This window comes from Mycobacterium hubeiense (assembly GCF_002838065.1).
In the GTDB taxonomy this organism is placed as follows: Bacteria; Actinomycetota; Actinomycetes; order Mycobacteriales; family Mycobacteriaceae; genus Mycobacterium; species Mycobacterium hubeiense.
This window is the reverse complement of record NZ_PIZU01000001.1, coordinates 114573-229915: the sequence shown is the minus strand read 5'-3', so window position 1 is coordinate 229915 and position 115343 is coordinate 114573. Positions and strand designations below refer to the sequence as shown.

Annotated in this window: 110 protein-coding genes and 3 pseudogenes (2 of these 113 cut by a window edge); 78 read left to right on the top strand and 35 right to left on the bottom strand. The window is 67.0% G+C overall.

From position 1 onward, the window contains the following. The 5 genes in view from CWS39_RS01050 to ribD are tightly spaced (at most 41 nt apart) and all read left to right on the top strand, a layout consistent with a single transcriptional unit that may run on beyond the window. Positions 1-1387 carry the 3' portion of a primosomal protein N' gene (locus CWS39_RS01050; protein ID WP_102141041.1) on the top strand. It extends 614 nt beyond the left edge of the window, so 1387 of the gene's 2001 nt are visible here — the last part of the coding sequence; its start codon lies beyond the left edge, outside the window; the stop codon is at positions 1385-1387. A gap of 41 nt (positions 1388-1428) precedes the next feature. Beyond that, positions 1429-2355 carry a methionyl-tRNA formyltransferase gene (gene fmt, locus CWS39_RS01045; protein ID WP_102141040.1) on the top strand — a complete coding sequence of 309 codons (927 nt, stop codon included), beginning with the start codon at positions 1429-1431 and terminating at the stop codon, positions 2353-2355. After that, positions 2352-3722 (top strand): RsmB/NOP family class I SAM-dependent RNA methyltransferase, encoded by a 1371-nt coding sequence (locus CWS39_RS01040; RefSeq protein WP_102141039.1) that lies wholly within the window; start codon positions 2352-2354, stop codon positions 3720-3722. The genes fmt and CWS39_RS01040 overlap by 4 nt, the downstream gene beginning before the upstream one ends. Before the next feature lie 4 nt (positions 3723-3726). Then, on the top strand, positions 3727-4404 hold the full coding sequence (gene rpe / locus CWS39_RS01035) for a ribulose-phosphate 3-epimerase (protein WP_102141038.1): 678 nt from the start codon (positions 3727-3729) through the stop codon (positions 4402-4404). After that, positions 4401-5402 carry a bifunctional diaminohydroxyphosphoribosylaminopyrimidine deaminase/5-amino-6-(5-phosphoribosylamino)uracil reductase RibD gene (ribD, locus tag CWS39_RS01030; RefSeq protein ID WP_102141037.1) on the top strand — a complete coding sequence of 334 codons (1002 nt, stop codon included), beginning with the start codon at positions 4401-4403 and terminating at the stop codon, positions 5400-5402. Before rpe ends, ribD begins: the two co-directional genes overlap by 4 nt. On the opposite strand, the pseudogene CWS39_RS01025 reads toward ribD, so the two are convergent. After that, positions 5399-5590 (bottom strand): annotated as a pseudogene (locus CWS39_RS01025) (DJ-1/PfpI family protein); the annotation flags it as partial. The gene ribD and the pseudogene CWS39_RS01025 sit on opposite strands and share 4 nt — an antisense overlap. A 168-nt stretch (positions 5591-5758) precedes the next feature. Between CWS39_RS01025 and CWS39_RS29100 the strand changes: the two are divergent. Beyond that, a complete protein-coding gene (locus tag CWS39_RS29100; protein ID WP_199177898.1) occupies positions 5759-5908 on the top strand; it encodes a hypothetical protein in 150 nt (49 codons plus the stop codon). Between the two features lie 82 nt (positions 5909-5990). Here the strand turns inward: CWS39_RS29100 and CWS39_RS01020 are convergent, their stop codons facing one another. Both CWS39_RS01020 and CWS39_RS01015 read right to left on the bottom strand, forming a co-directional pair. Continuing rightward, on the bottom strand, positions 5991-7655 hold the full coding sequence (locus CWS39_RS01020; protein WP_102141036.1) for an MFS transporter: 1665 nt from the start codon (positions 7653-7655) through the stop codon (positions 5991-5993). After that, complete coding sequence (locus tag CWS39_RS01015) at positions 7655-8356, bottom strand: LppX_LprAFG lipoprotein (protein ID WP_102141035.1); 702 nt, start codon at positions 8354-8356, stop codon at positions 7655-7657. Before CWS39_RS01015 ends, CWS39_RS01020 begins: the two co-directional genes overlap by 1 nt. A gap of 46 nt (positions 8357-8402) precedes the next feature. On the opposite strand from CWS39_RS01015, the gene CWS39_RS01010 reads away from it, so the two are divergent. From CWS39_RS01010 to CWS39_RS00995, 4 genes are read left to right on the top strand one after another with little or no spacing between them, the layout of a single operon-like run. After that, positions 8403-9002: a riboflavin synthase gene (locus tag CWS39_RS01010; protein WP_102141034.1), complete on the top strand. Its 600-nt coding sequence runs from the start codon at positions 8403-8405 to the stop codon at positions 9000-9002. 43 nt (positions 9003-9045) lie between these two features. Continuing rightward, positions 9046-10371, top strand: a complete 1326-nt coding sequence (locus CWS39_RS01005; RefSeq protein WP_102141033.1) for a bifunctional 3,4-dihydroxy-2-butanone-4-phosphate synthase/GTP cyclohydrolase II — start codon at positions 9046-9048, stop codon at positions 10369-10371. Continuing rightward, on the top strand, positions 10368-10844 hold the full coding sequence (gene ribH, locus CWS39_RS01000) for a 6,7-dimethyl-8-ribityllumazine synthase (protein WP_102141032.1): 477 nt from the start codon (positions 10368-10370) through the stop codon (positions 10842-10844). Before CWS39_RS01005 ends, ribH begins: the two co-directional genes overlap by 4 nt. Beyond that, the gene (locus tag CWS39_RS00995) at positions 10841-11287 is read left to right on the top strand and encodes a PH domain-containing protein (protein WP_102141031.1); all 447 of its coding nucleotides are present in this window, start codon (positions 10841-10843) and stop codon (positions 11285-11287) included. The genes ribH and CWS39_RS00995 overlap by 4 nt, the downstream gene beginning before the upstream one ends. Here the strand turns inward: CWS39_RS00995 and CWS39_RS00990 are convergent, their stop codons facing one another. Then, a complete protein-coding gene (locus tag CWS39_RS00990) occupies positions 11288-13258 on the bottom strand; it encodes a gamma-glutamyltransferase family protein (RefSeq protein WP_102141030.1) in 1971 nt (656 codons plus the stop codon). A 53-nt stretch (positions 13259-13311) separates the two neighbouring features. On the opposite strand from CWS39_RS00990, the gene uvrC reads away from it, so the two are divergent. Genes uvrC through whiA form a run of 4 tightly spaced genes read left to right on the top strand, consistent with a single transcriptional unit; the run spans position 13312 to position 18222 of the window. Next, complete coding sequence (uvrC, locus tag CWS39_RS00985) at positions 13312-15303, top strand: excinuclease ABC subunit UvrC (protein ID WP_102141029.1); 1992 nt, start codon at positions 13312-13314, stop codon at positions 15301-15303. Beyond that, entirely contained in the window at positions 15300-16226 is a 927-nt protein-coding gene (gene rapZ, locus CWS39_RS00980) for an RNase adapter RapZ (protein WP_233213312.1), read from the top strand. The genes uvrC and rapZ overlap by 4 nt, the downstream gene beginning before the upstream one ends. Continuing rightward, positions 16223-17248, top strand: a complete 1026-nt coding sequence (gene yvcK / locus CWS39_RS00975) for a uridine diphosphate-N-acetylglucosamine-binding protein YvcK (RefSeq protein ID WP_102141028.1) — start codon at positions 16223-16225, stop codon at positions 17246-17248. Before rapZ ends, yvcK begins: the two co-directional genes overlap by 4 nt. Then, the gene (gene whiA / locus CWS39_RS00970) at positions 17245-18222 is read left to right on the top strand and encodes a DNA-binding protein WhiA (RefSeq protein ID WP_102141167.1); all 978 of its coding nucleotides are present in this window, start codon (positions 17245-17247) and stop codon (positions 18220-18222) included. The genes yvcK and whiA overlap by 4 nt, the downstream gene beginning before the upstream one ends. A gap of 84 nt (positions 18223-18306) precedes the next feature. Here whiA and CWS39_RS00965 read toward each other — a convergent pair whose 3' ends face one another. After that, the gene (locus tag CWS39_RS00965; protein WP_102141027.1) at positions 18307-18693 is read right to left on the bottom strand and encodes a hypothetical protein; all 387 of its coding nucleotides are present in this window, start codon (positions 18691-18693) and stop codon (positions 18307-18309) included. A gap of 66 nt (positions 18694-18759) precedes the next feature. Here CWS39_RS00965 and CWS39_RS00960 point away from each other — a divergent pair, with 66 nt between their 5' ends. From CWS39_RS00960 to secG, 6 genes are all read left to right on the top strand, one after another. After that, positions 18760-19473, top strand: a complete 714-nt coding sequence (locus tag CWS39_RS00960) for an ABC transporter substrate-binding protein (RefSeq protein ID WP_102141026.1) — start codon at positions 18760-18762, stop codon at positions 19471-19473. 44 nt (positions 19474-19517) lie between these two features. Further along, entirely contained in the window at positions 19518-19979 is a 462-nt protein-coding gene (locus CWS39_RS00955; RefSeq protein ID WP_102141025.1) for a hypothetical protein, read from the top strand. A 77-nt stretch (positions 19980-20056) separates the two neighbouring features. After that, positions 20057-21079, top strand: a complete 1023-nt coding sequence (gene gap, locus CWS39_RS00950; protein ID WP_102141024.1) for a type I glyceraldehyde-3-phosphate dehydrogenase — start codon at positions 20057-20059, stop codon at positions 21077-21079. After that, positions 21080-22294, top strand: coding sequence for a phosphoglycerate kinase (locus tag CWS39_RS00945; RefSeq protein WP_102141023.1), 1215 nt, complete (start codon positions 21080-21082; stop codon positions 22292-22294). It abuts the gene before it with no gap. Continuing rightward, a complete protein-coding gene (tpiA, locus tag CWS39_RS00940) occupies positions 22291-23076 on the top strand; it encodes a triose-phosphate isomerase (RefSeq protein ID WP_102141022.1) in 786 nt (261 codons plus the stop codon). The genes CWS39_RS00945 and tpiA overlap by 4 nt, the downstream gene beginning before the upstream one ends. Positions 23077-23106: 30 nt before the next feature. After that, positions 23107-23340 (top strand): preprotein translocase subunit SecG, encoded by a 234-nt coding sequence (gene secG, locus CWS39_RS00935; RefSeq protein WP_102141021.1) that lies wholly within the window; start codon positions 23107-23109, stop codon positions 23338-23340. Here secG and CWS39_RS00930 read toward each other — a convergent pair whose 3' ends face one another. Further along, positions 23341-23724, bottom strand: a complete 384-nt coding sequence (locus tag CWS39_RS00930; RefSeq protein WP_142386787.1) for a hypothetical protein — start codon at positions 23722-23724, stop codon at positions 23341-23343. A gap of 129 nt (positions 23725-23853) precedes the next feature. Here CWS39_RS00930 and ppc point away from each other — a divergent pair, with 129 nt between their 5' ends. Beyond that, complete coding sequence (ppc, locus tag CWS39_RS00925) at positions 23854-26649, top strand: phosphoenolpyruvate carboxylase (protein ID WP_102141019.1); 2796 nt, start codon at positions 23854-23856, stop codon at positions 26647-26649. Here ppc and CWS39_RS00920 read toward each other — a convergent pair. The 8 genes from CWS39_RS00920 to tkt form a co-directional block, all read right to left on the bottom strand. After that, on the bottom strand, positions 26646-27020 hold the full coding sequence (locus CWS39_RS00920; RefSeq protein WP_102141166.1) for a methyl-accepting chemotaxis domain-containing protein: 375 nt from the start codon (positions 27018-27020) through the stop codon (positions 26646-26648). The two genes, ppc and CWS39_RS00920, sit on opposite strands and share 4 nt — an antisense overlap. A 208-nt stretch (positions 27021-27228) precedes the next feature. Further along, on the bottom strand, positions 27229-27501 hold the full coding sequence (locus CWS39_RS00915; protein ID WP_306768665.1) for a hypothetical protein: 273 nt from the start codon (positions 27499-27501) through the stop codon (positions 27229-27231). A gap of 41 nt (positions 27502-27542) precedes the next feature. Beyond that, positions 27543-27770, bottom strand: a complete 228-nt coding sequence (locus CWS39_RS30125; protein ID WP_306768664.1) for a hypothetical protein — start codon at positions 27768-27770, stop codon at positions 27543-27545. 262 nt (positions 27771-28032) lie between these two features. Further along, on the bottom strand, positions 28033-28743 hold the full coding sequence (pgl, locus tag CWS39_RS00910) for a 6-phosphogluconolactonase (RefSeq protein ID WP_102141018.1): 711 nt from the start codon (positions 28741-28743) through the stop codon (positions 28033-28035). Beyond that, the gene (gene opcA, locus CWS39_RS00905; RefSeq protein ID WP_102141165.1) at positions 28743-29687 is read right to left on the bottom strand and encodes a glucose-6-phosphate dehydrogenase assembly protein OpcA; all 945 of its coding nucleotides are present in this window, start codon (positions 29685-29687) and stop codon (positions 28743-28745) included. The genes pgl and opcA overlap by 1 nt, the downstream gene beginning before the upstream one ends. Beyond that, the gene (gene zwf, locus CWS39_RS00900) at positions 29684-31240 is read right to left on the bottom strand and encodes a glucose-6-phosphate dehydrogenase (RefSeq protein WP_102141017.1); all 1557 of its coding nucleotides are present in this window, start codon (positions 31238-31240) and stop codon (positions 29684-29686) included. The genes opcA and zwf overlap by 4 nt, the downstream gene beginning before the upstream one ends. Then, positions 31237-32355 carry a transaldolase gene (gene tal / locus CWS39_RS00895; RefSeq protein ID WP_102141016.1) on the bottom strand — a complete coding sequence of 373 codons (1119 nt, stop codon included), beginning with the start codon at positions 32353-32355 and terminating at the stop codon, positions 31237-31239. The genes zwf and tal overlap by 4 nt, the downstream gene beginning before the upstream one ends. A gap of 15 nt (positions 32356-32370) precedes the next feature. Further along, the gene (tkt, locus tag CWS39_RS00890) at positions 32371-34461 is read right to left on the bottom strand and encodes a transketolase (protein ID WP_102141015.1); all 2091 of its coding nucleotides are present in this window, start codon (positions 34459-34461) and stop codon (positions 32371-32373) included. A gap of 154 nt (positions 34462-34615) precedes the next feature. Between tkt and CWS39_RS00885 the strand changes: the two genes are divergently transcribed. After that, the gene (locus CWS39_RS00885; protein ID WP_102141014.1) at positions 34616-35536 is read left to right on the top strand and encodes a heme o synthase; all 921 of its coding nucleotides are present in this window, start codon (positions 34616-34618) and stop codon (positions 35534-35536) included. 176 nt (positions 35537-35712) lie between these two features. Then, complete coding sequence (locus CWS39_RS00880) at positions 35713-36660, top strand: DUF1254 domain-containing protein (protein ID WP_102141013.1); 948 nt, start codon at positions 35713-35715, stop codon at positions 36658-36660. On the opposite strand, the gene CWS39_RS00875 is transcribed toward CWS39_RS00880, so the two are convergent. Next, positions 36657-37631, bottom strand: coding sequence for a quinone oxidoreductase family protein (locus tag CWS39_RS00875; RefSeq protein WP_102141012.1), 975 nt, complete (start codon positions 37629-37631; stop codon positions 36657-36659). The two genes, CWS39_RS00880 and CWS39_RS00875, sit on opposite strands and share 4 nt — an antisense overlap. Here CWS39_RS00875 and CWS39_RS30435 point away from each other — a divergent pair. Continuing rightward, positions 37621-37893: pseudogene (locus tag CWS39_RS30435) on the top strand (hypothetical protein); the annotation flags it as partial. The gene CWS39_RS00875 and the pseudogene CWS39_RS30435 overlap by 11 nt on opposite strands. Before the next feature lie 570 nt (positions 37894-38463). Here CWS39_RS30435 and CWS39_RS00865 read toward each other — a convergent pair. The 4 genes from CWS39_RS00865 to mptB all read right to left on the bottom strand — a co-directional run bounded on the left by CWS39_RS00865 (position 38464) and on the right by mptB (position 43127). Continuing rightward, positions 38464-39432, bottom strand: a complete 969-nt coding sequence (locus tag CWS39_RS00865; RefSeq protein WP_102141164.1) for a COX15/CtaA family protein — start codon at positions 39430-39432, stop codon at positions 38464-38466. A gap of 191 nt (positions 39433-39623) precedes the next feature. Then, positions 39624-40400 (bottom strand): ABC transporter permease, encoded by a 777-nt coding sequence (locus tag CWS39_RS00860; RefSeq protein ID WP_233213311.1) that lies wholly within the window; start codon positions 40398-40400, stop codon positions 39624-39626. Positions 40401-40476: 76 nt separating this feature from the next. Further along, entirely contained in the window at positions 40477-41409 is a 933-nt protein-coding gene (locus tag CWS39_RS00855) for an ABC transporter ATP-binding protein (protein ID WP_102141011.1), read from the bottom strand. After that, on the bottom strand, positions 41406-43127 hold the full coding sequence (gene mptB / locus CWS39_RS00850; RefSeq protein WP_102141010.1) for a polyprenol phosphomannose-dependent alpha 1,6 mannosyltransferase MptB: 1722 nt from the start codon (positions 43125-43127) through the stop codon (positions 41406-41408). Before mptB ends, CWS39_RS00855 begins: the two co-directional genes overlap by 4 nt. 90 nt (positions 43128-43217) lie before the next feature. Between mptB and CWS39_RS00845 the strand changes: the two genes are divergently transcribed. Genes CWS39_RS00845 through CWS39_RS00815 form a run of 7 tightly spaced genes read left to right on the top strand, consistent with a single transcriptional unit; the run spans position 43218 to position 49424 of the window. Further along, the gene (locus CWS39_RS00845; RefSeq protein ID WP_431306065.1) at positions 43218-43958 is read left to right on the top strand and encodes a helix-turn-helix transcriptional regulator; all 741 of its coding nucleotides are present in this window, start codon (positions 43218-43220) and stop codon (positions 43956-43958) included. Further along, the gene (sufB, locus tag CWS39_RS00840; protein ID WP_102141008.1) at positions 43955-45385 is read left to right on the top strand and encodes a Fe-S cluster assembly protein SufB; all 1431 of its coding nucleotides are present in this window, start codon (positions 43955-43957) and stop codon (positions 45383-45385) included. The genes CWS39_RS00845 and sufB overlap by 4 nt, the downstream gene beginning before the upstream one ends. Then, on the top strand, positions 45385-46584 hold the full coding sequence (sufD, locus tag CWS39_RS00835; RefSeq protein WP_102141007.1) for a Fe-S cluster assembly protein SufD: 1200 nt from the start codon (positions 45385-45387) through the stop codon (positions 46582-46584). Before sufB ends, sufD begins: the two co-directional genes overlap by 1 nt. Next, positions 46584-47360 (top strand): Fe-S cluster assembly ATPase SufC, encoded by a 777-nt coding sequence (gene sufC, locus CWS39_RS00830; RefSeq protein ID WP_102141006.1) that lies wholly within the window; start codon positions 46584-46586, stop codon positions 47358-47360. Before sufD ends, sufC begins: the two co-directional genes overlap by 1 nt. Before the next feature lie 4 nt (positions 47361-47364). Beyond that, positions 47365-48621, top strand: a complete 1257-nt coding sequence (locus CWS39_RS00825; protein ID WP_199177896.1) for a cysteine desulfurase — start codon at positions 47365-47367, stop codon at positions 48619-48621. A gap of 1 nt (position 48622) precedes the next feature. After that, positions 48623-49102, top strand: coding sequence for a Fe-S cluster assembly sulfur transfer protein SufU (sufU, locus tag CWS39_RS00820; protein WP_102141005.1), 480 nt, complete (start codon positions 48623-48625; stop codon positions 49100-49102). Continuing rightward, on the top strand, positions 49077-49424 hold the full coding sequence (locus CWS39_RS00815; protein WP_102141004.1) for a metal-sulfur cluster assembly factor: 348 nt from the start codon (positions 49077-49079) through the stop codon (positions 49422-49424). Before sufU ends, CWS39_RS00815 begins: the two co-directional genes overlap by 26 nt. Positions 49425-49437: 13 nt before the next feature. Here CWS39_RS00815 and CWS39_RS00810 read toward each other — a convergent pair whose 3' ends face one another. Then, a complete protein-coding gene (locus tag CWS39_RS00810) occupies positions 49438-49707 on the bottom strand; it encodes a hypothetical protein (protein ID WP_102141003.1) in 270 nt (89 codons plus the stop codon). A 142-nt stretch (positions 49708-49849) separates the two neighbouring features. Here CWS39_RS00810 and trxA point away from each other — a divergent pair, with 142 nt between their 5' ends. From trxA to CWS39_RS00790, 4 genes are all read left to right on the top strand, one after another. Then, positions 49850-50215, top strand: a complete 366-nt coding sequence (gene trxA / locus CWS39_RS00805) for a thioredoxin (RefSeq protein WP_102141002.1) — start codon at positions 49850-49852, stop codon at positions 50213-50215. A gap of 26 nt (positions 50216-50241) precedes the next feature. Beyond that, a complete protein-coding gene (locus tag CWS39_RS00800) occupies positions 50242-51051 on the top strand; it encodes an enoyl-CoA hydratase (protein ID WP_102141001.1) in 810 nt (269 codons plus the stop codon). 13 nt (positions 51052-51064) lie between these two features. After that, positions 51065-52693, top strand: a complete 1629-nt coding sequence (locus CWS39_RS00795) for an ABC-F family ATP-binding cassette domain-containing protein (protein WP_102141000.1) — start codon at positions 51065-51067, stop codon at positions 52691-52693. Positions 52694-52788: 95 nt separating this feature from the next. Then, a complete protein-coding gene (locus CWS39_RS00790) occupies positions 52789-52989 on the top strand; it encodes a helix-turn-helix domain-containing protein (RefSeq protein WP_102141161.1) in 201 nt (66 codons plus the stop codon). A gap of 4 nt (positions 52990-52993) precedes the next feature. Here CWS39_RS00790 and CWS39_RS00785 read toward each other — a convergent pair whose 3' ends face one another. Both CWS39_RS00785 and CWS39_RS00780 read right to left on the bottom strand, forming a co-directional pair. Further along, a complete protein-coding gene (locus tag CWS39_RS00785; RefSeq protein WP_102140999.1) occupies positions 52994-53557 on the bottom strand; it encodes a TetR/AcrR family transcriptional regulator in 564 nt (187 codons plus the stop codon). 20 nt (positions 53558-53577) lie between these two features. After that, positions 53578-56400, bottom strand: coding sequence for an aconitate hydratase (locus CWS39_RS00780; RefSeq protein ID WP_102140998.1), 2823 nt, complete (start codon positions 56398-56400; stop codon positions 53578-53580). 149 nt (positions 56401-56549) lie between these two features. Between CWS39_RS00780 and CWS39_RS00775 the strand changes: the two genes are divergently transcribed. The 9 genes and pseudogenes from CWS39_RS00775 (at position 56550) to CWS39_RS00735 (ending at position 65498) form a co-directional block, all read left to right on the top strand. Beyond that, the gene (locus tag CWS39_RS00775) at positions 56550-57077 is read left to right on the top strand and encodes an Rv1476 family membrane protein (protein ID WP_102140997.1); all 528 of its coding nucleotides are present in this window, start codon (positions 56550-56552) and stop codon (positions 57075-57077) included. Positions 57078-57295: 218 nt separating this feature from the next. Beyond that, a complete protein-coding gene (gene ripA, locus CWS39_RS00770) occupies positions 57296-58726 on the top strand; it encodes an NlpC/P60 family peptidoglycan endopeptidase RipA (protein WP_102140996.1) in 1431 nt (476 codons plus the stop codon). 71 nt (positions 58727-58797) lie between these two features. Continuing rightward, positions 58798-59451, top strand: coding sequence for an NlpC/P60 family peptidoglycan endopeptidase RipB (ripB, locus tag CWS39_RS00765; protein ID WP_431306069.1), 654 nt, complete (start codon positions 58798-58800; stop codon positions 59449-59451). Between the two features lie 145 nt (positions 59452-59596). Next, entirely contained in the window at positions 59597-60736 is a 1140-nt protein-coding gene (moxR1, locus tag CWS39_RS00760) for a chaperone MoxR1 (RefSeq protein WP_102140994.1), read from the top strand. Further along, positions 60733-61689, top strand: a complete 957-nt coding sequence (locus tag CWS39_RS00755) for a DUF58 domain-containing protein (RefSeq protein ID WP_102140993.1) — start codon at positions 60733-60735, stop codon at positions 61687-61689. The genes moxR1 and CWS39_RS00755 overlap by 4 nt, the downstream gene beginning before the upstream one ends. A 22-nt stretch (positions 61690-61711) precedes the next feature. Further along, positions 61712-62719 carry a VWA domain-containing protein gene (locus CWS39_RS00750; RefSeq protein WP_102140992.1) on the top strand — a complete coding sequence of 336 codons (1008 nt, stop codon included), beginning with the start codon at positions 61712-61714 and terminating at the stop codon, positions 62717-62719. Positions 62720-62761: 42 nt separating this feature from the next. Continuing rightward, the gene (gene fabG1 / locus CWS39_RS00745; protein ID WP_102140991.1) at positions 62762-63535 is read left to right on the top strand and encodes a 3-oxoacyl-ACP reductase FabG1; all 774 of its coding nucleotides are present in this window, start codon (positions 62762-62764) and stop codon (positions 63533-63535) included. Positions 63536-63558: 23 nt separating this feature from the next. After that, positions 63559-64365 carry an NADH-dependent enoyl-ACP reductase InhA gene (gene inhA / locus CWS39_RS00740; protein WP_102140990.1) on the top strand — a complete coding sequence of 269 codons (807 nt, stop codon included), beginning with the start codon at positions 63559-63561 and terminating at the stop codon, positions 64363-64365. Between the two features lie 91 nt (positions 64366-64456). Continuing rightward, a pseudogene (locus CWS39_RS00735) lies at positions 64457-65498 on the top strand (ferrochelatase). Here CWS39_RS00735 and CWS39_RS00730 read toward each other — a convergent pair. After that, positions 65464-66312: a hypothetical protein gene (locus tag CWS39_RS00730; RefSeq protein ID WP_102140988.1), complete on the bottom strand. Its 849-nt coding sequence runs from the start codon at positions 66310-66312 to the stop codon at positions 65464-65466. The pseudogene CWS39_RS00735 and the gene CWS39_RS00730 sit on opposite strands and share 35 nt — an antisense overlap. Positions 66313-66371: 59 nt before the next feature. Here CWS39_RS00730 and CWS39_RS00725 point away from each other — a divergent pair, with 59 nt between their 5' ends. The 4 genes from CWS39_RS00725 to CWS39_RS00710 all read left to right on the top strand — a co-directional run bounded on the left by CWS39_RS00725 (position 66372) and on the right by CWS39_RS00710 (position 68988). Continuing rightward, on the top strand, positions 66372-66806 hold the full coding sequence (locus CWS39_RS00725; protein WP_102140987.1) for an NfeD family protein: 435 nt from the start codon (positions 66372-66374) through the stop codon (positions 66804-66806). A 16-nt stretch (positions 66807-66822) separates the two neighbouring features. Further along, positions 66823-67986 (top strand): SPFH domain-containing protein, encoded by a 1164-nt coding sequence (locus tag CWS39_RS00720; protein ID WP_102140986.1) that lies wholly within the window; start codon positions 66823-66825, stop codon positions 67984-67986. Further along, complete coding sequence (locus CWS39_RS00715) at positions 67983-68342, top strand: DoxX family protein (RefSeq protein WP_102140985.1); 360 nt, start codon at positions 67983-67985, stop codon at positions 68340-68342. The genes CWS39_RS00720 and CWS39_RS00715 overlap by 4 nt, the downstream gene beginning before the upstream one ends. Positions 68343-68451: 109 nt before the next feature. Further along, positions 68452-68988: a hypothetical protein gene (locus tag CWS39_RS00710; RefSeq protein ID WP_233213310.1), complete on the top strand. Its 537-nt coding sequence runs from the start codon at positions 68452-68454 to the stop codon at positions 68986-68988. Here CWS39_RS00710 and CWS39_RS00705 read toward each other — a convergent pair. After that, positions 68958-69737: a TVP38/TMEM64 family protein gene (locus CWS39_RS00705; RefSeq protein ID WP_102140983.1), complete on the bottom strand. Its 780-nt coding sequence runs from the start codon at positions 69735-69737 to the stop codon at positions 68958-68960. The genes CWS39_RS00710 and CWS39_RS00705 overlap by 31 nt on opposite strands. A 137-nt stretch (positions 69738-69874) precedes the next feature. Here CWS39_RS00705 and mutA point away from each other — a divergent pair, with 137 nt between their 5' ends. From mutA to lipL, 9 genes are all read left to right on the top strand, one after another. Continuing rightward, a complete protein-coding gene (mutA, locus tag CWS39_RS00700; protein ID WP_199177894.1) occupies positions 69875-71731 on the top strand; it encodes a methylmalonyl-CoA mutase small subunit in 1857 nt (618 codons plus the stop codon). 2 nt (positions 71732-71733) lie between these two features. After that, a complete protein-coding gene (scpA, locus tag CWS39_RS00695; protein ID WP_199177892.1) occupies positions 71734-73962 on the top strand; it encodes a methylmalonyl-CoA mutase in 2229 nt (742 codons plus the stop codon). Positions 73963-74067: 105 nt separating this feature from the next. Further along, a complete protein-coding gene (gene meaB, locus CWS39_RS00690) occupies positions 74068-75042 on the top strand; it encodes a methylmalonyl Co-A mutase-associated GTPase MeaB (RefSeq protein WP_102140981.1) in 975 nt (324 codons plus the stop codon). An 82-nt stretch (positions 75043-75124) separates the two neighbouring features. Further along, positions 75125-75436, top strand: coding sequence for a WXG100 family type VII secretion target (locus tag CWS39_RS00685; RefSeq protein ID WP_102140980.1), 312 nt, complete (start codon positions 75125-75127; stop codon positions 75434-75436). A gap of 48 nt (positions 75437-75484) precedes the next feature. Continuing rightward, entirely contained in the window at positions 75485-76567 is a 1083-nt protein-coding gene (locus CWS39_RS00680) for a hypothetical protein (protein ID WP_142386785.1), read from the top strand. Between the two features lie 9 nt (positions 76568-76576). Further along, entirely contained in the window at positions 76577-77077 is a 501-nt protein-coding gene (locus CWS39_RS00675; protein ID WP_142386784.1) for a hypothetical protein, read from the top strand. Beyond that, positions 77074-77328: a DUF4333 domain-containing protein gene (locus CWS39_RS00670; protein WP_102140977.1), complete on the top strand. Its 255-nt coding sequence runs from the start codon at positions 77074-77076 to the stop codon at positions 77326-77328. The genes CWS39_RS00675 and CWS39_RS00670 overlap by 4 nt, the downstream gene beginning before the upstream one ends. 56 nt (positions 77329-77384) lie before the next feature. Further along, positions 77385-77711 (top strand): DUF4333 domain-containing protein, encoded by a 327-nt coding sequence (locus CWS39_RS00665; protein ID WP_233213309.1) that lies wholly within the window; start codon positions 77385-77387, stop codon positions 77709-77711. 72 nt (positions 77712-77783) lie between these two features. Beyond that, positions 77784-79058, top strand: coding sequence for an esterase/beta-lactamase LipL (gene lipL / locus CWS39_RS00660; protein WP_233213308.1), 1275 nt, complete (start codon positions 77784-77786; stop codon positions 79056-79058). A 7-nt stretch (positions 79059-79065) separates the two neighbouring features. Here lipL and CWS39_RS00655 read toward each other — a convergent pair whose 3' ends face one another. The 3 genes from CWS39_RS00655 to CWS39_RS00645 all read right to left on the bottom strand — a co-directional run bounded on the left by CWS39_RS00655 (position 79066) and on the right by CWS39_RS00645 (position 81110). Then, on the bottom strand, positions 79066-79281 hold the full coding sequence (locus CWS39_RS00655; RefSeq protein WP_102140974.1) for a dodecin: 216 nt from the start codon (positions 79279-79281) through the stop codon (positions 79066-79068). Further along, the gene (locus tag CWS39_RS00650; protein ID WP_102140973.1) at positions 79278-80678 is read right to left on the bottom strand and encodes an NAD(P)/FAD-dependent oxidoreductase; all 1401 of its coding nucleotides are present in this window, start codon (positions 80676-80678) and stop codon (positions 79278-79280) included. Before CWS39_RS00650 ends, CWS39_RS00655 begins: the two co-directional genes overlap by 4 nt. Positions 80679-80741: 63 nt before the next feature. After that, positions 80742-81110 (bottom strand): helix-turn-helix domain-containing protein, encoded by a 369-nt coding sequence (locus CWS39_RS00645; protein ID WP_102140972.1) that lies wholly within the window; start codon positions 81108-81110, stop codon positions 80742-80744. Positions 81111-81242: 132 nt separating this feature from the next. On the opposite strand from CWS39_RS00645, the gene CWS39_RS00640 reads away from it, so the two are divergent. Together CWS39_RS00640 and ileS are read left to right on the top strand one after the other, a co-directional pair. After that, the gene (locus CWS39_RS00640) at positions 81243-81893 is read left to right on the top strand and encodes a hypothetical protein (protein ID WP_142386783.1); all 651 of its coding nucleotides are present in this window, start codon (positions 81243-81245) and stop codon (positions 81891-81893) included. A gap of 150 nt (positions 81894-82043) precedes the next feature. Continuing rightward, positions 82044-85163, top strand: a complete 3120-nt coding sequence (gene ileS, locus CWS39_RS00635) for an isoleucine--tRNA ligase (RefSeq protein WP_102140970.1) — start codon at positions 82044-82046, stop codon at positions 85161-85163. Between the two features lie 3 nt (positions 85164-85166). Here ileS and CWS39_RS00630 read toward each other — a convergent pair whose 3' ends face one another. After that, on the bottom strand, positions 85167-85736 hold the full coding sequence (locus tag CWS39_RS00630) for a class I SAM-dependent methyltransferase (RefSeq protein ID WP_102140969.1): 570 nt from the start codon (positions 85734-85736) through the stop codon (positions 85167-85169). A gap of 33 nt (positions 85737-85769) precedes the next feature. Between CWS39_RS00630 and CWS39_RS00625 the strand changes: the two genes are divergently transcribed. From CWS39_RS00625 to CWS39_RS00580, 10 genes are all read left to right on the top strand, one after another. Next, complete coding sequence (locus tag CWS39_RS00625; protein WP_102140968.1) at positions 85770-87128, top strand: DNA polymerase IV; 1359 nt, start codon at positions 85770-85772, stop codon at positions 87126-87128. A gap of 66 nt (positions 87129-87194) precedes the next feature. Next, positions 87195-87764, top strand: a complete 570-nt coding sequence (lspA, locus tag CWS39_RS00620; RefSeq protein WP_102140967.1) for a signal peptidase II — start codon at positions 87195-87197, stop codon at positions 87762-87764. A gap of 11 nt (positions 87765-87775) precedes the next feature. Beyond that, positions 87776-88690, top strand: coding sequence for an RluA family pseudouridine synthase (locus tag CWS39_RS00615; protein WP_431306067.1), 915 nt, complete (start codon positions 87776-87778; stop codon positions 88688-88690). Further along, positions 88687-89604: an EamA family transporter RarD gene (rarD, locus tag CWS39_RS00610; RefSeq protein WP_102140965.1), complete on the top strand. Its 918-nt coding sequence runs from the start codon at positions 88687-88689 to the stop codon at positions 89602-89604. Before CWS39_RS00615 ends, rarD begins: the two co-directional genes overlap by 4 nt. A 183-nt stretch (positions 89605-89787) precedes the next feature. Further along, positions 89788-90999 carry an RNA-guided endonuclease InsQ/TnpB family protein gene (locus tag CWS39_RS00605; protein WP_102140964.1) on the top strand — a complete coding sequence of 404 codons (1212 nt, stop codon included), beginning with the start codon at positions 89788-89790 and terminating at the stop codon, positions 90997-90999. Between the two features lie 73 nt (positions 91000-91072). After that, on the top strand, positions 91073-91450 hold the full coding sequence (locus CWS39_RS00600; protein ID WP_102140963.1) for a YciI family protein: 378 nt from the start codon (positions 91073-91075) through the stop codon (positions 91448-91450). A gap of 47 nt (positions 91451-91497) precedes the next feature. Beyond that, positions 91498-92643 (top strand): RNA polymerase sigma factor, encoded by a 1146-nt coding sequence (locus CWS39_RS00595; RefSeq protein ID WP_102141159.1) that lies wholly within the window; start codon positions 91498-91500, stop codon positions 92641-92643. Positions 92644-92700: 57 nt separating this feature from the next. Next, positions 92701-96243, top strand: a complete 3543-nt coding sequence (gene dnaE, locus CWS39_RS00590) for a DNA polymerase III subunit alpha (protein ID WP_102140962.1) — start codon at positions 92701-92703, stop codon at positions 96241-96243. Positions 96244-96303: 60 nt separating this feature from the next. Next, positions 96304-98130, top strand: coding sequence for a fatty acid--CoA ligase FadD11 (gene fadD11 / locus CWS39_RS00585; RefSeq protein WP_102140961.1), 1827 nt, complete (start codon positions 96304-96306; stop codon positions 98128-98130). Next, positions 98127-98531, top strand: coding sequence for an SRPBCC family protein (locus tag CWS39_RS00580; RefSeq protein ID WP_102140960.1), 405 nt, complete (start codon positions 98127-98129; stop codon positions 98529-98531). Before fadD11 ends, CWS39_RS00580 begins: the two co-directional genes overlap by 4 nt. Here CWS39_RS00580 and CWS39_RS00575 read toward each other — a convergent pair. After that, on the bottom strand, positions 98528-98758 hold the full coding sequence (locus tag CWS39_RS00575; RefSeq protein ID WP_102140959.1) for a hypothetical protein: 231 nt from the start codon (positions 98756-98758) through the stop codon (positions 98528-98530). The genes CWS39_RS00580 and CWS39_RS00575 overlap by 4 nt on opposite strands. Before the next feature lie 90 nt (positions 98759-98848). Between CWS39_RS00575 and CWS39_RS00570 the strand changes: the two genes are divergently transcribed. Continuing rightward, positions 98849-99286, top strand: a complete 438-nt coding sequence (locus tag CWS39_RS00570; RefSeq protein ID WP_102140958.1) for a nitroreductase family deazaflavin-dependent oxidoreductase — start codon at positions 98849-98851, stop codon at positions 99284-99286. A 12-nt stretch (positions 99287-99298) separates the two neighbouring features. Beyond that, positions 99299-100582, top strand: a complete 1284-nt coding sequence (ilvA, locus tag CWS39_RS00565; protein ID WP_102140957.1) for a threonine ammonia-lyase IlvA — start codon at positions 99299-99301, stop codon at positions 100580-100582. Here the strand turns inward: ilvA and CWS39_RS00560 are convergent. From CWS39_RS00560 to CWS39_RS00540, 5 genes are read right to left on the bottom strand one after another with little or no spacing between them, the layout of a single operon-like run. Next, complete coding sequence (locus tag CWS39_RS00560) at positions 100556-101014, bottom strand: hypothetical protein (protein WP_102140956.1); 459 nt, start codon at positions 101012-101014, stop codon at positions 100556-100558. The two genes, ilvA and CWS39_RS00560, sit on opposite strands and share 27 nt — an antisense overlap. Positions 101015-101051: 37 nt before the next feature. Then, the gene (treZ, locus tag CWS39_RS00555) at positions 101052-102812 is read right to left on the bottom strand and encodes a malto-oligosyltrehalose trehalohydrolase (protein WP_102140955.1); all 1761 of its coding nucleotides are present in this window, start codon (positions 102810-102812) and stop codon (positions 101052-101054) included. Further along, on the bottom strand, positions 102805-105075 hold the full coding sequence (treY, locus tag CWS39_RS00550) for a malto-oligosyltrehalose synthase (protein ID WP_102140954.1): 2271 nt from the start codon (positions 105073-105075) through the stop codon (positions 102805-102807). Before treY ends, treZ begins: the two co-directional genes overlap by 8 nt. Positions 105076-105077: 2 nt before the next feature. Continuing rightward, the gene (gene glgX, locus CWS39_RS00545; protein ID WP_102141158.1) at positions 105078-107228 is read right to left on the bottom strand and encodes a glycogen debranching protein GlgX; all 2151 of its coding nucleotides are present in this window, start codon (positions 107226-107228) and stop codon (positions 105078-105080) included. Further along, positions 107228-109396, bottom strand: coding sequence for an acetyltransferase SucT (locus CWS39_RS00540; RefSeq protein ID WP_199177888.1), 2169 nt, complete (start codon positions 109394-109396; stop codon positions 107228-107230). The genes glgX and CWS39_RS00540 overlap by 1 nt, the downstream gene beginning before the upstream one ends. A gap of 91 nt (positions 109397-109487) precedes the next feature. On the opposite strand from CWS39_RS00540, the gene CWS39_RS00535 reads away from it, so the two are divergent. From CWS39_RS00535 to CWS39_RS00520, 4 genes are read left to right on the top strand one after another with little or no spacing between them, the layout of a single operon-like run. Beyond that, the gene (locus tag CWS39_RS00535; RefSeq protein WP_102140953.1) at positions 109488-110780 is read left to right on the top strand and encodes an adenosylmethionine--8-amino-7-oxononanoate transaminase; all 1293 of its coding nucleotides are present in this window, start codon (positions 109488-109490) and stop codon (positions 110778-110780) included. 52 nt (positions 110781-110832) lie between these two features. Next, complete coding sequence (locus CWS39_RS00530; protein WP_102140952.1) at positions 110833-111978, top strand: 8-amino-7-oxononanoate synthase; 1146 nt, start codon at positions 110833-110835, stop codon at positions 111976-111978. Next, positions 111975-112649 carry a dethiobiotin synthase gene (gene bioD, locus CWS39_RS00525; RefSeq protein WP_102140951.1) on the top strand — a complete coding sequence of 225 codons (675 nt, stop codon included), beginning with the start codon at positions 111975-111977 and terminating at the stop codon, positions 112647-112649. The genes CWS39_RS00530 and bioD overlap by 4 nt, the downstream gene beginning before the upstream one ends. Then, on the top strand, positions 112649-113155 hold the full coding sequence (locus CWS39_RS00520) for a 2'-5' RNA ligase family protein (RefSeq protein WP_102140950.1): 507 nt from the start codon (positions 112649-112651) through the stop codon (positions 113153-113155). Before bioD ends, CWS39_RS00520 begins: the two co-directional genes overlap by 1 nt. 177 nt (positions 113156-113332) lie before the next feature. On the opposite strand, the gene CWS39_RS00515 is transcribed toward CWS39_RS00520, so the two are convergent. Next, positions 113333-113899, bottom strand: a complete 567-nt coding sequence (locus CWS39_RS00515) for a TetR family transcriptional regulator (RefSeq protein ID WP_102140949.1) — start codon at positions 113897-113899, stop codon at positions 113333-113335. A gap of 46 nt (positions 113900-113945) precedes the next feature. Between CWS39_RS00515 and bioB the strand changes: the two genes are divergently transcribed. The 3 genes in view from bioB to CWS39_RS00500 are tightly spaced (at most 10 nt apart) and all read left to right on the top strand, a layout consistent with a single transcriptional unit that may run on beyond the window. Next, on the top strand, positions 113946-114941 hold the full coding sequence (gene bioB, locus CWS39_RS00510) for a biotin synthase BioB (protein WP_102140948.1): 996 nt from the start codon (positions 113946-113948) through the stop codon (positions 114939-114941). A gap of 10 nt (positions 114942-114951) precedes the next feature. Then, positions 114952-115143 carry a biotin synthase auxiliary protein BsaP gene (gene bsaP, locus CWS39_RS00505; protein WP_102140947.1) on the top strand — a complete coding sequence of 64 codons (192 nt, stop codon included), beginning with the start codon at positions 114952-114954 and terminating at the stop codon, positions 115141-115143. Beyond that, positions 115140-115343: the 5' end (the start) of a DUF2567 domain-containing protein gene (locus tag CWS39_RS00500; protein WP_102140946.1), read on the top strand. The gene runs 429 nt beyond the window's last position; 204 of the gene's 633 nt are visible here — the first part of the coding sequence; it begins with the start codon at positions 115140-115142; its stop codon lies off the right edge, out of view. The genes bsaP and CWS39_RS00500 overlap by 4 nt, the downstream gene beginning before the upstream one ends.

The window sequence follows — 115343 nt, the reverse complement described above, 5'->3', positions numbered from 1 at the left end:
GGCCGGAATTCGCCACGTCGACGAGGCACAGGTGGTGGCATTGTCGGCCGGCCTGGGGCCGGCGCAGCGCTACCGGCGGTGGCTGGCGGTGCTGCGCGGCCACGCACGCTTCGTCATCGGTACCCGCAGCGCGGTGTTCGCGCCGGTCGCCGATCTCGGGCTCGTGCTGGTGTGGGACGACGGCGACGACACCCTCTCCGAACCCCGGGCGCCGTACCCGCATGCCCGCGAGGTGGCGATGCTGCGGGCGCACCAATTGCGTTGCGCCGCAATGATCGGCGGCTATGCCCGCACCGCGGAAGCCCAGGCGCTGGTGCGCAGCCGGTGGGCTCATGACCTGGTCGCGGCCCGGCCGGTGGTGCGGGCCGCGGCGCCGCGGGTGATCGCGCTCGACGACAGCAGCTACGCCCAGGAACGCGATCCCGCGGCACGGACCGCGCGGTTGCCGTCGGTCGCGCTGCGGGCCGCGCGGACATCACTGGAGGCTGCGCGGCCGGTGCTCGTCCAGGTGCCTCGTCGTGGATACGTGCCGGCGTTGGCGTGCGCGCGCTGTCGTGCCATCGCGCGGTGCCGGCAGTGCACCGGACCGCTGTCGCTGCCCGAGCGCGACGCCGCCGGAGCGATGTGTCGTTGGTGTGGCCGCGAAGACCCCGTATTGCGTTGTGCGCGTTGTGGTTCCGACGCGGTACGGGCAGTCGTGGTGGGCGCACGTCGCACCGCGGAGGAACTCGGCCGCGCGTTCCCCGGCACGACGGTGATCACCTCGGGCGGGGACGCCATCGTCGAAGCGGTCCCCGACGCGCCGGCCCTGGTCGTCGCCACCCCGGGCGCCGAGCCGGCTGTGGCCGCTGGTTACGGCGCCGCTCTGCTGTTGGACGGCTGGGCGCTGCTGGGCCGGCAGGATCTGCGGGCCGCCGAGGATGCGTTGCGCCGATGGATGGCGGCCGCCGCGATGGTCCGCCCCCGCGGCGACGGCGGTGTGGTCGCGGTGGTCGCCGAGTCGACCATTCCGACGGTGCAGGCGCTGGTGCGGTGGGACCCGGTCGGGCACGCAGAAGCCGAGCTCGAGTCACGCACCGAGGTCGGACTGCCGCCCGCGGTACACATGGCCGCGATCGACGGCGAACTGACGGCGGTCAGCGCATTGCTCGACACGGCGGAGCTCCCCGCAAATGCGGAGCCGCTGGGACCCGTCGACTTGCCCTCGGGTGCCCGACGGCCGCCCGGCACCCCGGCCGACGAGCCGGTGAGCCGAATGTTGGTACGTGTGCCGCGCACCGGCGGCTTGGAGTTGGCCGCCGCGCTGCGGCGTGCCGTCGGTGTGCTCAGCGCGCGCCACGAGCAACAGCCGGTCCGTGTGCAGATCGACCCGCTGCACATCGGCTGAGGCTTCACCGGTGAAATCGCGAGTGCTCCTAGACTGGCGCGGTGCGTCTCGTCTTTGCGGGCACTCCCGAGCCTGCGCTTCCGTCGTTGCGTCGGCTGATCGAGTCGCCGCGCCACGACGTGATCGCGGTGCTGACCCGTCCCGATGCCGCCGCCGGTCGCCGGGCCAAACCGTCGCCGTCCCCGGTGGCGCGGCTGGCGCTCGAGCACGACATCCCGCTGCTGAGGCCGCCGCGGCCCAACACCGATGAATTCGTCGCCGAACTGACCGAGCTCGCGCCGGACTGCTGTGCCGTCGTGGCATATGGTGCGCTGCTGTCCGAGCGGTTGCTCGCAGTCCCCGCGCACGGCTGGGTCAACCTGCACTTCTCCCTGCTGCCCGCCTGGCGGGGCGCGGCACCCGTGCAGGCCGCCATCGCGGCCGGCGACACCGTCACCGGCGCGACGACGTTCCAAATCGAGCCTGCCCTGGACTCCGGGCCGGTCTACGGGGTGGTCACCGAGGCGATCAGGCCCACCGACACTGCCGGCGATCTGCTTGAGCGGCTTGCGATTTCGGGAGCCACGCTGTTGGAGACCACGCTCGACGGGATCGCAGACGGCTCGCTGTCCCCGGTGCCGCAGCCGTCGGAGGGCGTGACGATCGCGCCAAAGGTGACCGTCGCGGAGGCGCGGGTGCGCTGGGACCTACCCGCGCACGTCGTCGAGCGCCGAATCCGCGCGGTCACCCCGAATCCGGGGGCGTGGACGATGATCGGTGATCTGCGAGTCAAGCTGGGGCCCGTAACGGTGGCGGATGCAAACCCGCTGCCGCCCGGCACAATTCAGGTCGACAAGCACGGCGTCCGGATCGGCACCGGATCCCAGCCGGTCATGCTCGGCATGATCCAGCCGCCCGGGAAGAAGCCGATGAAGGCTGCCGACTGGGCTCGCGGTGCCCGCCTCGACGACGCGGTGCGGGCCGAATGACCAAGCAGCCCAACAAGAGACCGCAGCGCCGCAAACCACTCGATCCGGCCCGGCGCGCGGCCTTCGACGTTCTGCGGGCCGTGTCGGAGCGTGACGCCTACGCCAACCTGGCGTTGCCCGCGCTGCTGCGGGAACGCGGAATCACCGGCCGCGACGCGGCATTCGCCACCGCCTTGACCTACGGCACGTGCCGCACCCGCGGTCTGCTCGACGCGGTCATCGAACGTGCGGCAGGCCGTCCCGTCGACCGCATCGACCCCGTCCTTTTGGACCTGCTGCGCCTGGGCGCCTACCAGTTGCTGCGTACCCGCGTCGAGCAGCACGCCGCCGTCTCCACCACCGTCGAGCAGGCGGCCATCGAATTCGATTCGGCCAGAGCTGGTTTCGTCAACGGCGTGCTGCGCACCATCGCCGGTCGGGACGAGGCGTCCTGGGTGGACGAGCTGGCGCCGTCGGCGCATTCCGATCCGGTGGGGCACACCGCGTTCGTCCACGCCCATCCGCGATGGATCGCACAGGCCTTCGCCGACGCGTTGGGGGCGGCCGCCGGCGAACTGGACGCGCTGCTGTCCAGCGACGACGAACGGCCGCTGGTGCACCTCGCCGCCCGGCCGGGCGTGCTGAGCGCCACCGAACTGGCCGAGTCCGTGGGCGGCACGGTGGGCCGCTATTCGCCGTATGCGGTGTACCTGGCCAGCGGCGACCCGGGTGCGCTCGCACCGGTGCGCGACGGGGCGGCCCTGGTGCAGGACGAAGGCAGCCAGTTGGTGGCCCGCGCGCTGACACTGGCCGATCTGGACGGCGCGGACACCGGCCGCTGGCTGGACCTGTGTTCCGGCCCGGGCGGGAAGACCGCGCTGCTGGCGGCGCTGGGCAACGGGTCTCGGGTCACCGCGATCGAGCCCAACGCGCGACGCGCCGAGATGGTCGAACAGAACACCCGCGGCCTGCCCGTCGAAGTACTGCGGGTCGACGGGCGAGACCCGGGCCTCGATCCCGGCTTCGACCGGGTTCTCGTCGACGCGCCGTGCACCGGCGTGGGGGCGTTGCGCCGCCGTCCCGAGGCGCGCTGGCGGCGCCAACCCAGCGACGTGCCGGAGCTGACGAAGCTGCAGCGCGAACTGCTGGCGTCGGCGATCCGGCTCACGCGTCCCGGCGGTGTGGTGCTCTACGCGACCTGCTCGCCGCATCTGGCCGAGACCGTCGGCGTGGTGGCCGATGCGCTGCGCCGCCACCCGGTCACCGCGTCAGACACCCGGGCGCTGTTCGACCCTGTCGACGATCTGGGCGACGGCCCGTACGTGCAGCTGTGGCCGCACCGGCACGGCACCGATGCGATGTTCGCGGCCGCGCTCAAAGTAGTCTGACGCCATGGCAGGACCGCTGATCGCGCCGTCGATTCTGGCCGCTGACTTCGCCCGACTGGCCGACGAAGCCGCCGCGGTGACGGGCGCGGACTGGTTGCACGTCGACGTCATGGACAACCACTTCGTGCCGAACCTGACGCTGGGTCTGCCGGTGGTGGAGGCGCTGCTGAAGACCACCGACATCCCGATGGACTGCCATCTGATGATCGAGAACCCGGACCGCTGGGCCCCGCCGTACGCCGAAGCGGGCGCCTACAACGTCACCTTTCACGCCGAGGCCACCGACAACCCCGTCGGGGTGGCCCGCGACATCCGCGCGGCGGGCGCCAAGGCAGGACTCTCCGTCAAGCCGGGCACGCCGATTGAGCCCTATCTGGAGATCCTGCCCGCGTTCGATACGTTGCTGATCATGTCCGTCGAACCCGGATTCGGCGGGCAGAAGTTCATCCCCGAGGTGCTGCCGAAGGTCGGCATCGTGCGCAGGCTGGTGGACTCCGGCGAGTTGACGATCGTCGTCGAAATCGACGGCGGTATCAACGCCGACACCATCGAAGAGGCGGCGCTTGCCGGGGTGGACTGCTTCGTGGCGGGCAGCGCCGTCTACAGCGCCGACGATCCCGCCGCCGCGGTGGAGTCGTTGCGCCGCCAGGCCGCCGCCGCCTCCAAGCACCTGACGCTATGACCCTCGAGCCCGTCATGCGGTCGGCCATCGAACAGGCCGACCGAGTCAAGGGCGCCACCTATCCCAATCCACCTGTCGGGGCGGTGATTCTGGATCGCGACGGCCAGATCGTCGGCGTCGGAGCCACCGAGCCGGCCGGCGGACCGCACGCCGAAATCGTCGCACTGCGTCAGGCGGGGGAGCGGGCCACCGGTGGCACCGCCGTCGTCACGCTGGAACCGTGCAACCACCACGGGCGCACCCCGCCGTGCGTGGATGCTCTTGTGGCAGCGGGCGTTTCGACCGTCGCGTACGCGGTGGCCGACCCGAACCCGGTCGCGGCGGGCGGGGCGTCCCGGTTGGCCGAGGTCGGTGTGCAGGTGATCGCCGGTCTGCTAGCCGACGACGTCGCACGCGGGCCGTTGCGGGAATGGCTGCACAAGCAGCGCACCGGCTTGCCGCATGTCACATGGAAATTCGCCACCAGCATCGACGGGCGCAGCGCCGCGGCCGACGGCAGCAGCCGATGGATCACCAGCGAGGCGGCCCGCGCCGACGTGCATCGCCGCCGCGCCGCCGCCGATGCCATCGTGGTGGGCACGGGCACGGTCTTCGTCGACGATCCCGCGCTGACCGCCAGGCTGCCGGACGGCAGCCTGGCCCAGCATCAGCCGCTGCGAGTGGTCGTCGGCGAACGCGAGATCTCTGCTGATGCAAAGGTTCTCAACGACGATTCGCGCACCATGGTGATCCGAACCCATGACCCCCACGAGGTGATCAAAGCGCTGTCGGACCGCACCGATGTGCTCGTCGAGGGCGGCCCGACGCTGGCCGGGGCGTTCCTGCGGGCAGGGGTGATCGACCGGATCATCGCGTATGTGGCGCCGATCCTGTTGGGCGGTCCGATCGCCGCCGTCGACGACATCGGCGTGGCCAGCATCGCCCAGGCCCAGCGGTGGCGATTCGACGGCATCGAGCCGATCGGGCCCGACGTGCTGCTCAGCCTGGTGCCCGCCTAGCCGCCGGCGAACGCGCCGACCAACGTGTTGCAGAACGGCGGCAGATCGTCAGGCTTGCGGCTGGACACCAATGTGTTTGGGCCCCGGTTACATTCGGCGACCTCGTCGTCCACCCAGTTGGCGCCGGCGTTGATCAGGTCGGTCTTGACGCTGGGCCACGACGTGATCATTTGGCCCCGCACATTATCTTGCCGTTGCGTGAAGTTCCCATGAATTCTCCCGGGTGAAGTGTTGGCGTTCTCACGGGATACCCCCAGTTTCGAAGCGGCAATGCGCGCCATGGTCTCGGTACACTCGTACCAAAGCGCTTTCATCGACGAGTTGCGCGCTGGGAGCACTAACAAAGGACGACGAGCATGACTGCCCTGCAGGATTGGCTCAGTATTGGCCCGGTAAACCCACGAAACGTCAAAAACCTCGTCTGCGGTGTGCTGCGTGGGACGCGCGAGGACGATGCGCGACGCAGCGACCTACCGCTGATCCGGCCCGGTATCGAACGCTGCTGAGAGCGACTGCCGCGAGGCTGTAGTTATCGAGACGTTGTGCGAGTAGAGGCCTCGACAACTACAGTCTCGCGGGCATGGCGCGCTAGCGCCGCGGACGCTCGATGCGCACAGTCTGGTCGGCGTCGCGCATCGGGATCGACTGCGTCGGCGCATCGATCAGCTGCGTAGGCGTTTCTTCGACGTCGACAGTGTCGGTGGTGGGCTCGACAACGTCGTCGGCGTGCTCGTGGCGGCCGCTGATCAGCAACCCCAGCACCGCGCCGACGACACACACGATCACGGTGATCTGGAAGATGTCGCCGTACATCATCACGTAGGCGTCGCGGTAGCGGTCCGCTTCGGCGGCCAGCCGCTCGGCCAGCGTGTCGGCGCCGGGCGGGGTGGGCACCGTCTGCAGATGCTGGTTGAACCGGTACAGACCCCACGCGCTGAGCGCCGCGATGCCGATCAGCATGCCTATCATCCGCGCCACCACCACCGCCGCCGAGGCGATGCCGTGCTGCGCGGCCGGGACCACCCGCAGCGTGGCCGACGTCAGCGGGCCGATCACCAGGCCCAAACCCAGGCCCGCGATCACCAGATCGGTGTCGAGCATCGGGAGCGTGACGAAGCCCAGGTCGTGACGGGCCGTCAGCACGTCCCTGGGCCAGTCGGAGATCAGCCAGTAGCCGCCGGCGGCGATCAAGAGCCCGACGAACGCCACGATCCGGTCACCGACGCGGGTGGCTATCCAGCCGCCGAGCAGGGCGCCGACGGGCAGCGCACCCAGGAACCACAGCAGCAGGAAGGCGGCTTCGATCTGATCCTTGCCGAGCACGCCCTGCCCGAACAGTTCGACGTTGACCAGCGTGACCATCAGCGCCGCGCCGGCGGCCAGCGAGGCGCCGAGGGCGGCCAAAAACGGCCGGAAATGCACGCCCGCGGGCTCGATCAGCCGCTTTTTTGCGTAGCGCTCCCATACGAAGAACGCCACGGTCGCCACGAGCGCACCGAGCAGCACCGGCAAGCCCCAGCTGGGCAGCACCTGCTTACCGTCGGGCTCCGGGTTGTACAGCCCGACGACGGCCAGACCGAGCGCGATCGCCAGCAGCACGCCGCCCACCACGTCGACCTTCTCCGGGTGCTCGGATTTCTCCTTCGAGGGCAGGCTGAAGTGGATCATCACCATCGCGATGACGGCCAGCGGGACGTTCACCCAGAACACCGACTGCCAGTGGTGGAACAGCCACACCAAGCCGATGCCGTACACCGGGCCGAGCACGCTGCCCAGCTCCTGCGCGGCACCGACCCCGCCGAGGACCGCCGCGCGCCTGCGGCTGGCCCACAGATCGGCGGCCAGCGCCAGCGTCACCGGCAGCAGCGCGCCGCTGGCGGTGCCCTGGATGACGCGGCCGACGACCAGCGTCGTCAGGTCGCCCGACAGTGCGGTGACGATCGAGCCGATGGCGAACCCGGCAAGGCTGACCTGCAGCAGCAGTTTGCGGCCGAACCGGTCCGAGGCCCTGCCCAGCAACGGCATCGCCGCGATGTAGCCGAGCAGATAGCCGGTGACGATCGGCGTGACCTGCTGGATCTTGTTAATCGCGATGCCGACATCGCGCATGATGTCGGTCATGATCGTCACCACGACATAGGTGTCGAGGGCGCCGAGCAGCACCGCCAGGCTGCCCGCGCTGATCGCGATCCGGCGATTGATGGATCCGTGCGAAGCGGTTCCGGGCTTGACGGCTCCCGCGGAAACCGGCATCAGACCGCCGGCTTGGTGACGGTCACCGGCTTACCCCAATCGGACAGCGTCATGGTGACGCTGTTGCCCTCGCTGGGTTCCAGCTTGGCCTGCACCAGTTCGTGATCGCCATCCTCTGCGACCCAGGCGGTGCCGGGAACCGGTCCGGTGGCGGCGATCTGCGGAGCGATCTTGTTCACGGCGTCCGCGCTGACGTTGCCCGTGATGCGGACCGTCTCGACCCCGTTGATGTTTTCGCGGCCGTCGGCCTTGGCGTCGGAGAAGTTGGCCAGCACATTGGCCAGGCCGGTGTCGGGGTTGAGGATCGCCGAGACGTCGTAGATGTCGGCGGCCGGCCCGAAGTCCTGGAAGTTACCGCCGGCGGTCATCGCGCCGAACAGGTTGCCGTCGGCGACGACGAAGTCCACGCCCTCGAGGCGCTGGCCCAAGAAGATGATGTTGGCCTTGCCCTGGGCGGCGACGGCCGGGGTGTTGGTCAGGTCGCCTTCGAGCGATTCGATGGGCAGATCCTGGATCTGGCCCGCCACCGTCAGCTTCAGGTGCACGCTCTGCTGGGCCTTGGTGGTCTGGCTGGACTCCTGCAGCAGCGACGCGGCGTCGGGCAGCGGGTTACTGGCCTCCTCCGACGACTTGGAGCAGCCGACGAGTAGGGCGGCGACGGCGAAAAGGGCGGCGAGGACTGCAAACAAGCTTCGGCGCATTGGCATGAGTGCATCGTAGAGGGTCCGCCCGACTAGCCTGGCTGTCGTGTTCACCGGAATCGTCGAAGAGCTGGGCGAAGTCATTGCCAAAGAGGAATTGGCCGACGCCGCGCGGTTGGTCATCCGCGGTCCCGTCGTCACCTCCGACGCCCACCACGGCGATTCCATCGCGGTCAACGGAGTGTGCCTGACGGTGGTCGACGTGCTGCCCGACGGGGCGTTCAGCGCGGACGTGATGGGCGAGACCCTCGACCGCTCCAGCCTGGGCGGGGTACGGGTGGGCAGCCGGGTCAACCTGGAGCGCGCCGCCGCGGTCAACAGTCGGCTCGGCGGGCACATTGTGCAGGGCCACGTCGACGGCACCGGGCATGTGATTTCGCGCACTGGATCCGAACACTGGGAAGTGGTGCGCATCGCGCTGCCGACCGCACTGTCCCGCTACGTCGTGGAGAAGGGCTCGATCACCGTCGACGGGGTGTCGCTGACGGTCTCCGCCCTTGGTCACGACTGGTTCGAGGTGTCGCTCATCCCGACCACCTGCGAACTCACCACGCTGGGTCAGGCCGAGGTCGGCGCCCACGTCAACCTGGAGGTGGACGTCATCGCCAAATACGTCGAACGGCTGATGAGCCAGTCCGGTGAATGAGACTGGCAATAACTGCAGCACGCCGGTGGTTCATACTGATGTGATGACGAGGCTGGACTCCGTCGAACGGGCGGTTGCCGACATCGCGGCGGGGAAGGCAGTCGTCGTGATCGACGACGAGGACCGCGAGAACGAAGGCGATCTGATCTTCGCCGCCGAGAAGGCCACGCCCGAACTCGTCGCGTTCATGGTCCGCTACACCTCCGGCTACCTCTGCGTCCCGCTGGACGGCGCGATCTGCGACAAGCTCGGCCTGCTGCCGATGTATGCGGTCAACCAAGACAAGCACGGCACCGCCTACACCGTCACCGTCGACGCGAAAGAGGGTGTGGGCACCGGGATTTCGGCCTCCGACCGGGCGACGACGATGCGGTTGCTCGCCGACCCGTCGAGCGTCGCCGAAGACTTCACCCGCCCCGGCCACGTCGTTCCGCTGCGCGCCAAGGACGGCGGTGTACTGCGCCGGCCCGGGCACACCGAAGCCGCCGTCGACCTGGCTCGCCTGGCCGGGCTGCAGCCGGCCGGCGCCATCTGCGAGATCGTCAGCCAGAAAGATGAAGGCGCGATGGCGCAGACCGATGAGCTGCGGATTTTCGCCGACGAACACGACCTGGCGCTGATCTCCATCGCCGACCTCATCGAGTGGCGGCGCAAGCACGAAAAGCACATCGAACGCGTCGCCGAGGCCCGCATCCCCACCCGGCACGGCGAATTCCGCGCGGTCGGCTACACCAGCATCTACGACGACGTCGAACACGTGGCGCTGGTCCGCGGCGACATCGCCGGACCGCACAGCGACGGCCACGACGTGCTGGTTCGGGTGCACTCCGAATGCCTGACCGGCGACGTGTTCGGCTCGCGGCGCTGCGACTGCGGCCCGCAGCTGGACGCCGCGATGGCCATGGTCGCCCGCGAGGGTCGTGGTGTGGTGCTCTACATGCGCGGCCACGAGGGCCGTGGCATCGGCCTGATGCACAAGTTGCAGGCTTATCAGCTGCAGGACGCCGGCGATGACACCGTCGACGCCAACCTCAAGCTGGGTCTGCCGGCCGATGCTCGCGACTACGGCATCGGCGCGCAGATCCTGGTCGACCTCGGCGTGCGGTCGATGCGGCTGCTGACCAACAACCCCGCCAAGCGGGTCGGCCTGGACGGCTACGGCTTGCACATCATCGAGCGGGTGCCGCTGCCGGTCCGCGCCAACGCGGAGAACATCCGCTACCTGATGACCAAACGCGATCGGATGGGCCACGACCTGGACGGCCTGGACGACTACCACGAGGCCGTCATGATGGGCGACTACGAGGAAGGCGTCTATCTGCTGGGCGACCGCCGCTCCACCGATCTGGATCTCGGCGGAGCCCTATGAGCCCTGCGGCCGGTGTACCTGACCTGCCTCAGCTCGACGCATCGGGATTGACGTTGGCCATCGTGGCCAGCACCTGGCACACCACGATCTGCGACGCGCTGTTGGACGGTGCGCGCAAGGTGGCTGCCGACGCCGGCATCGACAATCCCACGGTGGTACGGGTGCTCGGCGCGATCGAAATCCCGGTGGTGGCACAGGCATTGGCCGCCACTCACGACGCCGTCGTGGCGTTGGGCGTGGTAATCCGCGGTGAGACACCGCATTTCGACTACGTGTGCGATGCCGTCACTCAGGGGTTGACGAGGGTATCGCTGGACGCGTCCACTCCCGTCGCCAACGGAGTTTTGACCACAGACACCGAGCAGCAGGCGCTGGACCGGGCCGGGTTGCCCGACTCGGCCGAAGACAAGGGTGCGCAGGCCGCCGCCGCCGCGCTGTCTACCGCGCTGACGCTGCGCGACCTGCGCTCATGAGCGAGTGGGATCTGGAGATACGGCCCCGTCTGACACCGTATTTCGCCTATGGCGCGGCGGTGATCATCGTGGCTATCCATGTGACTGTCGGTCTGCTGCTGAAGGTGCGCTCCAGCGGCGTGATCTTCCAGACGGCCGACCAGGTAGCCATCGCATTGCTGGGCGTGATCATCGCCGGTTTCGTGCTGTTGTTCGCACGGCCCCGGCTGCGGGTTGGCCCAGCGGGGGTCGCAGTGCGAAACCTGTTTGGCTACAAGCTCATTCCGTGGCCGGACGTCGTCGACGTGTCATTTCCTGTCGGGGCGCGCTGGGCGAGGGTCGATCTGCCCGACGACGAGTACATCCCGGTGATGGCGATTCAGGCCGTCGACAAAGTACGTGCGGTGGATGCGATGGACCGCGTTCGCGAGCTGGTGGCCCGCTACCGGTCCGACGCCAGATGACTAACGTGGGTCGCCCATCACCAAACCCTCGCGGCGCGGGTCGGCGCCGCCGATCCAGCCGGGATTGTCACGCCTGATCACCGACAGCCCGCTGGACTGATCGGCGAGGTCGACATCGTGGCCGAGCTTGCGCAGACCTTGAACCAGCGGATCGTGGTCACCGTTGTCGGCGGTGTTGATGACCGGATGCTCGCCGCCGACGTTGGTCTTGGGCGTGTTGGCCGCGCCGAAGTCCACCATGGACACCGCCTGTTGCGGGTCTAAACCCCAATCCATCATTCCGACAAGGGTTTTCACCACGAACTGGATGATCACCGAGCCGCCGGGCGAGCCGAGCACCGCGAAGAGCGGCCCGCGTGGCCCCGGTTGCCCCGGTGGGGCTTGCTCGAACACCAGCGTGGGCGCCATCGTGCTGCGCGGGCGCTTCCCGGGCTGCACCCGGTTGGCGACGGGCACGCCGTCCGGCCCGGCGGGTTCGGCCGCGAAGTCGGTCAGCTGATTGTTGAGCAGGAATCCGTCCACCATGTGGAACGAGCCGAACGCCGATTCGACGGTTGTGGTCAACGCGGCCGCGTTGCCGTAGCTGTCGACGATGCTGATCTGGCTGGTGCCGTGTTCGGGGACCGGCGGCACCGGTGCGGCGGGTGGGCCGAACTCACCCGGCTTCGCGGTGCCCATGGTGCGCTGCTGGGAGATCAGCGCGGCCCTGCCCGCGAGATAGTCGGCGCCGAGCAGCGTGTCGGGTGTGCCGCCCGGCAGCGGCACGAAATCGGTATCGGCGACATAGCGATCGCGGTCGGCGTAGGCCAGTCGCTCGGCTTCACTGATCAGGTGCACGCCCATGACGGCCGGGCGGCCCCCGTTGAGGTCGACGTCGGTGGGTTTGTGATCGCTCATCGGAAAGCGCTCGAGCATGCCCAGGGTGGCCGCCACCGCGATACCGCCCGACGACGGCGGCGGCATTCCGCAGACCTGTTTGCCCCGATACGGCGTGCACAGTGGCTCACGTTTCTTGATGGTGTAGCTGGCCAGGTCCTCCAGCGTCATCAGGCTGGGGGTGCGCCCGCCCGACGGGTCCGACGCCGCTGCGACGATGTCCTCTGCGATGGGGCCGAGGTAGAAGGCGTCCGCACCCTCGGTGGCGATGGCGCCCAACGTTTTTGAGTACGCCGGGTTGGTGACGCGCGTGCCCGCGGTCTTCGCGCTGCCGTCCGGGTTGAGGAAGTACGCGGCGGCGTCGGGATCGAGCCGCAGCTGCGGTGCGGCGTCGGCGATGGCGGCGGCCAGCCGCGGGCTGATGTCGAAGCCGTTGTCTGCCATCGCCACTGCGGGGTCGAACAGTTCGCGCCACGTTTTCTTGCCGTGCTCGGTGTGCGCGTCGTGCAGCATCCGCACGATTCCGGGCACGCCGATCGAGCGCCCGGATGCGCGGGCGTCGGGTTTGGGCTCGGTGCGGTCGGTATCGGACACCCAGCGCAGGTAGTTCTCGGTGGCCGCCGCCGGCGCCACCTCGCGGCCGTCGTACGCCTGCACCTGCCCGGACGCGGCATCGTAGTACAGCAGGAAGCCGCCGCCGCCAATGCCGGAGGCCTGGGGTTCTACCAGACCAAGCACCGCCTGTGCGGTGACCAACGCGTCGGCGGCCGTGCCGCCGTCGCGCAGCACCCCGCACACCGCCTGGGTGGCCAGCGGATTGGCGGTCACCACCGCGTAGCGACCGGTGCGCACCGCGGTCATGTCCTTGCGGTAGCCGGTGGCCACCTCCGGATTGGTGGAGATGTCCCGCTCGGTGGTGGGCGTTGGTGCGGGCGCATCGGGCGTCTTGGGCGCAGGAGTGCCGTTCGACACGATCTCGCAGGGCCCGGGCGCTGCGGTGGGTGGGCGTTGAGCGGTGTCTGCGCCACATCCGGCCAGCACCAGGGCCAACCCGGCCAGCGCGGCCGTCATGCCATGCGAGCACGGAATCCGCATCCCTCGACGGTAGCCGACCGGACCCGTCCTGCACCGCAAGTAACCTGGAATCTGTGCCCGATCCCGCGACGTACCGACCCGCACCCGGGTCGATTCCCGTCCAGCCGGGCGTGTACCGATTCCGTGACCCGCACGGCCGGGTGATCTATGTCGGCAAGGCCAAGAGTCTGCGCAGCCGGCTGACGTCCTACTTTGCCGACATCACCACGCTGAGCCCGCGCACCAGGCAGATGGTAATGACTGCGGGCAGCGTCGAGTGGACGGTGGTCAACACCGAAGTCGAAGCCCTGCAGCTGGAATACAACTGGATCAAGGAGTTCGACCCGCGGTTCAACGTCCGCTACCGCGATGACAAGTCGTATCCCGTTCTCGCCGTGACGCTCAACGAGGAGTTCCCGCGCCTCATGGTCTACCGCGGGGCGCGCAAGAAGGGGGTGCGCTACTTCGGGCCGTATTCGCACGCCTGGGCCATCCGCGAGACACTCGACCTACTGACCCGGGTGTTCCCCGCGCGCACTTGTTCGGCCGGAGTATTCAAGCGGCACAAGCAGATCGACCGGCCATGCCTGCTGGGCTATATCGACAAATGCTCGGCGCCGTGCATTGGACGGGTGACCGCAGACGAGCACCGCCAGATCGTGCTCGACTTCTGCGATTTCCTCGCGGGCAAGACCGACCGGTTGGCCCGCGATATGGAAATCCAGATGAATCAGGCCGCCGCGGAGCTCGACTTCGAGCGGGCTGCGCGGTTGCGCGACAACATCTCTGCACTCAAGCGCGCCTTGGAGAAGCAGGCCGTGGTTTTCGGCGACGGCACCGACGCCGACGTGGTGGCGTTCGCCGACGACGAACTCGAAGCGGCCGTACAGGTGTTCCACGTGCGCGGTGGCCGGGTGCGCGGTCAGCGCGGCTGGATCGTCGAAAAATCCAGTGACCCAGGCGAATCCAGCGAGGAACGGCTGGTGGAGCAGTTCCTCACCCAGTTCTACGGCGAGCAGGCCGAACTCGACGGCGCCGCCGACGAATCACTGAGCCCCGTGCCGCGCCAGGTTCTGGTGCCGTGTCTGCCGTCGAACGCCGACGAACTGGCCACGTGGCTGTCCGGGCTACGCGGCTCACGTGTCGTGCTGCGCGTGCCCCAGCGCGGTGACAAACGGGCGTTGGCCGAGACCGTCAAGCGCAACGCGCAAGATGCACTGGCCCAACACAAACTCAAGCGGGCCGGTGACTTCAACGCCAGATCCGAAGCGCTGCAAGGTATTCAGGAAGCGCTGGGGCTGGCCGACGCTCCGCTGCGCATCGAGTGCGTCGACGTCAGCCACGTCCACGGCACCGACGTGGTGGCCTCGCTGGTGGTCTTCGAAGACGGGTTGCCGCGCAAATCCGATTACCGCCACTACGCGATCCGGGACGCCGCAGGCGGCGGGCGCTCCGACGACGTGGCGTCGATCGCCGAGGTGACGCGGCGGCGGTTCGCGCGCCACCTGTCCGACCTGCAGAACACCAATGTGCCTCCCGGCGAAGGAAGATCGCGCCGATTCGCCTACCCACCCAACCTGTTCGTCGTCGACGGCGGCGCCCCGCAGGTCAACGCCGCGCAGGCGGTGCTCGACGAATTGGGCATCACCGACGTCGCGGTGATCGGGTTGGCCAAACGTCTGGAAGAGGTGTGGGTGCCCGCCGAGCCCGACCCGGTGATCATGCCCCGCAACAGCGAAGGTTTGTATCTGCTGCAACGGGTTCGCGACGAGGCCCACCGGTTTGCCATCACGTACCACCGCAGCAAACGCTCCAAACGGATGACGGCATCGGCGCTGGACTCGGTGCGCGGCCTGGGGGAGCACCGGCGCAAGGCGCTGGTCGCACACTTCGGTTCGGTGGCCCGGTTGAAGGAAGCCAGCATCGAGGAGATCACCGCGGTGCCCGGAATCGGCGTCGCGACGGCCAAAGCCGTGCTCGAGGCGCTCGGTGTGGCACCCTCCGCACCGGATTCCGATGCGCTGCCTGCCGCGATGGGCGATGATCAAAGCAGGGCATTCCGATGACAGAGCACGAGACTGGAGAGCATCTGCGGGACAACGACGTCGCCTGCGAACAGGCAACTGGAGGCATTGACGTCGTCCTGGTCACCGGCCTGTCCGGAGCCGGGCGCGGCACCGCCGCCAAAGTGCTGGAGGACCTGGGCTGGTATGTCGCCGACAACCTGCCGCCCGAGCTGATCGCGCGGATGGTCGACCTGGGTCTGGCCGCCGGTTCGCGTATCACCCAACTCGCCGTCGTGATGGACGTGCGCTCGCGTGGCTTCACCGGCGATCTGGACTGGGTGCGCAACGACTTGGCCACCCGCAACATCACACCTCGCGTGCTGTTCATGGAGGCCTCCGACGACATCCTGGTGCGCCGGTACGAGCAGAACCGCCGCAGCCATCCGCTGCAAGGCAACCAGACTCTGGCCGAAGGCATTGCCGCGGAGCGCGCCATGCTGGCACCGGTGCGGGCCACCGCCGATTTGATCATCGACACGTCGACGCTGTCGGTACCGGCTCTGCGGGAAAGCATCGAGCGGGCGTTCGGCAACGAAACCGTCGCGCACACCAACGTCACCGTCGAGTCGTTCGGCTACAAGTACGGGCTGCCGATGGACGCCGACACCGTCATGGATGTCCGATTCCTGCCCAACCCGCATTGGGTTGACGAACTGCGGCCGCACACCGGTCAGCATCCGGCGGTGCGCGATTACGTGCTCGGTCAGCCTGGCGCAAGCGAATTCCTCGACACCTACCATCAATTGCTGAACGTCGTCATCGACGGCTATCGCCGGGAAGGAAAGCGCTACATGACTGTTGCCATCGGTTGCACCGGCGGAAAACATCGCAGTGTCGCGATGGCCGAGGCGCTGGCCGGACGGCTACAGGGCGGTGACCAATTGACGGTGCGGGTGCTGCACCGGGATCTGGGCCGCGAATGAGTGCGCGCATCGTTGCGTTGGGGGGCGGCCACGGCCTCTACGCCACACTGTCGGCCGCCCGTCGGCTCACCCCGCATGTCACCGCGGTGGTCACCGTCGCCGACGACGGCGGATCCTCCGGACGGCTGCGCAGCGAACTCGACGTAGTCCCACCCGGTGATCTGCGAATGGCGTTGGCGGCGTTGGCTTCTGACAGTCCGCACGGGCGGCTGTGGGCGACCATCATCCAGCACCGGTTCGGTGGCAGCGGTGCGCTGGCGGGGCACCCGATCGGCAATCTGATGTTGGCCGGGCTCAACGAGGTGCTCGCCGATCCGGTGGCGGCGCTCGACGAGCTGGGCCGCATCCTCGGTGTCAAGGGTCGGGTGTTGCCGATGTGCCCGATCGCGTTGCAGATCGAGGCGGACGTCGCCGGCCTGGAGGCAGACCCGCGAATGAGCCGGGTGATCCGCGGTCAGGTCGCGATCGCCACCACCGTCGGCAAGGTGCGCCGGGTGCGGCTGCTGCCGGGCGATCCGCCGGCCACCCGGCAGGCGGTCGACGCGATCATGGCGGCGGACTTGGTGGTACTCGGCCCCGGATCCTGGTTCACCAGTGTGATTCCGCACGTTCTGGTGCCGCAGTTGGCGGCCGCGCTGCAGGCGACCGAGGCGCGACGCGCGCTGGTGCTCAACCTCGCGGCGGAGCCGGGAGAGACCGCTGGGTTCTCCGTCGAGCGGCACATCCATGTGTTGGCCCAGCACGCACCGGAGTTCACCGTGCACGACATCATCGTCGACGCCAGCCGGGTGCCCAGCGAGCGCGAACGCGAGCAGCTCAGCCGCACGGCGAACATCCTGGATGCCCGTGTTGAGTTTGCTGACGTGTCCAGACCTGGTACACCTTTACATGACCCGGCGAGGTTGGCGGCGGCCCTGGAGGGCGTTCGCCTGCGCGGTATGGCACCCGGTCAAAGTGTCCAGGCGCCGACCGTCCCCACCCCGACAGTGAACGGACCGAGAGGTGACGACCAGTGGCGATGACAGCCGAGGTCAAGGACGAGCTGAGCCGGCTGGTGGTGAACTCGGTCAGCGCTCGCAAGGCCGAGGTGGCTTCGCTGCTGCGATTCGCTGGAGGCTTGCACATCGTGTCGGGCCGGGTGGTGGTCGAGGCCGAGGTCGATCTCGGGATCATCGCGCGCCGGCTGCGCAAGGACATCTACGACCTGTACGGGTACAACGCTGTCGTGCACGTGTTGTCGGCCAGCGGTATCCGTAAGAACACGCGCTATGTGGTTCGGGTGGCGCAGGACGGAGAGGCGCTGGCACGCCAGACCGGTCTGCTGGACTTGCGTGGTCGTCCGGTTCGCGGGCTGCCCGCCCAGGTGGTCGGCGGTAGCGTCGCCGACGCTGAAGCCGCTTGGCGCGGAGCCTTTTTGGCGCACGGCTCGCTCACCGAACCCGGCCGCTCGTCGGCGTTGGAGGTCAGTTGCCCGGGGCCCGAGGCGGCGTTGGCGTTGGTGGGCGCAGCGCGGCGACTGGGGGTGAGCGCCAAGGCGCGCGAGGTGCGGGGCGCCGATCGTGTCGTGGTGCGCGACGGGGAGGCCATCGGCGCGTTGCTGACGCGGATGGGTGCCCAGGACACCAGGTTGACGTGGGAAGAGCGCCGGATGCGCCGCGAGGTGAGGGCGACCGCCAACCGGCTGGCGAATTTCGACGACGCCAACTTGCGACGCTCGGCCCGCGCCGCGGTGGCCGCCGCCGCCCGCGTCGAGCGGGCACTGGAGATTCTGGGCGACAGCGTGCCGGACCATTTGGCCGCGGCGGGCAAGCTGCGTGTCGAGCATCGACAGGCCTCGCTGGAGGAACTCGGCCGGCTGGCTGACCCGCCGATGACGAAAGACGCTGTGGCGGGCCGTATTCGGCGTCTGCTGTCGATGGCCGATCGCAAGGCCAAACAAGAGGGCATCCCCGACACCGAATCGGCCGTCACCCCGGATCTGTTGGAAGACACCTGATTTCCGTGTGACATCCGCTTTGAGATTGCAGTCAGGGCTGTGATATCGAGCTGATCCCGACCATGGGTGCCATATGAAACCGGTTCAGCCGCGGCGGTCGATGATGAGGTCTTTGATCTCGGCAAGCTGCTCGTCAACTGATCGGAATGTTGCCCGCGTCTCTTGGCGAAAGTCGATGAACTCGATCTTGAGTGCGGCGACGTCGGTCTTGAGTGCGGCGACGTCGGTCTTGAGTGCGGCGACGTCGGTCTTGAGCGCGGCGACGTCGGTCTTGAGCGCGGCGACGTCGGTCTTGAGCGCGGCGACGTCGGTCTTGACTGTCGTCAGTTCTGACGTGGCACGCGCCAGACCAACCGAGTGCTCGCGCTGATTGGCGCCGAGTGCATTGACTGCGGCCAACACCGCGCGGTAGTCCGCATGGGAGGCTTCCAGCGCCGCGACGCGCGCCTCCAGATCCTCGTGCGTGGCCACGTGGTGAGCGTATCGGTTGCCGCCCGATGCCCGCTGAAGTTATCCACAGGGCGATACCGTGAGGCCATGGAGACGCTGAGAGTCGGGGCGGTCTTCCCCGATCCGCCGTTCAACGGAATGCCCGACGATGGCGGGCTCGACATCGAGTTGATGACTGCGATCGCCGACGCGCTGGGCATGACGGCCGAATTCATCCCCTACGACGGCACCGACTTCAATGGCATCTTCGACGCCCTCAACGCGGGTGCCTACGATTGCGTGGCCTCCGGCATGACCGTGACACCCGAACGCGAAAAGAAGGCCAAGTTCCTTGCGCCGTACCTGATTTCCGGGCAGGCGCTGGCCGTCGACACCCGCCGGCTGCCGCGCGTCCACTCCGTCGACGACCTCGAAGGCCTCACCATCGGCGTGCAACAAGGTGACACCGGCATGCCGATCGCCGACGAACTCGTCGCGGCGGGCAAGGCCACGAGCGTGCGCGTCTATGACCGCGGCGCCATCCGTGCCGCGCTGGACGATCTGCCCACCGGTGGCTGTGACGCCGTCATGACGCTGGCGCCGGTGCTCACCGAACTGGTCAAGACACTCGACGGTGTCGAGGTGGTGCAGCGCGGCCTCTCCGCTGAAGACATCGCCGTCGCCGTCAGCCTCACCGACCAGCAGTTGTTCGGCCGGATGTCGGTGGCTCAGGCGGAACTCGAGGACGACGGGACCCTGCAGCGGATCCGACGGAAATGGCTGGGCAACCCGTACGCCGACCAAAGTCTGGCGGCGCACTGACGCGATCGGGGTTGCACCGCAAACCCGTTGGGTATTCGGCAGCTGTGCAGTTGCTGCACGATGTGCTGATCGCAGTGCATGCCGTATTCGGTGGCCTGGCCTTTGTCGCCGGGCTGGTGGCGCTGCGGAGCGGTCGCCTGTTCGCGATCTTCCTGTGGTCGTTGGTGGGCACTATCGCCTCGTTGGCCGGCGCCGTCATCGTGGGCTGGGCGGCCTACACCACCGCCGAGCGGATCATCTTTCTGGGACTCACCGCGCTGGGCGTCTACATGGTGGCTCGTGGCGTCGGCGCCGCACAGCTGCGGCCGGCCGGCGGACCATCGACGCGCCGGTATGTGTCGCACCTGGGCTTCAACCTGATCGCGCTGTTCGACGCGTTCGTCGTGGTCTTGGTGCTCGACCTCGGCGGGCCGGTGTGGCTGATGGTCGTCGCTGGTGTGGCCATCGCCGTCGGCGGGCATTTTTTGCTCGACGCCATCGAACATCGCGTCGTACGGACGGGCTAGTACCAGCCCGCGCACCCCGATCACCGCCCCACTAGGCTGGCCCCCGAGTAGATCAAGAGCGATTGAGGGAGAGACAAGTGACGATCCGGGTGGGCGTTAACGGCTTCGGCCGCATCGGACGCAATTTCTACCGGGCCCTGGAGGCGCAGAAGGCCGAAGGCAAGAGCACCGACATCGAGATCGTTGCGGTCAACGACCTCACCGACAACGCCACGCTGGCGCATCTGCTGAAGTTCGACTCGATCCTGGGTCGCCTACCCGAAGACGTGTCGCTGGAAGGCGACGACACCATCGTCGTCGGCAACACCAAGATCAAGTCGCTCGAGGTCAAGGAAGGCCCGGCCGCGCTGCCGTGGGGTGACCTCGGCGTCGACGTCGTCGTCGAATCCACCGGCATCTTCACCAACGCCGCCAAGGCCAAGGGCCACCTCGACGCGGGCGCCAAGAAGGTGATCATCTCCGCGCCGGCCACCGACGAGGACATCACCATCGTCATCGGCGTCAACGACGACAAGTACGACGGCAGCCAGAACATCATCTCCAACGCCTCGTGCACCACGAACTGCCTCGGCCCGCTGGCCAAGGTGCTGCACGACGAGTTCGGCATCGTCAAGGGCCTGATGACCACCATCCACGCCTACACCCAGGACCAGAACCTGCAGGACGGCCCGCACAAGGACCTGCGACGCGCCCGAGCCGCCGCGCTGAACATCGTGCCGACCTCCACCGGCGCCGCCAAGGCCATCGGCCTGGTGCTGCCAGAGCTGAAGGGCAAGCTCGACGGCTACGCGCTACGGGTGCCGATCCCCACCGGCTCGGTGACCGACCTGACCGCCGACCTGTCCAAGTCGGCCAGCGTCGAAGACATCAACGCCGCTTTCAAGGCCGCCGCCGAGGGCAAGCTCAAGGGCATCCTCAAGTACTACGACGCCCCGATCGTGTCCAGCGACATCGTCACCGACCCGCACAGCTCCATCTACGACTCCGGGCTGACCAAGGTGATCGACAACCAGGCCAAGGTGGTGTCCTGGTACGACAACGAGTGGGGCTACTCCAACCGCCTCGTCGATCTGGTCGCGCTGGTCGGCAAGTCGCTGTAAATGCTTGTCAAGACTCTCGACGACCTTCTGGCAGAAGATGTTTCGGGTCGGGGCGTCTTGGTGCGCTCCGATCTGAATGTGCCCCTCGATGACGACGGCGCCATCACCGACCCTGGTCGCATCATCGCCTCGGTGCCCACCCTGAAGGCCCTGTCGGATGCGGGCGCCAAGGTGGTCGTCACCGCGCACCTCGGCCGACCCAAGGGCGGCCCGGATCCGAAGTTCTCACTCAAACCGGTGGCCGCCGCGCTGAGCGACGAGCTCGGCCGCCATGTGCAGCTGGCCGGTGATGTCGTCGGCTCCGACGCGCTGGCCCGCTCCGAGGGACTGACCGACGGCGACACCCTGCTGCTGGAGAACATCCGCTTCGACCCTCGCGAAACCAGCAAGGACGACGCCGAGCGTCTGGCGCTGGCCAAGGCGCTGGTCGAATTGGTCGGGGACGACGGGGCTTTCGTCTCCGACGGCTTCGGTGTGGTGCACCGCAAGCAGGCATCGGTGTACGACGTCGCGACCCTGCTGCCGCACTATGCCGGCACACTTGTGGCCGCCGAAGTCAAAGTGCTTGAGCAGCTGACCAGTTCGACCGAGCGGCCGTACGCCGTGGTGTTGGGTGGCTCGAAGGTGTCCGACAAGCTGGCCGTCATTGAGCAGCTGGCCCAGAAGGCCGACAGCCTGCTGATCGGAGGCGGTATGTGCTTCACCTTCCTTGCGTCACAAGGAGTCTCAGTCGGCAAGTCGCTGGTGCAGCCGGAGATGATCGAGACCTGCGCCAAGTTGCTGGACACCTATGCCGACGTGATCCACCTACCGGTCGACATCGTGGTCGCCGACGAGTTCAAAGCCGATTCGCCGCCGGAAACCGTTACGGCCGACCGCATCCCGGAGGACAAGATGGGCCTCGACATCGGGCCCGGTTCGGTGAAGCGCTTCACCACGCTGTTGTCGAACGCCAAGACGATCTTCTGGAACGGCCCGATGGGCGTGTTCGAGTTCCCGGCGTTCGCGGCGGGCACCAAGGGCGTGGCCGAGGCCATCGTCGCCGCAACCGAAAAGGGCGCGTTCAGCGTCGTCGGCGGCGGCGACAGCGCAGCGGCCGTGCGGGCACTGGATCTCCCCGACGACGGGTTCTCCCACATTTCGACCGGTGGCGGGGCGTCGCTGGAATACCTTGAAGGCAAGACGTTGCCGGGCCTGGAGGTACTTGAATCGTGAGTCGCAAGCCGCTGATCGCCGGCAACTGGAAGATGAACCTCAACCACTTCGAGGCCATCGCCCTGGTGCAGAAGATCGCATTTTCGTTGCCGGACAAGTACTTCGACAAGGTCGATGTGGCGGTACTGCCGCCATTCACCGACCTGCGCAGTGTGCAGACGCTGGTCGACGGGGACAAGCTGCGGCTGACCTACGGCGCGCAGGATCTGTCGCAGCACGACTCCGGCGCATACACCGGCGATATCAGCGGGGCGTTCCTGGCCAAGCTGGGCTGCAGCTACGTGGTCGTCGGACACTCGGAGCGCCGCACCTACCACCATGAGGACGATGCGCTCGTCGCGGCTAAGGCCGCCGCCGCCTTCAGGCACGGCATCGTCCCGATCATCTGCATCGGTGAGCAGCTCGAGGTGCGCGAGGCCGGCAACCACGTCGAGCACAACGTCGAGATGCTGCGCGGTTCGCTGGCCGGGCTGTCAGCCGAGCAGATCGGCCAGGCTGTTATTGCCTACGAGCCGGTGTGGGCGATCGGCACTGGCCGGGTGGCCAGCGCCGCCGACGCCCAGGAGGTCTGCAAGGCCATCCGCGACGAGCTGGGCAAGCTGGCGTCGCCGCAGCTCGCCGCCGGAGTCCGGGTGCTCTACGGCGGGTCGGTCAACGCCAAGAACGTCGGCGAGATCGTCGCGCAGGCGGATGTCGACGGCGCACTGGTGGGCGGCGCGTCGCTGGACGGCGAGCAATTCGCCACCTTGTCGGCCATCGCCGCTGGTGGGCCGCTTCCGTGAGCGCTCGTCAGACCCGGTAGTCTGTCGGCCATGGAACTCGCTCTGCAGATCGTGCTGGTGGTCACCAGTGTGCTGGTGGTGCTGCTGGTGCTGCTGCATCGTGCCAAGGGGGGCGGCCTGTCCACCCTGTTCGGCGGCGGCGTTCAGTCCAGCCTGTCCGGGTCGACGGTGGTGGAGAAGAACCTCGACCGGTTGACGCTGTTCGTGACCGGCATCTGGCTGGTCGCGATTATCGGCGTCGCGCTGCAGATCAAGTACAGCTGATCAGCCAGCCGCCCCGGCGGGCGGCGCAACTGTCCACGGCGGCGCGGGGTTGGCCGGTGACGCCGGCTCCAGGACCGCTGTCGGCATGTCACCGACGATCACTCCCGGGGGTAACCGGGGCGGGACTCCTGGTTCGCCCGCGGCGCCTTGCGCCTCGGCCGGTGGGGCGTAGCAATTGGGTGACCCGTCCGGTTGCGTGTCATTGGGGTCGGAGGTCGGCGTTCCGCCGGCGTCGAGGCAGCAGAAGTCCGCGTTTCTGACGGTCTTCTTCATGCACTCGTCGTATTTCTCGACGTCGAAAACCTCTTCGGCGGCCGCGATGGCGGGGCTCCCGAGGGCAACGGCGATGGCGAACAATGCCGCAGGGATAAGAGGGTTTGACATGGCAACTCCTTGACGACGTTGCTGTAAGAATCGTGCACACGTCGTGGTGAAGCGTGGACGTTTATCGACAAATTTGTCGTTCGCCGGCCTCGTTCTGCGCGGTCAGGCCCGCGCGCCGATACTTGGGTCATGTCCGAGATCGCTGACGTTGCCCTGGAACCGATCGGTTCGGTGCGCCGTACACAGGTCGGGCGCGAGGCGACCGAGCCGATGCGTGAGGACATCCGCTTGCTCGGCGCGATACTCGGCGACACCGTGCGCGAACAGAATGGCGACGAGGTGTTCGAGCTTGTCGAGCGCGCCCGCGTGGAATCGTTTCGGGTACGCCGCTCCGAGATCGACCGTGCCGAGATGGCGCGGATGTTCGACGGCATCGACATCCACCAGGCCATCCCCGTCATTCGGGCCTTCACCCATTTCGCGCTGCTGGCCAACGTCGCCGAGGACATCCACCGCGAGCGACGGCGGGCGATCCATGTGGCGGCGGGGGAGCCGCCGCAGAACAGCAGCCTGGCCGCCACCTATCTGAAACTTGATGAAGCGCAGCTGGATTCGGCGACAGTGGCCGATGCGCTGACCGGTGCGTTGGTATCGCCGGTGATCACCGCGCATCCCACCGAAACCCGGCGCCGCACCGTCTTCGACACTCAACACCGCATCACCGAACTGATGCGGCTGCGCCTGCACCGCCACACCCGCACGGCGGACGGCCGTGACATCGAGCACGAGCTGCGCCGTCACATCCTGACGCTGTGGCAGACAGCACTGATCCGGTTGTCCCGGTTGAAGATCCAGGACGAGATCGACACCGGACTGCGCTACTACCCGGCGGCGTTCTTCGACGTCATCCCGCAGGTCAACGCGGAGGTGCGCAGCGCGCTGAATGCCCGGTGGCCCGACGCCGGTGTGCTAACGGAGCCGATGCTGCGGCCCGGCTCCTGGATCGGCGGTGACCGCGACGGCAACCCCAACGTGACCGCCGATGTGGTGCGCCTGGCGACCGGCAGCGCCGCCTATACCGCATTCGCGCACTACTTCGACGAAATCACGGCGCTGGAACGGGAATTGTCGATGTCGGCACGGTTGGTCGATGTCAGCGACGAGCTCGCGGAGTTGGCCGACGCCTGCCATGAGCCGGCCCGAGCCGATGAGCCCTATCGGCGGGCGTTGCGGGTGATTCACGGCCGGTTGACCGCGACCGCGGCCGAGATCCTCGACCGTCAACCCGAACACGAACTCGACCTCGGACTGCAGCGCTATCAGACAGCGGACGAGCTGCTCGCCGATCTCGACGTCATCGATCAATCGCTGCGAGGCCACGGCAGCGCGGTGCTCGCCGACGACCGGCTGGCGCGGTTGCGCGAAGCTGTGCGGGTGTTCGGATTCCATCTGTGCGGGCTGGACATGCGGCAAAACTCTGAGGTGCACGAGGAGGTGATTGCCGAGCTGTTGGCATGGGCGGGTGTGCATGCCGACTACCGGTCGCTCTCCGAACCCGAGCGGGTAGAACTACTGGCCGCCGAACTCGCGACGCGGCGCCCCTTGGTCGGCGATTCCGCCGAATTGTCCGAGCTGGCCCGCAAAGAACTCGACATCGTCAGGGCGGCGGCGCGGGCCGTGCACGTGTTCGGGCCGCAGGCGGTGCCCAACTACATCATCTCGATGTGCCAATCGGTGTCAGACATGCTCGAGGCGGCGATCCTGCTCAAGGAGGCCGGTCTGCTCGACGCGTCAGGTCCGCAGGTGTACTGCCCAGTCGGAATCGTGCCGCTGTTCGAGACCATCGACGACCTGCAACGCGGTGCGTCGATTCTGGAAGCGGCGCTTGACCTTCCGCTGTATCGGGCGGTGGTGGCGGCGCGAGGCGACCGCCAGGAAGTAATGCTCGGCTATTCCGATTCGAACAAGGACGGCGGCTATCTGGCCGCCAATTGGGCGCTGTACCGGGCGGAGCTGGATCTGGTGGAGTCGGCCCGCAAAACAGGAATCCGGGTGCGGCTCTTCCACGGTCGCGGCGGCACCGTGGGCCGCGGTGGAGGACCGAGCTACGACGCGATCCTGGCGCAGCCGCCGGGAGCCGTGCATGGTTCGCTGCGGATCACCGAACAGGGTGAGGTGATCGCCGCCAAGTACGCCGAACCCCAGATCGCGCATCGCAACCTCGAAACTCTGCTTGCGGCAACGCTGGAGGCGACGCTGCTGGACGTGGAAGGACTCGGCGACGACGCCGGGCCAGCGTATGAGGTACTTGACGACCTCGCCGCCCGTGCGCAACGCGCATACGCCGAACTGGTGCACGAGACACCGGGTTTCGTCGAGTATTTCAAGGCATCCACGCCGGTCAGCGAGATCGGGGCGTTGAACATCGGCAGCCGGCCGACCTCACGCAAGCCCACCACGTCCATCGCCGATCTGCGCGCCATCCCGTGGGTGTTGGCGTGGAGCCAGTGCCGCGTGATGCTGCCGGGGTGGTACGGCACCGGTTCGGCATTCGAGGAGTTCATCGGCGAGAGCGACGGCCGGCTCGAGGTACTGCAGGACCTCTACAAGCGGTGGCCGTTCTTCCGCACCGTGCTGTCGAATATGGCGCAGGTGCTGGCCAAGTCCGACATGGGACTGGCAGCGCGGTACGCGGAGTTGGTGGCCGACGAGGATCTGCGCCACCGCGTGTTCGACACGATCGTCGCCGAACACGACCGCACCATCAGGATGCACAAATTGATCACCGGCCAGGATGACCTGCTCGCCGACAACCCCGCGCTGGCCCGGTCGGTGTTCAACCGGTTCCCGTACCTGGAACCGCTCAATCACCTGCAGGTCGAGCTGCTGCGGCGCTACCGCTCGGGGGACGACGACGAACTCGTCCGGCGCGGCATCCTGCTGACCATGAGCGGACTGGCCAGCGCGCTGCGCAACAGCGGCTAGATGTGCGCGCGGTCGCGGATCGCCTTCACCCAGCCGCGCACCGCAGTCTCGGTGGCGGCCAGCGGCGCCACCGCGGCCTCACCGACGCCGACAATGCGCTCGACCCGGTCGACGATGGCTTCGAGGCGTTCCACCATCGCCGTCAGCCGTGGCGCGAGCTCGTTGATGTGGTTGATCGTCTCGTTGAACCGCTCCAGGGTGGTGTCGAGATTTCTGGTGGCCTTGTTCAGATCAACCAGGGTTTCGCCGAGCCCGGTCAGTACCTGGTCGACCTGATCGACCGTCGCGTCGGCGTTGAGCGCGGCTTGGGCCAGTGTCCTGATGCGCTCTCGACCGGAGCGCCCGCTAGTCCTGCCACCTTTATCAACCATGTCGGCCATTATTACCGGTGGAACCAATCGGACCCCGTCAACGTCTGAAACAGATGTGAGAGATCGTGGGGGAACCCAATCATCGCGTCAATGCGTATCCGACCCGCGGCGGCGAGCTGGTTCGGGTGAGTACACACAGCAGCTCGCAGAGTATGAGCTGGGGTTTCGCGACGGCGAAATCGACCGTGGTGCAAAAGAGTACGACTAATCAGAAGGGTGGTGGTTGGTAGTTGGCGGCGAGCCAGGCTTGGCGTTGGCGTTCTTCTTCGGCGATGAGTTCTTCGCGTCCTCGGCGTGGTTGGTTGCTGCGGTCTTGGCGGTGTTGTTCGCGGGTTTGTGTGCGCTTGGGCATCATGACGTCGTGGTAGGCGCCGGATTCCTCGACGGTCGGGGTCGGTAGCTGGCCGGTGGGGGCGGTGAATTCGATGGTGCCGTCGGGCAACTGGCGCTCTGTCCAGCCTGGGCAGACGATCTTGCTCAAGTGGTGACAACGGCAGTACAGCTTGCTCGTCGACGGGTGGGTCAGCCCGGCCGGGTACGGGTGGTGTGGTCGATGTCGCAACGCCCGACGCCCATGCGTTCATCGATGGCTCCGGTGGCACGGTGTGCGACAACGATCCGCACACCCCACGCCAGCGCCGCGCCGATGCCACTGGGGCGTTGGGGCGCGGGCAGGGCGCACTTCATCATCTCGCGCACCGAAAACGTCGACGCCGCGGTGATCGCGGGCCTGGATGCGATCTCGGCCATGCACCTGATTGTTCGCCCAGCCGCGGCTGATGTTCATCGCCGCCGAGATCTCGGCGCACCTGCTCAAAGGGGTGGGTGCGGCAGAAAATCGTCTCGGCCAGCTCCTGGGTGCGCAGGGTGTGTAACGCCCCGATCGCCGCGAAACGCCGCGCGATGGCCGCCGACTCCTGCCGAGTGGCCTCACCCACAGCGTCGATCAACGCCGCATCAGTGAAGTCTTCAAACGTATGTTCGATATTGCCACACCCCACCGACAAGGAGGCTAGAGCTTGCTGGCGGCACCCTCGTCGAGCAGCCACACCGTCGCATCCCGGCCCACCGCCCCGGCGGCCGGCACATCCTCCGCCGATGCGCCACCGATCGCGGCTGCCACCGCGTCGGCCTTGGCCGAGCCCGAGACCACCAGCCACACTTCTCGCGACCGTTGAACTGCGGGCAGGGTCAACGTGACCCGGCGTGGCGGCGGTTTGGGGGAGTCCGGCACGCCGACGACCAACCGGCTGGTTTCGCGCACAGCAGGGGTGTGGGGAAACAGTGAATTGATGTGTCCCTCCGGTCCCATGCCGAGCAGATGCACGTCGAAGCCTGACGGCAGTTCTTGCTCATACGCCGCGGCCGCGGCGTCGAGGTCGTCGCCGAACTCGCCGTCACTGGCCGCCATCGCGTGCACGTTCGCGGCTGGAATGTCGATGTGGTCGAGCAGCGCCTCACGGGCCTGCTTGTAGTTGCGCTCATCGTCGTCCGCGGGGACGAAGCGGTCGTCACCCCAATACAGGTGCACCTTCGACCAGTCGATGCGGTCTTGGCGCGCGGCGAGTTCCTTCAGCGTCCCGATACCAGTTCCGCCGCCGGTCAACACAATTGACGCGCGGCCGCGAAACTCCACCAGCGACACGATCTCCTCGGCCAAGCGCTCGCCGGCCGCGGCTACCAATGCCGCACTGTCCCCATACCTGTGCACCGACACGCTCATCATCGGCCCCCGGTCGCTTCGCTCCTGCCCGCCGGCAAGTACTGCACCTTGTCCATCCCCTGCAGCGCCTCGTGAAAGATCTCGTCAGCATCGAGCCTGCGCAGGTCCTCGGCCAGACACTCCTTGGCCTCGCGGCGCGCCAGCGGAACCAGTGAATCGGGTCTGCCTGTGCGGCTGAGTGTGGCGGTGGTACCGGTCTGCGGGCGGCTCAATGTGATTGTCTCGCTGGGCCTGACGAGTTCGACCTTCAACGGCCCGACGGCGCGTTGCACGGGACCGTCTATCCGGCTGGCCAGCCAGCCCGCCATGATGTCGAGCGCCGGTTCGTCCTTGAGGCCGGAAACCAGTGCGGAAGTGATCGGCTCGTGCGGGGCCTGGTCCACCGCCGAGGTGAGCAGTGCGCGCCAGTAGGTGATCCGGCTCCACGCGAGATCGGTGTCGCCCGGGGTGTAGCTCTGCAACCGGCTCTTGATCGACGCCAACGGGTCGGCGCCGTTGGTGGCGTCGGTGATTCGGCGAATCGCCAACTTGCCCAACGGATCCTGCGCGGGCACATCGGGGGCCACGGCGGGCCACCAGGCCACCACCGGAGTGTCGGGCAACAGGAACGGCAGGACAACGCTGCTGGCATGGTCGGCGAGTGGCCCGGACAGCAGCAGCACCACGACCTCGCCGGCACCGGCGTCGTGGCCGACCCGCAGCTGCGCATCGAGCCGGGGTTGCGCCGCATCGCGATCCAGCGGTGCCACCACGATCACCCGGCACGGATGCTCGCGGCTCGCGAAGTTCGCGGCCTCGATGGAATCTTCGACGAGATCGTTGGTGTGTGGTGCGATGACGAGAGTCAGCACCCGCCCGAGGGTGATCGCGCCGCCCTCTTCCCGCAGTCCGGTGATCTTCTTGTTGACGTCGTTGGTCGTGGTGTTGGGCAGGTCGACTATCACGGCCGCCGCCATTCCCGGCCGGTGCGGCGCAGCATCTCCTCCGCCGACGACGGCCCCCACGTGCCGGCCTCGTACTGCTCCGGCTTACCGTGTGCCGCCCAATAGTCGAGCACTGGATCCAATATCTCCCAAGACAATTCGACCTCCGCGTTCACGGGGAACAGCGACGGTTCACCGAGCAGCACATCGAGGATGAGTCGCTCGTAGGCCTCGGGGGAGTCCTCGGCAAACGCCGACCCGTAGGAGAAGTCCATGTTGACGTCGCGTACTTCCATCGCGCTGCCGGGCACTTTGGACCCGAACCGTAGCGTGATGCCCTCGTCGGGCTGAACCCGGATCACCAGCGCGTTCTGGCCGAGTTCCTCGGTCATGGTGGCGTCGAACGGCAGATGTGGCGCCCGCTTGAACACCAGCGCGATCTCGGTCACTCTGCGCCCCAGTCGTTTTCCGGTCCGTAGGTAGAACGGCACACCAGCCCACCGGCGGGTGTCCACCTCCAGCGTGATCGCCGCATACGTCTCGGTCGTCGAGTCCTGGGAGAACCCCTCCTCGTCGAGCAGCCCCACGACCTTCTCGCCGCCCTGCCAGCCCGCCGCGTACTGACCGCGCGCCGTCGTCTCGTCAAGGGGCTCAGCCAGTTTGACCGAGGAGAGCACCTTGATCTTCTCGGCCTGCAGCTCATGCGGAAGGAAGCTGACCGGCTCCTCCATTGCGGTGAGCGCCAGCAATTGCATCAGGTGGTTTTGGATCACGTCGCGGGCTGCGCCGATGCCGTCGTAGTAGCCGGCGCGTCCGCCCAGGCCGATGTCCTCAGCCATGGTGATCTGGACGTGGTCGACGTAGTGGGCGTTCCATACCGGTTCGAACAACTCATTGGCGAAGCGCAGCGCCAAGATGTTCTGCACGGTTTCCTTGCCGAGGTAGTGGTCGATGCGGAACACCGACTCCTCGGGGAACACGCTGTTGACGACGGCATTGAGTTCTTGGGCGCTGGCCAAATCGTGCCCGAAGGGCTTCTCGATGACCACCCGGCTCCACCGGCCCGGCTGGGGACGGGCCAGTCCGGATTCCTTGAGTTGTTCGCACACCACCGGGAATGCATTCGGCGGGATCGACAGGTAGAAGGCGTGATTGCCGCCGGTGCCGCGCTCCGCGTCGAGCTTCTCCAGTGTCTCGGCGAGCCTCGCGAATGCGGCGTCGTCGTCGAACGTGCCCTGTACGAAGCGGAAGCCTTCGGCCAGCCGGTCCCACACCTCCTGACGGAACGGCGTGCGCGCGTGCTGCTTGACCGCGTCGTACACGATCTTGCCGAAATCCTCGTCGGCCCAGTCCCTTCGGGCGAATCCGACCAGGGCGAACGAGGCCGGCAGCAGGCCGCGGTTGGCGAGATCGTAGATGGCCGGCATCAGCTTCTTGCGGGCCAAGTCGCCGGTGACGCCGAAGATCACCACGCCGCACGGCCCGGCGATGCGGGGCATGCGCTTATCGCGCTTGTCGCGCAGCGGATTACGCCAGGCTGCCGCCGCTTTCGCCTTCTCGCCGACGGCGGTCATTTGCCGGTGGCGTCGAGCTGCTTCTGCGTCTCTTCGAGGAGTTCGAGCCAGGATTTCTCGAACTTCTCGACACCTTCGTCTTCGAGCACCTTGAACACGTCCGGCAGGTCGATGCCGACCGCTTCGAGCTTGTCGAATACTTCTTGCGCCGCACCTGCGGTGCCGGTGACGGTGTCGCCCGTGATGACGCCGTGGTCGGCGACGGCTTCAATCGTCTTTTCCGGCATGGTGTTCACCGTGTTCGGTGCGACCAGTTCGGTGACATACAGGGTGTCGGAGTAGTCGGGGTTCTTGACGCCGGTGGAGGCCCAAAGCGGCCGTTGCACGCGGGCCCCGTCGGCCTTGAGCGCTTCGTAGCGCTTGCCGCCGACGAAAACTCCTTCGTAGGCGGCGTAGGCCAGCCGGGCATTGGCCACCCCGGCCTGTCCACGCAGCGCCAGCGCCTCGTCCGAGCCGATCTTTTCGAGTCGCTTGTCGATTTCAGTGTCGACCCGGGATACGAAGAACGAGGCGACCGAATGGATCTTGGATATGTCATGACCGCCTTGTTTGGCGGCTTCCAATCCGGCCAGGTAGGCATCCATCACCGCGCGGTGACGCTCGACCGAGAAGATCAGCGTCACGTTGACCGAAATGCCTTCGGCGAGTACGGCGGTGATCGCCGGCAGACCGGCCACGGTAGCGGGAATCTTGATGAACAGGTTGGGCCGGTCGACGATCTTCCACAGCTCGATGGCCTGCAGGACCGTCTTGTCTGTGTCATGGGCCAGCCGCGGGTCGACCTCGATCGACACGCGGCCGTCGACGCCGTCGGAGGCTTCCCATTGCGGCCGCAGCACGTCACAGGCGTCGCGCACGTCGTCGGTGGTCACGGTGCGGATCGCGGCGTCGACGTCGGCGTCGCGTTCGGCCAGCTCGGCGATCTGAGCGTCGTAGGCGTGGCCTTTGGACAGCGCGGTCTGAAAGATCGTGGGGTTGGTGGTGACCCCGACCACGCAGCGGGTGTCGATCAGCTCCTGCAAGTTGCCGGTCTGCAGCCGGTCACGAGATAAATCGTCAAGCCATACCGAGACGCCCGCGGCGGACAGTGCCGCGAGGTTGGGATTCTGAGCCATGACATTGCCTCCCAATCAGTTGTCGAGCGATCGCTCCGCAGCGGCCACCACAGCCTCTGGGGTGAAACCGAATTCGCGGAACAGCGTTTTGTAGTCGGCGGATTCGCCGTAGTGCTCGATCGAGACGATCTCACCGGTGTCACCAACCAGCTTGTACCAACTCTGGGCGACGCCGGCCTCGACCGCGACGCGTGCCGACACCGCGGGCGGCAGCACGGCATCTCGGTATTCCACGGGCTGGGATTCGAACCATTCGACGCAGGGCATCGACACCACCCGTGCCGTGATGCCCTTGTCCGCCAACTGCTTACGGGCTTCGACGGCCAACTGAAGCTCTGATCCGGTGGCGATGAGAATGACGTCGGGGTCCTCGTCGGTCGCCCCGCCCAGCACATAGCCGCCCTTGGCGACCCCCTCGGCGCTGGTGCCCTCCAGCACCGGAATGCCTTGGCGGGTCAGGATCAACCCCACCGGTCCGCTGCCGGCACCGCGGGCCAGGATGGAACGCCACGCGTATGCGGTCTCATTCGGGTCGCCGGGGCGCACCACCGACAGGTTCGGGATCGCCCGCAGCGCCGCGAGATGCTCGATCGGCTGATGGGTGGGGCCGTCCTCGCCCAGGCCGATCGAATCGTGGGTCCAGATGTAAATGGTGTCGATGTCCATCAACGACGCCAACCGCACCGCGGGCCGCATGTAGTCGGAGAACTGCAGGAAGGTGCCACCGAACGCGCGCGTGGGGCCGTGCAGAACGATGCCGGACAAGATCGCGCCCATCGCGTGCTCGCGCACCCCGAAGTGCAGCACCCGGCCGTACCAGTCGGCGGTGAATTCCTTGGTCGAGATCGACGGCGGGCCGAACGACGGCGCACCCTTGATCGTGGTGTTGTTGCTGCCCGCCAGATCGGCTGAGCCACCCCACAATTCGGGTAGTTTCGGTGCGACGGCGTTGAGGGCCTCGCCGAACGCAGCGCGGGTCGCGACCGCCTTCGAGCCCGGTTCCCAGTGGGGCAGGTCGGCATCCCACCCGTCGGGCAGCTCGCCCGCGGTCAGCCGGTCCAGCAGCGCCTTGCGCTCGGGCTCCCGCGCCGCCCACGCGTCGAATTCGCTTTGCCACTTCTCGTGGGCGTCCTTACCGCGGTCCACCAACTTGCGGGTGTGGGCGATGACGTCGTCGCGCACCTCGAACGTCTTTTCCGGGTCGAAGCCGAGGATCTTCTTGACCGCCGCGACTTCCTCTTCACCCAGCGCGGCGCCGTGCGCCTTGCCGGTGTTCATCAGATTCGGCGCCGGGTAGCCGATCACCGTGCGCAACAGGATGAATGACGGCTTGTCGGTGACCGCCTTGGCCGCCTCCACCGCTTCTTCGATGCCGACCACGTTCTCGCCGCCCTCGACGATCTGCACGTGCCAGCCGTACGCCTCATAGCGGGCGGCGGTGTCCTCGTTCAGGGCGATCTTGGTGTCGTCCTCGATGGAGATCTGGTTGTCGTCGTAGAAGACGATGAGGTTGCTGAGCTGCTGCGTGCCGGCCAGTGACGACGCCTCACTGGTCACGCCCTCCTCGATGTCACCGTCGGAGGCGATCACATAGATGTAGTGGTCGAACGGGCTGGTGCCGGGCGCGGCGTCGGGGTCGAACAGTCCGCGCTCATAGCGCGACGCCATCGCCATGCCCACCGCGGAGGCCAGGCCCTGGCCCAGCGGGCCGGTAGTGATCTCCACGCCCTTGGTGTGCCGGAACTCCGGGTGGCCCGGTGTTTTGGACTTCCACGTCCGCAGCGCTTCGATATCGGACAGTTCGAGCCCAAACCCGCCGAGGTAGAGCTGGATGTAGAGCGTCAGGCTGGAATGCCCCGCGGACAACACGAAGCGGTCCCGCCCGATCCAGTGCACATCGCTGGGGTCGTGGCGCATCTGCCGCTGAAACAGCGTGTAGGCCAGCGGTGCCAAGCTCATCGCCGTCCCGGGATGGCCGTTGCCGACCTTCTGCACCGCGTCGGCGGCCAGCACCCGCACCGTATCTACCGCGGCCGAGTCCAGCTCGGTCCAGTCGTCCGGGTGATCCGGAAGCGTCAGGGCGGAAATGTCTTCGACTGTGGTCACGAGCTACTTCCTCGGGTCGGCAAGCTTGTCTCCCATACCCTAGTGCGGGATGGGCCGTTGTCGCAGGCGGCGTCACCCACCCGATACCCGTATCGGGCAGCGGTCTACCATCGTCTGTAGTAGAAGCCGCGTGACGCCACTGAGGAGTATCTGCGTGAGCATTCGCGAGCGCGTCGCGCCGAGCAGATTACGCAACACCCTTCTTGCGTACGTGGCGTTGACCAAGCCGCGGGTGATCGAGCTGCTGCTGGTCACCGCGATCCCCGCGATGTTGCTGGCCGACCGCGGCACCGTTGACCCGCTGCTCATTCTCAACACGCTGGTGGGCGGCATGCTGGCCGCCGCGGGCGCCAACACGCTCAACTGCGTGGCCGACGCCGACATCGACAAAGTGATGAAGCGCACCGCGCGCCGGCCGTTAGCCAGGGCCAGTGTGCCCACCCGGCACGCGCTGGTGTTCGGCCTGGTGCTCTCCGTCGGTTCGTTCTTCTGGTTGTGGTGGACGACGAACCTGCTGTCGGGGCTGCTGGCCGTCGCGACCATTGCGTTCTACGTGTTCGTCTACACGCTGCTGCTCAAGCGCCGCACGTCGCAGAACGTGGTGTGGGGCGGCGCGGCCGGCTGCATGCCGGTGATGATCGGCTGGTCGGCGGTCACCGGCACGATCGGATGGCCGGCGCTGGTGATGTTCGCGATCATCTTCTTCTGGACGCCGCCGCACACCTGGGCGCTGGCCATGCGCTATAAGGACGACTACAAGGCGGCGGGCGTGCCGATGCTGCCGGCCGTGGCCACCGAGCGCCAGGTGACGAGGCAGATCTTGATCTACACCTGGCTGACGGTGATCACCACGCTGGTGCTGGCGCTGGCCACCGGTTGGCTGTACGCATCCGTGGCGCTGCTGGCGGGTGTCTGGTTCCTGGTGATGGCCCATCAGCTGTACGCCGGCGTCAAACGCGGTGAGCCGGTCAAGCCTCTGCGGTTGTTCCTGCAGTCCAACAACTATCTGGCCGTGGTGTTCTGCGCGCTGGCCATCGACTCGGCGCTGGCGCTGCCCACGCTGTTGGGGGCATAGCTAGCTCGACTGACCTCGAAACTGTAGTTACCGAGGAGAAGATCGAGTGGGGGCCACGGCAACTACAGTCTCGCGGTGCGCCCTCCACGTTCGCGCGGCTGGCGACGCCGACGGCACGCGGGATTAACCTGCCGATTCGTCAATTGCCCCATTGCGGGTCGCAGTAAGGTTCGGCCATGGCGGTCCACGTCTCACCCGACAATTTCATCCGCGCCGAATCCGACGTCTACTTCGCCGGCATTGTCAAGGACGGCGGCTTCGCCAAGTTCACCCACAACCGGGAACTCACCCCGCCGGATAAACAGATCGTCATCAGGCAGAACCGCGACACCCTCTACTCGGCCGCCGTATTCGACCTCGACGCCGGACCGGTGACCCTCAGTCTGCCCGACACCGGGGGGCGGTTCAGGTCGCTGCAGATCATCAACGAGGACCAGTACACGCTGAAGGTGGTGTACGACAGCGGAGATGTTGGCCTCACCAAGGACGAGATCGGCACCCGCTACGTCGTCGCCGCGATGCGGATCCTCATCAACCCGAACGACCCCGCCGACATCGCGGCGGTCCACAAGCTGCAGGACGCGACCGTGGTTGCCCAGGACAACCCAGGGCGCTTCGACGTTCCGGAATGGGATCCGGTGAGCCAGAATATTGTTCGGGACGCACTCATCACGCTCGCCTCAACGCTGCCCGACACCAGGCGAATGTTCGGCACCGCGCAGGACACCGATCCGGTGCGCCGGCTCATCGGGGCCGCCTCCGCGTGGGGTGGGAATCCCGAAAAGGACGCGCTGTATCTCACCGTCAATCCACAACACAACGACGGCAGCACGGTGTACCGGTTGACCGTCGGCGAAGTTCCGGTGGACGGGTTCTGGTCGGTGATCGTCTACAACAAGGACGGGTTCATCACCCCCAACCCGCAAAACACCTACTCGCTCAACAACATCACCGCGGTCAAGGACGCCGATGGCAACACCACCGTCCAGTTCGGCGGCTGCGACGGCGGGGTGCCGAACTGCCTGCCGATCACGCCGGGCTGGAACTACATGGTGCGGCTGTACCGACCGCAGCAGCAGATTCTGGACGGCACATGGACGTTCCCGGAGGCGCAACCCATCTAAGGCACCAGCACCACCGAGCCGACGGTCTTGCGGCCCTGCAGATCGCGGTGTGCCTGCTCCGCGTCTGCTAGTGGATAGCGGTTGCTGACGGTGATTTTGAGCGTGCCCGCCGCGATTGCGTCGAGCAGTTCACCTGCCCGCCAAGCGAATTCGTCAGACGTGCGGGTGTAGTGCACCAGCGTCGGGCGAGTCAGGAACAGCGACCCGGCAGCGTTGAGTCGCTGTGGGTCGAAGGGCGGGACGGGCCCGCTAGACGCGCCGAACAACGCCAGCGTGCCGCGGATCGCCAGGCTGGCGATACTCGCGTCGAACGTCGCGGCGCCGACACCGTCGTACACCGCGGCGACACCCTGGCCGTCGGTGAGTTCGCGGATCTTCGCACCGAACTCCTCGGGGTCGTCCGGATAGTCGAGCACCTCCACGGCCCCAGCCTTGCGCGACAGTTCGGCCTTCTCCGGAGTGGACACCGTGGTGATGACCTTCGCCGCCATGCTCGTCGCCCACTGCGTCAGGATCAGCCCGACGCCGCCCGCGCCGGCGTGCAACAAGACCGTATCGCCCTGCTGGATCGGATACGTCGACTTGATCAGGTAGTGCGCGGTCATCCCTTTCAACAGCGCTGATGCCGCCACATCGGCACCCACGCCCTCGGGGACGTAGGCGCAGAAATCCGCTGGCGCCGTGGAGTATTCGGCGTATGCGCCGGAGGCCTGCGCGGTGACCACGCGATCGCCCACCCGCAGCGCCGCGACGTCGTCTCCGACCGCCTCGACCGTGCCGCAGACCTCGTTGCCGACGACGAACGGCACCTCGCGTGGGTACTGCCCGGATCGGAAGTAGGTGTCGAGGAAGTTCACCCCGATCGCCTCGGCCTTGATCAACACTTCACCAGGGCCAGGCGAGGGCTGGGGCTTCTCGACGTAGGTCAGTACTTCGGGCCCGCCGGTCTCGGCGACTTCGATGGCACGCATGGTGACTAGTCTGCCTGTTGTGAAGCTTGCCCGGCCGGACGTGTTCCACCCGCGCATCGTGCTGGCCAGTTGTCCGGCCTTGCCGGAGGGGGACGGCGACGACGCCGAGCTGGTCGCGGTGCTGCGCAAGCGCGGGCTGCATGCCCGGTGGTTGTCCTGGGACGACCCGGCCACGCTCGACGCCGACCTGGTGATCCTGCGCGCGGCGTGGGACTACATCGAGCGGCTCGACGAATTCTTGGCCTGGACGCGCCGGGTCCGCCATCTGCTCAATCCGCCAGACGTTGTGGCGTGGAACACCGACAAGCGCTATCTGGCCGACGTCGCCGCCCGCGACGTGCCGATCGTGCCGAGCTGGTTTTTCGCCCCCGGCGAGCAGGTGCGGATTCCCGCCGGTGAGGTGGTGGTCAAGCCGTCGGTGGGGGCGGGTTCGGTTGGGGCGCAACGGTTCACCTCGGCTCGCGAAGCCCGGCGCCATGCAGAGCAACTACAGGCAGATGGGCGCACCGTATTGGTGCAGACCTACGACGCCCGGGTGGAGGACGGCGAGACGGCGCTGGTCTTCCTCGGCGGCAAGCAATCGCATGCGTTCACCAAGGCCGCGATCCTGCCGGCGTCGGGACGGCCGGTGTTCGACGAGTCCGGCACCTACGCCGAGGAATCACTGACCCCGGCCGAGCCGGACTTCGAACTCTGGGACGTCGGAGCCGCGGCGCTGGCCGCCGCGGCCGCCCACCTCGGCATCAACGTCGGCGACTTCCTGTATGCCCGAGTCGATGTGATCGGTGGACCCGACGACCCGCGGCTGCTGGAGCTGGAGCTGGTCGAGCCATCACTGGGTTGGCGGCAACTCGACGCCGACACCCGCGCCCGCCGGCAGCGCGACTTCGCGCTCGGTGTCGAGGCGGCCCTGGAACGGCTCGGGCTCGGTCCGCTCTCGCATCGAAGCCCATAGCGCGGCGGTGGCGGCCGTGCAGGCCGCAGCGCCGGCAACGTGCAGGGCCACGAGTGCGGCGGGCACACCGGTGAAGTACTGCACGGTGCCGACCAGTCCCTGGGCGCAGACCAGCACCAGCAGCACGCCGAGCCGAAGCATCACCGACCGTGATGCTTTCACCGCCACCAGGGCAAAGCCCAGGGCGACCAGCAGCGACAAATACGCGACCAGCAGCGACGAGTGCATGTGCACCAGCGTGGTGATCTCGACCTGCAGACGCGGGATGGTCCGGTCGAGGCTCTTGTCGCCGGCGTGCGGGCCGGCCCCCGTCACCAGCGTGCCGGTCACGAGTATCGCGGCGAGCGCCACCCCGCACAGCAACGTCAACTGCCGCAACGGTTTCGGCACCCGGCGTACGGGGATGCCGTTGTCGGGCTCGCCGACTTTCACGTACAGCAGCACCGACAGCCACACCATCGTCATCGACGCCAGCAGATGGATGGCCACCGTCCACCACAGCAGCCCCGTCAACACCGTGATGCCGCCGATCACCGCCTGCACCACCGTCGACGCCGGCATCAGCCAGGCGTAGACAAGGACTTCGCGACGGCGTCGCGCCCTGGTGACGGCGAGCACCGCCGCTGCAGCTGTCAGCACCACCAAGAAGGTGATCATGCGGTTGCCGAATTCGACGGCCTGGTGGATGCCCGCGACCTCCGGATGCGGGATCGGGGTGAAGCTACCCGGGAAACACTGCGGCCAGGTCGGGCAGCCCAGGCCCGACGCGGTGACGCGGACGATTGCGCCCGTGACGGCGATGCCGCCCTGCGTCAGGATGACCAGGAATGCGATGGCGCGCTGCATCCGCAGGCTGGGCAGCGGCAGGAGGTCGACCAACCGCAGGAACACGCGTCGCACGGTCCGATGGTATGCGACAGCCAACTACACCCCGTAGTAGGGCGTCTGTTTGCGCCGAATTGGGAATTCCCGGTCGTTGAGCGGCTGCTTTCACGACCATGGCTTCTGTTTCGGCGAAGTAGCGGGCAAGTCAGCCGTCAGGTGAAGCGGAACCAGCGCAGCGCACACACGGCAGCGACGCCGCCCCACACCGCGAGCACGGCGAGGCCGAACCAGTCGACGGACAGCGTCATCGCCTGCGACAAGGCTTCGGTCAGCGCGCCCGACGGCGTCAACCGCGCCACCAAGGCCACACCGCGCGGAACGGCATCGCTTTCCAGGGTGAGCGCGCCGAATCCGGCGAACACGAACCACAGCAGATTGGCGACCGCGAGGACAATCTCGGCGCGCAGGGTGCCGCCCAGCAATAAGCCCAAGGCGGCGAAACCGGCGGTGCCCAGCGCGATGATCGCCGCGCCGAGCATCAGCCCCGCGATATGAGGCCGCCAACCCAGCGCAATCCCGATGGCGCCCAATAGAATTGACTGCAGAAATACGACGGCCACCACGGCCGACGACTTACCGGCGATGATGCCCCAGACCGGCAGTGCGGTCGCGCCCAGTCGCTTCAGGGCGCCGTAGCGCCGGTCGAATGCCACCGCGATGGCTTGGCCGGTGAACGCCGTCGAAATCACGGCCAGCGCCATGATCGCCGGCGTGAACGTCGCGGCCCGATCATTGCCGAACGACCCCAACGGCAGCAGCGTCAACCCGACCAGCAGTGTGATCGGGATGAACATGGTGAGCAGCAGCTGCTCGCCGTTGCGCAACAACAACTTCAGCTCGAGTGCAAATTGCGCCGCCAGCATCTTCGGCACGGGCGCGGGCCGCGGATCGGGCGTAAACGTCCCGGGTGCAAAGCGATTCACGGCCAAACCTCCATCGAGACTGCGCACAGATCGCGATTTCGCGCGAATTCACGATCTGAGTGCAGTCTCGGCGCAAAGGCAGTCATCCGCGTAGCTCCCGTCCGGTCAGGTCCAGGAACACGTCCTCCAGGCTGCGCTGCTCGACGCGCATATCGGTGGCCAGCACATTGAGCCGGGCACACCAGGCCGTCACGGTCGCCAGCACCTGCGGATCGATGTGACCCTCGACGAGGTACTCACCCGGTGAGGTCTCAACCGCTTTGTAGTTCTCCGGCAGCGCCGAAATCAGCAGCGACAAGTCCAGCATCCGCGGCGCGCGAAACCGCAGCTGGTTCTCCGCACCGCTGCGCATCAACTCCGCGGGCGTGCCGGTGGCCACCGCGACACCGTGGTCGATGATGACGATGCGGTCGGCCAGCTCTTCGGCCTCCGTCAGATGATGGGTGGTCAGGACGACGGTGACGCCGTCGCGGCGCAACGCGTCGATGAGCTCCCACACCACGATGCGGGCGTGCGCGTCCATTCCCGCGGTCGGTTCGTCAAGGAATACGAGTTCGGGCCGGCCGACGACCGCGCAGGCCAGCGCCAGGCGCTGCTGCTGGCCGCCGGACAGCCGCCGATAGGTCGTGCGCGCGGCCTCGGTGAGCCCCAGCGTGTCGAGCAGCCATTGCGGGTCCAGCGGGTTGGCCGCATACGCCGCAACGAGATTGAGCATTTCGCCGGCGCGCGCCGCGGGATACGCGCCGCCGCCCTGCAGCATCACACCGATGCGCTCGCGCACCTGCGCGTTATCGGTGAAGGGGTCCAGCCCGAGGATCTCGATGGTGCCCGCGTTCGGACGGATGAAGCCCTCGCACATCTCCACCGTCGTCGTCTTCCCGGCGCCGTTGGGACCGAGCAGCGCCAGCACCTCGGCGCGCTGCACGTCGAGGTCAAGGTCGCAGACTGCCGTCGTCGAGCCGTACCGCTTGGTGACCCCGCGCAGTTGCACGGGGTGGGCTGAAGCGGTGGTCACGAAGATTCAGCGTAGGCGTCGGGCTTCGCGGGCCGCGGTGCCGGTGGCCCCGGCTCGACGTCGGGCGGCGCGGGGTGCAGCGCGGCCTCGATTTCGGGGCCGGCGTCGGGCAGCCGCCGCCACGGCAGCCGGTAATAGGTGAGCGCGATCAGGGCCAACACGATCACGGTGCTGGCCAGCGTGGCCATCACGATCTGGAACAACGCGAACCTGTCACCGTTCGCGGTTGGGCCAAAGATGCCCACGACCAGCGTGATCGCGATCGTCGCACCGCGGAACGCCGGACGGGTGGCCCACGCGGCGAGGGGAATGATTGCCCACAGCAGATACCAGGGCTGCACGACCGGGAACAGCAACACCGTCGCACCGAGCGCGACGCCGAGCCCGCCGACGGGATGCAGCCGTCCGCGCAGCACCGCCAGGAGCAACCAGGACACCAAAATCGCGATGATGATCACACCGATGCCACGCGTCAGTCCCAGCACGGCGGTGGTGTGATCGCCGAGCCCCAGCAGGATTCCGACCTGCCCGGTGCCGAGCGCCAAGAGGGTCGGCGGGGACATCCAGCTGCGCACGACGTTGGCGGTGCCCAGCGTGAAGAGCCAGCCGAAGCCAAGGCCACTGGCCCAGCCGATGATGGCCATCACCGCAAGCGACAGCGCCCCCAGCGAACCGCCGGCAACCAGAAAAGCTTTGACGGTCCCGCCCCAGCGGTAGGCAAGTGCCGTCGCCACAAAGCCCAACGCCAGCAGCGACGGCAGCTTCACTTGGGACGACATTGTGATCAGCACTATGCCCACCACCAACATGCTCATCGGCCACCAGCGGGCCCATTCGTCGCGGCCCCGTGGCCAGGTGAGCGGACGGGGGAGAAGCCGTCCGCTTGCATCGACCCCGCGCATGGCGAACTCGGTACCCGCAAGCATCAGCCCCAGCATCAGCGCCTCGTTGTGGATACCGGCCACCAAGTGCATGAACAGCAACGGGTTACACGCGCCCAACCACAGCGCACTGACTTCGGCCACCCCGCAGCGACGGGCCAGCCGCGGCGTCGCCCACACGATCAGCCCGACCCCGAGCAATACGACCAGTCGGTGGAAAAGCACTGCGGCGACGATGTTTTCGCCGGTGAGCGCCGAGATGCCTTTGCCCATCCACAAGAACAGCGGCCCGTAGGGCGCCGGGGTTTCCCGCCACAGGCTGGGCACCGACAACGTGAACACGTGATCCAGACCCAGTCCGGTGGCCGGGCCGACGCGATAGGGGTCGAGGCCGTTCAGCGCGATCTGGCTCTGCGCCAGATAGGAGTAGACGTCCTTGCTGTACATCGGCGGCGCGATCAGCAGCGGCAGCGCCCACAGCAGCAGCGTGCGGTCCAGCTGGCTGCGCGACATCCGCCGGCTGCCCAGTGCGAAGCGGCCGAGCATCAGCCATGCCAGCGCCATCATCACCGCGCCGGTGGTCGTCATGGTCAGCGACACCGTCTGGATGCGCGACGGCAGATTGAGCAGCCGCACCCCGAACGTGGGATCCTGGACGACCGGACGGGCGCCGGCGCCCAGCGCGCCGATCGCCATCAAAACCGTGCCGGTGGCCCCGAACAGCCGGGTCCGGCGCATCGCGATGACCTCGGCGTCGTTGAGCGGCGAACCCACCGCCCGTTCGTCGGCGTGCCAACGGGCGACCGACGAGCTGAGGGACTGTAGGCGAACGGCCACGTCAGCAGCGTAGCCGCCAGGGGCTATGGCCCCCGTCACGTAAGGGTGCCCTTGCTAGAACCGTTCGCCGAATTCCGTCACAATGGTGTTGTGAAAATCCATCCGGAGATCGAGAGCACGCCCGTCGTGCCCGTTTCGGATGGTCACACCCGCCGCGCCATCATCCAGCTGCTGCTCGAAGGCCCGATCACCGCAGGCCAGATTGGTGAGCGGCTCGGCATCTCGGCGGCGGGTGTACGTCGGCACCTCGACGCGTTGATCGAGGCTGGTGACGCACAGGCCAGCGCCGCGGCGACCTGGCAGCACCACGGCCGGGGCCGGCCGGCGAAGCGGTACCGGTTGACGTCGGCGGGGCGCGCGAAGCTGGGCCACACCTATGACGACCTGGCTGTCGCCGCGATGCGCCAGCTGCGCGAGATCGGCGGCGACGAGGCGGTGCGCACTTTCGCCCGGCGCCGCATCGACTCGATCCTCAGCGGAGTGAGCGAGGGGCCGGAGAACCTTGAAGCGAAGGCCGACAGGGTGGCCACGGCGCTGACAAAGGCCGGCTACGCGACGACCACCACCCCGGTCAGCGGGCCGATCCACGGCATCCAGCTGTGCCAGCACCATTGCCCGGTATCGCACGTCGCCGAGGAGTTCCCGGAGCTGTGCGAGACCGAGCGGGAGGCCTTCGCGGAGATCCTGGGCACCCATGTGCAACGGTTGGCGACCATCGTCAACGGTGACTGCGCGTGCACCACGCACGTGCCGCTCGACAAGCCAGTAATGCTTCGGCGCACAGCCCGCACCGAAGCCACCACCACGACCCACCAAGGAGCGTCGACATGACGACCACCCCGGAGACGCAACTGACCCAGGACGAAGCCATTGCCTCACTGGGCCGTTACGGCTATGGCTGGGCGGATTCCGACATCGCGGGCGCCAGCGCACAGCGCGGGCTGTCCGAGGCTGTGGTGCGCGACATTTCGGCGAAGAAGAACGAGCCGGAGTGGATGCTGGAGACCCGGCTGCGGGCGCTGCGGACGTTCAACAAGAAGCCGATGCCGAAGTGGGGTTCGAACCTCGATGGCATCGACTTCGACAACATCAAGTACTTCGTGCGCTCGACGGAAAAGCAGGCCGCGTCCTGGGAGGAACTCCCCGAGGACATCCGCAACACCTACGACAAGCTGGGCATCCCGGAGGCCGAGAAGCAGCGGCTGGTGGCCGGTGTAGCTGCGCAGTATGAGTCCGAGGTTGTCTACCACCAGATCCGGGAAGACCTTGAGGCCCAAGGGGTTATCTTCCTCGACACCGACTCCGGTCTGCGCGAGCACCCGGACATCTTCAAGCAGTACTTCGGTACCGTGATCCCGGCCGGCGACAACAAGTTCTCCGCGCTGAACACCGCGGTGTGGTCGGGCGGCTCGTTCATCTACGTGCCGCCGGGCGTACACGTCGACATCCCGCTGCAGGCCTACTTCCGGATCAACACCGAGAACATGGGCCAGTTCGAGCGGACGCTGATCATCGTCGACGAAGGCGCCTACGTGCACTACGTGGAGGGCTGCACTGCGCCCATCTACAAGTCCGACTCGCTGCACTCGGCGGTGGTCGAGATCATCGTGAAGCCCGGTGGCCGTTGCCGTTACACGACGATCCAGAACTGGTCGAACAACGTCTACAACCTCGTCACCAAGCGCGCTCGTGCCGAGGCCGGCGCCACCATGGAGTGGGTCGACGGCAACATCGGCTCGAAGGTCACCATGAAGTACCCGGCCGTGTGGATGACCGGCGAGCACGCCAAGGGTGAGGTGCTCTCGGTGGCGTTCGCCGGCGAGGGCCAGCACCAGGACACCGGCGCGAAAATGCTTCACCTTGCGCCGAATACGTCGAGCAACATCGTGTCCAAGTCGGTGGCGCGCGGCGGTGGCCGGGCGTCCTACCGCGGCCTGGTTCAGGTCAACAAGGGGGCGCACGGGTCGCGGTCCAGCGTGAAATGTGATGCGCTGCTGGTCGATACGATCAGCCGCAGCGACACCTACCCGTACGTCGACATCCGCGAGGACGACGTCACGATGGGCCACGAGGCCACCGTGTCCAAGGTCAGCGCCGATCAGCTGTTCTATTTGATGAGCCGCGGGCTGACCGAGGACGAGGCCATGGCGATGGTGGTGCGCGGCTTCGTCGAGCCGATCGCCAAGGAACTGCCTATGGAGTACGCGCTGGAGCTCAATCGCCTGATCGAGCTGCAAATGGAAGGCGCGGTGGGCTAGTGGCTTCCGAACTCACCACGGCCGTCGAAGGAATCACGCCGGGATCATCGTTGGCTGACGCCAACAAGGGCGAGCTGTTCACATCGTTTGATGTCGACGCATTTGAGGTGCCACACGGGCGCGACGAGCTCTGGCGCTTCACACCGCTACGCCGGCTGCGTGGCCTGCATGACGGCTCGGCCCCGGCCACCGGCAGTGCGCTGATCGAGGTGACCGAGCGCCCCGGTGTGACGATCGAAACCGTACAGCGCGGCGATGAGCGTCTCGGCCAAGGCGGCGTCCCAGCCGACCGCGTTGCTGCGCAGGCGTTTTCGTCGTTCGGCAATGCGACCATCGTCACGGTGTCCAAAGGGGCCGCCCCCGAGGAGCCCATCGACATCACCGTCACCGGGCCCGGTGAGGATGCCACCGCCTACGGACATCTGCAGGTGCGGGTCGAGGAGCTGGCCGAAGCCGTCGTCGTCATCGACCAGCGCGGCAGCGGAACCTACGCCGACAACATCGAATTCGTCGTCGGCGACGCCGCCCGATTGACCGTCGTCTCGGTCTCCGATTGGGCCGACGACGCCGTCTACGTCAGCATGCACCACGCCGCCCTGGGCAAGGACGCGGTGCTGCGGCACGTCGCGGTGATCCTCGGCGGCGATTTGGTGCGACTGACCGCGCGGGCGAAGTTCTGCGCGCCCGGCGGCGATGCCGAGCTGCTCGGCCTGTACTTCGCCGATGACGGCCAGCACTTCGAATCACGGCTGCTCGTCGACCACGCCCAGCCCAACTGTCGCTCACATGTGACGTACAAGGGTGCGCTTCAAGGCGATCCGGACTCCAAACGACCCGACGCGCACACGGTCTGGGTGGGCGATGTGCTGATCCGCGCCGAGGCGACCGGCACCGACACCTTTGAGACCAACCGTAACCTGGTGCTCACCGACGGCGCCCGCGCCGATTCGGTGCCCAACCTGGAGATCGAGACCGGCGAAATCGTCGGCGCCGGACACGCCAGCGCCACCGGACGATTCGACGACGAGCAGCTGTTCTACCTGCAGGCGCGCGGCATCCCGGAGGACCAGGCCCGCAGACTTATCGTGCGCGGCTTCTTCGGCGAGATCATCCAGCAGATCGCCGTGCCCGAGATTCGCGAACGCCTGACCGACGCCATCGAACACGAACTTGAACTAACTGAAGGAATTCTGCACTGATGACGACACTGGAAATCAAGGACCTGCACGTCAGCGTCGCTGCGACCGAATCGGCCGAGGAGATCCCGATCCTCAAGGGCGTCGACCTCACCGTGAAATCCGGCGAGACGCACGCGCTGATGGGTCCCAACGGATCCGGCAAGTCGACGCTGTCCTACGCGGTGGCCGGTCATCCCAAATATGTGGTGACGTCCGGCTCCATCACGCTGGACGGGCAGAACGTGCTCGAGATGACCGTCGACGAGCGTGCTCGTGCGGGGCTGTTTTTGGCCATGCAGTACCCGGTCGAGGTGCCCGGCGTGTCGATGTCGAATTTCCTGCGCACTGCGGCCACTGCCGTGCGGGGCGAAGCACCGAAACTCCGGCACTGGGTCAAAGAGGTCAAGTCCGCGATGGAGGCGCTCGACATCGACCCGTCGTTCTCCGAACGCAGTGTCAACGAAGGCTTTTCGGGCGGCGAGAAGAAGCGACACGAGATCCTTCAGCTGGCGTTGCTCAAGCCGAAGATCGCGATTCTCGACGAGACCGACTCGGGTCTCGACGTCGACGCGCTGCGCGTGGTCAGTGAAGGCGTGAACCGCTACGCCGAAGAGGTGCACGGCGGTGTCCTGTTGATCACCCACTACACCCGGATCCTGCGCTACATCCAACCGCAGTTCGTCCACGTCTTCGTCGGCGGACGCATCGTCGAATCCGGCGGCCCCGAACTCGCCGACGAACTGGACGCCAACGGCTACGTCCGCTTTACCCAGCAGGCTGCAGCTACAGGGGCGTGAGCCTATGACGATCGAGGCGAGCCGGGCTCTGGATCTGGACGCCGTTCGCGCGGACTTCCCGATCCTCAAGAGGGTGGTGCGCGGCGGATCGACGTTGGCCTACTTGGATTCCGGGGCGACGTCGCAGAAACCGGTGCAGGTGCTCGACGCCGAGCGGACATTTCTGACCACCTCCAACGGCGCGGTGCATCGCGGTGCGCACCAGCTGATGGAGGAGTCCACCGACGCCTACGAGCAGGGCCGAGCCGATATCGCGGCGTTCGTCGGTGCCGACGCCGACGAGCTGGTGTTCACCAAGAACGCCACCGAGGCCATCAACCTCGTGGCGTACACGTTGGGCGACAACCGGTTCGACCGAGCGGTAGGTCCCGGCGACGTGATCGTCACGACAGAGTTGGAGCACCACGCGAACCTGGTTCCGTGGCAGGAGTTGGCCCGGCGTACCGGCGCGACTTTGCGCTGGTACGGCGTCACCGACGATGGCCGCATCGATTTGGACTCACTGCAGCTCGACGATCGCGTGAAAATTGTTGCGTTCACCCATCATTCGAATGTGACGGGCGCGATCGCGCCGGTGGCGGAGCTGGTCTCGCGGGCCAAGGCAGTCGGCGCGCTGACACTGCTGGACGCCTGCCAGTCGGTGCCGCATCAGCCGGTCGATCTGCATGCCCTTGACGTCGACTTCGCCGCATTCTCCGGCCATAAGATGCTGGGCCCCAGCGGGATCGGTGTGTTGTACGGGCGGCGAGAGTTGCTCAACGCCATGCCACCGTTCATCACCGGCGGTTCGATGATCGAGAACGTCACGATGGAGGCCAGCACCTACGCGCCTGCGCCGCAACGGTTCGAGGCCGGCACCCCGATGACGTCGCAGGTGGTCGGCCTTGCCGCCGCGGCCCGGTACCTGCGCGACATCGGCATGGCCGCGGTAGAAGCCCACGAAAACGAACTCGTCGCCGCCGCGTTGGAGGGTCTGTCGGCGATCGAGGGCGTGCGGATCGTCGGGCCGACGACGTTGGACGGCCGCGGGTCACCGGTGGCGTTTGTCGTCGACGGGGTGCACGCCCACGACGTCGGGCAGGTGCTCGACGACGATGGCGTCGCGGTGCGGGTCGGGCATCATTGCGCGTTGCCGCTGCACCGCCGGTTCGGCATTGCCGCGACCGCGCGCGCGTCGTTCGCGGTATACAACACGCCCGATGAGGTGGACCGGCTGGTTTCGGGCGTACGCCGCGCCGTCGACTTCTTCGGCAGGGACTGACGTGCGGCTGGAGCAGATCTATCAGGAAGTGATCCTCGATCACTACAAGCATCCGCACCACCGCGGGCTTCGTGAGCCGTTCGGCGCCGAGGTGTATCACGTCAACCCGGTCTGCGGAGACGAGGTCACGCTGCGGGTGGCGCTTTCGCAGGACGGTGAACAGATCGTCGACGTGTCGTATGACGGGCAGGGCTGCTCGATCAGCCAGGCATCGACCTCGGTGCTGGCCGATCAGGTGATCGGCCAGAGCGTCGGGGATGCGTTGAAGACCGTCGCGGCGTTTACCGAGATGATTTCCTCGCGGGGGACAATCGAGGGCGACGAAGATGTCATCGGCGACGGCGTGGCATTCGCCGGCGTCGCGAAGTACCCGGCGCGGGTGAAATGCGCGTTGCTGGGTTGGATGGCGTTCAAGGACGCGCTCGCGCAGGCATCCGACGACTTGGAGGTAGATGATGAGCGAAACCGCCGCACCGGGTGACGAGCTGCTCGCCGACATCGAGGAGGCGATGCACGACGTCGTCGACCCGGAGCTCGGGATCAACGTCGTCGACTTGGGCCTGGTCTACGGGATGAACGTCGAGATGGGCGAATCCGGACCCGTCGCGCTGATCGATATGACGCTGACGTCGGCGGCCTGTCCGTTGACCGACGTGATCGAGGATCAGTCGCGCACCGCGCTCGTGGGCGCCGGCCTGGTCGATGATTTGAAGATCAACTGGGTGTGGAACCCGCCGTGGGGTCCGGACAAGATCACCGAGGACGGTCGCGAACAGCTGCGCGCACTGGGCTTCACCGTCTAGCAATCTCAACGTGCTAGGGCGCGCCGTTACGACGCCCGAGGATCAGATCCTTGATCTCTGTGAGCTGCTCGTCCACCGAGCGGAAGTTCGCTCGGGTTTCGTGCCGGAAGTCGGCGACCGTTGTCTCAAGTGAATCCAGCCGACGACCGTGCTCACGGACCGTCGTGGCCAACTCACGTTGATTGGCGCCCAGCGCGTTGACGGCGGCGAGCACGGCGCGATAGTCGGCGTGCGATGCTTCCAGCGCCGCAACCCGAGCCTCGAGATCCTCCAACGTCGCCACGGCATCACCCTATGGCAGACACCGCGCCTCATCAGTCGCCAATGCTGCCGATTGTGGATAACTGGCTGCGCGATGCACCGCTTCGCGCGAAACCAGTAGGCTGCAGGGAACATTTGCCCAGTACGCGGCGTTTGGAGAAAGCATGAGCACGGTAGACATTACGGCCGAACAGTTCAACGACACGGTCACCGACAACGAGATCGTGTTGGTGGACTTCTGGGCGTCCTGGTGCGGCCCGTGCAAGGCGTTCGCGCCGACGTTCGCGGCATCGGCGGAGAAGCATCCCGACGTCGTCCATGCCAAGGTCGACACCGAGGCTGAGCAGGCGTTGGCCGCCGCGGCCGACATCCGGTCCATCCCGACGCTGATGGCGTTCAAGAAGGGCAAGCTGGTGTTCAACCAGGCCGGCGCGCTGCCCCCGGCGGCGCTCGAGGAACTCGTGCAGAAGGTCAAGGAGTTCGACATCGACGCCGCGATCGCCGCACAAAACGACGGCCAACCCGAGTGACAAACCGCACGCGATAGCGTGCACGGGTGAACTATGTCCTGGTAGATCGCCCGCGGCCCAACGTCGCACTGGTGACCCTGAACCGGCCCGAGCGGATGAACTCCATGGCGTTCGACGTCATGGTCCCGCTGAAGAAGGTTCTCGAAGAGCTGACCTACGACAACTCGGCCCGTGTGATTGTGCTCACCGGCGCCGGTCGCGGGTTCTCCTCCGGCGCCGACCACAAGTCGGCCGGCTCGGTGCCCAACGTCGACGGGCTCACCCGGCCCACCTACGCGCTGCGCTCGATGGAAGTGCTCGACGACGTCATCCTGGCGCTGCGCAAGATGCACCAGCCGGTGATCGCCGCGGTGAACGGCGCCGCGATCGGCGGCGGCTTGTGCCTGGCGCTGGCCGCAGACATCCGCGTCGCCGCAGAAGGCGCCTACTTCCGGGCCGCCGGCATCAACAACGGCCTGACCGCCAGCGAGCTGGGGCTGAGTTATCTGCTGCCGCGCGCGATTGGCTCGTCGCGGGCCTTCGAGATCATGCTCACCGGGCGTGACGTGGACGCGACCGAAGCCGAGCGCATCGGCCTGGTGTCGCGCGTGGTGTCCCAGGACGAGCTACTGGACACCTGCTACGGGATCGCCGAGCGGATCGCGACGTTCTCGCGGCCGGGAATCGAGTTGACCAAACGCACACTATGGAGTGGACTGGACGCCGCTAGCCTGGAAGGGCATATGCAGGCCGAGGGCCTGGGCCAACTCTACGTGCGCCTACTCACCGCCAACTTTGAAGAAGCGGTTGCCGCGCGCGCCGAGAAGCGGGCTCCGGTCTTCACCGACGACAAATGATGAGGAGAGCAGCGTGATCACCGCAACGGACCTCGAGGTCCGCGCCGGCGCGCGCACGCTGCTCTCCACAGACGGGACGGCGCTGCGGGTGCAGCCCGGCGACCGCATCGGCCTGGTCGGGCGCAACGGCGCGGGCAAGACAACCACCATGCGCATCCTCGCCGGCGAGGGCGAACCATACGCGGGCACCATCACACGCACCGGTGAAATCGGTTACCTGCCACAGGATCCCAAAGAGGGCAACCTCGACGTGCTGGCCCGCGACCGGGTGCTCTCGGCCCGCGGGCTGGACACGTTGCTGGCCGACCTGGAAAAGCAACAGGCGTTGATGGCCGAGGTGGTCGACGACGCCGCCCGTGACAAGGCCGTCCGTAGATATGGTCAGCTCGAAGAACGGTTCTCCGCCCTCGGCGGGTATGCGGCCGAGAGCGAGGCGGGGCGCATCTGCGCGAGTCTCGGTCTGCCCGAACGTGTTTTGACCCAGCCGCTGCGCACGCTCTCCGGTGGTCAGCGCCGGCGCGTGGAGTTGGCCCGCATCCTTTTCGCCGCGAGCGACACCGGCGCAGGGTCGTCCACGACGCTCTTGCTCGACGAACCGACCAACCACCTCGACGCCGATTCGCTGGGCTGGCTGCGCGATTTCCTGAGCAGTCACACCGGTGGGTTGGTCGTCATCAGCCACAACGTCGATCTGCTCGCCGATGTGGTGAACCGGGTCTGGTTCCTCGACGCGGTGCGCGGGGAAGTCGACGTGTACAACATGGGTTGGCAGAAGTATCTCGATGCCCGTGCCACCGACGAGCAGCGGCGTCGTCGCGAACGTGCCAACGCCGAACGCAAGGCCGCCGCACTGCGCACCCAGGCCGCGAAGATGGGCGCCAAGGCCACCAAAGCCGTTGCCGCGCAGAACATGTTGCGTCGGGCCGACCGGATGATGGCCGCCCTGGACGAAGAGCGGGTGGCCGACAAGGTGGCCCGAATCAAGTTCCCCACCCCGGCGCCGTGCGGCCGTACTCCGTTGGTCGCCAGGGGGTTGACCAAGAACTACGGCTCCCTGGAGGTGTTCACCGGCGTCGATCTGGCCATCGACCGCGGGTCCCGGGTCGTGGTGCTGGGCCTCAACGGCGCAGGCAAGACGACACTGCTGCGGCTGCTGGCTGGGGTGGAGACCCCCGACGCCGGCGGGCTGGAGCCGGGGCACGGGCTCAAGATCGGCTATTTCGCCCAGGAGCACGACACCCTCGACGACACCGCCACGGTGTGGGAGAACATCCGTCACGCCGCACCCGACACCGGCGATCAGGATCTGCGAGGACTGTTGGGCGCGTTCATGTTCAGCGGCGCTCAGCTCGACCAACAGGCCGGCACGTTGTCCGGCGGCGAGAAGACACGGCTCGCCCTCGCGGGCCTCGTCGCCTCCACCGCGAACGTCTTGCTGCTGGACGAGCCGACCAACAACCTGGATCCCGCGTCACGCGAACAAGTGCTGGATGCCCTGCGCAGCTACGTCGGGGCGGTGGTCCTGGTGACCCATGATCCCGGCGCCGCGGAAGCGCTCGACCCGCAACGGGTGGTGCTGCTGCCCGACGGCACCGAGGATTTTTGGTCCGACGACTACGCGGACCTCATCGAATTGGCGTGAGCGTAAATCTAAGACGTTCACCAAATTCACCCGCGGGCGTGTGACGGCTTCCTACGCTGGGTATCCGTCGGGGCATCGGAAGCGGGGAGATGTCGATGAGGAAATCCAACAAGTCCCGTGAGCAGTTGATGCAGGAGCTGCGCAGCGCCTACGAGGGGGGTGCCAGCATCCGGAAGCTTGTGGAGTCGACGGGCCGCTCGTACGGCTCGATCCACAGCATGCTGCGCGAATCAGGCACCGCCATGCGCAGCCGCGGGGGACCCAATCACCGCACCCGGCGGCGCGCCGCCAGTTGACGCGTCACTTGTGCCGTACCGATTCCTCGACGAGGTCCAGTACGGCACTGAGCTTTTCAGGGTCATCACCTGAAGCCAGCCGGGCCACCAGACCGTCCAGCACCAAGTCCAGGTAGGTCTGCAGCACCGCGCTGGGCACATCGTCGCGTAGCCGACCGGCTTGCTTCTGACGACGCAACCGGGCGTTGGTGGCCGCGGACAGCTCGGCGGAGCGTTCCGACCAGCCCCGGTTGAAGTCCGGGTCGTTGCGCAGTTTGCGCGCGATCTCCAACCGGGTGGCCAGCCAGTCGAATTGCTCCGGCGCGGCAAGCATGTCGCGCATGACCTGAATCAGGCCCTCGCGCGACGCCACGTCGGCCATCCGCTCGGCGTCCTCACGGGCCAACTCGAAGAACAGTGTGTCCTTGTCGCGGAAGTGGTGGAAGATGGCGCCGCGCGACAGCCCGATGGTTTGTTCGAGCCGCCGCACGGTCGCCTTGTCGTACCCGTACTCCGCGAAGCACCGCCGGGCCCCATCGAGGATCTGGCGGCGCCGGGCGGCCAGATGATCGTCAGTTACCCGGGGCAACGAAGTGCCTCTCGACCGGACTACTTGGACCGCAGCATGTTGCGCAGCACGTACTGCAGGATGCCGCCGTTGCGGTAGTAGTCCGCCTCTCCCGGGGTGTCGATGCGCACCACCGCATCGAATTCCACTGCGCTGCCATCCTCTTTGGTGGCCTTGACGTGCACCGTCTTCGGCGTCTTGCCCTCGTTGAGCGTCTCGATGCCGGTGATGTCGAACGTCTCGGTGCCGTCCAGCTTCAACGATGCCGCCGACTCCCCTTCGGGGAACTGCAGCGGGATGACGCCCATACCGATCAGGTTGGAGCGGTGGATGCGTTCAAACGACTCCGCGATGACCGCTCGCACGCCGAGCAGCCGGGTGCCCTTGGCCGCCCAGTCACGCGACGAGCCCGACCCGTACTCCTTGCCGCCCAGCACCACCAGCGGAATCCCCTGCGCCGCATAGTTTTGCGCGGCGTCGTAGATGAACGCCTGCTCGCCACCCTTGGTGAAGTCGCGGGTGTAGCCGCCGGACACGTCATCGAGCAGTTGATTGCGCAGCCGGATGTTCGCGAACGTGCCGCGGATCATCACTTCGTGGTTGCCGCGCCGGGAACCGTAGGAGTTGTAGTCCTTGCGGTCCACCCCGTGCGAGTCGAGATACTGCGCGGCCGGCGTGCCCGGCTTGATGCTGCCGGCGGGGGAGATGTGGTCCGTCGTGACCGAATCACCTAGCAGGGCCAGCACTCTGGCGCCCGTGACGTCGGTCACCGGCTCCGGCTCGGCCGGCATGCCGTCGAAGTACGGCGGCTTGCGCACATACGTCGAATCCTGGTCCCACTCAAAGGTGTTGCCACTGGGGGTGGGCAGGTTGCGCCAGCGATCGTCGCCCTTGAACACGTCAGCGTAGTTCTTGACGAACATCTCCTGGTTGATCGCGCTGGCGATGGTGTCGTTGATGTCCTTCTGCGACGGCCAGATGTCGCGCAGGTACACCTCGTTGCCGTCCTTGTCGCGGCCCAGCGGCTCGGTCTCGAAGTCGAAGTCCATCGTGCCGGCCAGCGCGTAGGCGATCACCAGCGGCGGCGACGCCAGATAGTTCATCTTCACGTCGGGGTTGATTCGGCCCTCGAAGTTGCGGTTTCCGGAGAGCACCGCGGTGACCGACAGGTCGTTGTCGTTGACGGCCTTGCTGATCTCCTCGGGCAGCGGGCCGCTGTTGCCGATGCACGTGGTGCAGCCGTAGCCGACGAGATAGAAGCCCAGCTTCTCCAGGTACGGCCACAGCCCGGCCTTGTCGTAGTAGTCGCTGACCACCTGCGAGCCGGGGGCCATCGACGTCTTCACCCACGGCTTGGAGGTCAGCCCCTTCTCGACCGCATTGCGGGCCAACAGCGCAGCGCCGAGCATCACCTCTGGGTTGGAGGTGTTGGTGCACGACGTGATCGCGGCGATCACCACCGCGCCGTGGTCGAGGATGAATTCGCCACGCTCGTCGGATTTCACCTCGACCGGCTTGCTCGGCCGGCCGTTCGATCCGACCGCGGCCGACGGCACCACCGCGTCGTCGTCGGCGAACGCCAGGCTCGCCGCGGGGTCGCTCGCCGGGAAGGTCTCCTCGACGGCTTCGTCGAGCTTGGTGTGCTCGACAGGCATGTGTTCTTCGACGTAGTTGTGAATGTCCTTGCGGAACGCCGTCTTTGCGTCCGACAGCGCGATGCGATCTTGCGGACGCTTGGGTCCAGCGATTGACGGCACCACGTCGGACAGGTTCAGCTCGATGTACTCCGAGTACTTCGGCTCCCGCGTGGGGTCGTGCCACATGCCCTGCTGTTTGGCGTATGCCTCGACGAGCGCCAGCTGCTCCTCGCTGCGGCCGGTCATCCGCAGATAGTCGACGGTGACCGCGTCGATCGGGAAAATCGCTGCGGTGGAGCCGAATTCGGGGCTCATATTGCCAAGCGTCGCGCGGTTGGCCAACGGCACCTCGGCGACGCCTTCACCGTAGAACTCGACGAACTTGCCGACCACGCCGTGCTTGCGCAGCATCTCGGTGACGGTGAGCACCACATCGGTGGCCGTCACGCCGGGCTGCCGCTCGCCGGTCAACTTGAAGCCGACGACGCGGGGGATGAGCATCGACACCGGCTGACCCAGCATGGCCGCCTCGGCCTCGATGCCGCCGACACCCCAGCCCAGCACGCCGAGGCCGTTGACCATCGTGGTGTGTGAGTCGGTGCCGACGCAGGTATCCGGATACGCGACGCCGTCGCGCTCCCACACAACCCTGGCAAGGTATTCGATGTTGACCTGATGCACGATGCCGGTGCCGGGCGGCACCACCTTGAAGTCGTTGAACGCGCCCTGCCCCCAGCGCAGGAACTGGTAGCGCTCACCGTTGCGCTCGTACTCGATCTCGACGTTGCGCTCGAACGCGTCGGCGCGGCCGAACAGATCGGCGATCACGGAGTGGTCGATGACGAGGTCGGCGGGCGCCAGCGGGTTGACCTTGTCGGGGTCACCGCCCAGCTCGGCGACGGCCTCACGCATGGTGGCCAGGTCGACGATGCACGGCACGCCGGTGAAGTCCTGCATGATCACCCGCGCGGGGGTGAACTGGATCTCCGTGCTGGGCTCGGCCTCCGGATCCCAGTTGGCGATGGCCTGGATGTGCTCCTTGGTGATGTTGGCGCCGTCTTCGGTGCGCAACAGATTCTCGGCCAGCACCTTGAGGCTGTAGGGCAGGTTTTCGGTCCCGGGTACCGCGTCGAGGCGGTAGATCTCGTAGCTGTTGGCCCCGACCGTCAGCGTGTCGCGGGCTTTAAAAGAGTTCAATGACGAATTCGCCGTATTACCTTTGCTCACATCAACTCCCGGCTCGATATCGCCGCGACGGGCTGTGTCGACGGCACCTCTGATCCTAACAGTACGCTTGTCCTGCAAAACACCCGTGGGGTTGTTTTCGATGCGCGTGCCTGTTACTGGTCTGGGTACCCATCACGTACGGTGCTTCTGTGACCGGACCGAACGTGATTCCGTTCCTGCCCGCCTACATCCCACCCGACGTCGACATGGATGCGGTGAAGGCAGATGTCGGCGATGACGGCGTCTACGCACCGGGCGCGGACGTCCACGGATTGCAGCAGGTGGTCGCCGACGCTCGCCAGGACGGCATCGACCTCAAGATCGTGGTGATCGACAAGAACCCGCCGATCGACACGCCCCTGCGCGATATCGCCACCGAGGTCGGCGAGGCCTATCCCGGAGCAACGGTTCTGGCAATCAGCCCGTCATTTGCCGGTACCTATAGTCCGACGTTCGATCGGGTGACACTGGAAGCCGGCCAAGACGTCGCCAAGACCGGCAACCCGGTGCAGTCGGCGCAGAATTTCGTCGACCAGATACAGACTCCGGACTTTCCCTGGACCGCATTGACGATCGTGCTCACACTCGGCGTCCTGGCGGCCGCCGTCGCCACCCGTATCCTGCAGGTTCGTGCCAAGCGGGCGGAGCAGACCGACACCACCGCCGACGCGCAGTAACCAGTCAGACGCCCAGCGCGGCAATTCTTTTATCTCTTTTCGGTCACACTCCATTCAATTACAAGAATGTAATTTGTGACTAGAGTTTCTTTGGCGTCAGTTGTGACGTACGGTGCAGAAGGTACCTAATGTTGTAGTTGAGCTTCATGTGACTTCTGCGCATGGGTGGCCACGAAAGTGTCGACACGTTCGCGGTGAGCCATAGGAGACCTGACTCGATGAGACGCATCCCTCGCGCCTCTGCTTCCCGGTGGTACGGCCGACTCGTCGCCGCGCCGCTGATTGCCGGGATGCTGATGGCTACCGGGCTGCCGGGTCGCGTCGACCCCGCGGCTGCAGAACCGGGCGGTCCCGACACGATCGCCGCACTCGTCGCCGACGTCGCCAACGCCAACCAGAAGTTGCAGGAGCTCGGCGCGGCCATCCAGACGCAGCAGGAAAGCGTCAACAAGGCAATCGTTGACGTGCAGGCGGCGCGGGATGCCGCGGCCGCAGCCCAACAACAGGTGCAGGCCAGCCGGCAAGGCGTCCAGGAGGCCACCGCCGCGATCACCGCGGCGCAGCGGCGGTTCGACGAGTTCGCCGCCGCCACGTATGTCAACGGCCCGTCGAGCTCGTATCTGACTGCGGCGGACCCTGCCGACGTCGTCGAGACCGCGTCGGCCAGCCAGACGCTGTCCGCCAGCGCCGAGCAGGTGATGACCAACTTGCAGCGGGCCCGCACCGAGCAGGTCAACCGGGAGTCCGCCGCCCGGCTGGCCAAGCAGAAGGCCGATCAGGCCAGCGCGGACGCGCAGTCCAGTCAGGATGCGGCGGTCTCGGCGCTCAAGCAGGCGCAGCAGACCTTCGCCGCCCAACGGGATGAGCTGAACCGGTTGACGGCCGAGCGGGACGCCGCGCAGGCCAAACTCGCCGCCGCGCGCACCTGGGCGGCGTCCGCAACAGCGCAGCAGCGCCCCGCCTCGCCCACGGCGAGCAGCGATCCGGCGGCCAACTGGGACAAAGCGCCCGGTGCGCAGGCCCCGGCAACCCGCAATTGGGACAACAGCTTGTGGGATCCCACGCTGCCGGCGATACCCAGCGCGTTTGTCAGCGGCGATCCGATCGCGATTGTCAATGCGGTGCTGGGCATTTCGGCAACTTCGGCGCAGGTCACCTCCAACATGGGCCGCAACTTCCTGCAGCGGATCGGGCTGTTGCCGACGCCCACCGGATACACCAACGGCGCGATCCCGCGAGTGTATGGCCGGCAGGCCACCGAATATGTGATCCGGCGAGGCATGTCGCAGCTGGGCGTGCCGTACTCGTGGGGTGGTGGGAACGCCGCCGGACCCAGCCGAGGCATCGACTCCGGTGCGGGCACAGTCGGTTTCGACTGCTCGGGCCTGATGCTCTACGCGTTCGCGGGGGTCGGCATCAAGCTGGAGCACTACTCGGGTTCGCAGTACAACGCCGGCCGCAAGATCCCGTCGTCACAGATGCGCCGCGGCGACATGATCTTCTACGGCCCCAACGCGAGTCAGCACGTCGCGCTGTACCTCGGCAACGGCCAGATGCTGGAGGCGCCCTACACCGGATCGGTGGTCAAAGTATCGCCGGTGCGCACTAGCGGCATGACACCGTACGTGACCCGGCTCATTGAATGGTGATGGGAAACTCCTTGCGTCTCAAACTATTACGTCTTCTGAAGGCGGCGGTGCTGGTTGTGCCCGCGGTCGCAATGCTGATCGGGCTGGCGGGCCCTGCCGCGGCCGCGCCGGGCGACGACCAGTGGGATCCGACGCTGCCGAAACTGATCAGCGCCGGTGCGCCGGGCGACCCGCTCGCCATCGCCAACGCGTCGATCGCGGCCAGCGCGCAGGCCACCCAGGTGACGATGGATTTGGGCCGCAAGTTCCTGGCCAGCATCGGCATCGGCGGCAGCCCGGCAAGCGTCGCGCCCACCGGTGCGGCCGCCGGCCGGGTGCGTGGCCCGCAGGCGATCGAGTACGTGATCCGCCGGGGCGGCTCGCAGATCGGGGTGCCGTATTCGTGGGGCGGCGGCAAGCCCAACGGGCCCAGCCGCGGTATCGACTCCGGCGCCAACACCGTCGGCTTCGACTGTTCGGGCTTCACGCAGTTCTCGTTCGCGGGGGTGGGCGTGCTGATCCCGAAGTACTCCGGCGACCAGTACGACACCGGCCGCAAGGTGCCGGTGGCCCAGGCCAAGCGCGGCGATCTGCTGTTCTGGGGCCCCGGCGGCAGCCAGCACGTCGCCATCTATCTCGGCGGCGGGCGGATCCTGGAAGCCTCGGGCAGCGCGGGCAAGGTCACGGTCAGTCCGCTGCGCACGGCGGGTTTGCAGCCGTACGCCGCGCGCATCATCGAATCCTGAGCGGGGCCTGAGCTAACGCTGAGCAGTCCCGGCCAACGTCGACGGATCACGAAGTGCCTGGAATAGTTGACGGCGGGCACCAGGCTGCCCGCGCATGACCGGGCGTGTGAGCACGTCGACGAGAGATCAGTGGGAGGACCGTTTGATGACGTCACCGAGTGGGCCGCCGCAGGGCGCCGGAGGCTATTCCGGCTCGGCACCGGCGCAGGGCTACCCTCCCAACGCCGCCGGACCCGCACCGAACAACGGTGGCCTACAAGGCGAGGTGCACACGCTGGAGCGGGCCATCTTCGAGGTCAAGCGGATCATCGTCGGCCAGGACCAACTGGTCGAGCGGATGCTCGTCGGCCTGTTGGCCAAGGGCCACGTGCTGCTCGAGGGCGTGCCCGGCGTCGCGAAGACGCTGGCCGTGGAGACCTTCGCCAAGGTCGTCGGCGGCACGTTCGCGCGCATCCAGTTCACCCCAGACCTGGTGCCCACCGACATCGTCGGCACCCGGATCTTCCGCCAGGGCAAGGAGGAGTTCGACATCGAACTCGGCCCGGTGGTGGTCAACTTCCTGCTGGCCGACGAGATCAACCGCGCGCCGGCCAAGGTGCAGTCCGCGCTGCTCGAGGTGATGGCCGAGCGCAAGATCTCCATCGGCGGCAAGACCTTCCCGATGCCCGACCCGTTCCTGGTGATGGCCACCCAGAACCCGATCGAGCAGGAGGGCGTCTACGCGCTGCCCGAGGCGCAGCGCGACCGCTTCCTGTTCAAGATCAACATCGACTACCCGACGCCGGAGGAAGAGCGCGAGATCATCTACCGGATGGGCGTCAAACCGCCGACACCCAAGCAGATTCTGGCGCCCGGCGACCTGCTGCGGCTGCAGGACGTGGCCGCCAACACCTTCGTGCACCACGCGCTGGTCGACTACGTGGTGCGGGTGGTGACCGCCACCCGTGAGCCGGAGAAGTTCGGCATGCCCGATGCCAAGGCGTGGATCGCCTACGGTGCCTCGCCGCGCGCCTCGCTGGGCATCATCGCCGCGGCGCGGGCCCTCGCGCTGGTGCGCGGTCGCGACTATGTGATCCCGCAGGACGTCGTCGAGGTCATCCCCGACGTGCTGCGCCACCGACTGGTGCTCACCTACGACGCGCTGGCCGACGAGATCTCACCGGAGACGGTGATCAACCGCATCCTGCAGACCGTCGCCCTGCCGCAGGTCAACGCCATTCCGCAGCAAGGGCATTCGGTGCCGCCCGTCGTGCCCGCCGCAGCGGCAGCGGCCAGTGGTCGGTGACTAGTCCTTCGCGGTCCAACCGCAGGGTCGACCTCCCGTCACTGCAACGCGGGGAGATCCGTGATCCCGCACTGACGGCGGCGCTGCGCAAGCTGGAGCTGACGGTGCGCCGCAAGCTCGACGGCGTGCTGCACGGCGATCACCTCGGACTGCTGCCCGGACCTGGCAGCGAGCCGGGGGAGTCGCGGATCTACCAGCCCGGTGACGACGTGCGCCGGATGGACTGGTCGGTGACGGCGCGTACAACGGTGCCGCACGTACGCCAGATGATCGCCGACCGCGAGCTGGAGACCTGGCTGGTGGTCGACGTGTCGGCCAGCCTGGACTTCGGCACCGCCGGCTGCGAGAAGCGCGACCTGGCCGTCGCGGCCGCCGCGTCGATCGCGTTCCTCAACAGCGGCGGCGGCAACCGGCTGGGGGCCATCATCTCCAACGGCGACACCATGCGTCGGGTGCCCGCATTGAGCGGGCGGATGCACGAGCAGGAAGTGCTGCGGGCGATCGCGACCACGCCGAAGGCGCCGCTGGGTGTGCGGGGCGACCTTGCCGCCGCCATCGACGCGCTGCGCCGCCCGGAGCGCCGCCGCGGGATGGCGGTGATCATCAGCGACTTCCTGGGCCCGATCAACTGGATGCGCCCGCTGCGCGCGATCTCGGGGCGTCATGAGGTGCTCGGCATCGAAATCCTCGACCCGCGCGATGTCGAACTGCCGCCCGTCGGCGACGTCATCCTGCAGGACACCGAATCCGGTGTCACCCGCGAGTTCACCATCGACGAACAACTGCGCGACGATTTCGAGAAGGCCGCGGCGGCCCACCGCGCCGAGGTGGAGCGCACACTGCGGCGCTGCGGTGCGCCGCTGCTGAGTCTTCGTACCGACCGGGACTGGATCGCCGACGTGGTCCGGTTCGTCGCCAATCGCCGCCGTGGCGCATTGGCCGGGAGACGTTAACAACCGAAATGACAAGCCGCACATGACATTACCGTTGCTCGGCCCGATGACCCTGTCGGGATTCGAACATCCGTGGTTCTTCTTGTTCCTGTTCGCGATCCTGGGGCTGGTCGGCCTGTACGTGATCGTCCAGGTGGCCCGGCACAAGCGCATGCTGCGGTTCGCGAACATGGAGCTGCTGGAAAGCGTGGCGCCCAAGCGGCCCAGCCGCTGGCGGCACCTGCCGGCGATCCTGCTGGTGGCGTCGCTGCTGTTGCTCACCGTCGCGATGGCCGGGCCGACGCATGACGTGCGCATTCCGCGTAACCGCGCGGTGGTGATGCTGGTGATCGACGTCTCGCAGTCGATGCGGGCCACCGATGTGTCGCCGAGCCGGATGGCGGCCGCGCAGGAAGCCTCCAAGCAGTTCGCCGATGAGCTCACCCCCGGTATCAACCTGGGGTTGATCGCCTACGCCGGCACCGCGACGGTGCTCGTGTCGCCGACCACCAACCGCGAAGCCACCAAGAACGCGATCGACAAACTGCAGTTCGCCGACCGAACCGCCACCGGCGAAGGCATTTTCACCGCGCTGCAGGCCATTGCGACGGTGGGCGCGGTGATCGGCGGCGGCGACGACCCGCCGCCCGCGCGCATCGTGCTGTTCTCCGACGGCAAGGAAACAGTGCCGTCGAACCCCGACAATCCCAAGGGCGCCTTCACCGCCGCACGTACCGCCAAGGATCAGGGGGTGCCGATTTCGACGATCTCGTTCGGCACGCCGTACGGCTATGTCGAGATCAACGAACAGCGCCAGCCGGTGCCCGTCGACGACGAGATGCTCAAGAAGATCGCCGACCTGTCCGGCGGCGAGGCATTCACCGCGTCCAGCCTCGAACAGCTGCGTGAGGTCTACTCGAATCTGCAGCAGCAGATCGGCTACGAAACCATCAAGGGCGACGCCAGCGTGGGCTGGCTGCGGCTCGGGTCGGTGATCCTGGCGCTGGCGGCGTTGGCGGCGCTGCTGATCAACCGCCGGCTGCCCGGCTAGCCGATTTCTGGGCTGACCATTGCAGGCATTAAGTTGTCGGGCATGACCTTGACCGACAATCCAGCCGAAACCGCCGGCGAAACCGCTGGCGGCCGTCCGCCCTTCGTCTCCCGGTCGGTACTGGTGACCGGTGGAAACCGGGGCATCGGGCTGGCCGTGGCCCGGCGGCTGGCCGCCGACGGGCACAAGGTGGCCGTGACGCACCGCGGGTCCGGGGTGCCCGACGACGAGGATCTGTTCGCCGTCGAATGTGACGTGACCGACAGTGCGGCCGTCGACCGGGCGTTCAAGGAGGTCGAGGAGCATCAGGGTGCGGTCGAGGTGTTGGTGGCCAACGCCGGCGTCGCGGCGGACGCGTTTCTCATGCGGATGACCGAGGAGAAGTTCACCAAGGTGATCGACGCGAACCTCACCGGGGCGTTCCGGGTGGCCCAGCGGGCCTCGCGCACCATGCAGCGCAAGCGGTTCGGCCGGATGATCTTCATGGGTTCGGTCTCCGGCACCTGGGGCATCGGCAACCAGGCCAACTACGCGGCCTCCAAGGCCGGTCTGATCGGCATGGCCCGCTCCATCGCCCGCGAGCTGACGAAGGCGGGCATCACCGCCAACGTCGTCGCCCCGGGCTACATCGACACCGACATGACCCGCGCGCTCGACGAGCGGATCCAGGAGGGTGCACTGGAGTTCATCCCCGCGAAGCGGATCGGCACCGCCGAGGAGGTCGCCGGCGTGGTCAGCTTCCTGGCCTCCGAGGACGCCAGCTACATCTCCGGCGCGGTGATCCCCGTCGACGGCGGTATGGGCATGGGCCACTGAGCCCCAAACAGATAAGGACTGACATGGGACTGCTTGAGGGCAAACGGATTCTCGTCACGGGGATCATCACCGACTCGTCGATCGCGTTCTATATCGCCAAGGTCGCACAGGAGGCGGGCGCGGAGATCGTCTGCACCGGCTTCGACCGGCTGCGGCTGATCGAGCGCATTCTCGACCGGCTGCCGACGAAGCCGCCGCTGCTGGAGCTCGACGTGCAGAACGAGGAACATCTGGCCACGCTGGCCGACCGCGTCACCGAGGTGATCGGTGCGGGCAACAAGCTCGACGGTGTGGTGCATTCGATCGGGTTCATGCCGCAGTCCGGCATGGGCATCAACCCGTTCTTCGACGCGCCGTACGAGGATGTCTCCAAGGGCATCCACATCTCGGCGTACTCGTACGCGTCGCTGGCCAAGGCGCTGCTGCCGATCATGAATCCGGGCGGCGGGATCGTCGGCATGGACTTCGACCCCACCCGCGCGATGCCGGCCTACAACTGGATGACCGTCGCCAAGAGCGCGCTGGAGTCGGTGAACCGGTTCGTCGCGCGCGAGGCCGGCAAGTACGGTGTGCGATCGAATCTCGTTGCGGCAGGGCCGATCCGGACGCTGGCGATGAGCGCGATCGTGGGCGGCGCGCTCGGCGACGAGGCGGGCCAGCAGATCGCCCTCCTCGAAGAAGGTTGGGATCAGCGCGCCCCGCTGGGCTGGAACATGAAGGACCCGACGCCGGTCGCCAAGACGGTGTGCGCCTTGATGTCCGACTGGCTGCCCGCCACCACCGGCACCGTGATCTACGCCGACGGCGGCGCCAGCACGCAGCTGCTCTAGCCTATGCGCGGCGTCGAGACTGTAGTTAGCGAGGAAAAGTGCGAGTAGCGGCCACGAAAACTACAGTCTCGCGAGTTGGGTAGGGCCGGCCGTGGAGTTTGACGCCGTCCTGCTGCTGTCCTTCGGCGGCCCCGAGGGGCCCGAACAGGTGCGGCCGTTCTTGGAGAACGTCACCCGCGGCCGCGGAATCCCGCCGGAGCGCCTCGACGACGTCGCCGAACACTACCTGCATTTCGGTGGCGTCTCGCCGATCAACGGCATCAACCGCGAACTGATCAAGGCCGTCGAAGCCGAACTCGGCGCGCGTGGCCTGGACCTACCGGTGTACTTCGGCAACCGCAACTGGGAGCCCTACGTCGAGGACACTGTTGCCGCGATGCGCGACAACGGGATACGACGCGCCGCGGTGTTCGCCACCTCGGCGTGGGGCGGCTACTCCAGCTGTACGCAATACGTCGAGGACATTGCCCGGGCTCGACGGGCGGCCGGTGCGGGGGCGCCGGAGTTGGTCAAGTTGCGCCAGTTCTTCGACCATCCGCTGTTTGTCGAGATGTTCGCGGATTCCATTGCCGCCGCGGCGCAAACGGTGCCCGGCGAGGCCCGGCTGGTTTTCACCGCGCACTCGATTCCCGTCGCGGCCGATGAGCGCCACGGGCCCAACCTCTACAGTCGCCAGGTCGCCGAAGCCGCCCGCCTCGTCGCCGAAGCCGCGGGCTATCAGGACTATGACCATGTGTGGCAATCGCGCTCCGGTCCGCCTCAAATACCTTGGCTGGAGCCCGATGTCGCCGATCACCTGGCACGGCTCGCCGAGCAGGGCACCAAGGCGGTCATCGTCTGCCCGATCGGCTTTGTCGCCGACCACATCGAGGTGGTGTGGGATCTCGATTACGAATTGCGATTACAGGCCGAAGAAGCGGGAATGGCGTTCGCGCGGGCGTCGACCCCGAACGCGGACCCGCGATTCGCCCGGCTCGTCGTCGATTTGATCGACGAGCTGCGCCTCGGTCTGGAACCCGTACGCGTCGCGCGGCCAAACGCGGTGCCCGGCTATGGATTCAGCGTCAACGGCACACCCTGCTCGCCGAACTGCTGTGGCTAGCGCAGCCAGGCCGAGCGCAGGATCGCGTTGAGCGCAGCCAGCCGCGCCGTACGCACCACGCCGGTCAGCGGCCGCAGTGCGTCGCTGGCGATCTGCACCTCCGAGGACGACTGCAAGCCGATGGGCATCAATCCCGAGCTCACCGTGATGATCGCGTCGACCTGAGCGGCGTTCTCCAGCACCCGCAGCGCTCGCGTCGGGGCATGGTCGGGTGCCCGGTGATGGCGGCCGGTTTCCAATACCTGTTCGACGAGGGCTCGCGGATCGTCGACGTCGACGCCGGTCGAGCCGACGCGCAGCGCGCCGAGCGCGTCGGCGGCCGAACGGACCGCGGAACGCAGCGCGTATTCGGCCTCACCGAGGTCGACGTACTCGGTGTGGGGCGTGCCAGCGGCCGAATACACCGTCCACGACAGGGCAGCAGGTTCGGGATCGAAGTCCGAGTCTTCTTGTGTGTCGTGGTATTCGAAGTCCGGTACCAGCCCGACGCTGGTCGACTGATCGCGTGTGACGACGATCGCCTCGCCGGTGGCCACCGCGTCGCGCTGGAACTGGGTTCCGGCCGGCAGGCCCCGGACATCACCCGGCACCGGCAGCGCCACTCCGATTGCGGGCACCTGCTGGGGACCGACCGCGGTGCGCAGCGTCTGCAGCAGTGACACGGCGCCGGCGTCGTCGAGGTCCGGCCAGGGCAGGCCCGTGCGGCCGGCGGCCACCGAGTCATAGGCGGTGACGGAATGTCTTGGCGCCCAGTGCGATAACGCGTCGAGGACGTCGTCGGGCGCGGCGAAACCGGCCAACCAGGCGTTGGCCCACACCGAAAGCGTCGCGCTCGGGCACCACATGATGCTCGCAGTGTAATTGGCGACCGGTTTCCCGGCTGGTTACACGATAGGCTGGCCCCATGCCCGTCCCGCTGATCTGGCTGATCCTCGCGCTGGTGCTCGCCGGGGCCGAAGCACTGACCGGCGACATGTTCCTGCTCATGCTCAGCGGCGGAGCGCTGGCCGCCGCCGGGTCGAGTTGGGCGTTCGACTGGCCGATCTGGGCCGACGGCGCGGTTTTCCTCGTGGTGTCGATCCTGTTGCTGGTGCTGGTGCGGCCCGCGCTGCGCAGGCGGTTCACGGCCAGCCAAGGCTTGCCCGAGCCGGCCAAGGCGCTCGAAGGCAAGAGCGCGCTGGTGCTGGACCGGGTGGCGCGACACGAGGGACAGATCAAACTCGACGGCGAAGTCTGGACGGCGCGCCCGTTGAACGATGACGATGTCTACGAGCCGGGCGATCACGTGACCGTCGTGCAGATCGACGGGGCCACCGCGGTGGTCTGGAAGAACGCCTGAACCGGAAGGAACCCCCATGGAAGGTGCCGTCGCCGGCCTGATCTTTCTGATCGTGCTGGTCATATTCGCGGCGATCATCGTGGCCAAATCGGTGGCGCTCATACCGCAGGCCGAGGCGGCGGTGATCGAACGGTTGGGCCGCTACAGCCGTACCGTCAGCGGCCAGCTGACCCTGCTGCTGCCGTTCATCGACCGCATCCGGGCCCGGGTGGACCTGCGTGAGCGGGTGGTGTCGTTTCCGCCGCAACCCGTCATCACCGAGGACAACCTGACCGTCCAGATCGACACCGTGGTCTACTTCCAGGTGACCAACCCGCAGGCCGCCGTGTACCAGATCAGCAACTACATCGTCGGTGTGGAGCAGTTGACCACCACCACGCTGCGCAACCTGGTCGGCGGGATGACGCTGGAACAGACGCTGACGTCGCGCGACCAGATCAACACGGCGCTGCGCGGCGTGCTCGACGAAGCCACCAACCGCTGGGGGCTGCGGGTGGCGCGTGTCGAGTTGCGCAGCATCGACCCGCCGCCGTCGATCCAGGACTCGATGGAAAAGCAGATGCGCGCCGACCGCGAGAAGCGCGCCATGATCCTGACCGCCGAGGGCAGCCGCGAAGCCGCGATCAAACAGGCCGAGGGGCAGAAGCAGGCGCAGATCCTGGCCGCGGAGGGCGCCAAGCAGGCCGCGATCCTGGCGGCCGAGGCGGACCGGCAGTCCCGGATGCTGCGCGCACAGGGTGAACGCGCCGCCGCGTATCTGCAGGCCCAGGGCCAGGCCAAGGCGATCGAGAAGACGTTCGCCGCGATCAAGGCCGGCCGGCCCACCCCTGAGCTGCTGGCCTACCAGTACCTGCAGACGCTGCCGCAGATGGCCAAGGGCGAGGCGAACAAGGTGTGGCTGGTGCCCAGCGACTTCGGCGCGGCGTTGCAGGGCTTCGCCAAACAGCTTGGCGTCCAAGGAGATGACGGCGTGTTCCGCTACCAGCCGTCACCCGCGGACGAGAATCTGCCCAAGCCCGAAGACGACAGCGAAGAGGTTGCCGACTGGTTCACCACTCAGACCGACCCGGAGATCGCACGGGCCGTCGCCAAGGCCGAGGCGGATGCGCGTAAACCGGTCGAGGGCGGTTTGGCGGCGCCCCAGCAGCTGTCCGGCGGGACCCACCGCGCAGAGTCATGAGCGTCCTCACATCACCCAAGGCCTACGCTGCGCTGGCCGCGATGCAGGCCGGCGATGCGGTGGCGTGTGCGATCCCGGTGCTCTACATCGCCAAGTCGTTCGACACGCTGGGCCTATCGCCCGGCGTGCGCCGGATACTGCCCGTGGTGAAGGTGGCCTCCGCGGTGGGCCTGCTCTCAGCCGCGCGGTTCCCGTGGCTGGCGCGGCTGACCACGTTCATGCTGACGATCTATTTCGTGCTCGCCGTCGGGGCGCACGTCCGCGTCAAAGACCGACCCGTGAACGCGATTCCCGCAGCCGGGTTGTTGGCGACGTTCGCGTTCTTGACGGTCAAGGGGCCCGACGCTAGCGGGTGACGAGCGGGCGGCGATCCCGGAATGACCGTCAGCGACCCGTTGTAGGGGTGGCCATAGCGCCGCCGGGTCCGATTCAATTTATCGCTAGCGCGTCTCGCGAGGTAGCGCGATGGCAGTCGTGTTTACTGCACCCATGGGCTTTCTCGACAGGTTGAAGGGCACAAGCAAACCCGATCCCGGCGTTGCGCCGGTGCCGCCGGAGCAGCTTTATCACATGCTCTTGGGATTGAATCGGCCCACTGCACCGTGGGGGGTGCGCAGCGGTGCGCCCGAGGGTGTCGATCTGGTCGCGGAGTGGAAGATCGTGGACGCCTCGTGGTACGAGATCTTCGCCAAAGCGCATCTTGAGCGCGCGTACAAGGTCCTGATGCGATTCGATCCCCCCACCACCACCGTGCGTGCGACGGATCAGGAATGGATGGTCGAGTGGGAAGCTGGCGTGCCGCAATTGTCGTTGCAAGCCAGCGGTTTTCGCGGGCAGAAGACCGAAGTTTCGTTCGGGACTGCATATGCGTTCACTGAGACCGGACAGTACGGCGAGGTCTACAACTACCGCTTCAACTCCAGCGAACTCAAGACGCCGTTGAAGGCCACCATCAACGGTGCAGGGTGGACCTACCAGGCGGTAGCGTTCGGCAAGCTCTGAGCCGGCAGCGGTTCTTGTGGTTCGACCTGTTCGTCTTCGGCCGTCTCCTGGGCCCGATGATGACGACGGTGGCTGCGGATTTCGTAGACCAATCCCGCGACGCCGACGCTGGCGGTGCACAGCGATATCAAGAACAGCAGTGGGCTGACGTTCCCGGTGAGGGCGTCGCCGAGAATGACGACGGCCGCCGTGCCGGGCAGCAGCCCGGCCAGGCTGGCCAGCGCATAGGGCACCACCCGCACCGCCGATACGCCTGCGGCGTAGTTGAGCACCGAGAAGGGCACCGCCGGGATCAGCCGCATCGACAGGATCGCCGGCCAGCCGCGCTGGCGCAGCCGAGCGTCCAGCGAATCGATGCGCGGATGGCGGACCAGGCGGTTGAGCTGCCAGCCCGCTGCCCGAATCAGGAGCAGAGCGGCCACCGCGCTGACTGTGCTGGCCACCACCGCGATCGTCACGCCCAGTGCCGGGCCGAACAGCAGACCCGCGGCCAGCGTGAACGCGGTGCGCGGGAACGGAAAGATCGTCACCACCGTGTGGGCCGCCAGGAACGCCAGCGGAAACCAGGGACCGACCGAGGTCGCCCAGTCCCGCAGCTGCACGGCGGTAGGCAGCGGCACCAACAGCGCAACTGCGACAAGAATCACAATCGCCGCGACAATCGCGAACAGTCTGCGCCGCGGGAGCTGCGAAGCCGTTGCGAGCACGGCGGCGCGTACTGCGCGCAGCGTGCTGACGACGGCTTTCACGATTAACCAGCCTACGGGTCGGCGACGACTAACAGCTTTCAGCGCGTTCGCGAGTCGGCTGCCCAGCAGAAACCGCGGTGACCGCGATCATTTAGCCTGATGGGCAGGTAGTAGGTCACACGCTGCGACAACAGGAGATGCGGGTGTCGGTACAGGGGTCCAGTGCGGTCGAATCGGCTCGCGAGCAATGGCGCTCCGCGGTCGCCGGAGTGCTGGCGAAGAGCACCCGGCGCGACCCCACAGAGCTACCCGACGAGCCCGAACGGCTGCTGGATTCGCCCACCTACGACGGCTTTCCGATCCGGCCGCTCTACACCAGCCTGGATTCCCTGCCCGAACCGCCGCTGCCCGGGCAGTGGCCGTATGTCCGCGGTGGCGACGCGCTTCGTGACGTCAAGTCCGGTTGGAAAGTGGCCGAGGCGTTCCCCTTCGACCCCGAAGCCGATGCGTCCACCGTGAACGGAGCAGTGCTGCTGGCACTCACAGAGGGCGTGAGCGCGCTCGTGCTGCGGATCGGCGACGGGGGAGTCGCGGCTAGTGAAGTGGATCGCGTGCTCGACGGGGTGTTTGTCGATCTGGTCCCGCTGACCCTGGATGCCGGTGAGGACTACGTCGCCGCCGCCGACGCACTGCTGCCGCTGTTGACCGGTCTGGACGACGACCAGCGCTCGCGGCTGTCGGTGGATCTGGGCGCCGACCCGCTGACCGCGCCGCTGAGCGGCAAATCCGCGCCGAGCACGGCCGACGTGGTGGCCACCGTCGCGAAGGTCACCGGCTACGACGGCGGCGTGCGCGCGATCACCGTCGACGGTCCCGCATTCCACAATCGCGGTGCCAGCGCGTCATGGGAACTCGGGGCGAGCGTGGCCGCCGCGGTCGAATACCTTCGGCTGCTCGGTGACAGTGACGTCTCTGTGGCAAATGCGTTGCGCCAGATCAGCTTCCGCTTCGCCGCTGATGACGACCAGTTCGTGGCCATCGCGAAACTGCGTGCGGCGCGCCAATTGTGGGCTCGGGTCGCCGAGGTGGTCGGTGAGCCGGACGCCGGCGCAGCCCCCGTGCACGTCGTCACCTCGCTGCCGATGATGACGCAACGCGACCCCTGGGTGAACATGCTGCGCACCACGCTGGCCGCGTTCTCCGCCGGCGTCGGCGGCGCCGACACCGTGCTGGTGCATCCGTTTGACGTCGCCATCGACGGCGGAATGCCCGGCTTCTCAACGACTTTTGCGCGGCGCATCGCACGTAATACGCAGCTGCTGCTACTGGAGGAGTCCCACCTCGGGCAGGTGCTCGACCCGGCTGGCGGATCCTGGTACGTCGAGGATCTCACCCGTCAGCTCGCCGAGCAGGCGTGGCGGCATTTCCAGGACATCGAGTCGCGGGGCGGATTTGACGCCGCCCGCGCCTACGTCACCGAGCAGATCGCCGAGGTGGCGGGCCGCCGCAGCGATGACATCGCACACCGGCGCACCGCGCTCACCGGCGTCAACGAATACCCGAATCTCGCGGAACCGCCGCTGCCGCCAGGCGATCCGCTCGAAGGGGTGGTCCGTTACGGCGCTGCGTTCGAGGCGCTGCGGGACCGCTCCGATGCGTTTCTGGCGAAAACCGGGGCGAGGCCGCGGGCATTGCTGCTGCCACTCGGCCCGCTGGCCGAGCACAACATCCGCGCCACCTTCGCCACCAACCTCTTGGCGTCCGGTGGTATTGAAGCGGTCAATCCCGGCACTGTGGATGCCGCCTCTGTCGCCCAAGCGGTTTCGGATGCCGGCTCGCCACCCGTCGCGGTGATCTGCGGCACCGACGCTCGGTACGGCACCGACTCCGCGGCCGTCGTCGACGCGGCACGCCAGGCCGGTGTCTCGCACATCTACCTCGCCGGGCCGGAGAAAGCCGTCGCTGACGCGTCGCCAAAGCCCGATGCCTACCTGACCGCGAAAATCAATGCGGTCGAAGCGCTTTCGTCCCTGCTGACCAGATTGGGGGCCTGACCATGACGGTATCGACCGGAATCGGCAGCTTCGCCGATGTTCCACTGCACGGTGACAAGACCGGTGAGGCGCCCACCGAAGCCGCCGTCACCAAGCACGTCGCCGAGGCGGCCACCGCGCACGGGTACACCCCCGATCAGCTTGACTGGAGCACCCCCGAGGGCATTAACGTCAAGCCGGTCTACATCGGCGCCGACCGCGACGCGGCGGTGCAAGCGGGGTATCCGCTTGACAGCTTCCCCGGCGCGGCACCGTACGTGCGCGGGCCCTACCCGACGATGTACGTGAACCAGCCGTGGACCATCCGCCAGTACGCGGGCTTCTCTACGGCCGCCGAGTCCAACGCGTTTTATCGCCGCAATCTCGCCGCCGGTCAGAAGGGCCTTTCCGTGGCGTTCGACCTGGCCACCCACCGTGGCTACGACTCCGATCACCCGAGGGTGCAAGGTGACGTCGGAATGGCCGGGGTGGCAATCGATTCCATCCTGGACATGCGCCAGCTGTTCGACGGCATCGACCTGGGCAGTGTGTCGGTGTCGATGACCATGAACGGCGCGGTGCTGCCCGTTCTGGCGCTCTATGTGGTGGCCGCCGAAGAGCAGGGCGTGCCGCCGGAGAAGCTCGCCGGGACCATTCAGAACGACATCCTCAAAGAGTTCATGGTCCGCAACACCTACATCTATCCGCCCAAGGAGTCGATGCGGATCATCTCGGACATCTTCGCCTACACCAGCGCCAAGATGCCGAAGTTCAACTCGATCTCCATCTCGGGCTATCACATCCAGGAAGCCGGTGCCACAGCGGATCTGGAGCTGGCCTACACCCTGGCCGACGGTGTCGAGTACATCAAGGCCGGGCTGGCCGCCGGGTTGGACATCGACAAGTTCGCGCCGCGGCTGTCCTTCTTCTGGGGCATCGGGATGAACTTCTTCATGGAGGTGGCCAAGCTGCGCGCCGGCCGGCTGCTGTGGAGCGAACTGGTCGCCCAGTTCGACGCCAAGGATCCCAAATCCCTGTCGCTGCGCACACATTCGCAGACCTCGGGCTGGTCGCTGACCGCACAGGACCCGTTCAACAATGTCGCCCGTACGTGCATCGAGGCGATGGCCGCCACTCAGGGCCACACCCAGTCGCTGCACACCAACGCGCTGGACGAAGCGTTGGCGTTGCCCACCGACTTCTCGGCCCGCATCGCCCGCAACACGCAGCTGCTGCTGCAGCAGGAGTCCGGCACCACCCGGCCGATCGACCCGTGGGGTGGGTCGTATTACGTGGAGTGGCTGACCTATCAGCTCGCCGAGAAGGTGCGCGCGCATCTGCGTGAGGTCGATGAGCACGGCGGCATGGCCCAGGCCATCGACGACGGCATCCCCAAGCTGCGCATCGAGGAGGCCGCCGCCCGCACCCAGGCCCGTATCGACTCCGGTCAGCAGACCGTCATCGGCGTGAACAAGTACCAAGTCGATGAGGATCAGGAGATCGAGGTGCTCAAGGTCGACAACAGCCGGGTGCGCGCCGAGCAGCTCGCCAAACTGCAGCAGCTGCGCGCCGATCGGGATGCGGAAGCCGTCGATTCCGCGCTGGCCGCGTTGAGCCGGGCCGCCGAGTCCCGGGACAACGGCAACCTGCTCGAACTGGCCATCGACGCCGCACGCGCGAAGGCCACCGTCGGCGAAATCTCCGATGCGCTCGAGCGGGTTTGGGGCCGCCACCAGGCCGAGATCCGTACCATCGCCGGGGTCTACCGCGACGAAGTCGGAAAGGTGAGCAACATCGCGAGCGCTACCGAGCTGGTCGAGAAGTTCGCCGAAGCCGACGGCCGTCGGCCCCGCATCCTGGTCGCCAAGATGGGCCAGGACGGGCACGACCGCGGTCAGAAGGTGATCGCAACGGCCTTCGCCGACATCGGTTTTGACGTCGACGTGGGCTCGTTGTTCTCCACGCCCGAGGAGGTCGCGCGCCAAGCTGCCGACAACGATGTGCACGTGGTGGGGGTGTCGTCGCTGGCCGCCGGTCACCTGACACTGGTGCCGGCGCTGCGGGAGGCGCTGGCCGAGGTCGGGCGGCCCGACATCATGATCGTGGTCGGCGGTGTCATCCCGCCCGGCGACTTCGACGAGCTCTATGCCGCCGGCGCGACGGCGATCTTCCCGCCCGGCACGGTGATCGCCGACGCCGCAATCGGCTTGCTGCACAAGCTGGCCGAGCGGCTGGGCTACGACCTGAGCTGACTGCTCGGACCTTTGATGCCCCGAAATTGCATTCCAGCAGGACGTCACTCGACCTTCTGCTGCGTGGCTGCAATCTCGGTGACGAGCAGGGGAGACGGGTACTAGATGGCGAGTTCGGTGGCCAACCTCGCCGCGGCAGTGCGCAGCGGCGACCGCGCCGCGCTGGCGAGGGCGATCACGTTGGTCGAGTCGACCCGGACCGATCACCGCGAACAGGCCCAGCAGCTGCTGCTCGAGCTGATGCACGACGCCGGCAACGCATTTCACGTCGGTATCACCGGGGTGCCGGGAGTGGGGAAGTCCACCACGATCGAGGCGCTCGGGATGTATCTGATCGAGCAGGGCCACCGCGTCGCGGTGCTGGCTGTCGACCCGTCGTCGACGCGGACCGGCGGCTCCATCCTGGGCGACAAGACCCGGATGGCCAAGTTGGCCGTGCACCCGGACGCCTACATCCGGCCGTCGCCGACGTCCGGCACGCTGGGCGGGGTCGCGAAGGCCACCCGTGAAACCATCGTGCTGCTCGAAGCGGCCGGCTTCGACGTGATCCTCGTCGAGACCGTCGGCGTCGGACAGTCCGAGGTGGCCGTCTCCAATATGGTCGACACGTTCGTGTTCCTGACCTTGGCCCGCACCGGGGATCAGTTGCAGGGCATCAAGAAAGGCGTTCTCGAACTCGCCGACATCGTGGTGGTCAACAAGGCCGACGGGGAGCACGCAATAGAGGCCAAGAAGGCGGCCCGTGAACTGTCCGGTGCCATCCGTCTCATCTATCCCCGTGAAACACTCTGGCGCCCACCTGTTCTCACCATGAGTGCGCTGGAAGGAACCGGCCTGGCGGAGTTGTGGGACACGGTGCTCAAACACCGTCAGGTGCTTACTGACGCGGGGGAGTTCGAGGCGCGTCGCCGCGCTCAGCAGGTTGACTGGACGTGGTCGATGGTCCGCGACGCGGTGCTCGACCGCGTGTTGTCCCATCCACAGGTCCGCAAGATCCGCGCCGAGGTGGAACGCCAGGTGCGCGACGGCGAACTGACACCAGCACTGGCCGCACAGAAGATCCTGGACGCCGCCGACTGAAACTAGTGCAGGATGCTGAGCCCAGGGTCCCTTACGATAATCCCAGCAAACTTATTATGCGGCGCACCATAGGGAGGCTCGAATGAAGGTCAACCCGGAACACGTCCACCAGTCGGGCGTGGAGATCAACCGGGCGGCCGAGAGCCTGCGCACGCAATTCTCCAGCAGTGATGGCAGCATCGCTGCATCTTTGGGCGGGTGGGTTGGAAATTCCGCCACCGCGATGACACGCAAGGCGGCCAGCTGGTCGGACGCTACTCGAACGTTACACGCCGACCTGACCGCCCACGGCGCAAAGTTCGTTGAGGCAGCGAACCGGTATCGACGCGCCGACGCGGAAGCGGCCGACAAGATCAGGGCCGCCGGCCAAGCCATCGCGTCGAGCGGGAACTGATCCGTGACGCTGACAATCGCCGACATCGATCGGTGGGATCCTAATGCGGTGCTCGCCGTCGGACAGGCCAGCACGGCTCGCGCGCAGTCGGCTTACCAGACCAGCGGCGCACTGGGAGCGCTTATGGCGTTCAATAGCTGGGAAGGCAGCGCGTCGCAGGCGGCGGCGCAGGCAACTTTGACGCGACGCACTGCGCTCGACGACCACGGCGCGGATGCCGCCCGGATCGCGACGGCGGCGAGAACAGCCGCGAACGAAGTGGTCCACATCAAACAGCAATTGGCGATCGTGCGGGCCAACGCGGCCCGCTGGGGCATCACTATCGACCCCGTAAGCGGCAGGGCTCTTCCGCCCGCAAACCTGAACGCGCTGCCCTTGCCATACAGGATGCTGATGCCTGCGGCGCTCAACTCAACCCAGGTCAGTGTCGACCTAGTGCGCGAGGCCGCGGGCCGGACCGACGACCTGCTGACAGGCTCCATCATCGGCAAAGAAGTACGCACCGCAGCTAAGGACACCGACCCCGTCAAGGAGTTCTTCGGCGACGTCTGGGAGGAGATCAAGAAGGACGGCAAGTGGTCTGCGTGGGAAGACGAATGGAGCGGCAAGCACGAATTCGACAACGGCATCGTCGCTGAAGGGTCGATCGGTGCCGAGGCGCTCAGCGTCGGGGCGGACGCTGACTGGGATTTGTCGTCTGATGGGCTCTCCGCCGGTGCAAACGCCGGTCTGACGGTCGTTGGTGGTGAGATGGGCGGAACCGTCGAATGGGGACCCGCGGCGCTGGGCGGCAATGCCCGCGCTGCGTTGGAGGCCACCGCAGACGTGAATGCAAACATCGGCAAGAACGGGCTGGATATCGGCGCCGAAGCGTTCGCAGGCGGCAAGGTCACCCTCGATGGCAGCGCTGATATCGCGGGCGTCGGGGTCGAAGGAGGCGTCGAGGGCTGGGCCGGCGCTGGATTCGCCGCGGACGCCAACTTCACCGTCGAAGACGGCAAGCTCAAAATTGGTGGTGAGTTGGGTGCCGCGTGGGGACTCGGAGGAAAATACTCGGGCGGCGTCGAGATCGACCCTGACAAGGTCGTCGACAGCGTGAAGAACGGCGTCAAGTCGTTCTTCGGGTTCTAGGTGGGTCCTGTGGCGTACCAAGGCTTTTCGTTTCAGGCGCGTGTTCCTGACGGCTGGATCTCGACCGATCCCAGTGCGGTGCACGAGGACGGTGCCTCATTAGTACTGCTGCGACAAGCCGACTTGGCCAGGCCCTTCACCACCAACATCACGGTGTCCGAACAACGGGTGCGCAACGCCGATCTGCCGAGATTTGCCGCAGCGTACCGCCGACGACTAGCTGGGCGGACCAAGCAACTTGCCGTGATGCGCGAGGCCAGGCTGTCCGACACACCACCGCGCCAGCATGCACAGGAGCTGCGATTCACCCTCACGCTCGACGGTGGGGACGTCGAGGTGATGCAGGCGCAGTTCTTGACGGCTGTGCCGACGGAGGGGAGCGGCGATTACCTGATGCAGACGGTGTTGAGTGCACCCGCAGACGTCTATCCTGCCGCGAAGGGTGAACTGGCAGAGTTCGTAGAGTCCTTGTCATCTACCTGGAATTCGTCCGCAGGAGGGACGCCATGAACGCGGCTCAACCCGCTGAGATGTCCAAGGCGCAACTCGAGGTCAGGGTCAAGGAGCGGCTGGAAGCAATGGCTGGCCGCAAGGCCGATTCGCTCGTCTGCAACGGCAATATCCGCGCCGAAGTCGGCGCGACGCAACGGTGCGTCCTGACGGTCGGCGCCACCAAGCTCGGTGTGACCGTGACCGTCACCAATGTCGACGGCACGGATCTCAAGCTCGACGCCGAAGTCGACGATAAGCCAATGGCGTAAACCATCCTCCCCTTCGAGTTCGAGAGGCTAGAACCATTTCCACGTCAGACATCAAAGTGAGAACAAGCCTGCTGATGGTCGGCGTCGCCCTGGCCACGGTGTTCTCGGCAGGGTGCAGCGGTCAGGTCGAGGTCGGCACCGAGCGCTCCATGTCTAAGGAACAGCTGCAGTCGTTCGCCAAGGAGAAGCTCGAGGCGGCCGCAGGCACCAAGGCGCGCAGCGTGGAGTGCGAAGGCGGCGTGCCGGCCAAGGTCGGGGCAACGCAGCGGTGCATCCTCACGGCCATTGACGGCACTCGTATCGGTGTCACCGCCACTGTTTCGAATGTCGAGGGCGAAGACGTCCGCGTCAACGTCAAGGTCGATGACCAGCCGATGGGCTAACGAGCCAGGCTAGCCGTTAACAGATCGGTAACACATGGTTTATTAGCCGGGGTTCCAGGTAAATTCATGGCTGTGACGGACGTCCACACACGGGACCGCAGCGCGGCGCTCCCGCACGGTGTTCAAGGGGCGGCGGATTCGAATTTCGCCTGCTCGCTGCGAAGCTTTGCCCAGCTCTTCCCGGGTCGCCGGTTCGGCGGCGGGGCGCTGTCGGTGTACCTGCACGGTGAACCCGTCGTCGACGTCTGGACAGGCTACGCCGACCGGGCGGGCACGCAGCACTGGTCCGCGGACACCGGCGCCATGGTGTTTTCGGTGACCAAGGGCATGGCGTCCACGATCATCCATCGCCTCGTCGATCGCGGGCTGATCGACTACGACACCCCGGTCGCCGACTACTGGCCCGAATTCGGCGCCAACGGCAAGGCCGACATCACGGTGCGCGACGTCATGCGGCATCGGGCCGGGCTGTCCCAGCTCAACGGGGTCAGCAAGGCCGACCTGATGAACCACCTGGTGATGGAGCAGCGGATCGCGTCCGCACCGGTGAACCGGCTGCTCTACGGCCACTCGGCGTATCACGCGCTGACGTACGGCTGGCTGATGTCGGGCCTGGCCCGCGCGGTGACCGGGATGGGCATGCGCGACCTGATCCGTACCGAGCTGGCCGAACCGCTCAACACCGACGGGCTTCACCTGGGCCGCCCACCGGCCGAGGCGCCGACGCGTCCGGCCGAGATCCTGGGTCCGCAGGGCACCCTCGAAGTCCCGGTGGTCGGCTCCGTTCTGCCCAGCGTGCTGCCCCGGATCGCCGCGCTGCCGCTGTCGGCGTTCTTCGGCGCGACGTACTTCCCCGGCGCACTCGACGTTGTCAAGGGCGACACCCCGTTCCTGGACGCCGAAATCCCGGCGGCCAACGGGCTGGTCACCGCCCGCGGTCTGGCCAAGATGTACGGGGCGATCGCCAACGGCGGACGCATTGACGGCACCCAGTTCCTGTCCAAGGAGACCGCTGCGGGCCTGACCGGCAAGCGCGACCTGCGGCCGGACCGAAACATACTGGTGCCCTTGGCATTCCATCTCGGCTATCACACGCTGCCGTTCGGCGCGGGATTCGGCCATGTCGGGCTGGGCGGATCGGTGGGCTGGGCCGATCCATCGACGGGTCTGTCGATCGGCTTCGTTCACAACCGCCTGCTGACCCCGCTGTTCGTGGTGGATCAGGCCGCCTTCGCGGGCCTGAACGCCCTGATCCGGCGCGACGCGGCGCGGGCCCGCACCCGCGGCTACCGGACGGTGCCCGATTTCGGCGCACCGTTCGATGTGCCGAGGCCCGCGGCGGGCTGACAAAGCGCTACTGCGCTTCTTCCATCCGGAAGCCGACCTTCAGCGTGACCTGGAAGTGTCCGATGGCGCCGTCCTGCAGATGGCCCCGCACCGACGTCACCTCGAACCAGTCGAGCCCGCGGAGGGTCTCCGAGGCCCTCGATATCGCATTGCGGATTGCGGCGTCGACGCCGTCGGGCGAGCTGCCGACGATCTCGATGACCCGGTAGGTGTGATCGCTCATGACGCCCCTCTCGCCCGTTCCAGTCTCTCCGCCTGCTCCACGGCGGCCAACGCCTCCTTGTGGCTTTCCAGCTGCTGCATGGCCAGCCGGGCGTAGATCATCTGGCTGGTGATCGCCATCTGGCCGCGGCTGCGGCCCAGGAATGTGATGAACCAGGCGAGCACCGTCGTCAGCCGGTTCTTGTAACCGACCAGGTAATACAGGTGCAGCACCAGCCATGCCAGCCATGCGATGAAGCCACCGAATTCCAGCTTGCCGACCTGCGCGACGGCACTGAACCGCGACACCGTCGCCATGCTGCCCTTGTCGAAGTACTTGAAGGGCGCCCGGGTGGCCGGGTCGTCGTGGCCCTTGAGCGAGCGTTTGATCAGCTTGGTCGCATAGTTGGCGCCCTGCAGGGCGCCCTGCGCCATCCCGGGGACGCCGGGCACCGACATCAAATCCCCGATGACGAAGACGTACGGGTGCCCCTTGACGGTCAGATCCGGTTCGACGAAGACCCGCCCGGCGCGATCGGTTTCGGTGCCGTCGGCCTGCTCGGCGATCATCTTGCCCAGGGGGCTGGCCTGGACCCCGGCCGACCACACCTTGCAGGCGCACTCGATGCGCCGCTCGGTGCCGTCCTTGTCTTTGACGGTGATGCCCATGTAGTCGACGTTGGTCACCATCGCGTTGAGCTGGATCTCGACGCCCATCTTCTCCAGCCGGCGTTGCGCCTTGAGGCCGAGCTTCTCGCCCATGGGGGGCAGCACCGCGCCCGCCCCTTCGATGAGGATCACCCGGCACTCTTCGGGCTCGATCGTGCGAAACGCCCCGGCGAGCGTGCGTTCGGCGAGCTCGGCGATCTGCCCGGCCAGCTCGACGCCGGTGGGGCCGGCGCCGATCACCACGAAGGTCAGACGGCGTTCGCGTTCGTCGTGATCGGTGGTGACCTCGGCGGCCTCGAACGCACCCAGGATGCGCCCGCGCAGCTCGAGGGCGTCGTCGATGGTCTTCATGCCCGGCGCGTACGTGGCGAAGTGGTCGTTACCGAAGTAGGACTGCTGGGCACCGGCCGCCACGATCAAGCTGTCGAACGGGGTGACGGTGCGCATCGTCATCAACTGCGACGTGACCGTATTCGCTTGCAAGTCAATCTCTTCCACCTCGCCGAGCAACACCTGCACGTTGCGTTGCTTGCGCAGCACCAGCCGGGTGGTGGGTGCGATTTCGCCCTCGGACAGGATGCCCGTCGCCACCTGATAAAGCAGCGGCTGGAACAGGTGGCTGGTGGTCCGGGAGATCAACGTGATGTCCACGTCGGCCCGCTTGAGTTGTTTGGCCGCCCGCAGGCCGCCGAATCCCGATCCGATGATGACGACGCGGTGGCGTTTGCCCCCTGCCGACGGCTCAACCATGGCGTCCCTCCCCAGTTCGACGGCGGGAAAACCATACTCCGTTTAGGGGGCGCCTACGGTCGGTTACAGCGGGGGAGCGTCCTGGCGCGGCTTCATTTCCGAGAGCTTGGGCGGCCTGCGCTTTGTCGGCGCCGCCTGGGTGGGCACCGCTCGGGTCGCCACCGACACGGCGGTGGACTCGAAATAGCTGCGCACCTCTTGGTGACTCATCAGGCCGAAGCGGACCTGGAGATCGGGATAGCTGAGGTTGAACCGGTCTGCCACGCGTCGCAGTTCCTCGGCGTCGGGATAGTCGTCCTCTTTGATCCTGCGGTAATACGTACTGCTGGACACGCCGAGAGCGTCGTAAATGTCCTTTGCCTCGACGTCGCCGTCGAGCAGGTAGTCGAGCAGCGCTTTGAGCTGCCGGCCGTTCTCATCGGTGCGGGGCACGACAACACGATAGACCTTCGCCCTCGTAATTGACACGACTGTCACGATTTTGGCAGGAGTGTCCCATTTTTGGGACACGCGCGTAGGGTTGGCCCCATATTGGCTCACGACTTTGCTAGCACCGTGTTGCGGGTGTCCGATCATGACCGTGCGAAAGACCGCGCGGAACACGCTGACTTGGTCAGACTTCCGGCGCCATTGACGCCGATCCTGACCGCCGAATTGGACGGCGCCGCCGAGAATCTGCGGGTTCCGGTCGAGGCAATCCTCCTCGCCGCGCTCGGGCGGATGTTCGCCCGCACCATCGGCGACGGGGTGGTCGTCGTCGATCTGCCCGGACAAGACCGGTCGGTGCCGCTCGCCTGCAGCCCGCCCGACAAGACGAGCGCGACGCAGATGCTGGCCGAGACCCGGCAGACGCTGACGGACGCGCCAGTTGAGCCGCAGACCGTGCGGCGGGTGTCGGAGGTCGGCTTCTCATACGGCCGCGCCCTGCCGGCGTCGGAGCACGCCCTGGAGTTGCTGGCCTATCGCGGTGGCGGGGTGTTGCAGCTCGATTGGCGGTACGACCCCGAGCGGTTCAACCCGTACACGGTCGAGGAGTTCTCCGAGCAGTTCCCGCTCGCGCTCATCGAGCTGACGTCCGAAGCCGTCCCTCAACCCGACAAGCGTCGGCCCGAACGTCGACGCCGCCGGACCGGATTTGCGCCGGTCATTAGAATCGATGGCAACGGCACCGATCCGGCCATCACCGGGGAGCCTTCGGAAGAACAGCTCAAGTAGCCCAGTAGAACCGAACGGGCGGGCCCGTCATAGCCCGAAATCGAGCGGCGCGCACGTCCGTGTGCGCAAGCGGGGTGGTACCGCGGCTCTCGCGCACCGGCGCGACGTCGTCCCCGTGCCTAGGACCTGGCACAGGAGACCACGCAGCAAGTGACCGCATACCCCAAGCCGGCCAGTGGCGCACCGAACTTCCCTGCGACCGAAGCCGAGGTGCTGGACTACTGGGCGGATGACGACACGTTCCGCGCCAGCGTCGCGCGCCGCGAGGGCGCGCCGGAATACGTGTTCTATGACGGCCCGCCGTTCGCCAACGGGCTTCCTCACTACGGGCACCTGCTCACCGGCTACGTCAAGGACATCGTGCCGCGCTACCGCACCATGCGCGGCTACAAGGTGGATCGCCGGTTCGGTTGGGACACCCACGGATTGCCCGCCGAACTCGAGGTGCAGCGACAGCTCGGCATCACCGACAAGTCGCAGATCGAAGAGATGGGCATCGAGAAGTTCAACGACGCCTGCCGGGCATCGGTGCTCAAATACACCAACGAGTGGCAGGACTACGTCACCCGTCAGGCACGTTGGGTGGATTTCGACAACGACTACAAGACACTGGATCCCGGCTACATGGAGTCGGTGATCTGGGCGTTCAAGCAGCTGTGGGACAAGGGCCTGGCCTATGAGGGCAACCGCGTGCTGCCGTACTGCTGGAACGACGAAACCCCGTTGTCCAGCCACGAATTGCGGATGGACGACGACGTCTACCAATCCCGTCAGGACCCGGCCATCACGGTCGGGTTCCAGGTGGTTGAAGGCGGTCTGGCCGGTTCGTACCTGCTGATCTGGACCACGACGCCGTGGACGCTGCCGTCGAACCAGGCCGTGGCGGTGGGGCCGGACATCGCCTATGTCCATGTCGAAGGGCTGGACGGGCGGCGTTATGTGTTGGCGCAGGCCCGGTTGGCGGCGTATGCGCGTGAGCTGGGGGAGGAACCGAAGGTTCTGGCCACCTACACAGGTGAGCAGCTGCTGGGCATGCGGTACCTGCCGCCGTTCCCCTACTTCATGGATGAAGACAACGTGCGCAACGCTTTTCGGGTGTTGCCCGGTGAATTCGTCAGCACCGAGGACGGCACCGGCATCGTGCACATGTCGCCAGCCTACGGTGAGGACGACATGGCGACCTCGGAGGCGGCGGGGATTGTGGCCGTCACGCCCGTGGACGCCAAGGGCCGTTTCGCCGACACCGTGCCCGACTATGCCGGCCAGCACGTCTTCGACGCCAACCCGCAGATCATCCGCGACCTCAAGAACGGCACGGGCTCGGCCGCTGCCAACGGCGCCGTGCTGCTGCGCCACGAGACCTACGAGCACTCCTACCCACACTGCTGGCGATGCCGAAACCCATTGATCTACCGGGCGGTGTCGTCGTGGTTCATCAGGGTCACCGACTTCCGCGATCGGATGGTCGAGCTCAATCAGCAGATCACCTGGTATCCCGAACACGTCAAGGACGGCCAGTTCGGTAAATGGCTGGCCGGTGCGCGGGACTGGTCGATCTCGCGAAACCGCTACTGGGGCACCCCGATCCCGGTGTGGCGCTCCGACGATCCGGCGTATCCGCGCATCGACGTCTACGGCAGCCTCGACGAGTTGGAACGTGACTTCGGTGTCCGCCCGACGAATCTGCACCGGCCCTACATCGATGAGCTGACCCGGCCGAATCCCGATGACCCGACCGGGCGTTCGACGATGCGGCGCATCCCCGACGTGCTCGACGTGTGGTTCGATTCGGGGTCGATGCCGTTCGCCCAGGTGCATTACCCGTTCGAGAATGCCGACTGGTTCCAGACCCATTTCCCCGGCGATTTCATCGTCGAGTACATCGGTCAGACCCGTGGCTGGTTCTACACGCTGCACATCCTGGCCACCGCCCTATTCGACAAGCCGGCGTTCAAAACCTGTGTGGCGCACGGGATCGTGCTGGGCAACGACGGCCAGAAGATGAGCAAGTCGCTGCGCAACCATCCCGACGTCACCGAGGTGTTCGACCGTGACGGGTCGGATGCGATGCGCTGGTTCTTGATGTCCTCGCCGATTCTGCGGGGCGGCAACCTGATCGTCACCGAGCAGGGCATCCGCGACGGCGTGCGACAGGTGCAGCTGCCGCTGTGGAACGCCTACACGTTCCTGGCGCTGTATGCACCGAAAAAGGGCACCTGGCGCACCGATTCGACGCACGTGCTGGACCGCTACATCCTGGCCAAGCTGGCGCAGCTGCGGGACTCGTTGACCGAGTCGCTGGACCGCTGCGACATCGCCGGGGCATGCGATCAGCTGCGCTGGTTCATCGAGGCACTGACGAATTGGTATGTGCGGCGGTCGCGGTCACGGTTCTGGGACGAAGACCCCGACGCCATCGACACCCTGCACACGGTGCTCGAGGTGACCGGCCGGCTGGCCGCGCCGCTGCTGCCGCTCGTCACCGAGGTGATCTGGCGCGGCGTCACGGGCGAACGGTCGGTACACCTGACCGACTGGCCCGAGGCGGGTGTGGTGCCCGCCGACCCCGATCTGGTGGCGGCCATGGACCAGGTGCGCGAAGTGTGCTCGGCGGGTTCGTCGCTACGCAAGGCCAAGAAATTGCGCGTTCGGCTGCCGCTACCGAAACTCACTGTGGCGGTGGAGAACCCGCGCCAGCTCGAGCCATTCGTCGAATTGATCGCCGACGAGCTCAACGTCAAAAAGGTGGAGCTGACCGAAGATATCGCGACCTATGGGCGCTTCGAGCTGACCGTCAACGCGCGCGTTGCGGGTCCGCGCTTGGGCAAGGACGTGCAGGCCGCGATCAAGGCGGTGAAGGCGGGTCAGGGCGTCGTCAACCCCGACGGAACGCTGACCGCCGGGCCTGCGGTACTGCAGCCCGAGGAGTACAGCTCGCGGCTGGTGGCCGCCGATCCGGAGTACACCGCGGCGCTGCCCGACGGCGCCGGGCTGGTGGTGCTCGACGGCACGGTCACGCCGGAATTGGAGGCCGAGGGCTGGGCCAAGGACCGTATCCGCGAACTGCAGGAGTTGCGCAAGTCGACTGGGCTCGACGTGTCCGATCGCATTTCGGTGGTGATGGCGGTGCCACCACAACATGCCGACTGGGCGCGCACGCACCGGGACCTGATCGCGGGCGAAATCCTGGCCACGAGCTTCGAATTCGGCGAACCCGTCGACGGCGCCGAGATCGGCGACGGCGTGCGGGTCGCGATCGCGAAGGTGTAACCCTCACGCGGCTTTCACCGCGCGCCAGCGTTGTTCGCCACCCTTGGTGTCGACGAACACGTCGATGAACCCGGCGCGGCGCAACCGGTCCGGCAGCTCGTCGGGGAAGACGGGGTTGTAGGTGTCGCCGATGTGGACGAGCCGAAAACCCAGCGAGTGAATGCCGTCGCTGCCGGCGAAAACACCGCCGGGTCGCAGCACGCGAAACGCCTCAGCGAAGAGCTGATCCTGCAGCGGCGCCGTCGGCACGTGGTGCAGCATCGTAAAGCACACCACCGAGCTGAAGTTGGCGTCGGGCAGGCCGGTCGCGGTGCCGTCGCCGGAGATGATGCGTGCTCGCTCGCCGTACTTGCGGCGCAACCGCTCGGCCATCGCGGCGTCGATCTCCACGCACGTCAGGCTCGGGGTTTTGTCCGCCAGTACGCGCAGGTTGGCCCCGTAACCCGGGCCGATTTCCAGCGTGCTCGTGCCCAGGTCCACACCGGCCAACGCCCACGGCAGCAGCTCGCGCTCGACGGCCTTCGCCCACAAGGGCGAGCTGCAGCACACCCGGTGCAACATATTCATGCCCACGCATGTGACGGTACGGCAATAGCATCGGGGTTTGTGACGTCCAGGTGGGTGCTGCATCTCGACATGGACGCGTTCTTCGCGTCCGTCGAGCAGCTGACCCGTCCCACCCTGCGCGGACGGCCAGTGCTGGTCGGCGGTCTGGGCGGGCGCGGCGTGGTCGCCGGCGCCAGCTATGAGGCGCGGGTCTACGGCGCGCGCTCCGCGATGCCCATGCACCAGGCCCGCCGCTTGGTGGGGGCGAGCGCGGTGGTGCTGCCCCCGCGCGGCGTCGTGTACGGCGTGGCCAGCCGTCGCGTGTTCGAAACGGTCCGCACGTTGGTGCCCGTGCTCGAACAGCTCTCGTTCGACGAGGCGTTCGGCGAACCTGCCGAACTCGCCGGGGCGTCCGCCGTACGCGTCGACGAGTTCTGCCGGGATCTCAAAGCCAAGGTGTGCCACGAGACCGGGCTGACCGCGTCCGTCGGCGCCGGATCGGGGAAGCAGATCGCCAAGATCGCTTCCGGTCTGGCCAAACCCGACGGGATCCGGGTGGTGCGCCGCGACGAGGAGCGTGTGCTGCTGGAAGGACTTCCGGTGCGGCGGCTGTGGGGTATCGGGCCCGTCGCGGAGGAGAAGCTGCACCGCCTGGGCATCGAAACCGTCGGCGCGTTCGCGGCCCTCACCGAGGCGGAGGCCGCCAACATCCTCGGCGGCACTGTCGGCCCCGCGCTGCACCGCCTGGCCCGCGGCGTCGATGACCGACCCGTTGCCGAGAACGCGCCGGCCAAGCAGATCAGCGCCGAATCCACCTTCGCCGAAGACCTGACCACCCTCGAGCAGTTGCGCGAAGCCGCCGGGCCGATCGGTGAGCACGCGCACCGACGCCTGGAGAAGGACGGCCGCGGCGCCCGCACCGTGACCGTCAAGCTGAGGAAGTCCGATATGAGTATCCTCACGCGCTCGGCGACGCTGCCCTATGCCACCACCGACGCCGACACCTTGATCGGCACCGCGCGCCGGCTGCTGCTCGACCCGGTCGACATTGGGCCGATTCGCCTTGTGGGCGTGGGTTTTTCGGGATTGTCCGAGGTTCGCCAGGAGCCGTTGTTCTCGGATCTCGATCTGGTTGCAGAGGAGGTGTCGGATGCCCGGCTGCCCCCGACGCTGACCGACGTGGCCGCCACGCCGCCGGCCTGGCGCATCGGCGACGACGTCACCCATCCCGAGTACGGGCACGGCTGGGTCCAAGGAGCGGGCCACGGCGTCATGACGGTGCGGTTCGAGACCCGCAGCACCGGACCGGGCCCGGCGCGCAACTTCGCCGTCGACGACCCGGAAATCGTCCGCGCCAACCCGGTCGACAGTCTGGACTGGGCGGACTACGTCGAAGCGCTCTACCAGAGCACGCCCTAGACGGTGCCCGAGGCCGTCGGCCACGGGCGAAAGCATCACCCACTTCGACTTTGGGATGATGGTGCGGTGACTGATGAAACGACGGGCCCGGCTGATCCGGTGACCGACGACGCCCGCGGGGATGTCGAGCCCCAGCCGCGGCGTCGGCTGCGCCTGCTGCTCACAGTCGCGGCGGTGGTTCTGGTGGTCGACATCGTCACCAAAGTCCTCGCGGTCAAGCTGCTGACGCCTGGGCAGCCCGTTTCGATCATCGGTGACACCGTGACCTGGACATTGGTCCGCAATTCGGGGGCCGCATTCTCGATGGCCACCGGCTACACCTGGGTGCTCACCTTGATCGCGACCGGTGTGGTGATCGGCATCATCTGGATGGGTCGCCGCCTGGTATCACCGTGGTGGGCGATCGGCCTGGGCATGATCCTGGGCGGCGCGATGGGCAACCTGATCGACCGGTTCTTCCGGTCGCCCGGCCCGCTCCGCGGCCACGTGGTGGATTTCCTCTCCATCGGTTGGTGGCCGGTGTTCAACGTGGCCGACCCGTCGGTCGTTGGCGGGGCCATTCTGCTGGTGGTGCTCTCGTTGTTCGGCTTCGACTTCGATACGGTGGGCCGCCGCAAGGCCGACCAGTCAGAGTGACGACCCGCTCCATGCCCGTGCCCGAGGGGCTGGCGGGTATGCGTGTCGACGCCGGGCTGGCACGTCTGCTGGGGCTGTCACGAACCGCTGCCGCCGCGATCGCCGAGGACGGCGGCGTCCTGATCGACGGCGCCTCGGCCGGCAAGTCCGACAAGCTCACCGCGGGCGCCTGGCTGGAAGTGCGGTTGCCGGATGCGCCCAAACCGGTGGAGAACACGCCCGTCGAGATCGAGGGCATGTCGATCCTGTACTCCGACGACGACATCGTGGCGGTCGACAAGCCGCCCGGCGTGGCCGCGCACGCGACGGTCGGCTGGCACGGCCCGACGGTACTGGGCGGCTTGGCCGCCGCGGGCTTCCGCATCAGCACGTCGGGAATCCATGAGCGCCAAGGCATTGTGCACCGTCTCGACGTCGGCACGTCCGGGGTGATGGTGGTGGCGCTGTCCGAGCGCGCCTACACCGTGCTCAAGCGGGCGTTCAAGCAGCGCACCGTCGACAAGCGCTATCACGCACTGGTGCAAGGGCATCCGGATCCGAGCAGCGGAACCATCGACGCGCCGATCGGACGCCATCGCGGGCACGACTGGAAGTTCGCCGTCACCGAACGCGGCCGGCACAGCATCACCCATTACGACACGCTCGAGGCGCATCAGGCCGCCAGCCTGCTCGACATCGAGCTGGAAACCGGTCGCACCCACCAGATCCGCGTGCACTTCGCGGCGCTCCATCATCCCTGCTGCGGTGACCTCACCTATGGGGCCGATCCGACACTGGCGAAAAAGCTTGGGCTGGAACGCCAATGGCTGCATGCCCGCTCGCTGACCTTCGCCCACCCCGCCGACGGCCGTCGCATCGAGATCACCAGCCCGTATCCGCCCGACCTGCAGCACGCGCTCGATGTGTTGCGCAGGCATGAGCTATGAATGACCGACGCGGGCTGCTCTACGGTGCGGGTGCGTACATCTGGTGGGGGCTGTGTCCAGGCTTCTTCGTCTTGCTGCTGCCGGCCGGATCGCTGGAGATTCTTGCGCACCGCGTCGTGTGGAGCGCGGTGTTGCTGCTGCTGGTGCTGGCGGTCGCGCGTCGGCTCGCTGACCTCCGGCGCCTGACCCGGCGCGCCTGGCTGCAACTGCTGGCCGCGTCCGTGCTGATCACGATCAATTGGGGCACTTACATTTTCGCGGTGACGCACGGTCACGTCGTCGACGCCGCGCTCGGCTACTTCATCAACCCGCTGGTCAGCGTCGCGCTCGGGGTGCTGGTGCTGCGTGAGCGCATCGGCAGGTGGCAGGCCGCGGCGTTGGGGATCGCAGTCGTCGCGGTGGTGGTGTTGACCGCCGAGGTGGGTCAGCCCCCGTATATCGCTGTGGTGCTGGCGATTTCGTTCGGCGTCTACGGTCTGGTGAAGAAGGTCGTCGACGCCGACCCGCGAGTCAGCGTCGCGGTGGAAACGCTGCTGGCGCTGCCCCTGGCCGTCGGCTACCTGATCGCGCTCGAGGCGCTCCATCAGGCGAATTTCCTCAACCACGGCACCGGTCATGTGTTGCTGCTGTTGTTGGCCGGACCCGTGACGGCGATTCCGCTGCTGTTGTTCGCCTCGGCCGCGCAGCGCCTGCCGCTGGTCACGCTGGGCCTGCTGTTCTACCTCAATCCGGGTCTGCAGATGGCCTGGGGTGTGTTCGTCGGACATGAGCCGATGCCCGTCGGCCGCTGGATCGGCTTCGCGCTGATCTGGCTGGCCTTGGCGGTGCTGACGTTGGGCACGCTGCGCAGGAAAACCCGCGAAGTCGTTCCCGAAAGTGTCGATCTGGTGGAACCCGAATCGTCATCACGGTGACAAGCTCGGCGTTGAGGTCGTCGCCACGCTGTGCATCGTGTTGTCGCAGTAGATGAGCATGGCTTCGGTGGACACCCGGCGTGGTGCTTCGTCACGAACCCCAGATGGGGAGCAGCAACGACACGGTGTGCCGGGCGCGGCGAGAGGTCTTGGGTGTCAGAGGTGGTCTTTACAGTCGCCGGTATGCAGATGCGTTATCGGTATCGCATCGATCCGACATCGGCCCAGCAGGCGATGCTGTCGCGGGTGTTCGGGTGCTGTCGGGTGGTGTTCGACGACGCGCTGCGGGTGCGCGAGGACGCCCATCGCGCTGGGGTGAAGTTGTCCGACAGCGAGATTCAGCGTCGGGTCATCACCGAGGCGAAGACCACCGAGGCGCGGGCGTGGTTGTGCGAGGTGCCCAGTGTGGCGTTGGTGCAGTCGGTCAACGATTCGCGGCGGGCGTGGCGCAATTTCTTCGACTCGGGCAGTGGGAAACGCAAGGGCCGCAAGGTCGGTCGTCCGCGGTTCAAGTCGCGCAAGGATCATCGGCAGTCGTTTCGGCTCACCCGCAACGGATTCAGCCTCAAAGCCAATGGCCGGTTGTATCTGGCGAAAGTGGGCGAAGTGGCGGTGCGGTGGTCACGCGAGTTGCCCAGCACACCGTCGAGTGTGACGATCATCCGGGAACCCGACGGTCATTTCTACGCCAGTTTCGTCGTCGACGTACCGGCGTCACCGCTGCCGGCGGTGGCGCGGGAGGCCGGAGTGGATGTGGGCATCGCGCGGCTGGCCACGATCGCCACGACCGACGGCGGGCGATCAGATATTGCCAATCCGAAGCATTTGGGCCGCAGGCTGCGCAAGCTGGCGCGGTTGGAGCGGGAGAAGTCCCGCAGGCAGAAAGGATCAACCAACAGGGACAAGTCGCGGCGCAAAATCGCCGTTGCGCACGCAAAGGTGGCGCGGGCGCGGCGGGACTATCACCACAAGCAGGCCTTGGCGTTGGTTCGCGAGAACCAAGTGATCCACCTCGAGGACCTCAACATTGTGGGGATGGTGAAAAACCGTCGGCTGGCGCGGGCGATCAGCGATGCGGGGTGGGGGCAATTTCTGCGGATTATCGGCGAGAAGGCCGACCGCTACGGACGGACCGTACACACGGTGTCGCGGTGGTTGGCGTCGAGCAAAACCTGCTCAGGCTGTGGGCACCGGCTGGCTGAACTCCCGCTGCAGATCCGCACGTGGACATGCCCGGCGTGCCGGGTGCTCCATGATCGCGACCACAACGCCGCCAAGGTCATTCTCGCCGCCGGGCGGGCGGAGAGACTAAACGCCTGTGGAGCCTCGGTAAGTCCTCCCAGCACTCGGGAGGCGCGGGGCGATGAAGCAGGAAGCACCCCAACAGCGGCATAGCCGCATGGGAACCCCCACCATTCATGGCGGGGTGCACGTCAAAAGCTGTCACTGACGAGGGAGGGAGGACATCATGCGGTACTGCCTGCTCATGCACTATCAGGAGGCCGGCGAGCTCGGCCTGACCAACGAAGACATGGCGCCGGCGATGGAGGCGTTCCGGGCCTACGCCGACGACCTGTCGAAGGCCGGGGTGCTGATCACCACCGAAGTGCTGCAACCGGTCGCTGCCACGACGACAGTCACCGCGCGAAACGGCAAGCCGGAGATCCAGGACGGCCCGTTCGCCGATACCAAGGAACGGCTGGGAGGCATCTTCGTCATCGAGGTCGACAACCTCGACGAAGCGTTGCGATGGGCGCAGCGCAATCCGGCCAACGACTGGGGCTCGGTCGAAATCCGGCCGGTGGCACTGACATACGCGGCGGGCCGCGGGTGGTATCAGCCGTAACCGTCAAGTCCCGGGTGGCTGCGATCACCCGGGACTCCTACGGCCGGCTGCTGGCGGTGCTGGCCGCGCCCGGCCGCGATATCGCCGCCGCCGAGGATGCGCTGGCCGACGCGCTGGAACGGGCGCTGGCGCGCTGGCCCGACGACGGCATCCCCGCGAACCCGGAGGCGTGGATTTTGACCGTCGCCCGCAACCGGCTGCGCGACATGTGGAAGTCGTCGGCCTATCGCACCTCGGCACCGCTGGACGAGACTGTGGATGCCGCAACGGAATTCGAGGCGACGTCGGCGATTCCCGATCGACGGCTCGAACTCATGCTGGTGTGTGCCCACCCGGCGATCGCCGCCGACATCCGCACGCCGCTGATGCTGCAGACGGTGCTCGGTGTCGACGCCGCCGCGATCGCGCGGGCGTTCGCCGTTCCGCCGTCCACCATGGCGCAGCGGTTGGTGCGGGCGAAGAAACGCATCCGCGATGCCGGGATCCCGTTCACTGTGCCCGAGCGCGACGACCTCGCCGAAAGGTTGCCCGCCGTGCTGGAGGCCGTCTACGGGGCCTATGCCATCGACTGGCAGCTCACCCCGCAGGGCGCGCCGATCGAGTCGCTGTCCGCCGAAGCGCTGCATCTGGCGCTGGTGCTGGCCGAACTGCTGCCCGACGAACCCGAGGTGCTCGGCCTGGCGGCGCTGGTGTGCCTGTCGGAGGCTAGGCGGCCGGCCCGCCGAGGCGCGGACGGCTCGTTCATCCCGCTCGACGAGCAGGACAGCGCGCGGTGGGATCGCCCGCTGATCGCGCGCGGTGAGGCGCTGCTGCGTCGGGCGCATGAATTCGGGCGGCCGGGCCGGTTCCAGTACGAGGCGGCCATCCAGTCCGCGCACTGCACGCGCCCCGTCGACTGGGAGGCGCTGCGCAAACTGCACCGCGCCCTGGTGCGGGTGGCGCCGTCCCTGGGGGCGACAGTGGCGCTGGCCGCCGTGGAGGGAGAAATCGACGGACCCGACGCGGGTTTGCGTGCGCTGGACGCCATCGCCGACCCCGCCGTCGCGCGCTTCCAGCCCGCCTGGGTCACCCGGGCGCACCTGTTGGCCGCGGCGGGACGTACCGCCGAGGCCGCCGCCGCATATGAGCGGGCCATCGCGCTGACTACCGATCCCGGAGTGCGGCAGTACCTGTCGCGTCAAGCAAACGTGTGAGACACGCGCCGCGACACGCCCGAGCGTGTCGGTGGGCGGTCATAGACTGGCCCTCCTATGAGTGGCTCATCTTCGCGGTCCTTCGTGCACCTGCATAACCACACCGAGTACTCGATGCTGGACGGTGCCGCGAAGATCACCCCGATGCTGGCCGAGGCGCAGCGGTTGGAGATGCCGGCGATCGGCATGACCGACCACGGAAACATGTTCGGCGCCAGCGAGTTCTACAACAGCGCCACCGCGGCCGGCATCAAACCGATCATCGGCGTGGAGGCCTACATCGCACCCGGCTCGCGCTTTGACACCCGGCGGATCCTCTGGGGGGATCCGAACCAAAAGGGTGACGACGTCTCGGGCAGCGGCTCCTACACCCACCTGACCATGGTCGCCGAGAACGCGACGGGTCTGCGCAACCTGTTCAAGCTGTCGTCGCTGGCCTCCTTCGAGGGCCAGCTCGGCAAGTGGTCGCGGATGGACGCCGAGCTGATCGCCGAGCACGCGGAGGGCATCATCGCCACCACCGGCTGCCCGTCCGGCGAGGTGCAGACCCGGCTACGGCTCGGGCACGACCGCGAGGCCCTGGAATCCGCCGCCAAGTGGCGCGAGATCTTCGGCCCCGACAACTTTTTCCTCGAGCTGATGGACCACGGTCTGGACATCGAGCGCCGGGTGCGCGACGGGCTGCTGGAAATCGGGCGCAAGCTGGACATCCCGCCGCTGGCCACCAACGACTGTCACTACGTCACCCGCGACGCCGCCCACAACCACGAGGCGCTGCTGTGCGTGCAGACGGGTAAGACGCTGTCGGACCCCAACCGGTTCAAGTTCGACGGCGACGGCTACTACCTCAAGTCGGCCGCCGAGATGCGCGCCATCTGGGACGACGAGATCCCGGGCGCCTGCGATGCCACGCTGCTGATCGCCGAACGCGTGCAGTCCTACGCCGACGTGTGGGAGCCGCGCGACCGCATGCCGGTCTTCCCGGTGCCCGAGGGGCACGACCAGGCGTCGTGGTTGCGGCATGAGGTCGACGCCGGGCTGGCCCGCCGTTTCCCCGACGGGGTGCCGCGCGAGTACGTCGAACGCGCGGCGTATGAGATCGAAGTCATCTGCGCCAAGGGATATCCGTCGTACTTCCTGATCGTCGCCGACCTGGTGAATTACGCCCGCTCGGTGGACATCCGGGTTGGTCCGGGCCGCGGGTCGGCGGCCGGTTCGCTGGTCGCCTATGCGCTGCGCATCACCGACATCGACCCGATCGAGCACGGGCTGCTGTTCGAGCGGTTCCTCAACCCCGAGCGCGCCTCGATGCCCGATATCGACATCGACTTCGACGACCGCCGGCGCGGCGAGATGGTGCGCTACGCCGCCGAGAAGTGGGGTAGTGACCGGGTCGCCCAGGTCATCACCTTCGGCACCATCAAAACCAAAGCCGCGCTGAAGGATTCGGCCCGCATTCACTATGGCCAACCCGGTTTCGCGATCGCCGACCGGATCACCAAGGCGCTGCCGCCGCCGATCATGGCCAAGGACATTCCGCTGTCGGGCATCACCGACCCCGAGCACGAGCGGTACAAGGAGGCCGCCGAAGTCCGCGGCCTCATCGACACCGATCCCGACGTGCGCACCATCTACGAAACCGCGCGCGGCCTGGAGGGATTGATCCGCAACGCCGGCGTGCATGCCTGCGCGGTGATCATGAGCAGCGAGCCGCTGACCGACGTCATCCCGCTGTGGAAACGGCCACAGGACGGCGCGATCATCACCGGTTGGGACTATCCGTCGTGCGAAGACATCGGCTTGCTGAAGATGGACTTCCTCGGGCTGCGCAACCTGACGATCATCGGCGACGCACTGGAGAACATCAAGGCCAACAGGGGAATAGAGCTCGACCTGGAGTCGGTGCCTCTCGACGACAAGGCCACCTACGAGCTGCTGGGCCGCGGTGACACGCTGGGCGTGTTCCAGCTCGACGGCGGGCCGATGCGCGACCTGCTGCGCCGCATGCAGCCCACCGGGTTCGAGGACGTCGTCGCCGTCATCGCGCTGTACCGCCCGGGGCCGATGGGCATGAACGCCCACAATGACTACGCCGACCGCAAGAACGGCAAGCAAGCGATCAAGCCGATCCACCCCGAACTCGAAGAACCGCTGCGGGAGATCCTTGCCGAGACGTACGGCCTGATCGTCTACCAAGAGCAGATCATGCGCATTGCGCAGAAGGTGGCCGGCTACTCGCTTGCCCGAGCAGACATTCTGCGAAAAGCCATGGGCAAAAAGAAGCGCGAAGTCCTGGAGAAGGAGTTCGAGGGCTTCTCGGAGGGCATGAAGGCCAACGGGTTCTCCGCGGGTGCGATCAAGGCGCTGTGGGACACCGTGTTGCCGTTCGCCGACTACGCGTTCAACAAATCGCATGCCGCCGGCTACGGCTTGGTGTCGTACTGGACGGCGTATCTGAAGGCCAACTATCCCGCCGAGTACATGGCCGGCCTGCTCACCTCGGTCGGCGACGACAAGGACAAGGCTGCGGTGTATCTCGCTGATTGCCGCAAGCTCGGCATCACCGTGCTACCGCCCGACGTCAACGAGTCGGGCCTGAACTTCGCCTCGGTCGGTGAAGATATCCGCTACGGGCTGGGCGCGGTGCGCAATGTCGGAGCGAATGTTGTTGCGTCGCTGATCGATACGCGCACCGCCAAGGGCAAGTTCATCGACTTCTCCGACTATCTCAACAAGATCGACATCGGCGCGTGCAACAAGAAGGTCACCGAATCGCTGATCAAGGCGGGCGCGTTCGACTCGCTGGGTCACCCCCGCAAGGGCTTGTTCCTGATTCACACCGATGCCGTCGACTCGGTGCTGGGCACCAAGAAGGCCGAGGCGATGGGGCAGTTCGACCTGTTCGGCGGCGCGGATACCGCCACCGATGCGGTGTTCACCATCAAGGTGCCCGACGAGGAGTGGGAGGACAAGCACAAGCTGGCGCTGGAGCGCGAGATGCTCGGCCTCTATGTGTCGGGCCACCCCCTCAATGGCGTCGCACATCTGCTGGCAACCCAGGTGGACACCGCGATCCCCGCGATCCTGGACGGCGACATCCCCAACGACACGCCGGTGCGGGTCGGCGGCATCCTGGCGTCGGTGAACCGGCGCGTCAATAAGAACGGAATGCCCTGGGCGTCAGCACAACTCGAAGATCTCACCGGCGGTATCGAGGTGATGTTCTTCCCGCACGTGTACTCCACGTTCGGCGCGGAAATCACCGACGACGCGGTGGTGCTCGTCAACGCCAAGGTGCGCGTTCAGGATGACCGTATCGCGCTGATCGCCAACGAGCTTGTGGTGCCGGACTTTTCGAATGCGCAGGTGGATCGTCCGCTGGCGGTGAGTCTGCCGACGCGGCAGTGCACCATCGACAAGGTCAGCGCGCTCAAACAGGTGCTGGCGCGCCATCCGGGCACGTCGCAGGTGCATCTGCGGTTGATCAGCGGTGACCGCATCACGACGCTCGAGCTGGATCAGTCGCTGCGGGTGAACCCGTCATCGGCGCTGATGGGAGACCTCAAGGCGCTGCTGGGACCGGGCTGCCTGGGCGGGTAGGGCGTCGCGCAGTTCTGCTGAACGGTCCACCGCCACGGTCTGAATGCCTACCGTGGAAACATGAGCACATCCGATCGGCCCGCCACGTTGTGCGAGGCCTTTCAGCGCACCGCCGTGATCGACCCCGATGCGATCGCGCTTCGCACAGTCGGCGGCACCCAGACGTTGACCTGGCGCGACTACGCCACCCAGGTAAGGCACGTAGCGGCCGGGCTGGCCGGCCTCGGCGTCAAACGGGGCGACACCGTCTCGCTGATGATGACCAACCGCATCGAGTTCTACCCGCTCGACGTCGGCGCCCAACACCTCGGCGCGACTTCGTTCTCCGTCTACAACACGCTGGCCCCGGAGCAATTGAAATACGTGTTCGACAATGCGGGGACCACGGTGGTGATGTGCGAGGCGCAGTTCGTCGACCGGATCCGGGCCAGCGGGGTGCCCATCGAGCACATCATCTGTGTCGACGGCGCACCGTCGGGGACGATGCCGATGCAAGAGTTGCTTGCCGGTGGAGCGGATGACTTCGATTTCGAATCCGCCTGGCGCGCAGTGCAGTCCGACGACATCGTGACGCTCATCTACACGTCGGGAACGACGGGCAATCCCAAAGGCGTGGAGATGACGCACGCCAACCTGTTGTTCGAGACGTTCGGCGTTCAGGGCGTGCTCGGCATCGAGTTCGGCGACCGGATCACGTCGTTTCTGCCCTCGGCGCACATCGCGGACCGGTGGGGCTGCCTCTATAACCAGCAAGTGTGTGGTGTGCAGGTCACCGTGGTTCCCGATCCCAAGGCCATCGCGGCGGCCCTGCCCGACGTGCGGCCCACCATCTGGGGTGCGGTACCGCGGGTGTGGGAAAAGCTCAAGGCGGCAATCGAATTCGTCGCAGCCAACGAGCCCGACGAGACGAAACGCCAAGGCTTGCAGTGGGGGCTGGCGGTCGCGGGCAAGAAAGCCGCCGCACTGCTGGCCGGGGAGCCGGTGCCCGACGACGTCGCGGCCGAATGGGCGCAGGCCGACGAACTGGTGCTGTCCAAACTGCGCGCCAAGCTGGGGCTGGACCAGATCCGGTGGGCGGTGTCGGGTGCCGCGCCGATTCCAAAGGAGACCTTGGGCTTCTTCGCCGGGCTGGGCATCCCGATCTCGGAGATATGGGGGATGTCGGAGCTGAGTTGCATTGCCACCGTGAGCCATCCGCGCGATGCACGGCTCGGCGCCGTCGGCAAGCTGCTGCCCGGGATGGAGGGCAGGATCGCCGACGACGGCGAGTTCCTGGTCCGCGGCCCATTGGTGATGAAGGGCTACCGCAAGGAGCCGCAGAAGACCGCCGAGGCCATCGACGCCGACGGCTGGCTGCACACCGGCGACATCATGGAACAAGATGCCGACGGCTACCTACGGGTGATCGACCGCAAGAAGGAACTCATCATCAACTCGGCCGGAAAGAACATGTCGCCGGCCAACATCGAGAACACCATCAAAGCGGCCTGCCCGCTCATCGGCGTGATGGCCGTGATCGGGGACGCCCGCCCCTACAACACCGCGCTGATCGTGCTCGACGCCGAATCGGCGCAGCCCTACGCCGCCCAGCGCGGCCTCCCGGACGCCTCACCGCAGACGTTGGCGGCCGATCCGGGGCTGATCGCCGATATCGCGGCCGGTGTGGCGAAGGGCAACGCCGCGCTCTCGCGAGTGGAGCAGATCAAGCGGTTCCGGGTGTTGCCGACGTTCTGGGAGCCAGGCGGCGACGAGATCACGCTGACGATGAAGCTCAAGCGCAGGCCGATCAGCGAGAAGTACGCCGCCGAGATCGAAGAGCTCTACGCCGACGAGCCGGGACCCCAGGTGCACGAACCGAAGCGGGCACCGAGTAAGGAGAAAGTGTGACGACGTCCAGACACGTCGGTGTCTGGGTCGAGGCTGCGCCCGAGGCCGTCTACGCGTTCGCCGCCGATCCGCAGAAACTGCCGCAGTGGGCGTCGGGCCTGACGCAAGGTGCGGCGCGCAAGAGCGCCGACGGCTGGGTGGCCGACTCGCCGATGGGCGAGGTGACGATCGAATTCACCCCGGCCAACGAGTTCGGGGTGCTCGATCACGTGGTACGGCTGCCGTCGGGCGAGGCGGTGTACAACCCGTTGCGAGTGATTCCCGCCGGGCTCGGCGAAGCCCGCTGCGAGGTGGTGTTCACCATCCGGCGACGTGCGGGAATGACCGACGACGAGTTCGAGGCGGACGCGGCGGCGGTCGCCGCCGATCTCGATACGCTGCGGCGCCTGCTCGAGGCTTAGCCGTGCGACGAGTGCGCGGCGCCCAGCACCACCCACACAAGAGTGGCAGCGGCAGCGCCTGACAGCACTGCGGGAGCGGCGCTGGCGGTGGCCAGGCCGACGATCACCAGGACAAGGAAACCGATCGCGAGCGCGACCAGCTTGTAGGTCGGCCACGGCACACCGGCGATCAGCACCTTCGAGTCTGTCGAGGCGACGGTCGAACGAAGATCACCGGCGGTGGTCATGGCATTGAGGGTAGCTCGTAAGTAAGTTTTCGGCCACCCGAAACGCCCGATCAGGGCCGTCTGGTTTTTTAGTCCGCCTAAGCTGGCGTCATGCCGCTCACCGGAGAATACGAACCAAGCCCGTGGGACTGGGTCCGCGAGCACGCCGACAAGATCGTCGAGACAGGTAGCACCGAGAACGTCGACATGCAGGGCAAGCCGATTATCCTGCTTACCACGATCGGCGCCAAGACCGGCAAGATCCGCAAGACGCCGTTGATGCGGGTCGAGCACAACGGCGAGTACGCGATCGTCGCGTCGCTGGGCGGCGCACCAAAGAACCCGGTCTGGTACTACAACGTCAAGAAGAACCCGCGTGTGGCGCTGACGGACGGACCCGTCACCAAGGAGTACGAGGCGCGGGAGGTCTTCGGTGACGAGAAGGCCGTGTGGTGGGAGCGCGCCGTCGAGGCCTGGCCGGACTACGCCGAGTATCAGCAAAAGACGGACCGGCAGATCCCGGTATTCGTGCTGACACCCGTGTCATGACACCATTTACGGGTGTCCGCTGAACTGAGCCAGAATTCTCGTACGTCGCTGCCGCTGTCGGCAGCCGACATCGACGAGGCCGCTCAGCGAATTTCCGATCTGGTGGCGCGGACACCGCTGGAGCTTTGTGAGCGTCTCTCCGAGGCAACCGGCGCCAACGTCTACCTCAAACGCGAGGACCTGCAGGCGGTGCGGTCGTACAAGCTGCGCGGCGCCTACAACCTGCTGCAGCAGCTCTCCGACGACGAGATCGCCGCGGGAGTGGTGTGCTCGTCGGCCGGGAACCACGCGCAGGGCTTCGCGTTGGCCTGCCGCTCGATGGGCATCCACGGCCGGGTGTACATCCCGGCCAAGACGCCCAAACAGAAGCGGGACCGCATCCGCTATCACGGCGGTGAGTTCATCGAGCTGATCGCCGTGGGCAAGACGTATGACCTGGCCGCGGTGGCCGCGCTGGAGGACGTCGCCCGCACCGGCGCCACATTGGTGCACCCGTACGACGATCCGCGCACCATGGCCGGGCAGGGCACCATCGCCGCGGAGCTGCTCGACCAACTCGACGGCGAGCCGGATCTGGTGATCGTCCCGGTGGGCGGCGGCGGCTGCATCGCCGGCATCACCACGTATCTGGCGGAGCGCACGACGAACACGTCGGTGCTCGGTGTTGAGCCCGCCGGCGCCGCGTCGATGATCGCCGCACTCGCCGAGGGCGGTCCCGTCACGCTCGATCATGTCGACCAGTTCGTCGACGGCGCGGCGGTGGCGCGCGCCGGCGAGTTGCCCTACGCCGTGCTGGCCGCCGCCGGCGACATGGTGTCGATGACCACCGTCGACGAGGGCGCGGTGTGCACCGCGATGCTCGACCTGTATCAGAACGAGGGGATCATCGCCGAACCCGCCGGCGCACTGTCGGTGACCGGGCTGTTGGAGGCCGACATCGAGCCGGGCTCGACGGTGGTGTGCCTGATCTCCGGCGGCAACAACGACGTCTCGCGCTACAACGAGGTGTTGGAGCGCTCGCTGGTGCATCTGGGCCTCAAGCACTACTTCCTCGTCGACTTCCCGCAGGAACCCGGCGCGCTGCGCCGCTTCCTCGACGACGTGCTCGGGCCCAACGACGACATCACACTGTTCGAGTACGTCAAGCGCAACAATCGTGAAACCGGCGAAGCGCTGGTCGGGATCGAACTCGGCTCGGCCGCCGACCTCGACGGTCTGCTCACCCGGATGGCTGCATCCGACATCCACGTCGAGACGCTTGAGCCGGGGTCACCGGCCTACCGCTACCTCCTCTAGATCCGGCTCAGGCTCGACCTGTACCAGCGATTCGTCGTTGGCGCGGAAGAACGGCTCGATCGGAACGCCGAGCCGGGCCGCCGTCTCGGTGAGTAGCGTCGCCCATCGTCGGTCGGCGTTGGAGATCGGACCGCGACCCGGGCGGGTCAACAGCAGCGCCACTGTGCTGCCGGCAGGCAGATCGTCGCCGAGCACCGTCTTCAACGCCGACAGCAGGTTCTCGGCGATGACCGGTTCGGGGCTCAGCCGGATCTCGGCCTCGCCGAGCATCTTGATGAGGCGACGGTCGGGGCCGACGAACGCGAACCGCAGCAACCGCTCACCGAAACCCAGCTCACCCATGAGCGCACGCCAGCGCTGGCCCATATCGGCCGGCGAATGTATTGGGTCGGTGGCGGATTCGATCGGCGGCGGCTTGTAGGGACTGACCATGAGGCCAGCATGAGGCACGGCGCGGGAATCGGGCTAATCAGTTATCCACAGCCCGCGAGGCTGTGGATGGCGACTTGACGGATCGCAGAATTGCGAAAGAATGCCCGCCCACTCGCGTGCTGGCGGCGCCCACCTGGGGTTCGTCCCACGCCAACACCACGTCGCCGGTGACCGGAACCGCCACGGCATCGCCGCCGAGGTTGCACGCGATCGCAAATGCGCCGCGGCGCAGGACGATCCAACGCTGCGCTTCGTCGTAGTCGACCCGCAGGTGGTCCAGCCACGGGTCGGCAAAGTCGGGTTCGTTGTGGCGCAACGCGATCAGGCCGCGGTAGACGCGTCGCAGCCGGCCATGCTCGCCGTCGTCGACCTCGGCCCAGTTCAGCTTGGACCGTTCGAAAGTCTGCGGGTCCTGCGGGTCGGGGATCTCGTCGGCGTCCCAGCCGTGCTCGGCGAACTCGCGTTTGCGGCCCTCGGCGGTGGCGCGGGCCAGTTCGGGCTCCGGATGCGAGCTGAAGAACTGGAACGGGGACGACGAGCCCCACTCCTCACCCATGAAAAGCATTGCGGTATAAGGTGATCCCAGCGCCAGCGCGGCCTTGACCGCCAGTTGGCCGAATGACAGGTTCTGCGACGGCCGGTCACCCACCGCGCGGTTGCCGACCTGATCGTGGGTGGTGGTGTAGGCCAGCAGACGGGTGGCCGGGATGGTGGCGGTGTCCAGGGGACGGCCGTGGCGCCGGTGCCGAAACGACGAGTACGTGCCCGCGTGGTAGTAGCCGTTCTTCAGGGTTTGCGCCAGCGTCTGCAGCGAACCGAAATCCGCGTAGTAGCCCTGCCGCTCGCCGGACACCGCGCTGTGGATCGCATGGTGGATGTCGTCGTCCCACTGTGCCGTCATGCCGTAGCCGCCGCGATCGCGCGGTGTGATCAGTCGCGGGTCGTTGAGGTCGCTTTCGGCGATCAGCGACAACGGTCGGCCTAATTCCTCAGAGAGCGCGTCGGTTTCGGTCGCCAGCTCTTCGAGGATGTGAATGGCGGTGGTGTCGACCAGCGCGTGTACGGCGTCCAGGCGCAGACCGTCGGCGTGGAAGTCGCGCATCCAGCGCAGCGCGCAGTCGATGATGTAACGGCGCACCTCATCGGCGCCGGCGTCGGAAATGTTGATCGACTCACCCCACGGGTTTCTGCCCGACGACAGGTAGGGCCCGAATCGAGGCAGGTAGTTGCCCGACGGGCCGAGGTGGTTGAACACCGCGTCGATGAGCACCCCGACACCGCGTGCGTGGCAGGCATTGACCAGGCGAATCAGTCCGTCGGGGCCGCCGTAGGGCTCGTGGACCGTGTACCACAGCACACCGTCGTAACCCCAGCCGTGCGTCCCGCTGAACGCGTTGACGGGCATCAGTTCGACGAAGTCGACGCCGAGATCCACCAGGTAGTCCAGCTTCTCGATGGCGGCGTCGAAGGTGCCGCCCGGCGTGAATGTGCCGACGTGAAGCTCGTAGATCACCTGCCCTTCGATCGAGCGGCCGGACCACTCATCGTCGGTCCAGGCGTCGGGGGAGGGGCGCCACAACTGCGAGCGTTCGTGAACGCCGTCGGGTTGGCGAGGCGAGCGCGGATCGGGCAGCACCGCCGGGTCGTCGTCGAGCACGAATCCATAGCGGGCGTCGGCATTCGCGTCGACATCGGCGCGCCACCAGCCGTCGTCCGAGCGCGTCATCGGGTGGCGCGTGCCGTCGACGTCGAGTTGCACCCGCTCCGGCCGTGGCGCCCAGACAGCGAACTCAACCATCGATCCGCTCCAGCAGTGCGACCGGCAGTGTCGCGAACACCTCGGTCGCGGGCACCGTTCCGGTGAACCGTCCACCGCCGATGCGATCGGTCCAGATCCCGTCCGGCAACGGCAGAACGGTATCGCCCCAACCCGTTTCGGCGAGTCGGACCGTCCATCGACTGACGGCCGTCAGCACGTCGCCGGCACGCATGAACGCGACGACGTGATCGGCGGCCGAACCCTGGGCGAGCACCGGGGTGTACGCGCCGTTGATGAAGCTTGCGGGGCGGTCGCGGCGCAACCGCAGCGCGGCGCTCACCACCCGCATCTTGGGGTGCGCCAACGTTTTCAGCGCCTCCCGGCGAACGGTGTAATCCACCGGCCGGCGATTGTCCGGATCGACCAGGCTGTCCTCCCACAGTTCGGTGCCCTGATAGACATCGGGGATTCCTGGGACGGTGAGCGCCAACAGCTTCTGTGCCAGACTGTCGCTGCGCGCATGCTTCTCGAGCCGGGCCACCAGCGAGGTCATCGCGGTGGCGACCGGACCGTCGACGACGGTATCCAGCCATGTGTGCACGGCCGCCTCGAACTCGGAGTCGGGATCTGCCCACGAGGTGTGCGTCGCGGCCTCACGGATGGCCTTCTCGGAGTAGCCGTGCAGGCGGTCGCGCAGTTCGTCGGTCACCACGCCATCGGCGGGCCACACACCGAAGATGTTCTGCCACAGGAACAGTGCGGTGGCGGCGTCCGGCGGCGGCGCGAGCCGGCTCCACTCTGCCACCTGCGAGGCCCACAGCGACGGCACTTGAGAGAGCACGCCGATGCGCGCGCGCACATCCTCGCCGCGCTTGGTGTCGTGGGTCGACAGCGTCACCATCGCCTGCGGCCAGAGCCGGCATCGTTGCGCGGCCCGCTGATGGAACTCGGCGGCGCTCACGCCGAACCAGCCTGGCTCGCCGCCGACTTCGTTGAGCGACACCAGTCGCGCGTCGCGGTAGAACAGGCAGTCCTCCATCGACTTCGCGGTCGCCGCGCCGCACAGCTGCTGCAGCCGGGTCACCGGCTCGCCGCCACGGGCCAGCGCACTGGCGACAACGGACAGCGCCACAGCGAGTTCCGGTCTCTCGGCGGCGGTTTCGGCGAACGCGGCGGGCAGCACCGACGCTAGCGACGGGTAGTCGGACCGGTACACCCCGATGTGGCTCACCAACGCCGCTATGGCATCGGGTAACTGGGGGTCATCGCTGCCGAACGCCCGGCACAGCCGGTTCAGTTCGCTGCGCAGGGTGTGGGTGACGGCGTCGGCCTTGAGGTTGCGGGCCAGCCGACCCATGTCGGCGTAGCGGGTGCCGCTGGATTCGTACAACGCGGTCAATGGGCCGGCGCCGGCGGGATCGACGAACAGTCCGCCGATTTCGCGCAGCGCGTCGTACCCGGTGGTCCCTGCCACGGGCAGTGACGGGTCCAGCGCCTCGTCCACTGCCAGAATCTTCTCGATGACGATCCACGCTCGCAGGCCCAGCAGTTCCCGCAGCCACCGCAGATAGCCCGAGGGATCGGACAATCCGTCCGGGTGGTCGATGCGCACCCCGTCCACCAGTCCCTCGGTGAACCAGCGTTTGACCTCCGCGTGGGAGGCGTCGAACACGGCCCGGTCTTCTTGCCGCAGCCCGGCCAGCGACGTGATGGAAAAGAAGCGACGGTACCCGCAGACGCCGCGCCGCCAGCCGATCAAGCGGTAGTGCTGCCGGTCATGCACCTGCGCGCCCGTCCCGGCACCTGTGCCCGGCGCGATCGGATACACCAGATCACCCAGCCGCAGCACGTCACCGTCCACCCGCAGCGAGGCGACGTCGTCGTCAGAACCCAACACCGGCAACACGATTCGACCGTCGGGATCCACTGACCAGTCGATATCAAAGAACGATGCGTAGGACGAATTCCGGCCGTGTTTGAGCACGTCCCACCACCACGGGTTCTGCTCAGGCTTGTCCACCCCGACGTGGTTGGGCACGACATCGACCACCAACCCCATGCCGCGCGAGCGTGCCGCGGCCGACAGTCGCGCCAGTCCGTCGGGACCCCCCAACGCCGTCGACACCGTGGTCGGATCGGTGACGTCGTAGCCGTGGCTGGATCCCTCGGCCGCAGTCAGGATCGGCGACAGGTACAGGTGCGACACCGCGAGTTCTGCGAGGTAGTCCAGCAGGTTCTCGGCGTCGGCGAATGTGAACGAATCGCCGCGCAGTTGCAGTCGATACGTCGACAGCACAGCCATTGTCACGCCGTCTTATGCAGCACCAGCAGCGACCGTGCCTGCAGCGAAACCTTTTCGCCGGCGACGATCACCAAGTCCGTCGACCCCGTCGGATCGGCGGTGTCCAGCGTCGCCGTCCACTCCTTGGCGTAATCCCCGTCGGGGACAACGAAATCCAGCGGCTGATCGTGGGCGTTGAAGCAGAGCAGAAACGAGTCGTCGGTGACCCGCTCGCCGCGGGCGTTGGGTTCGGGGATGGCGTCCCCGTTGAGGAACACCGCGATGCTCTTGCCGAATGCCGCGTCCCAGTCCTCGGGGGTCATCTCCTTGCCTGCCGGGGTCAGCCAGGCGATGTCACGGGCCTGCTCACCGCTGCGGATGGGCGTTCCGGCGAAGAACCGGCGCCGGCGGAACACCGGATGGTCGCGTCGCAGTGCGGTCACCTTCTTGGTGAATTCCAGCAATTCGGCGTTGCGTTCAACCAGCGACCAGTCCATCCAACTCAGCTCGGAGTCCTGGCAGTACACGTTGTTGTTGCCGTGCTGGGTACGGCCGATCTCGTCGCCGTGCAGAATCATCGGCGTGCCCTGCGACAACATCAGCGTCGCCATGAAATTGCGCATCTGGCGGGCCCGCAGCGCCAGGATCTCCCGGTCGTCGGTCGGGCCCTCCACACCGCAGTTCCACGACCTGTTGTGGCTCTCGCCGTCACGGTTGTCCTCGCCGTTGGCCTCGTTGTGCTTTTCGTTGTAGGACACCAGGTCGGCCAGCGTGAAACCGTCGTGCGCGGTGATGAAGTTGATGCTGGCGCCGGGCCGTCGGCCGGTGGCCTCGTAGAGATCCGACGACCCGGTCAGTCGCGACGCGAACTCGCCGAGCGTGGATGGCTCACCGCGCCAGTAGTCGCGCATCGTGTCGCGGTACTTGCCGTTCCACTCGGTCCACAACCCGGGGAAATTGCCGACCTGGTAGCCGCCCTCGCCGATATCCCACGGTTCGGCGATCAGCTTGACCTGGCTGACGACCGGATCCTGTTGCACCAGATCGAAAAACGCCGACAGCCGGTCGACGTCGTAGAACTCTCGGGCCAGGGTGGCGGCCAGGTCGAAGCGGAACCCGTCGACGTGCATCTCCATCACCCAGTAGCGCAGCGAATCCATGATCAGCTGCAGGGTGTGCGGATGCCGTGCGTTGAGGCTGTTGCCGGTGCCCGTGAAATCCTTGTAGTACCTCAGGTCCTCGTCGACGAGCCGGTAGTAGGCGGCGTTGTCGATGCCGCGGAAATTGATCGTCGGGCCGAGGTGGTTGCCTTCGGCCGTATGGTTGTAGACCACGTCGAGGATTACCTCGATTCCGGCCTCGTGAAACGACCGGACCATGGTTTTGAATTCGGCCACCGCACCGCCGGCGTGCTTGTTGGCCGCGTACTGGTAGTGCGGCGCGAAGAAGCCGAACGTGTTGTAGCCCCAGTAGTTGCGCAGCCCGAGGTCGAGCAACCGGTGGTCGTGCATGAACTGGTGCACCGGCATCAGTTCGATCGCGGTGACGTTGAGCGCCTTGAGGTGTTCGATGATCGCCGGATGGCCGAGCCCGGCGTACGTGCCGCGCAGTTCCTCGGGGATGCCGGGGTGGGTTTGGGTCATGCCCTTGACGTGAGCTTCGTAGATCACCGTCTCGTGGTAGGGCGTCTTGGGGGCGCGGTCGGACGCCCACTGGAAGAACGGGTTGATCACCACGCTGGTCATGGTGTGGCCCAGCGAGTCCACCATGGGCGGGGTGCCGCCGGTGGCGAGGTCGTCGGCCGCCATGTCGTAGGAGAACAGCGCCTGGCTGAAGTGGAAGTCGCCGTGAAACGACTTGCCGTAGGGGTCCAGGAGCAGCTTGCTGGGATCGCAGCGATGCCCGGATGCCGGATCCCACGGCCCGTACACCCGGTAGCCATAACGCTGGCCGGGCGTGACCGTCGGCAGGTAGGCGTGCCAGACGTAGCCGTCGACTTCCTCGAGGTTGATCCGCTCCTCGGTGCCGTCCTTGGCGATCAGGCACAACTCCACCCGTTCGGCGACCTCGGAGAACAACGAGAAGTTGGTGCCGGCACCGTCATACGTGGCGCCCAGCGGGTAGCTGGATCCCGGCCAGACGGTGGGGACGGGGGCTGGCTCGGAGGACGCCATCAGGCGGTCCACCAGCCGGTGGCGGCGCCGATCTGACGGCCCAGCTCACCGGCCATGGTGCGCATATACGTGGCGGACAGATGATGAGAGTCGTGGTACAGCAACACATTTCCCTCCACGGCTCGGCAGTAATGCGGGCGGCACACCGCGTCGCTCATGTCGAGCGGCTTCAGCAGCGGGAACCGGCCGACGAAATCCAGCGTGGGATTGCGTTCTGAGAGTACGGTCGATCGCTTGATCCCGCAGGAGATCGTGTCGCCGCCGTCGGCGAGACAGTCCGCCGGGAAATAGGGCTTGCCGTTGCGCACGATCCACGGCGTGTCCCGCATCGCAAGCACCGGAATCTTGTTGTCCTGAAACTTTTTCCAGACACCGATGTATGTACCCGGCATGACGTCACCGGGTTTGATGTTCCAGGGTCGCGTCGAGGTGGTAAACACGAAATCTGGCCGGTCGGCGATCAGTTTGGCCATCACCCGCTGATTCCAGGTGTGGCACTTGGGGTATGGCCGGTTGTCGCCCATCACCAGCGGAACCTTCTCGGTGGTCAACGGGCAACCCATCTTCAGGTAGGTCACCACCTTGAAGTTGTGTTGCTGGCCGAGCAGATCGAGTGCGGTGACCCAATGCTCGGCGTGCGATCCGCCGGCCAGCGCGATGGTGCGGGGCGCGGTCTTGTCCCCGTAGGTGCAGTTGATCACCTCGACGCTGTCGAAGTCGCTGATGCATCCGTCGGTCGTGGTCACCGGGAGGTCTTTCTTGGCCTCCAGCACCGTGGGCCGCATCGGCAGCTTGGGCACCTTCACGTGGTCGAGCAGCGCCCGCGCGCCCGGATAGTCCTGGGCGGGCAGCCCGGACAACTCGTCGCCGTTGGCGCGCTGCACGGTCACGTGCTCACGCCAGGTGAACGAGGTCGCGGTCAGCGCCACCCCGAGCAGCGCCACGATCGAGCCGAGCACTATCGTCGGCCGGCGCAGCCGCGCCCGCAGCGGAATGGCAGGAGCCGCAACCGAGGGGCCACGAGCTCGCAATGGTTCCTCGATGTAGCGCGTCGTCAACCAGGCCAGCACACCGGATACCAGCAGCACGGCGGCGCCTTCGAAGAAATTCGCGCGCGAGTCGCCCGTGTAGGACAGCCAGAAGATCAGCAGCGGCCAATGCCACAGATACAGCGAATACGCCATCGCCCCAAGGGATACGAACGGCGCGGCCGCCAGCCACCGGTTGGGCGCGGGCAGCCGCCCGCCGGTGTGGGGATCGCCCAGCCGATTGGCCGCGGACAGGATGAGCAGCATGGTGGCGCCGACCGGTACCAGCGCCCAAGGCCCGGGGAATTCGTGCACGCCGTCGATCAGCGCGCCACACGACAGGATGGCCGCCAACGCGACCGCCGCCACCGTCGTGCGCAACCACATCGGCCACCGCACATACGGCACCAGGGCGCCGACCAGCGCGCCCAGCAGCAGCTCCCACGCCCGGGCGAAGCTGTTGTAGTACGCGGTCGCCTGGTCGGCGTTGTGAGCAAAGATCGCGTAGACGAACGACGCAATGGTCAGCGAACTCAACAGCACCACCAGTGCCGGCCGCATGTGCTGACCGAGATGGCGACGGAAGAGATAGGCGAACCCGAAGATCAGAACGAGGAAGGCGATATAGAACTGGCCCTGCACCGACATCGACCAGATGTGCTGCAGCGGGCTGACCGTCTCACCGGCGCGAAGGTAATCAGAAGCGGTATTCGCCAGTTCCCAGTTCTGGTAGTAGCCCAGGCTCGCCAGACTCTGATCAGCAAATGTCTCCCAGCGCGTCTCGGGTTGAACGAGGATGGTCAGCACCGCCGCGGCGGCGAGCACCACCACCAGGGCCGGCAGCAACCGTCGCACCAGTCGCGTCACTTCGGGCAGCGGCCACAACGGCGCGCCCGGCGTGAGCGCGGTACGCAGCAGACGGCCGCCGAAAAAGTAGCCCGACAACGCCAAGAAGACATCGACACCGCCGGAAACCCGGCCGAACCAGACGTGAAACACCGCCACGAGCGCGATCGCGATGCCGCGGAGGCCGTCGAGGTCATGCCGGTAGAAGCCCGTGTTGCGGGTCCCCATCACGGCGCGCGGGACGGAACCGGATTTGGTTGCGGGCGCCGTCCGGGGAGGGGCGAGGGTCATCATGGTCGTCGGTCAATTTACCTAAGATCCCCCTGCCGCTCATGTCGCAGGTGACGCGGCGTCGGATGTGAGCAAAGCACTACGCTCGTTCTCCATGCCCGCGTTGACGCCCGATGAGATCAGGGCGATCGACTCCGCCCACATCTGGCACCCCTACAGCACCATCGGAGCCGAGGCGCTGGCGCCGGTGGTCGCCGTCGGCGCCAAGGGCGCCTGGTTGACGCTGATCGACGACGGGCGGCGCGTCGACGCGCTGGATGCCATGGCGTCGTGGTGGACCGCCATTCACGGGCACGGCCACCCGGTGCTGGATCAGGCGATCGCCGACCAGCTCGCCACCATGAACCACGTCATGTTCGGCGGCTTGACCCATGAGCCCGCGGCCCGGCTGGCGCAGATGCTGGTGCAGATCACCCCGGACGGGCTCGAGACGGTGTTCTTCAGCGATTCGGGCTCGGTGTCGGTCGAGGTCGCCGTCAAGATGGCCCTGCAGTACTGGCGCAGCATCGGCCGGCGCGACAAGCACCGGCTGATGACGTGGCGCGGCGGCTACCACGGCGACACCTTCACCCCGATGAGCGTGTGCGACCCCGACGGCGGCATGCACTCGCTGTGGACCGACGTGCTGTGGCATCAGGAGTTCGCGCCGGCGGTGCCTCGTGACTACGACCCGGCCTATAGCGACGCATTCGAAAAGCAGCTGGCCGAGCACGCCGACGAGCTGGCCGCCGTCATCGTCGAACCGGTGGTGCAGGGCGCGGGCGGGATGCGCTTTCACGATCCGCGCTATCTGTCCGACCTGCGCGCCGCATGTGATCGTCACGGCGTGTTGCTGATCTTCGACGAGATCGCCACCGGATTCGGCCGCACCGGCGCGTTGTTCGCCGCCGAACATGCCGGCGTCACGCCCGACATCATGTGCGTCGGCAAGGCGATGACGGGCGGCTACATCACCCTGGCCGCGACGCTGTGCACGACGCGGATCGCGCACACCATCAGCTCCGGCGAGCCGGGTGCGCTGATGCACGGCCCGACGTTCATGGCCAACGCGCTGGCGTGCGCGGTGTCGGTGGCATCGATCTCGCTGCTGTTGAGTGGTGACTGGCGCGCGCGGGTGATGCAAATCGAGTCGGGGTTGCGCGCGGGTCTGGAACCGGCGCGGGCGCTGCCGGGTGTGGCCGATGTGCGGGTGCTCGGCGCCATCGGGGTGATCGAGATGGCGCGGCCGGTCGATATGCGGGTGGCCACCGCGACCGCGTTGGAGAGCGGCGTGTGGCTGCGCCCGTTCCGCAATCTCGTGTACGCAATGCCGCCGTATATCTGCACGCCCGACGAGATCGAGCAGATCAGCTCGGCGATGGTCGCGGTCGCCCGAGCGCTCGCCTAGGTGCGTGCGTTAACCTGAACGGCGTTCAAGTTCTCCCCGAAGGAGTATCCGGGTGCCGCGCACAGGTCTATCCCCGCTGGCTTGGCTCGACGAGGTCGAGGCACAGCGGCGCGCTGCCGGGCTGCGGCGATCGCTGCGCACCCGCCCGCCCGTCGGCGCCGAACTGGACCTGGCCTCCAACGACTACCTGGGTCTGTCGCAGCACCCCGACGTGATCGACGGCGGGGTCGCCGCACTGCGCACCTGGGGCGCCGGCTCGAGCGGCTCGCGGCTGGTGACCGGCAACACCGAACTGCACGAAGGCTTCGAAGCGGCGCTGGCCGAATTCGTCGGCGCCGAGTCGGCGTTGGTGTTCTCCTCGGGCTACACCGCGAATCTGGGCGCGGTCGTCGCGCTGTCGGGCCCCGGTTCGCTGCTGGTGTCGGATGCGTTGACACACGCGTCGCTGGTTGACGCGTGCCGGTTGTCGCGGGCCCGAGTGGTGGTGACCCCGCACCGGGACGTCTCCGCCGTCGAGGCCGCGCTGGCCGCCCGCGATGAAGAGCGCGCAGTCGTCGTCACCGACTCGGTGTTCTCGGCCGACGGCGTGCTCGCCCCGCTGCGCGCGTTGCACGAGGTGTGCCGTCGGCATGGCGCGCTGCTGATCGTCGACGAGGCCCACGGCCTCGGTGTGCGGGGCGACGGAGGACGCGGTCTGCTCCATGAGGTGGGACTCGCCGGCGCGCCCGACATCGTGATGACGACGACACTGTCGAAAGCGCTGGGCAGTCAGGGTGGGGTGGTATTGGGCCCAATTGCCGTGCGGGATCATCTGATTGACGCGGCGCGGCCCTTCATTTTCGACACCGGACTGGCCCCGGCCGCGGTCGGCGCGGCGTGGGCCGCACTACGGGTGCTGATCGCTGAGCCGTGGCGGGCGCGGGCGGTGCTGGAGCACGCCGAGGCGTTGGCGTCGATGTGCGGGGCCGAACGGCCCGATTCGGCGGTGGTCTCGGTGATTCTCGGCGAGCCCGAGGTGGCGTTGCAGGCCGCCACCGCCTGTCTGGACCGTGGCGTGCGGGTCGGCTGTTTCCGCCCGCCGACGGTCCCGGCGGGGACCTCCCGGCTGCGGCTGACGGCGCGGGCGTCGCTGTCCGACGACGAAATTGGCTTGGCCCGTGAGGTTTTGACTGACGTGCTGGCGGCTGCCCGCGCGTGAGCGTTCTCGTCGTCACGGGCACCGACACGGGCGTCGGCAAGACGATCGTGACGGCCGCTCTGGCGTGTCACGCGCGGTTGACGGGCCTTGACGTCGCGGTGTGCAAACCGGTGCAGACCGGCAGCCCTGTCGACGATGACCTCGCCGATGTGCGGCGGCTCTCCGGGGTTTCCGAGCTGCACGGGTCATGGCGTTACCCCGAGCCATTGGCGCCCGTGGCGGCGGCGGAACGGGCCGGGATGGCGCTGCCGACGCGTGCCGAGTTGCTGGCGTCGGTGCGTGCGGTCGACGCGCCGAAACGGCTGACCCTGGTGGAGGGCGCCGGCGGTCTGCTCGTGGAAGTCGGGGCCGGCGGGGCGACGCTTCGCGACCTGGCTGTCGAGTTGGCGGCACCGGTGCTGATCGTCGTCAGGCCGGGGCTGGGCACGCTCAACCACACCGCGTTGACGTTGGAATCACTTGCATCGCAAGGGCTTTCGTGTGCCGGACTGGTTATCGGCGCCTGGCCGTCGCAGCCGGGTGTGACTGAAGTCGATAACCGCGCGGCGCTGGCGAGACTGGCGCCGGTGCGGGCGGTGCTACCCGAGGGTGCAGGGTCGTTGAGCGCCGTCGACTTCGAGTCGATGAGCGCCGCGGCGTTCGACTCGGAATGGGTTGAGAGCCTGATCTGATGGTGCACTCCGTCGAATTGGTCTTCGACCCGGACACCGAGGCGGCGATCCGGCACATCTGGGATGGCCTGCGGGAGGCCGGGATTCCCAGCCAGGCGCCGGCGAGCCGGCCCCATGTGACGTTGACTGTCGCGCAGCAGATCGATCCCGAAGTCGACGCGCTGCTGGCGTCGCTGGCTGGTCGGTTCCCATTGCGGTGTGTCGTCGGCGCGCCGCTGATATTTGGCCGGTCTCAGCTGATTCTGACCCGGTTGATCGTCCCGACCGCGGACCTGCTGGCCGTGCACGCCGACGTGTATCGGCTGACGCTGCCGCACGCACAGCCCGAGCCGATGGCGAACTCCCTACCCGGGCAGTGGACCGGTCACACGACGCTGGCGCGCCGGGTGCACGGCCACCAGGTCGGACGGGCGCTGCGGATTGCGGGACGGCCTTCGGAGATCGCCGGCAGCTTCATCGGGCTGCGCCGCTGGGACGGCAACACCAAAGCCGAATATCCAATCTGACAGATTCGTCGAACGTGAGCTTATGTGCGAGATTTCGGCGGTTCCTCGCACACAAGCTCATATCCGGCGCCGCGGTTGAGTTGCTGCTCAACCTCTACCAGGATGCGAGATGCCTGCCATGGCCGACAGTGGTGTGTTGACGGCAATCCACCACGTGCTGCGGCGAAGCTGACCGCGCTATCCGACGTTCACGCGGTGCGCGACCCCGATGCCGTTGACGAGCAGGTCGACACCGAATCGGAACCGCGCGTTGGCGTCGTCCGTCAGCACCGACTGCTCGTCGGGAAGATCGGCGCCGGCGGCGTCCCACTGCAGCCGGGACTGCTCGTCGGCGGTGAACCCCAGCACGTAGTAGACGACCGTGCGGGCGGCCAGCTCGGCGTGCGACGGGTCCAGTCCCGCCTCCGCGGCCGCATCGGTGAGCCGGGCCAGCACGCCCGTCATCGCCGACGACTGGCCCGCCGCGAAGCTCGCGGACACCAGCTCAGCCCCGTCGGTGTGCGACAACAGCGCGTCACGCAGGAGATTGCAGACGTCCACGATGCCCGTCGCGGACGGCACGCCGTCCAGAATCCGGTCGGCGATGGCGCCGAGAAGCTCCTGTTTGTTGGCGAAGTGCCAGTACAGCGCGCCGGGCGAGACGTTGAGCTCACGGGCCAGCCGGCGCATCGTCAAGTCCGCGATGCCGTAGGTGTCCAGCAGGGTGGTCGCCGCATCGACCACGTCGCGTTTGTGGAGCTGCACGCCAATACCCTAACCTGAACACCGTTCAAGACGAGAGGACGACTAGGTGAGCGACATTCTGGCGGAGGCCCGCGAGCAGGTACTGGAACGCGGCGAGGGCCTGAACCAGGAGCAGACGCTGCAGGTGCTGCAGCTGCCCGACGAGAAGCTCGACGAACTGCTCGAGCTGGCCCACGACGTGCGGATGAAGTGGTGTGGGCCCGACGTCGAGGTCGAGGGCATCATCAGCCTCAAGACGGGCGGCTGCCCCGAGGACTGCCACTTCTGTTCGCAGTCCGGGCTTTTCGCGTCGCCGGTGCGCAGTGCCTGGCTGGACATTCCGAGCCTGGTCGAGGCCGCCAAGCAGACCGCCAAGACCGGCGCGACGGAATTCTGCATCGTCGCCGCCGTGCGTGGGCCCGATGAGCGCCTGCTGGCCCAGGTCGCCGCGGGCATCGAGGCCATCCGCAACGAGGTGGACATCCAGATCGCGTGCTCGCTGGGCATGCTCACCCAGGAGCAGGTCGACCGCCTCAAAGAAATGGGCGTGCATCGCTACAACCACAACCTCGAGACCGCGCGCTCGTACTTCACCAACGTCGTCACCACCCACAGCTGGGAAGAGCGCTGGGACACCCTGCAGATGGTCCGCGAGGCCGGTATGGAGGTGTGCTGCGGCGGCATCCTCGGCATGGGTGAAACCCTGGAGCAGCGTGCGGAATTCGCCGCGAACCTCGCCGAACTCGATCCGCACGAGGTGCCGCTGAACTTCCTCAACCCGCGGCCGGGGACGCCGTTCGGGGACCTCGACGTACTGCCGGCCAGCGAAGCCCTGAAGGCCGTCGCCGCCTTCCGGCTGGCATTGCCGCGCACCATGCTGCGGTTCGCCGGTGGTCGCGAGATCACCCTCGGTGACCTCGGCGCCAAGAAGGGCATCCTCGGCGGCATCAACGCCGTCATCGTCGGCAACTATCTGACCACGCTGGGCCGCCCCGCCGAGACCGACCTGGAGCTCCTTGACGAGCTGCAGATGCCCATCAAGGCTCTCAACGCCACCCTGTAGAACGGATGGCATGGCGTACAACGTCTACACCGGCGAACCGGACGGCGGCACCGTTCCGACCGCCGCACAGCTCGGCCTGGAGCCGCCCCGGTTCTGCGCCGAATGCGGCCGGCGGATGATCGTGCAGGTGCGTCCGGACGGCTGGTCGGCGAAGTGCTCGCGCCATGGTGTGCAGGATTCAAAAGATCTTGAGCAGAAATGAATGACCTTGCGCCGCCGAGCATTTCGCGGAGACGTGCGGCGCTGATCGCCGTCGTCGGATTGACCGTGGCCGGTGCACTGGTTGGCGCCCTGTGGGCGTGGCTGGCGCCGCCGATCCACGGCGTCGTGGCGCTCACCCGCGACGGCGACCGCATCCGCGCCTACCTCGGCAACGAGGCCGACCACTTCTTCGTCGCGGCG

Coding starts and splice junctions, on each gene's coding strand:
- CWS39_RS01040 (WP_102141039.1), top strand. CDS start 2,352: ATGACCAAGCAGCCCAACAAGAGACCGCAGCGCCGCAAACCACTCGAT.
- rpe (WP_102141038.1), top strand. CDS start 3,727: ATGGCAGGACCGCTGATCGCGCCGTCGATTCTGGCCGCTGACTTCGCC.
- ribD (WP_102141037.1), top strand. CDS start 4,401: ATGACCCTCGAGCCCGTCATGCGGTCGGCCATCGAACAGGCCGACCGA.
- CWS39_RS29100 (WP_199177898.1), top strand. CDS start 5,759: ATGACTGCCCTGCAGGATTGGCTCAGTATTGGCCCGGTAAACCCACGA.
- CWS39_RS01020 (WP_102141036.1), bottom strand. CDS start 7,655: ATGCCGGTTTCCGCGGGAGCCGTCAAGCCCGGAACCGCTTCGCACGGA.
- CWS39_RS01015 (WP_102141035.1), bottom strand. CDS start 8,356: ATGCGCCGAAGCTTGTTTGCAGTCCTCGCCGCCCTTTTCGCCGTCGCC.
- CWS39_RS01005 (WP_102141033.1), top strand. CDS start 9,046: ATGACGAGGCTGGACTCCGTCGAACGGGCGGTTGCCGACATCGCGGCG.
- ribH (WP_102141032.1), top strand. CDS start 10,368: ATGAGCCCTGCGGCCGGTGTACCTGACCTGCCTCAGCTCGACGCATCG.
- CWS39_RS00995 (WP_102141031.1), top strand. CDS start 10,841: ATGAGCGAGTGGGATCTGGAGATACGGCCCCGTCTGACACCGTATTTC.
- CWS39_RS00990 (WP_102141030.1), bottom strand. CDS start 13,258: ATGCGGATTCCGTGCTCGCATGGCATGACGGCCGCGCTGGCCGGGTTG.
- rapZ (WP_233213312.1), top strand. CDS start 15,300: ATGACAGAGCACGAGACTGGAGAGCATCTGCGGGACAACGACGTCGCC.
- yvcK (WP_102141028.1), top strand. CDS start 16,223: ATGAGTGCGCGCATCGTTGCGTTGGGGGGCGGCCACGGCCTCTACGCC.
- whiA (WP_102141167.1), top strand. CDS start 17,245: ATGACAGCCGAGGTCAAGGACGAGCTGAGCCGGCTGGTGGTGAACTCG.
- CWS39_RS00960 (WP_102141026.1), top strand. CDS start 18,760: ATGGAGACGCTGAGAGTCGGGGCGGTCTTCCCCGATCCGCCGTTCAAC.
- CWS39_RS00945 (WP_102141023.1), top strand. CDS start 21,080: ATGCTTGTCAAGACTCTCGACGACCTTCTGGCAGAAGATGTTTCGGGT.
- secG (WP_102141021.1), top strand. CDS start 23,107: ATGGAACTCGCTCTGCAGATCGTGCTGGTGGTCACCAGTGTGCTGGTG.
- CWS39_RS00930 (WP_142386787.1), bottom strand. CDS start 23,724: ATGTCAAACCCTCTTATCCCTGCGGCATTGTTCGCCATCGCCGTTGCC.
- ppc (WP_102141019.1), top strand. CDS start 23,854: ATGTCCGAGATCGCTGACGTTGCCCTGGAACCGATCGGTTCGGTGCGC.
- CWS39_RS00920 (WP_102141166.1), bottom strand. CDS start 27,020: ATGGTTGATAAAGGTGGCAGGACTAGCGGGCGCTCCGGTCGAGAGCGC.
- CWS39_RS30125 (WP_306768664.1), bottom strand. CDS start 27,770: ATGGCCGAGATCGCATCCAGGCCCGCGATCACCGCGGCGTCGACGTTT.
- pgl (WP_102141018.1), bottom strand. CDS start 28,743: ATGAGCGTGTCGGTGCACAGGTATGGGGACAGTGCGGCATTGGTAGCC.
- zwf (WP_102141017.1), bottom strand. CDS start 31,240: ATGACCGCCGTCGGCGAGAAGGCGAAAGCGGCGGCAGCCTGGCGTAAT.
- tal (WP_102141016.1), bottom strand. CDS start 32,355: ATGGCTCAGAATCCCAACCTCGCGGCACTGTCCGCCGCGGGCGTCTCG.
- CWS39_RS00880 (WP_102141013.1), top strand. CDS start 35,713: ATGGCGGTCCACGTCTCACCCGACAATTTCATCCGCGCCGAATCCGAC.
- CWS39_RS00875 (WP_102141012.1), bottom strand. CDS start 37,631: ATGCGTGCCATCGAAGTCGCCGAGACCGGCGGGCCCGAAGTACTGACC.
- CWS39_RS00865 (WP_102141164.1), bottom strand. CDS start 39,432: ATGCAGCGCGCCATCGCATTCCTGGTCATCCTGACGCAGGGCGGCATC.
- sufB (WP_102141008.1), top strand. CDS start 43,955: ATGACGACCACCCCGGAGACGCAACTGACCCAGGACGAAGCCATTGCC.
- sufC (WP_102141006.1), top strand. CDS start 46,584: ATGACGACACTGGAAATCAAGGACCTGCACGTCAGCGTCGCTGCGACC.
- CWS39_RS00825 (WP_199177896.1), top strand. CDS start 47,365: ATGACGATCGAGGCGAGCCGGGCTCTGGATCTGGACGCCGTTCGCGCG.
- CWS39_RS00815 (WP_102141004.1), top strand. CDS start 49,077: ATGAGCGAAACCGCCGCACCGGGTGACGAGCTGCTCGCCGACATCGAG.
- trxA (WP_102141002.1), top strand. CDS start 49,850: ATGAGCACGGTAGACATTACGGCCGAACAGTTCAACGACACGGTCACC.
- CWS39_RS00790 (WP_102141161.1), top strand. CDS start 52,789: ATGAGGAAATCCAACAAGTCCCGTGAGCAGTTGATGCAGGAGCTGCGC.
- ripA (WP_102140996.1), top strand. CDS start 57,296: ATGAGACGCATCCCTCGCGCCTCTGCTTCCCGGTGGTACGGCCGACTC.
- ripB (WP_431306069.1), top strand. CDS start 58,798: ATGCTGATCGGGCTGGCGGGCCCTGCCGCGGCCGCGCCGGGCGACGAC.
- moxR1 (WP_102140994.1), top strand. CDS start 59,597: ATGACGTCACCGAGTGGGCCGCCGCAGGGCGCCGGAGGCTATTCCGGC.
- CWS39_RS00750 (WP_102140992.1), top strand. CDS start 61,712: ATGACATTACCGTTGCTCGGCCCGATGACCCTGTCGGGATTCGAACAT.
- fabG1 (WP_102140991.1), top strand. CDS start 62,762: ATGACCTTGACCGACAATCCAGCCGAAACCGCCGGCGAAACCGCTGGC.
- inhA (WP_102140990.1), top strand. CDS start 63,559: ATGGGACTGCTTGAGGGCAAACGGATTCTCGTCACGGGGATCATCACC.
- CWS39_RS00730 (WP_102140988.1), bottom strand. CDS start 66,312: ATGTGGTGCCCGAGCGCGACGCTTTCGGTGTGGGCCAACGCCTGGTTG.
- CWS39_RS00725 (WP_102140987.1), top strand. CDS start 66,372: ATGCCCGTCCCGCTGATCTGGCTGATCCTCGCGCTGGTGCTCGCCGGG.
- CWS39_RS00720 (WP_102140986.1), top strand. CDS start 66,823: ATGGAAGGTGCCGTCGCCGGCCTGATCTTTCTGATCGTGCTGGTCATA.
- CWS39_RS00715 (WP_102140985.1), top strand. CDS start 67,983: ATGAGCGTCCTCACATCACCCAAGGCCTACGCTGCGCTGGCCGCGATG.
- CWS39_RS00710 (WP_233213310.1), top strand. CDS start 68,452: ATGGCAGTCGTGTTTACTGCACCCATGGGCTTTCTCGACAGGTTGAAG.
- mutA (WP_199177894.1), top strand. CDS start 69,875: ATGCGGGTGTCGGTACAGGGGTCCAGTGCGGTCGAATCGGCTCGCGAG.
- scpA (WP_199177892.1), top strand. CDS start 71,734: ATGACGGTATCGACCGGAATCGGCAGCTTCGCCGATGTTCCACTGCAC.
- meaB (WP_102140981.1), top strand. CDS start 74,068: ATGGCGAGTTCGGTGGCCAACCTCGCCGCGGCAGTGCGCAGCGGCGAC.
- CWS39_RS00685 (WP_102140980.1), top strand. CDS start 75,125: ATGAAGGTCAACCCGGAACACGTCCACCAGTCGGGCGTGGAGATCAAC.
- CWS39_RS00670 (WP_102140977.1), top strand. CDS start 77,074: ATGAACGCGGCTCAACCCGCTGAGATGTCCAAGGCGCAACTCGAGGTC.
- CWS39_RS00655 (WP_102140974.1), bottom strand. CDS start 79,281: ATGAGCGATCACACCTACCGGGTCATCGAGATCGTCGGCAGCTCGCCC.
- CWS39_RS00650 (WP_102140973.1), bottom strand. CDS start 80,678: ATGGTTGAGCCGTCGGCAGGGGGCAAACGCCACCGCGTCGTCATCATC.
- CWS39_RS00615 (WP_431306067.1), top strand. CDS start 87,776: ATGCCCGTGCCCGAGGGGCTGGCGGGTATGCGTGTCGACGCCGGGCTG.
- rarD (WP_102140965.1), top strand. CDS start 88,687: ATGAATGACCGACGCGGGCTGCTCTACGGTGCGGGTGCGTACATCTGG.
- CWS39_RS00605 (WP_102140964.1), top strand. CDS start 89,788: ATGCAGATGCGTTATCGGTATCGCATCGATCCGACATCGGCCCAGCAG.
- CWS39_RS00600 (WP_102140963.1), top strand. CDS start 91,073: ATGCGGTACTGCCTGCTCATGCACTATCAGGAGGCCGGCGAGCTCGGC.
- dnaE (WP_102140962.1), top strand. CDS start 92,701: ATGAGTGGCTCATCTTCGCGGTCCTTCGTGCACCTGCATAACCACACC.
- fadD11 (WP_102140961.1), top strand. CDS start 96,304: ATGAGCACATCCGATCGGCCCGCCACGTTGTGCGAGGCCTTTCAGCGC.
- CWS39_RS00575 (WP_102140959.1), bottom strand. CDS start 98,758: ATGACCACCGCCGGTGATCTTCGTTCGACCGTCGCCTCGACAGACTCG.
- CWS39_RS00570 (WP_102140958.1), top strand. CDS start 98,849: ATGCCGCTCACCGGAGAATACGAACCAAGCCCGTGGGACTGGGTCCGC.
- CWS39_RS00560 (WP_102140956.1), bottom strand. CDS start 101,014: ATGGTCAGTCCCTACAAGCCGCCGCCGATCGAATCCGCCACCGACCCA.
- treZ (WP_102140955.1), bottom strand. CDS start 102,812: ATGGTTGAGTTCGCTGTCTGGGCGCCACGGCCGGAGCGGGTGCAACTC.
- treY (WP_102140954.1), bottom strand. CDS start 105,075: ATGGCTGTGCTGTCGACGTATCGACTGCAACTGCGCGGCGATTCGTTC.
- glgX (WP_102141158.1), bottom strand. CDS start 107,228: ATGGCGTCCTCCGAGCCAGCCCCCGTCCCCACCGTCTGGCCGGGATCC.
- CWS39_RS00540 (WP_199177888.1), bottom strand. CDS start 109,396: ATGATGACCCTCGCCCCTCCCCGGACGGCGCCCGCAACCAAATCCGGT.
- CWS39_RS00535 (WP_102140953.1), top strand. CDS start 109,488: ATGCCCGCGTTGACGCCCGATGAGATCAGGGCGATCGACTCCGCCCAC.
- CWS39_RS00520 (WP_102140950.1), top strand. CDS start 112,649: ATGGTGCACTCCGTCGAATTGGTCTTCGACCCGGACACCGAGGCGGCG.
- bsaP (WP_102140947.1), top strand. CDS start 114,952: ATGGCGTACAACGTCTACACCGGCGAACCGGACGGCGGCACCGTTCCG.